Consider the following 115343-nt stretch of genomic DNA (forward strand, 5'->3'; position numbering starts at 1 on the left):
CTCGTTCTTCCCCGGGGAACACCGGCCGTCGGTGCTTCGCGTAGGCAGTTCCTTCGCGGTCGCGGCCGCCGCCGGTGGCCTTGCACACATTCTCCACAACTACGACCCGCCCCGGCTCCGTGAGCCGGATGGTCAAGGCGGAAATGTCTTGAGGCCTGCATTGGAATCGACGCTCTCGTACCCCCTGATCTTGGGAATTAAGCAGCCGGCGGAGCTCGAGCAGCAGGTAAGTGTGCTGGATCCCAACGACCCGTTCTTCGATGATGGAGGTATACGGCCTATTGAGAACCTGCCTTCGCTCGCGACAGGGGCGCGTCCGAAGATGCGGTTGGTTCCCGGTGGAGCGGCGGGTGTAGCGGCGCGCCGAGGGCGCAAGTTCAAAGCGATGGAGGTCCGCCAGTCCCCAGGAAAGATGCAAATCGAGTGGGATGCCGTAAAGCAGAGGGCGACCGTTCATTCCGATCAGGTGAACCATACCCGGTCAACGCTATGGATCGACGCTAACATTCTCCGGAAGCGTCAAGAAGAGGCGCTGAACCCTTTCGATGGTCCCGTGCCTCCTGGTGCGTTGGCGGTCGACGCAGCGGAAGACGTCATTCTCGATCTCGGCATGTCCAAAATCGTCGCATTGACGGCGGATCGTGGCTGGGTGTCCGCAGAGGAATTGGAACGCCTTGTGCAAGATGGACTCGATGAAGCGCAATTAAGCCCGCATTCCGGAAGACCAGATGAGACAGTAGAAGAGACGGTTGTCAGGGATGGTGCAGGCCCGAGGATGTCGGACTTGCCCGCCGACCAGTCATCTCATGCAGAAAGTTTGGATCAGACATCCATACCGGCGGCCACAGTCGGCGTGGAGCACGTCACCTATGAATCCAACGGGAAAGGTGCTGGAAGTCTCGGGGATGGCGGTAGGTCGATCGAACCCGTTGCCGTCGAAATCCTCGTGCCGACGGATTTCGCACGAGACGAAAGTTTCACTTGGGGCACGCGGATATCGGACGCGCAATTCTCCAACGCCCTTGAATCTCTCAGAGACGTTTTGAAGGGCGCCGCACCGCACCTAAATTTCGATGACATCGTCGTAACGCTACTCGCGCTCGCAGTACGCCCGGTTGTGCTGCTTGCAGGCCCACCTGGCTGCGGCAAGACCACGTTAGTTCGCACAATGGCTCGCATCCTTGGGGTGGAGACTGGCAAGACCTTCCATGAAATCGCCGTCCAAGCGCACTGGGATAGCGATAGCGTCCTTTTCGATAAGAACGGTCTGCTGTTTAATCTGTTAGGAGATCAAGCTCTTTCCCATATCGTCCTGTTCGACGAATTCAACCTCACCCGGCCAGAATACTATCTATCGCGCTTGTTCCATGCGTTAGACGGCGGCAAAGGCGTGATCGCACCTGACATGAAGATTGCGCCGTGTCGGGTGCTTGGCACGATGAACATCGATGACTCTTCGCGCCCACCGTCGCCGAAAGTGATCGACCGTTGCTTCCTTGTCGAATTGGCGCAGGTCCCATGGGACGTTGAGCGACCTGTCTGCCTGCCCGACTTCAGTACGATCCATCCTCTCCCGGGGCTCCCGCACGTGCCTGCCGATGATGCAAGTAGCGACGAGCGTATCGACTCGGTTCTGAAGGCTCTTCACGTCGCGGTCGCCGAAAACGACCTTCGGCACGACCTGCTTCCTTCCAGACGAGCGCTCGCGGACATCAAAGCGCTGCTCGGCCTCTACCACAGATTGGATCTGCAGGGCAGGGACCTTCTTAACCGAGATGATTTAGTGGATCGCGTTCTGGCAAGCCGTATATTAATAAAGTTATCAGGAGCCTTCGATCAAATCCAGCCGGCTCTCGACGCCTTGGACAAGGCTGTCGATGGCATGGAAGAATTGCAGCGGACACGTCGACGTCTGAAATTGGCACGGCAGCAATCCCGCCTCGGATTCGTTTCTCCGTGGCATTAGCAAAGTCCGAGATAGAATTCGCGCGTGTGATGGGCGACGACGGCGTCGCCGTCCAATATCCATGGGATCCGCATGCCTGGTACATCATACGCGACGACTGCCCATATCTAGATCTGCTTGTCAGAGGTTTTCCCGCCCAGGCCAAAGAGGGTCCGAAGCTCGAAGCCCTTGCTGAGGTGGCACCGGAAGGAAGGTCGTGGCAGCGTTGGGATTTGGGAGCAGAGCTAGCCCGCAATCGCCGCTTTGGTGAAGTCATTTTGCATTTGAAAGTCCCCAAGAACTACACGCTGCGTTGCTACGTCATCCCGACTTTGTTGTTCGGCTACCGCGATGTAGTCGCCATGATTGAGGACATTGAGTCCGAGCTGGACGTCTCTGCTACCTGGGATGTGATCACCGAGCGCCCGGACCGATCATGGAGCCGGCGACGCAACAGTGGTGGATATACAACCCCCACGGAACTGGTCCAGTTGGTCAACGACGAGCTGCGATCTGCACGCTCGATACGACGCGATCCGTTTGAAGAGTTGGGCCCTCGCTCCAAGCGCGACGTGCCGTTACCCGAGAATGCGATCGTCTCTCACTGGGCAATGCTCAGACACCGCCATCTCCAGCAATCCGCCGATTTGGTAGCAAAGGAGCTTCGATTGTTGAGGGAGAGAGCCGCAAGGAAGAATCCGGACGCGCGGCAAAAGAAGATCAATGATGAGATTGGCCGGCTTGAAAAGCTTGGCCTCAGTATGACGGAATTACGAGGTGTCATTTCCCTTCTCGGGAATGATATTGAATTGCTGACTAGTATAGATTTAGCCCCGGTATTCCAACGGGATCATCGTTTGCGCCAACTTCTTCGAGCATTCGCCCCCCGCGTTTCCGAGGCACTTTCCGAAGTCGAGTCCTCAAGGTCTTCATATCCCCCAGTCTATATGAACACCCTATGGGAACTCTGGGGAGCCGTGTGGCTGGCCAAAGAATTTCGAAGCTTGGGCTTTACCGGCACGTGCTTCGCGGATCCGGTCGACATGCTGAAATCTTGTTCATGGCAGTTCCAGAGGGGCGAGGTCGTTTTGGAGCTGGATTATGAAGCGGAGGCTGCTTTGATTGACTACGAGCGAATTCCGCCGGTCCATGATCGGGGAATGCCCGCTTTGGAGTGGGCTGCCCTCAACCAGAAATTCGACGAGGATCGTCCCTATTTCGGTTCAGGTCTTCGATGTTCGCCAGACTATTTGATCAGGATCACCTCGCCCGCGGGGGCGATTCCTGATGGTCGGGGACGCCTGCCTGGCGAGCCCTAAGCACCATGGAACGCCGCCGGACAGACTCGACACCAAACCCTACACGGTGGAGCATTACAGGCGCACCATAGCGTGGGCTGCAGCAGACCAGGTGGTCAGATGCCATCCGCTCGGCGGCTTTGTGCTGTTTCCCCCGCCGGCGGCAAAGTGGAGCTATCTTCAGCAACTCCCGGAAGCGTCCGACTGCAGTCTCCTGTGTCCGCACCCTCTAGAGCAGAATGAGGCAGGCGCACGGCTGGCCAATCTCATCTCTATAATATCGCCCGAGATCCGCCAATCATGAAAGATTGCAGCACAGACTGCCTGTACTGACTGGCGATGGCCATGAATTTCGGCACGCCCGCTACAATCACCCCGGAGAACCCCCTCGGCACAGCAGGTCCCAGCAGAGTACGCCGGGCAATATGAAGTTGGAGATGGGCGCTAAGGGAGCCAGAACGAGCTTATTTACTGCGTGAATGTCGATTGGTGCCGATCCTTGTTTCCAGGACTGAATCACGATTACCTTGGGAAGGTTTGAGTCGCATCGGACGCAGGACACAAAATGTCATGCCACGGCAAAAAACAAAAAGAGAACGTGACCTACCGCATTTTCGGATTGCAATCGATCGAGGAATTATCGGTGAAGAACTCTGGAGTTCCTGATGCGCCCGACTATCTCGTTCCACTCACACGAAAGACGAACGACGGCACGACATACTATCGGCGTCCGGAACTCGAGGCAGAGATCCGCCGGGCTCTGCTTCGCCCCATGCAGGAGCTGGTGTCTGGCTCAACACCTGCCTCCGACGAATGCCTGCTCTATTTCCTTCGCAACTTCCAGCCTAATGGCGGTCGCAGTCCTACGTACGAGTCCATCCTGCTCGAATTTCTCAAAAGGGTGGATCAGCGAGCCATCAAGCGGACAGGCGGAATCCACTCCGAACGACGCACGGAAATACGGGGCGATCTGCGGGTGTGGTTCATTGATAAGATCGCAAATCAGAATGACCTGCTCGACGTCTTTGAATTTGCCTTCAACCGCGCCATCAAGGGCAAGATCATCGACGCTATACGCCGCTATCAGGCCCGTGATGCAGCCGAGATTCCAGCGTCGGTGTTCTCTTCAGATGACGACGACGGAGATGACGACGGCAGCGAGGCGATTGCCGCGCGGTCGAACCTGCATCGGCGCACACACGCTGAGACGATGCTCGAACTGCGTGACGCACTTGACCAGCTTTCGGACAAAGAACGTCGCGCCCTTTTGGCAACGGAATATCTTAAGGTCGACCAGAAGGAGGCCGGTAGAATGCTTGGGGTTTCCGCTCGTCGAATACGACAGCTTCTCGAAAGTGCCTACGACAAGCTTGAGACGATGAAGAAGGGAGCTGAAGAGTGAGCCAGCCCGCCCCCGACCTCTCCGAACTATTGACTGAACTCGCTGCGACGACCGATCTGTCGGCCGAGGCCGTCGCCCACGCGATCGAAGCCTATCCAGCGCATCGCGAAGAAATCCTTCGCTTCGCCATAGAATGGCATGCCGGCGCTGAAAGCGACGACTCCAATGTTCCGCCGCTACCAGGCCCTGATCTTTCTGCTTTTGGCTTGGAACCAATCATCGATCCGTTCGCCGGCAGGACCGGCGCCGAACTCAATGCAGCGGCCGCGGCGTGTGACATTCCGGTTTCGATCCTGATCAAGCTTGAGCAACGATCGATCGAAGTCGGCACCGTCCCTCTGCTTTTATTGCGCAGTCTCTCGGCTTTTCTGGGCACACAACTCAATAACCTTCTTGGCTTCTTGTCACTCGATCCGACGTTGTCCACATCGGCGAGCTATCGATCGGACAAGCCGCCGGAGGTGGCGCCAAGAGTGTCATTCGCCTCGGCGATCCGCTCGACGAAAATGGATGAGGGTCAACGCGCTCGCTGGCTGGCTCTTATCGAATAACGCGCCATGGAAAACTTCAGCCTTATCCGCCTAGCCGCGAACGAACTAAGGGAAGCAATCGATCACGGCCTGGCTGAATTGCGGGCCGGCGCGATCGTCGAACGTGCGCTGGCCAAGCGGAGCCTGAAGCTTGAGGAGCTGCATGTCGGAGACGCGACGCTCGCCGGATGCCTCGGTGTCTTCAATCGGAAGTATGGTCACGTATTTGTGCAAGAGGATCTCGAGCCTCCCACTAAGCTTGAGGTGATCGCTCATGAGATCGGGCATGAAGTCGTTCACAACGGCGACGTGGCTATGGTTCGCAAGGACTATGGTTCACCCGGGCCGGGCGATCCGGTTTTGCGGGTCGAAGCCTATGGCGTGAAGGAGCGTCGCGAGGCCCAGGCGAACGTTTTTGCCCGTGAGCTCCTGCTGCCGAGGGCTCTCGCCCGCCGGCTCTTCCTAGGCGGAATGCGCGCTAGGGCAATCGCCGAACAAACAGGTCTCAATCTTGCGCTCGTGTTTCAGCAGCTGACCGATGCATTACTTCTGCCCGAACCACGTCCACCCGCGCCCGCACGTCCTGACAAGTTTAGGAAGCTCGACGACTCGCAGAAGTATGCTGCCGACTTCCGTGGTAAGGCTTTATTGCTCGAGGCTGGACCAGGCACCGGCAAGACCCGAACTCTGGTCGAAAGGATCGTTCAGCTCATTCAGAGCGCGGAAGCTGCGCCTTCGGAGATTCTGGCGCTGACCTTCTCGAATAAGGCCGCAGGGGAACTCATCGATCGCGTAGGCAAGGCAGTGGGGAGCCCTGCAGCTAACATCTGGACCAGCACCTTCCATGCCTTCGGTCTTGAGCTGCTGCGCAAGCACCACATTTTGTTCGGTCTCTCGCAGGATCCGCCTCTTGTCGATGGCAGCCGTGCCATCGACATGCTTGAAGAGGCATTGCCGACGCTCCCCATTTTCTATCACCAGAACCTGTTTGAGCCAGCGCTCGCCCTTCGGGAAATCCTCAAGGCAATCTATCGCGCAAAGGACGAACTAGTCGGCTGGCAGGCCTACACCAACCTCGCTGGCGCCATGGCCGAACGCGCCGACCCAAGCGATGAACAGGCGGTGATCGCAGCGGCAAAAGCCAAGGAAGTGGCGCTGGTCTATCGTCACTACCAGGAGCGCCTACAAGAGCTCAAACAGGTCGACTATGGCGACCTCATCATGCTGCCGGCACTACGCCTGCGGGATGACGCGGACTTTCGGGCGAAGCTTCAAGCCCAGTATCGATGGATCCACGTCGACGAATATCAGGACATCAACCGGGCCAGCGCGGTTCTGATCAAGGGGTTGGCCGGTGACGGCCGGCAACTGTGGGTCGTCGGCGATGCGCGGCAGTCGATCTACCGCTTTCGTGGCGCCTCCGTCCGCAATGTGGCGCGGTTCGGTGAGGACTATCCCGACCACGAGAAGGCGCCGCTCAGGGTCAACTACCGATCGACGAAAAGGATCATCGACACCTTCACCGGCTTCAGCCGGACCATGAAGGTCTCCGACTTTTCGTTGCCGCTCAACCTGGATCCCGATCAAGATGTACTTGGCGAAGCGCCTTCGCTTAGCGTCGCCAGCGACGCCGACGACGAGTATTCACGCCTCACCGCCAGCCTCCGGGAACTCGAAAAGGGCGGCATGCCGCTCCGGACTCAGGCTGTGCTCGCGCGCAGCAATGGTACGCTTGCCCGCGTAGGAGAGGAACTCGAGGCTCGCAACATCCCTATCCTTTATCTCGGGCCATTATTCGATCGCCCGGAAGTCAGGGACCTTCTCTCTCTTCTATCCCTCTTGGCCAGCTCCGGCTCGACGCTCATGAGGGTTGCCGGGTTCCAGCAGTATAAGGTGAGCACATCGGATATCGTCAAAGTTCTGTCGGTCGCGAAGGCCCTCGAGATCCGAACGATAGCGATGCTGGCGAGACTGGAAGAGGTCGTTGGCCTATCGGTCGAGGGACGTGCCGGGTTGGCCTTGATTGCAACGCATCTCTTGGGCCTTACGGAAGGAAGCACACCTTGGTTCGTGCTCATGGAATACCTCTTTGAGCGCAGCAACTATGTCGTGGGTCTGCTTCAGGGCAATACGCCCTCTGCCGATATGCGCCGTGTCGCCGTTCGACAACTGGTAGAGGCTCTTCGCTCGATGCCAAAGGGCGGGACGGGTCGCCGGTCGCCGATCGCCCGGGGGCTGGCGCGCATCCGTCACATGGTCCTGCTGGCCGACGAGCGAGAGTTGCGCCGTCTGCCCGACGAGCTTTCGGACGTCGATGGCGTCCATCTGCTTACCGTGCACGCGAGCAAAGGTCTCGAATTCGAGGCCGTGCATCTGCCAGGCCTCAAGAAGGGCGCTTTCCCCGCACCCAATCGCGCGGACAGGTGTCCATCACCTGACGGTCTCGTCGCCAACCCGATCGAGCCAGACGCGCATGAGGCTGAGGAAGAGTGCCTGTTCTTCGTCGCCATGTCTCGGGCGCGGGCAATTCTCCGCTTCTATCGGCCAGCTACCAGCAACGGCAAGAACGCCAATCCCTCGACCTATCTCGAGAAACTGCACATTGGCTCGCTGACGACGGCGCAGATCACGCGGTCGGTGCCCAAGCCGATCTTCACCCCACTCAACGAGCCTCCCGCCCCAACGCTAACTGCTCGCGACATAGAGGACTACGAACGGTGCCCTCGTCGCTTCTACTACGAGCGCGTGGTGGGCATGCGCGGCGACGCGGTCGAGAGCACGTATCGCGCGGCGCATCGATGCCTGCTGCAAGTGATCGAGGCTGCGAGAGAGTCATCAACGCCGCTCTCGGAAGACGCGATCACCGAGATTTTTGAAAACGCTTGGGCGGAAAGCGGCCTGGTCGATCACCTCTATGAGCAACCCTATCGCGACCTGACCCAGACCATGCTGTCCTCGTTGCGGCCCCTTTTGGCCCGCGGGTTCAAGAAATCAACACCGATTGTTGTGCGTCTCGGCGCCACGGACATTGAAGTCCATCCAGACCAGGTGGAAGTGGGCGGTGTCGGGACTACGCTCCGGTCGATAAGATCGGGGCGCCCGTCGTCAACCGAGCCGGATAGACTTGCAAACTCCCTGTTGCTAAAGGCAGCCGAGCAGCGCCACGGCGCCGGAGCGACTGTTGAGTCCTACCATATCGCCACGGGCGAGACGACATCCGTCGTCCAAACGCCGGCAAAGCTTCGAAACAGGATCGAGAACAGCATAGAGATTGCTGCCGCCATCGGTCGAGGCGAGTTTCCGCCTAAAAGCGATGACTGGCAGTGCCCGCGCTGCCGGTACTTTTTTATGTGTCCGGCCCCGGCCGAGCCAATCGCCTAAAAAAATCGGCACGGGCACTTCCGCTTTCCCGTCTCTGCAACGATCAGCCCCACAGAAGCCGCGGCAAAGTGCCGGTCGGCAGTTAGATGGGTGATCACATGTCCCTTCAGGACGTCAGCCAGGACGCCGATCAGCGCGATCGCTTTGCCTACCTGGTCAATTCCGTTCCCAATCGTTCCCGTGACCACCAGATCGAAGGTCGCGAGATTCTTGAAAAGTCCGGCTATCTGCCGGCCGACCAGCATATTCTGATCCAGGTCCTGGATTGGGGGACCCAGTCGATAGGGCTCAACGAAAAGGTGGATCTGCGCGAGGAGGGCATCGAGCAGTTCCGCGCTTTTGCGGGCGACCGTATCTACGCCTTCACGGTGGACCTGCGTGGGTATGAGTGGGGTGCATCCACGATCGCGGAAGCCGAGCTGCGGGGCTATGTAGGTCTCAGTGAAGATCGGATCTTCACGCTCGATCGCGCGGATACACCGGACAAGCTGATCGAGGACGGTAGCGATATCGACCTCGACGACCGCGGTGCCGAGCGTCTGAAAGTGGTCGCCCGCCCGATGGTGACTGTGAAAGTCAACAACAAGCCGGTCAATTTGCGTTTCGGCTGGCATACCGGTGCTGAGATCAAGGCGGCCGCCATTGCCCAGGGTGTCGAAATTCGCCTGGACTTCACCCTCGACGAGGAGAAGCCGAACGGCGACACCCAGGTGATCGGTGACGATGACCCGACCTTCATCTCGGGAGGCGAAGTCTTCGGTGCCGTCGATCATCACGAGGACAGCTAATGACTGGCCTCAAGGCAGGTGTTGCGAAGGCCATCGAGGGCTTTCGTAACCACTTTCCAGACAACCGTATCGAGGTCTGCGCCACCGCCGATGGTGCAGCATTTGTCATCGTCGAGGATGTTCCTCTCGGTCCTCCCTACCAGCAGGCTAATACTTGGGTTGGCTTTTTCCTGTCGACTGCCTGCCCTGACGACGACACCTACCCGTTCTACGTGCGGGGCGACCTCGCACGTCTCGACAAGGCTATGCTCAAGAACCCCTTGCACCCCGGCAAAGTGTTCCCGGATGCCGAGGCTACCATGTCCAGACGCGCAAGCGTCATGGTGTCGAGGCGCCAGCGCAACCAATCGTGCTGGTCCTACGAACCGCCGCTCCTCAAGCTCCTCACGGTGATCAAATGGATGTTGCAGCAATGAGACACACCTGCCAGCTGCGGATGACGCAGGAAATGTACGACGAACTTGTCGCCCACCTTTTTCCTGGCGACGGCGATGAACATGGCGCCGTGATCCATGCCGGCCTGCTCGAGACCAGGGACGGGCCGGTGCTGACCGCACGTGACTTGATCTTGGCCGTCGAGGGTCGTGATTGGGTGCCGGGTACGCGCGGCTATCGCAAACTGCTTGCGCCATTCATCTCCAAGCAGGTGCGACGTTGCCGAGACGAGCGTTTGGTCTACCTAGCCGTCCACAACCATCTCGGCACGGATCGGGTCGCCTTCTCCGATGTTGACATCGAGTCCCACGAGCGCGGTTTCCCGGCGCTGCTCGATCTCATCGACGGGATGCCCGTTGGTTCGTTGGTATTTGCGCAGAATGCTGTCGCCGGCGATATCTGGCTTCCCGGCAAGAGCCGCCTCCACATCGACCGGATGGTCGTTGTAGGCTCCTGCCGCACCGAGTTGCGTCCGGCGCCATCGCCGCTTGAGAAGCCCTTTGACCTCCGCTTTGACCGCCAAGTCCGCGTGTTCGGCGCGTCCGGTCAGGCCATCCTCGCCAGATCGAAGGTGGCGATCATTGGCCTGGGCGGGGTCGGCTCCATTCTCGCCGAGCTGCTGGGTCGGCTCGGGGTCGGCTCGTTCGTTCTCGTCGATCCCGACCGGGTCCAGCCGAGCAACTTGCCTCGTCTCGTTCATGCGACCGGTTGGGATGCTATGACCTGGCTGGTTGCGCCCGGGCGGCCAGAGTGGATGCGTAGGCTTGGGACATCTCTTTCAACGCGCAAAATCGACCTCGTGCGCCGTGTCATTTCCCGTGCAAACCGCAAGGCCACGATCGACCGCCACTTCACCAGTATGGAGGAAAAGGCGGTGGTCGAGGCGCTCAAGACTTGTGACTACGTTTTTCTTGCTGCCGACGGGCATCGGGCACGGCGCCTCTTCAACGCGGTGGTTCACCAGTATCTTATTCCTGGTGTACAACTGGGCACGCGCATCCAGACCAATGACGAGACTGGCACGGTGGTCAACATCCACACCAGCGCTCGTCTCGTCACGCCGGGATGCGGCTGCCTGCTTTGCAATCAGGCGATCAGCCAGCAGCGATTGCGCGACGAGAGCATGAGCGGCCAGATGCGCCAGGCGCAGCGCTATGTTGATGGCGATGACGCCTCGGCACCAAGCGTCATTACGCTCAACGCTCTCAGCGCTTCGCAGGCCGCAAACGACTTCTTGTTCTACATGACTGGTCTAACCAGGGCCGAGGCTTTCCAAGGCAACGTTCAACAGCACCCGCTAGATCGGCGGGTGAAATTTGTCATGCCGCGGAAGGATGCCAGCTGTGCCGATTGCGGCAATGAAAAGCAGAGCCGGCTGTCGCGTGGCGATGGAGCGTCGTTGCCCCTCGTCGACTGAGGGTGCCGCTTGTGGGTTTTGACAACTGCCCCCTCCAACGCGATAGGAGGCAGCAAACATGTGAGCAGAGGCGCTCGGTAGAAGGCCGTCCGAGCCAAGGACAGCCAAAACCGCCTATCGTGAAATTCTTCTATCGAGCCGCGGTCGAACACTCGTATGTTTGTGACCGGAGACCGCCCAATGGCATTTCGATTCGTACACACGGCCGATATTCATCTCGACTCGCCACTGCGTTCGCTGGCGATGCGAAACCCCGACCTTGCCGAGCTCGTCGGAGACGCCAGCCGTCAGGCGTTTGTCTCGATCGTAGATCTCTGCCTTGCGGAACGTGTCGATGCCCTGGTCATTGCCGGCGATCTCTATGATGGCGACCAGACGTCGATGAAAACGGCGCGGTTTCTGGCGTCACAGATGACACAACTTCACCAGGCCGGCATCAGGGTTTTCAAGATCCGTGGCAATCATGACGCCATGTCGCGGATATCGAAACAGCTGGTGTTTCCGGACACTGTGACAATCTTCAGCGGCCGTCCCCAGTCGGTGCTGCAGACAGCCGGCGGGCTCGACGTCATGTTCCATGGCTTGAGCTTTGCCAGCCCCAAGGCGCCGGACAGTCTGCTACCAAAGTACCCTGCTGGCCGTGAAGGCGCGGTCAATGTCGGCATCATGCATACGAGCCTGGCCGGATCGCCCGGCCACGACGTCTATGCCCCCTGCAGCGTCGCCGACCTGCACAGCCATGGCTTCGACTACTGGGCCCTTGGGCACGTCCATGTCCGCCAGGTCCATCCCGGGGCGAGCACCGTGGTGATGCCAGGAATTCCGCAGGGCAGGGACATCAATGAGGCCGGGGAGAAATCCGTCACACTGGTGACGATACGAGACGACCGCACCATTGAGGTCGAGGAGAGGCTGACCAGTATCGCGCAATTCGAAAGGGTGAACGTCGATCTGACCGAAACGGTGGAGTGGTCCGAAGTCGTCGGGCGAGTCCGCTCCGCGCTCGAAGATTTGCGCGCTTCTGTCAGGTCCCGTCATATTGTGGTCCGTCTGGGCCTGAGCGGGGCTTCACCCTTATCCTGGGCGCTGATCCGTGACCGCGACCTGTTGCTCGCGGAAGCCGAGCAGGTCGCGGAACACACCGGGGACACCTGGGTGGAGAAGCTCGAGCTTAACGTTGCTCCACCCGCGGCCGAAACATCCGAGGGCGTTGCTGATCCGATTTTCGAGCTCGCTCAATCCATGCGCGACGATGCCGGTTCGGAAGCTTTCCGTGCCGAGGCAAGGGCGCTGGTCCAGAAGATGATCGCGGATCTTCCGCCTGACGGGCGCGATTTCGCCGGTAAGGACGAGGCTGGGCTGGAGTTGTTCCTCGACAGGGTGCTTGCCAACGGCGCCGATCTGGTCACCGCCCGCCTCAAGGCCGGTGGGTCACAATGAGGCTCCGGCGACTTGATCTGATCCGTTATGGCAAGTTCACCGACAGGACGATCGACTTCGGGCCAAAACCGGATTCCGGTCCCGACCTGCATATCGTCTTCGGCCTGAACGAAGCCGGCAAGTCGACCGCGCTTTCCGGCTATCTCGATCTGCTGTTCGGCATCGAGGAACGCAGCCGCTACAATTTCCTGCACGAGTACAGCGCGATGCGCATCGGCGGGGTGCTCGAACTTGGCGGCGCGGAGCACTCGTTCACACGCACGAAACAGCGCACCAACCCATTGTTGAACGCGAATGGCCAACCGGTCAGCGAAATGGCGATATCAGCACATCTCGCCGGGCTGTCTCGCGACGCATACGAGACCATGTTCTCGTTGGACGACGAAACGCTGGAAGCAGGTGGAAAATCAATCCTGGAATCGCGCGGCGACCTAGGCAAGCTGCTGTTCACGGCCAGCGCTGGCCTCGGGCACGCAAGCGATACATTGAGCGTGCTGGAGGCCGAAGCGGACAAGCTCTATCGCAAGCAGGCACACGGAACCGAGCTTGCGCTGCTCAAGAAGCGGCTTGCGGAACTGAAGTCCGGGAAGGAGGCAATCGACACCTTGGCGTCGACGTTCGAAACTCTCGAGACAGAGCGTCTGGACGCGACGGAAAAATACGACCGCAGCATCGCCGAACGGTCGGTGCTGTCGGCTCGGCTCGATACGATCGCGAAATATCTTCGCGCGATCCCGATCCTTGCTGATATCCGACGTAAGGAAGCCCAACTAGCCGAGTTGCCTGAGATCGCTTCACCGTTACGGACCTGGACGGGCAGCATCGCGGACATGATCGAGACCGACGCCAGTCTGAGAACGCGGCTATCCGCGAGTGGGGACGAGCTCGAGCGGGTGACGACGAAAATCGCCTCGGTCGATGTGGACGCGGTTATCCTTGCGATCTCCGAACGGGTCCGCGGCCTGGCCGACCGCAAGGTGCGCCACGTCTCGGCCGGGCTGGACCTGCCAAGTCGCAGGACGGAGCTGCAAATTCTCGACAATGCCGTGGCAACCTGCCTTGCTTCCCTTGGAAGGGCGTCGGAGCAATACCCTGCCAAACTGCTCTTGCCTGCTGCAACCATTGGCGCTGTGCGCACCATGGTCGAGCAGAGATCCGGGATCGTAACCCGGGTGCGCGTCGCGCGCGACGAGGCGGCGGCAGCCGCTGATGCGCTGCAGGCGGCACGCGAGCGGGTCGGCGAAGAACGAGCCGTGCCCGAGCCTGCCAGGGCCAGGCTGGTCTCGGCTTTGTCTACCGCAAGGGCCAGCGGGTACGTGAGGGAGACCAAGGCGGCGCGCGAGGCCGCGGATGCGGGAGCAATTCGATGGGAGGCCGCGATCGCGCGCTTGCATCCCTGGTCGGGAGATGCCCAGGCATTGGCCAGGATCGCCATTCCGAATGCTGGACGGCTTGGCGCATGGAAGGCGCAGGCCGCAGAGCTGGGGAAGAGCAGTAGTGTCCTTTGCGAACGTCTTGCCGAGCACCAGGGCAATCACGATTTGTTTTCGGCGCGGCTGGATGCCCTTCGTGCCTCGGTCGATGTCACCGACGATGATGCGGCGAGCGCCATTCGGCGTGCCCGGGACGAGGCCTGGGCAAGGCATCGCCATGACCTGAGTGGCGATACGGCGGATGATTTCGCGGCATTGCTGGCTCGAGACGACAGCGGCGCGGCGGGCCGTCTGGCCAACGCCCGGGAGCTCGTTGAGATCCGCAGCACAAACCGCAACCTCGCAGAAACCGCCGCCACCATCGCGCATACGCGCGACCAACTTGAACGCAACAGCTCAGATCGGGAGGCTGTGCCCTCGGAAGTTCTTGCAGTCGCAAGAGACCTGCTTGGAGAAATCCCCGAGACATCCCCCGAACAGCTGATCGAACTGATCGAGGATCGCATTGCTGCCCGGATCGATGCGCTCGCGGCCTGGGAGGAGATCGAGCTTTCCCGCAAGAAGACCGAGCGGGCGGTTGATGAGGAAGGCCGAATACGCCTGGAGCTGAGCGGCGCACGGGCGAGCGTTGGCGTCGGTTCGGATCCTGGTGACAGCCTGGAGACGGCCATGGCCGTGGCAGAGCTGTTCCTTGAGAGACAATTCAAGGTGGACGCTGAGCGCACCGAGGCGCTCAAGACCGTTGGCACAAGGCAAGAGGATCTGGCCGCTAGACGCCGAGCCATCGAAGTCGCTGAGCGACGTGAGGATGAATGGCTAGCCGGCGTTGCCGAAGCGCTCAAGGGCACCTGGCTCGAGAGCGGCATCTCGGCGACCGGCGTCGGGGGGCGTCCTCGATCAATTGGCTGAACTGTCCAAATGTCTTCAAGACCGGGACGCCATGCGACTCCGTATCGAGAAGATGGAGGCCGACAGGGACAATTTTCTGGTCGAGGTTACCGCCGTTGCAGCCGAAGCGGGCGAGGCGGCCAACGACGACGAACCGGAACAGCTGGCGGTTCGGCTTGCCGAGCGCCTGGAGCGCGCCGAGCGCATGCGCGAGGCCAAGGCAGGCCTCGTCAATGACCTGCAGCGTCTGCAGGATGCGCGTGAGATCCTCGATGCCGAGATTGCGGCACATGAGCGCCGCAAAAACGAGGTCCTCAGCGTCTTTGGCGTGGCCACGCTGGCGGACGTCGTGCAACGCGACGAACTGCTGCGCGACAGGGATCGTCTGCGCTCAGCCGTGGCCGAACTTGAGGAGCAGGTGGCGTCCGGGCTCGCGGTGGAAGGGTTCGAGCAGGCGCGTTCGATATTGGATGCTGTCGATCTCGACAGTCTCGCAATCGAGAAGGCCGAAGTTGAGCAACGGCTTCGCGACCTTGACGAGGCGTTGCAGCAACAGCTCATTCGGCAGACGCGCGCGACCGACAAGCTGGACGCCATTGGCGGCGACGCCGCTGTTGCCCGCATAGATGCCGAACGGCGCACCGTCCTTCTGGAAATCGAGGAAAAGGCCGTCCGTTATATCGAGCTGAAACTGGGAATAATGTCGGCGGGGAATGCTCTGCGTCTCTACCGCGAGCGTCACCGCTCCGGGATGATGCAGCGCGCATCAGACGCATTCGCCCTCATGACGCGCGGCCAGTACTCTGGCCTGACTACCCAACCCGTGAAAGGTGGGGAAGTGCTCATCGCATTGCAGCGCGACGGGCAATCCAAGGTCGCCGACGCGCTGTCGAAGGGCGCGCGTTTTCAGCTCTACCTGGCGCTCCGGCTCGCGGGGTACTACGAGTTTGCGCAGTTTCGGCCCTCCGTGCCCTTCATCGCAGACGACATCATGGAAACCTTCGACCATGTCCGTTCCGAGGAGGTCTTCAGATTGTTCGGGGAAATGGCAAATGCCGGTCAGGTGATCTATCTTACGCATCACCAGCACCTATGTCAGATCGCCAAGGCTGTTGTGCCGAGCGTAGCGATTCACGAACTTGGATAGTAATGGGTGATGGTGTCGTAACCGCTCTACGTCGATGAGAGTGTTTTGTGCTACCCCGAGCCATGCTGGTCCGAAATATGTGGACATTTTTCGGACATTCCAAAGGGCTGGCATTTGTCCGAAATACGTATACATATTTCGGACATGAGTGAGACTCCATCCGACCTGAAGGCTCTAATCCAAGATCGCATGGCGACAAGTCCGTCACGCACGGTCTGGACGCCTGCGGATTTCCTTGACCTCGGCAATCGCAATGCGGTGGACAAAGTGCTGCAGCGGATGGTCAAGGCCGCTGAGCTGCGGCGGATTGATCGCGGACTTTACGATCGACCAACGTTCAACACCTTGACTCAGCAGAAAAGCCCACCAGACCCCCGCAGCGTCATCGATGCCGTGGCACGGCGCGATCAGATCCGGGTCCTCGTCGACGGCATGACCGCAGCAAATGACCTCGGCCTGACTGACGCGGTGCCGGCCCGCATCGTCGTTCACGCCGATGCGCGGTTGCGGCCGATTCGCCTTGGCAACCTCGACATCACCTTCCGGCCCACGTCGGCCAGCAAACTTTATTGGGCAGGGCGCCCGGCAATGCGCGTCGTCCAGGCGCTGCATTGGATACGCGACATGCTGGGCCAGGATGACGGGAACCAGAAACTGTTACGTCGCCTGCGCCGACTGCTGAACGATCCCGACCAAGGTGACCGCCTCCGTGCCGACTTGGCCGACGGTCTGCCAACCCTTCCCGCCTGGATGCAAGTTCTGTTGAAGCCCCTACTGCAGGACGCCGCTGAGGTATCCCAAGGCCAGATCCAGCCGAGCGGGACTACGCCTCTGAAAATGCCGAGCCAATGAATTCTGCTTACGCCCAGGTTCTGAGCGCCGACGCCGAGACAAGAGCGGGCCTGTTTACGACAACGGCTCAGCGTCTCAACTCCACGCCGCAGAATATCGAAAAGGATTTTTGGGTCTGCTGGACCTTGGACGCGCTGTTCAACCGCATGCCAGACGGTAGTCCACGGCTGCTGTTTAAAGGCGGCACTTCCCTTTCCAAGGGGTTTGGCCTGATCAGCCGGTTCTCGGAAGACATCGACGTCACTGTGTTCCGAGATGATCTGGGGGAGGGGACGTCGATCGCCGAACTTCAGAACCTCAGTCGTACCAAGCGCGAGGCCAAGTTGGATGCCATCAAGGACGCCTGTACGGCCTATATCCAAGGACCGATGGCGGAGGCCTTGACTGCGTTGGTAGCTGCTTCCGCGGAGCGCACGGGACTGCCGCTCGAAGACTTTCAGGTACGAACTGACGACGATGACAGGCAGACCCTCCTGCTTTGGTATCCGACCGCGACGCCTATTGAGGCGTATGTCCGTCCGGCAGTAAAGATTGAGTCAGGCGCGAAGTCGGCACTCGATCCGAACACACCGCAGATCATTCGACCCTATGTCGATGAGGACGTGCCAGGTCTCGATCTAAGCGTGGCCAACGTCACTACGGTCGATCCGGAGCGGACCTTTTGGGACAAGGTCGTGATCCTTCATGGTCTGCGTCGCTGGTTTGAGCGTCGGGGTGAACTGCGTGGTGGCGGACAACGGATTTCGCGCCACTATTATGACATTCATCGGCTCATGGAGTCCGAAACTGGCCGCCGGGCAATCGCGAATAGGGATCTTGGCGCCGACTGCGTCGCTCATGCTCGCATGTTTTTCAACCGCAAGGACTACGACCTTGCATCAGCCGAACCGCCGACCTTCGCCTTGCTGCCACATGACGAAATGGTTGACGCCCTGCGGCGAGACTATGGTGCCATGACCGCAATGATCTTTGGGCCTGTGCCGAATTTCGACTTGGTGCTCGAGAGCGTCCAACGGTTGGAAATCCTGTTGAACGCGCCAGAAGGCTGACGTCTTGCCTCCCCGCTTGTTCGCTGTTTGTGCTGAAAAAGTCGCATAATTGGCAGTGTGGAATATGGGTCGTTGCCATTGGGTTCGAACCGATGGAGCCTCAATGTCTCACCTTGGCGCCGTCGAAATGACGGGGCGTTGCTCGACCTTGCCTGATAGCCATGATCCCTCGATGGGCACGCTGAAGCAGCTTAACCGATTTAATTGATTCTGACGTGAGTGTCGGCTCGTCAACGTCAAGCGCCACCGCCATTATTAGCACTTCGCACCTGCACAAAAATGTGCCAAACGCAGCCCCCATGGTTGGTAACGTTGGGGAAGGAGCCCTCTTGAGTGCGGTTGCTAACACCAAGGCGATCACACCGCCGGATATTCGTTCCCGGAAGGGTGGAACGCCGCTCGTCTGCTTGACGGCCTATACCACGCCGATCGCAAAGCTCGTTGATCGGCATTGTGACATTGTTCTCATCGGCGACAGCGTCGGCATGGTGCTCCACGGCTTGCCGTCGACGCTGGGCGTGACTCTTGAGATGATGATCATGCACGGCCAGGCCGTGCGACGCGGCCTCGAGCACGCGCTGATGATCGTCGACATGCCGTTCGGCTCCTACGAGGAAAGCCCCGAGCAGGCCTTGCGCAATGCTGCGCGCGTCATGGCGCAAACCGGCTGCGCGGCGGTCAAGCTCGAAGGTGGCGAGGCAATGGCTGAGACGATCCGCTTCCTCGCCGCACGCGGCGTGCCGGTCATGGGCCATGTCGGCTTGACGCCACAGGCGGTCAATACCTTCGGCGGCACCGTAAACTTAACGCTGTGAAAACAAGATCTGGGAGTGAGGCTTTGGTTCATTCGGCGTGAAGGCGCGCGATTTGGCGCCATGCTTGCATGGCAGTTGCTCGCAGTTCTCGATGGTGGGTGGATGGAATATCGTGGCGGGGAACGTTAAAGAGGTTGGCGATCGGGTCGTGGACGGAAACGAAACGCTGAAGATGTCGCGCTGACTTGAAGCGCTTCATGATCCTCTCCCGCCGTCGGACGGGTTGATGAGAGTTCTCCGCCCGATTGTTCAGGCCCTTGTGCGAGCGATGCTCGACGCCTGGCATGATCTCGCGCTTCGCCGCACCGTAGGATCGAAGCTTGTCGGTGATCATCACACGCGGCGAACGGCCTTGCCCTTTCAGAAGCTTTCGCATCAAGCGCTTTGCCGCCTTGGCATTGCGACGGCTTTGCACCAACACGTCGAGAACAAACCCGTCCTGATCAACGGCGCGCCAAAGCCAGTGTTTCTTTCCACCGATGGTGATGACAACCTCATCGAGATGCCATTTGTCGCCGAGCTCGCCGGCCGATCGCTTCCGGATATCATTGGCAAAGTGTCTGCCAAATTTCTCAGCCCAAAGTCGCACGGTCTGGTGAGAGACGATGACGCCACGAGCTGCCAGCATATCCTCGACCATCCGCAGGCTGAGCGGAAACCGGAAATAGAGCCAAACGGCATGGGCAATCACCTGCGCCGGAAATCGGTGGCGACGATAAAGAGGATCACGGGAAAATCTGGTCATGCCGCCAGATCCCACATTTTGATCGATGCCCGGTTAACGTTACGGTGCCTCGGCGGATGGTCTCGTAGGAAACGACGATCCCGCGATCGAGCAGCATTTCCTCGACATCGCGCAGGCTCAGATTGAAGCGGAAGTAGAGCCAGACAGCACGGGCCACAATTTCGATCGGATAGCGGTGGTTCTTGTAGGTCGGTGCACTCACGGTCATGGGCGCGCTGCTACCTCAATTTCCTTACCCCTCAATCAATGTGACAGCACCCTCGCAACTACTGAGTTGGGACGCGCTCCCATTCGGGGGGCACGCTTCGCTAAGGTGCTTTTCTAGCTGCGCGCCGAGCAAGGCACTTGCCGCCTCGGCGGCGGAGGTGAGCGGCATGTGGGCGGATGAGATGAGGCATACTGTCAGATGAATCGGTGGATCGATGACGACAGGCCTCAGAGCTTCGTAGCCTGGAACGTCTGAGAAATCCCCCTTGGGAACGATCGCGCTTGCTACGCCGGCTTTGACCAAGGAGAGCACGCTGCAGAACGTGTCGACCTCCGCGACGCAGTTCGGTATCACTTCGGCCGCTCCAAACGCCCGGTCCAGTGCGACGCGGATCGTATGCGGCTGTGCTGGCAGCACAAGAGGAAGTCCCGCCAGCTCTTCGAGGGACACTGAGGTCGCCACATTTTCCGCATTGGCAGGCCGGACCAGATAGAGGCGCTGGCGGAACAGCGGCTTGCGGGAAACACCATGGGTGGGTGTGTCCTCGAAGACCAGGCAAACGTCAAGCTCGTGCGATTCGATGAGCGAGCTAATGCGGAGAAAGTCACCGGTCACCAAGCGCAGGGTCACTTTGGGGAGTGCTGTCCTGCAGGCGCCAGCTAAGGGGCCAGCGAGGGAGACCGCGAGCGACGAAGAAATACCGAGCCCCACTGAACCTTCTGGCTCTCCCCCGGTGGAGCGAACGATGCCGCGCAGTTGCTCTACCCGCTGCAAGATGGAGACGGCCTCCCGATAGAAGATCTTGCCCACTTGGGTCGGGCAAACGCCGCGTGCGCTCCGGTGCAACAGGGTGGCGCCGAGCGTGGCTTCAAGGCCAGCGATCTGTTGGCTGAGGGCCGGCTGGGCCACATGAATGGTGGCCGCTGCCCGGCAGAAGCTCCCTGCATCGACGATGCTCACGAAATATCTGAGGTGGCGTAGTTGCATGGGATAGCCTTGTCAAGGTTGAATAGAGCTAGATTACGCCTGTTGCCGCTTGTGGCAGTAGCGACATCACCCGTGTTTCCAAATAGGCCGAGAGGACCCATTTTGATGGGCTCTGAATCGCGAGCGAGCCTCTGCTTTGCGATCCGGCGGGCTCCGTACTTCGCAAGGAGAATTTGATCGCCGCCCTCAAGCGCGCATGAAGAGTTTTGCTCGGTCGGCTCGCCTCGCCGCTGGGCCGCTACCGGTCCACCGTCGGAAAGACGCGCATTCCAAAGGCCGCAGCGACAACGAGCGGCCGCAGCTCTTCGTCTTCTATGAGGACACCGAACTCGTACTCCCTCCACTTGCGCCAATACCCGCGCAGAGCGCGTCCGATCACGAGCAGAGTCCGGCCTCCGGCAGTCCAAGCCTGGTGAACGAGCCTGATTCACCTCGCATGCCTGTCGCCGCGCCATCAACGCGCTTGGCCTCATCATCTGGTTCGAGGGGGTGGTCAGGTGCAAGGCGTTCGGCTCAAGAAAGCGACGCTGTTCCAGCGGCACATCAATGCCTGCAGACTGATCTGTGATTGTCCCTTGCTCGATGCTTGGGGCCGACACAGTCGGACGTCGCTTCAACATGACTCTGAGGGACAGCCACGTTCCTGGCTACAGAGGGGCGCTGGCTCAATAGGGGGGCTCTAGAGGAACTCAGGATAAGGTTCTTGGTCGAGTTCTGCTTGAATGCTGATTTCATAATCACGCCTCTCTTCGAAGTTTACGGACAGCACCAATCGCAGGAAGCCAGGCGGAACGGCGTAGGCGAAGCATTCACTCACGACGCCACTTGGTGGACTGGAACTTCTGCAACTAACTTTGTTGTGCTGCGATAAAGCACAGCGCAAAATCCAGGCCACTTTGCGCCGCTGTTCGTCGCGACGTCCGCAGCCCGATATCCGCTGCAGCCCGGAGGGCCTAAGCGGCAAGGGGCTCTATCTGACCTCGTTGCACGCTTGCCGCGCATGCCGGATCGGGCGGATGGGAGCGATGGACAGGTCTTCTCGGGGGAAATCATCAACCGACTAGGAAAACGGACGGTCCGAGCCTCTTCGCGGGGAAAGGTTCCGCTCCTGGGCAATGCCGCGCCGCTTCACATCTGGCATCTATTTCTTCGCTCGAAGCAGACATGCCGAATGTCGACAATCCGCCAATTTGTTGGGAAGGCAACCAGCGCCCACCGAAAGAAGAGGATCGCAGCCGTGGCCAGTGCCGAAATCCGCATCGAGGTATGCCGGGAATGCTGAGATCAAATCGATCGCTCAAGTGGCGCATTTTTTGCTTGGAAGCATCTGATGATGAAGACGATCCTACACATCAGGCTGTGCATAATGCAGGTTGTTTCTGGCGGTTTGAAATTCGCCACCACAGTGCACAACCGACAGAATGTTGAATTGTTCGGGGCCGGCTGGAACTGGCGGCTTTTGAACCGGCTTCCTCCGACAGGGCAGCTCGCCTCGTTGCCGACAAATCAATTTATCCGTCGAGGGCAAGATCAACCAGCTCAAGCTGGCGACCAGATGATCTCAGTTTGTTGGTCGATAGGAGGTGAATTATGACGGGCATTGACGAGCGTGGCAAGGCGCCCATGGCGATATTTAGCGCCATCGAAGGTGATATCACGGATGATTCTCCCGCCCTACCGGCTGTTGGGGTTGAAGGACCCGGACAATCATCCCGTTCTGTTGTAGCGCACACACGCTCTGAGCCTCAAGCGTCAAGCGTTTCCTCCTCTCGCCGCATGCGGCACACCAGTGTCCTTGATTTGCAGCAGGAGCTACTCTGTCAGATTGCTGAGCGGCTCAGCCCGACCGATCTTCTGAGCATGTCGCAGACGAATCAACAGATGTACCACGCCACTACGGCAATCTGGATGCCTCAAGAAGGGCGTGAAAGGGCTATCCGGGCTCAGGCTATCTGGAACAGGTTGACGCAAGACCGCCCTGGCGTCGAGGATCGCCTTGCCCCGCTTCTGTATGGGGGGCGTGATCCAATCACTCGCGGCCAACTTCAATTACCTCGCCTGGGCGCAGCAGGAGAGCTCCAGCAGCGTCTCATCCTCCTCACCGAGACGCTTGAGGACCCCGACAATCGCGTCACAGCCTTATGGGGCTTCGGAGTAGGCATGGCAGGGCTTGCCCCCGAGCTCCAGCAGCGCCTCGTCGTCCTCGCCGAAGGACTTGACGACGACGCCGAGCTTTGCGCCTCGGCCCTGGAGAGCCTCGGAGCGGGTGTGGCCGGGCTGGACCCCGTCCTCCAACAGCGTGTTGTCGTCCTCGCCGAGGGACTTGAGGGGGCCGAGCATCGCGCCTCGGCCTTGCAGGGCCTCGGAGCGGGTGTGGCGGGGCTTGCGCCCGAGCTCCAGGAACGTCTCGTCGTCCTCGCCGAGGGACTTGAAAACGCCAGGCATCGCGGCTCGGCCCTGATGGGCCTTGGTGCGGGTCTGAGAGGGCTTGCCCCCGACCTTCAGCAACGTCTCGTCGTCCTGGCCGAAGGCATTGACGACCCCGAGGGTCGCGTCTCAGCCCTATGGGGCTTCGGAGCGGGTATCGGAGGGCTTGCCCTCGAGCTGCAGCAGCGTCTCGTCGTCCTGGCCGAAGGCATCGGCGACCCCGAGAATCGTGGCAGGGCTCTCAAAGCCTTCGGGACAGGCGTGGCGGCACTTCCGCGCGAGCTACGAGGGCGCATCGCGGCTCTTGCCGACGGACTTGCCCAGCCGCAGCATCGGACTCCCGCCTTGGCAGGACTATTGCCTAGGTTGTGCTAAATGCCCGTGTATGGAAGGCAGATGTCAGTGGGTAGCGCCCCAGGCGGCGCGCTATTGCACGCCCTGCTTTTGGCCGTGGTCTGCTCGACCGCGCTGGCCGCGCAATCAAGGTCCGCAGCCGCGTTCGAGCTGTTCGGCCTCAAGCTGTGGGCGCCTTCCAGCGACGAGGACGCCGACACCGTCGATCCACTGCGCTACACGGTGACCATCGAGGCGCCCGACGCCGACGAGGACATCGCCGAGAAGCTCGAAAACGCCTCGGCGCTGAAAGACGACGAAGAACGTCCAGTCTCTGGTTCGCTCGGCCTGCTGGCCAAGGCCCGTGGCGACCGCGACCAGCTTGTCGCCGCACTTTACGCGGACGCCCGCTACGAGGGCGTCGTCACCATCACCATCGAAGGCAAGCCGCTCGACGATTTGCCGCCCGACGCCGAATTTTCGGGTCCGCAGCCGATTCCGGTGGTGATCAACATTGCGGCCGGGCCGAAATTCACGCTTGGCGACATCAGGCTGGAGGGCGATGCGGCGGGGCTGATGAGTGCCGATTATGGTTTGATATCGGGCGGCGACGCTAGTTCGGGCGCAGTCCTCGAAGCTGAGGCGCTGATAGTGCGGACGCTGAAGGAGCGGGGCATGCCGCTCGCTGAGGTCACCGACCGGCAGATCGTCGCCAACCACACCACCTCGACGCTCGACGTGACGCTGACCGTGGCCGCCGGGCCGGCTGCCGGCTACGGCAACACCACGGTCGAAGGCACCGAAAAGGTCGACCGCAATTTCGCCGAATACATGACCGGCCTGAAGCGCGGCCGCCAATATTCGCCGGAAGAGGTCGACGAGGCGCGTGACCGGCTGCTCGCGCTGGAAGTCTTCAACAGCGTGACGCTGAAGGAAGCCGACAAACTTGATGCCGACGGCAACATCCCGATCGGCGTCGAAGTGAGCGATCGCAAGCCGCGCTATTTCGGTCTAGGCGGAACCTTCTCTAACACCGATAGCCTGGACCTGAAAGGCTATTGGGGCCACCGCAATCTGTTCGGCCGTGCCGAAAAACTGCGCATCGAGGGCGCAATCAGCGGTATCGGCAGCAAGCCGAGCGAGCTCAACTACAATGCCGGCATCATGTTCGAGAAGATGATCGGGCCGGCGTCAAAGTTTTTCGCCGGCGTCAAGACCGTGCTCGAGCACCCTGACGCCTATGAGCATTTCTCGGTCAAGGCCAACACCGGCCTGTCTTATGAACTCGACAAGCAACAGACGGTTTCCGCGGAAGTCGCGCTCGACTATTCGGAGATCACCGATCCTTTCGGCGAGCACAAATATCTGATCGCCAGCATTCCGCTCCAATATGTCTACGACGACAGAGACGACCGGCTGAACCCAACCAGCGGATTCCGGGTACTGACCTCTGCCGATCCCAGCCGCGACATCATGAGCGGCGCGGCCTTCCTCCTACTGACGGGGGAGGGATCGGCCTATCAGTCGCTGGATTCAGCCTCGAAGTTCGTGCTGGCCGAAAGGGTCGCGGTTGGTTCGATCGTCGGCACCAGCCTTCAGAATGTGCCGGCCAACCGGCGCTTCTATTCCGGCGGTGGTGGTTCGGTGCGCGGCTACGGCTATAAGGGCATAGGCCCGAAGGACTTCACCGGCCAGCCTATCGGCGGCCTATCCTTCTTCGAAACCTCGCTCGAGATGCGGATCGCCGTCACCGACAAGATCGGCATCGTGCCCTTCGTCGATGCCGGTACGGTATCGAATATGTCGGTTCCCAACTTTTCCGACGTCAAGGTCGGCGCCGGTGTCGGCCTGCGCTATTTCACGCCATTCGGGCCGCTGCGCATCGATGCGGCGGTGCCGTTCAACCGGGGTCCCGATGACCCGCATTTCGGCATCTATGCCGGCATGGGACAGGCGTTCTGAGCGATGGAGATATTCAGGCGCATCCTTGGCATTGTCCTCTACTCGCTGCTCATCGATAGGCGGAGCGATTGGGGCGCTCGTCGTCCTGGGCAGGAACGAGCATGGACAAGACAACCTCGCCGGCATCGTTTAGCGCCTGACTTCGAGCGACGAACGCAAGATCACGGGCAGCGGCATCGACGGCATCTGCTCTGGAGCGTTCAGCGTCGACCATTCGTACTAAGACCGCGAAGGCGCTTGGCTGGTGGCGCGCGAAGTGGCCATCCATTGGTGGCCGCTGGCGCTGCTGTCCAAGAGTTTCTGCGCTGATCGCATCGGGGCTGAGCGCATTCCAACTCGCAAGTCCGCCGTGGTCGGTACGCAGCCACCCACGCAGGGCGGCGAGGCGATCGGGGGCGATGTGGAATGAGCCGATGCTCCGCCAAACGCCGCTGGCTTCGCACGCGTGACATTCACACACGGTCACATGAGGCAACGTCGGCGGGGCAATCTTGCGTCCAGCGGCCGGTTTACGCGAGGCCGGCCTCGCGATTGGTTTGGTGACTCCGATCGAAAGTGCGGAAGCTGTTGCGATCGTGCTCCGCGGCTCCTTTGAAGGTGGCGGCGAACACATCGCTCTGGGTGGTACGATACCCCCGAAGAAAGGTGGTCCTACGGGGCCCTCTTTAAACGGTCTGTGGAATGAGCCGAAGCCGTCACAGGCATCCGTCCCATGGGCTGCGACAGCCGGGGGGCTATGCATGGCGCCGGTATTTTTTCGGGTGTCCCTTTCGTCCCGTTGGCTCAACGGCCGCCAGAAGTCGTCTCGCTTGTGTCAGCCTCGACATGGCCCCTCTCGACGTCCGTTAGGATGGCGCAGCCGAGAACCGACCAAAATCGCTTTCCGGGATCCGCGCAATCGCGGTCAGTGAATTCTGACAACGAATGGCCGCTCCACATCGGATGCAGGTTCACCGACACATTATCGTCTTGCTCCCTGCCTAAACGAGTCTGCCTCTGGGCGAAATCCTCCGATTCCAAATCCGCTGAGCGCTCTTCCTCGAGGGTGGCGTCGGAGCGCAGGGCTCGAACGAGACTCTCGAATTTGCTAACCTCGCGCCCTGCCTCACGCGCCGTGCCGTACGCCTCCTCACGTGCCTGCCGAGCTAAGTCGGTTTGTGCCCTTGCCTGTTCGAGGTGCTGTTGGAGTAGCTGTTCGTGTTGACGCAGCGAGATCATCTTCGCATTCACCTCGTCAAGATCAATGAGCGCGGCGGCTTCCCCGATCAAAGGGTCGTATAGCGCGGCTTCGCGAGCGGGAAGGTCTTCGCGCCATCTACGAAGGTCCGTCAAGGCGGTTCCGACAACCGCGACAGCATTGTCGAGAGTCGTGTGCCTCAGGCGCAGTGCATCTTCGGCGCGGCGGCGCCGCATTTTCTTCAATTCGAGAAGGCGGTCCACGGGGTTGGGAGTCATGCCAGACACGCGGCAAGCTCATCGAGCATTGCGTCGAAGCCGATCTGCTCATTTGTCGACTGTCGCAAGAACCTTCGCACCTGGTCTATCTTGGCGATCGCTGCATCGACGAGCGGATCGGCTCCTTTCCTGTACTCGCCAACGCGTACCAACAGTTCCACCTCCTGGTATTTGGCCATCAGCTGCCGCAGGCTGCCCGCCAACAATTCATGGTCTGACGACACGATAGCGCTCATGACGCGGCTCACACTGGCCAGAATGTCGATAGCGGGATAGTGGTTCGACATCGCCAAGGCGCGTGAGAGCACGATATGACCATCGAGGACAGATCGGGTTTCATCGGCCACCGGTTCGGCCATATCATCGCCCTCCACAAGCACGGTGTAGAAGGCCGTTATGGATCCAAGGTGGTTGTTCCCAGTGCGTTCCATAAGCCGCGGCAGTGAAGCAAAAACCGATGGCGGGAAACCACGCCGCGTCGGCGGCTCGCCGGCCGCAAGACCAATTTCCCTCAGTGCACGCGCGAAACGGGTCACCGAATCCATGAGAAGCAGCACACGCTTTCCTTGGTCGCGGTACCATTCGGCGATCGTCGTCGCGACGTAGGCCGCCTTGGCTCGCTCCGTTGCGGATCGGTCGGAACTGGCGACGACAAGAACGACTCTTGAACGCGCTTCTGCGTCGACGCTGTGTTCGATCAACTCCTGCACCTCCCGGCCACGCTCGCCGATTAGAGCTATCACGATCACGTCGACCGCTGCGCCACGCACCAGCATCGACATGAGGGTACTCTTGCCCCCGCCCGCAGCGGCAAAGATGCCGATACGCTGTCCCTCGCCGCACGTTAGAAGACCATCAATCGCCCGGATGCCGACAGGAAGAACGTTGTCGATGATACGCCGGGTTAAGGGATCCGGTGCCTCCCTGTAGACGGGTACCCGGTCTTCCGAAAGCAAAGGCCCATTGGTGGATGTGTCCAGAGGTCGGCCGAAACCGTCGAGTACGCGGCCGAGCAAGTTCCAGCCGGTTGGTACCATGAGCGGCTTTCCCGTAGGGATCACTTCAGTGAGCGTGGAGAGGCCCTGCATTTCCCCTAGAGGTGTCAGTATAGCGACGTCGCACTGCACCCCAACCACTTCCGCCGACAGTTCGAAGTTGTTCTCCGGATTGCGAAGAGTGCAAAGGTCGCCGATGCGGGCGCCCGGCGCCATGGCACGGATAACCGTTCCAACGATCTGGAGGACACGGCCCCGGACGTGCATTGTCGAAGCCTGCGCAACTGCTCGTTTTGCGAGCTGGAAGAAACGATCGATGTTCTCGTGCTCGGGGGAAATAGCGTCCGTCGGCTCGGCTGGCTCGGACATCACCTTGGTGTTCCGACATCACTATGGTTTGGCTTTGCAGAGTCTAGTAGGGCGCTACGCAGGCCGCTTTCGATCGCCGCAAGCTGGCTCTCGATCGTGGCGTCGACCAGTCCGGCATCGGTCTCGAGAATGCATCCCGCATCCTTTACGCGCGCGTCGGCGATCAGGTCGACGACGGCGCGCGATGTCGCGGTGGGGAGGATCTCGTCTAACCGGTTGCGGACCGCCTCTAGGAGCGACGGTGCCACACGTACTCGGACGAGGGAGTTGTGGCCCGCGAATTTCAGACCGCGCATAGCGATCTGCACTGCCGCCTCCACCGGCTCGATAGTGTCGATGATGCGGCGCGCGATCTGCAGGCCCATGTCGATGATCTGTGCCTCATTCTGCGCCATAATGCGCAGAGAATCCGTGGCGATCGCGGTCAAACGGGCTTCGATTGCCGCTTGTGCTGCAGCCAGGCCAGCCTCTTTGGCCCTTACCTCGATCGCTCGGGCAGATCCGCGCGCCGCATCGATGAGCGCATTAGCTTCGCGCCGTGCCTGTGTAAGCACTTGCTCGGCATCTATCAGTGTCTGTGCGCTCCCGGCCGGCAAGATTCGCCCAGGGCCGAGGATACCGGCCGATGCAGGTGTCAGCTGAACCAATGCGACCATTGGGGCATCCTTTTACGGATCAGGCGCCGCATCGCATAAAATGCGTCCTCGCCAGCATTGTCGTCACGACATTTGTCCACCGCCGCCGCCCAGATTGGCGCGGGCCGGCGCAAGCCCAACCGAGTCCGCAGCATTTGCGGAATGTCACCAATCGCAAGACCGAACATCGCCGCGCCGCATTGAAGCAAAGCGCTGGGCGCTGACGGAATGTCAGAAACACCGAGCGCCGACATCAGTTCGGCAGTCGGCCGCGGCAGAAGTGCGGCTTGCGAAGCGAATGCGACGGCTTCTTCACCGAGGTTAGCGCGAGCGGCCACGATTTCGCTCGTCCGAAGAAGTCTTGTAAGGCCGGATACACCCACCCAGGCGCCGGCCAGGCGCATAAGGCGCACGGCGTCTGGAGCCGGGAGGAACGCGAGCCGGCTTCGTCGCGCGGCGCCAGCGAAAATGATTGCGGACGGTTCATCCCTTTGGCCACGAAGGAGCCAGCACCCAAGCTTAACACGAGTGAACGGGTCCGTGTGAGCACTATCCAGCGGCATCCATTCGGGCCAACCATGCACCATTGTGAAATCGAGATCAGCGGCAGGATCGGCAATGCAGTACATCACGGCCCTCGCCCACGGTGCTTCAAGCCATTCATCCGACATCGCGTCTGATCTTCCGGTGATCACTGCTGAATTGTTCGATACGATTAATCTCACTGAGCCGCTATCCAGATGTCTGACGGGGGCGACGCCATAGCAGGAACGCGAGGACGCCATTGCCGATTAGCAATACCGCTATGCCGCATACAAGCCCGATCACCAGATGGGGTGGTGCGCTACTATGTTGTGACGTGACAACGGGCGTTCTATCGACGGAACGCAATGCATTATCCTGGCTTGCCTCTACGAGGACGACGGAGACCCTTTCATAGGATAGGCCTGCCAAGCTGTTTGCGACGAGCTCCTTGATTTTTGGTACCATCTGATCGACCGTAGTGCCGGGTGTGTAACGGACAAGCACAGCAGCGCTCGAGGGGGAAGGACGGTCGTCGATCGTCACTCGCCTCTTCGGGTGACACCACATGGACCCGGGCATTGAGCACGCCATCGAAGATGGACAGGGTCCGCGACAGCTCCTGTGTGATGCCATAAATGTAACGCACACGCTCTTCTTTCGGGGATGAGATCATGCCTTCATTCTTGAAAAGACTGCCCATATCGGCGTAGGGGTCATGAGGCAGTCCGGCGCCGTTCAACACTTCCATGGCAGGGGGAACATCCCTAATATCTACTGACAACGAGGCAGTGCCGCTGTTGTCTGTCGTTTTTTCGGCATAGATGCCTTGACTCATGAGTAGTGCGAGCATTTCGTTCGCTTCGTGCGCCGGAAGATCGCGATACAGCTCGAGCTTCGATTCGCAGCTCCCCAGCGTCAACAACAAGAGAAGTGTCGCCAGCCGCTTCAAGACAAAGTCATGCCATCCGTCAGCGTAGATCATTGGTTTCTCAGGAAATTGTCCAGGCTCTGCGTGGCCTTTCCGACCACCTTTGCCAACATGTCGCACTCCAGGGACAAAGCTGAGAGCGCGAGCTGTGCGTTCAGCCAGTCGCCTGAGTGGATTTCTTCCATGCCCGCTGTGCTATGAGCGGCTTCCACGGCGTGGGTAAAGCTGGCGCTTAGCTTCTCCATGCTGCTGAGGATGGCGTCTCCCGGTGTCCGGGCGACGCCAGATCCGCGCGCCACCTCGGTCGACTCATCGATTGCATCGGTCGCTGACTGGTCGTGGTGTGGCGACAACTCGGATCGATGGAATTCGGCACGAAAGGCGTCAAGGGATTCAGTCGGTAACTCCGATACAAATGCAGCGTCCGTTGGCAAAACAGACGTCACCGCGAGTGGGCTGATGCTGCTCACCAGATGTCCCTCTCTACAGCATGTCCCACCGAGTGCTTGCCAAAAGCGGCGACGAGTCCATCGACATCAGGATCTCCACCCGGAACCCGTCTGAGTACAGCATCGCGCTCGCTGAGCCGTCCGGCAAGATGGAGAGCCAGCGCCTTGAACGCTAACCCGTATGCATCATTACTATCCGAAAGCGGACGAAGCTGCTCCAGCGCTGCCTCAATATCCCCTACCGTCAGATCCGCAACGGCGTGAGCGATAACGGACTCCCTACTGCCCGGCGCAAGAGCGCTAAGTCCTTTCGCAATCCGTCTTGCCCGCACTACGTCGTTCGAGATGCAAGCCAAGAATGCCGCTTCGGCAAGTTTTCGCCGTAAGCCGCCCCCGATCTCAGTGCTACTCTCGGATGATACAGATGTACACCAAGGAGACATCGTATATCGAACTCCCTTTCTCCGCCGTTTGCGCGCATTTCCGGTGACTATTCCATCGGGCTACGGACCGTTCTGACCGGCCTGAACCTCTTCATCGCTCCCGAACACGGCTCCTTAACTTACATCCGGGACGGCCAATCAATACGGTGGCGGCCACTTCGATAAGGGTTTGCCAACTGGTAAGCACGCATAAGAATCATATTCTCACCGCCTATGTTGTTCCGTACAACTCCACGCACAAATACAAATTACATATGCAACCATAGTTTCTGCCTATGGCACTGAATGGGACAGCGTGTTCCTCATCCATCACATTGTCTCCGCTGCCATCGCGCGTTCTTATGTATGCATATTGTTATAATATTGGTCGTTCTGTGAACCTTGAGCTATTGAATACTACTGCTGCATCTATGGTGATCCATCGGTGGGAACTGGGGCGCAAACGCCATCAAGTCACTGACGGTAAAGTTCTCGCCTTGAGCAAGAAGGGAATGAGGGCGTGACGCCAACATCGACAGAGCATGTCATGTCAGTGGCCTTGGGGCACTTGTTGAAAAGTTCAGATCGTTTTTCCGCCTCGTCCGTGGGTGTGGCGCGTGTTGAGCTTGCCGTCGACGATGTTGGGATCGTTCTTGAGGCGACAGGCCTACGATCGGCGCGACTAATCAGCAGGATTGCAAAGACACTGCCGGACAATGAAGGGGAGATCCGTGAATTGCTCGGAGAGAACCTGCTTTACTGTGTTTCCGCCCAGGTGGCGCTCTGTGCTGATGGAGGCGGTGCTCTGCTCCTGTGGACTGACATTGATAATGTCGATGGCGATCGGACGGTTGTAAGAGAACAAATGACGTCATTCTGTAATGCGGTTATTTATTGGGATGGAATCTCCCGTCGGCATCGCAGCGTTAAGCAGTCGCTGCTCTCCAGGGATCAAAACTTCGCCCGCGACCTCGATATTCATTGGCGCAATGCCTGCGATCCCGCGGATCAACGTACGGATGGCAAAGATGTCGATAGGACGCTGGAGAGTGCGCGGCAAACGATCACGCAGGTGGAGAGCTTCTTGAGAGAAGGTCAGGAGCAGTTCGGTCGGCAAGCTGAGCTCTTCGGCGACTATGCCATCACCGACGATGTCATTTCCGCGTTCGTTGAGGCTCAAGACGAGGGTTTTCGGCAAGCTTACACATGTGAGCGGCAGGCGGTGCTGAGGGACGTCATGACTCCCATGTCCAATCAGCTGCCGGTACGTGGGCCGCGCGTCAAGCCCATGCGGCAGAGGGTCTAAGGCGGTGACGCAGAAGGTAGAGGAGCCAGTAACGGGCGGTGGCGAAGTGGACACTTCTGAGGCTGGACGGCTGGCACGGCTTACGGAAGAGATCATCGGAGGGCGTACGGATTTGGCGGCTGTCATTGGGATCACGGATGACGAACTCGATGCGGTCTACGCGCTCGGCCATCGTTTCTATTCCGCCGGTAGATACGGCGAGGCGCTGAGCTTCTTTCGTTTCCTGTGCATACACCGGTACATCGACCCGAGATTTTGGTTCGGATTCGGTGCTGCCAGTCAAATGTTGGGCGATTCAGCAAATGCCGTGCGTGCCTACGGACTGGCTGCGCTGCTGAACGACGAGGATCCGCAGATCCCGCTTCGCGCTGCGAAATGTCTCATCAAGCTCGATCAGCCGGCGGCAGCCGTGAGCGCGCTTGAGAGCGTTTTGGCGCTTAGCGGCGGGAACCCTGAGCATAGAGCTTTCGCTCAGCACGCGTCGCTGATGCTGCGCCAGCTCAGGCCCGAATCAGCATGTGAAAGAGGCAGCGATGCATAACGTAAGCATGACGGAAGCGATCGGTGGAATGCTACTTAAAGCCGGGGTGCTAACTCAGGTCGACGCTCCCCTCAGCAATTTTTCGGCTGGTTTTAGCAAGTCGGGCGCTGAACTTGCGCTACCACCGGTCTCTGGCGGCGCTCCGGCGTCGGATGCGGTCCCAATGCTACCCCCACCACGGGCTTTTGATGCGATGGAACTGGCTGCGAAGTTTCTAGCCCTCAAGATGAAGATGGCCGACGGCCAGGCTGCCGCGGGTATGGAGGATATACGGCACCGGGGTGAACTGCAGAAGCAGCAGAACGAGAAAATCGCCCGAAACATTATCGACGCGGCGGAGAAGTTGAGGGAAGCGAAGAAGAGTTCGAGCGCCGCGAGGATATTTGGATGGATTGCGGTCGCGCTGTCGGTGGTAGCGGCGGTGGTCACCGGCGGGATTTTCGCCTTTTCGGCCGCGGCAGTGGCAGTGGCAGTGGGGACCCTGACCGAGACGGGGGTCATCGAAAGGATGACGCAGGCCATTGCGAAGAGCCTCATCGAAGACCAGGGGATGGCGGAGGATTGCGCCGTGATTTGGGCCTCTATCATTACGGCTCTCATCATCCTTGCTTCTTCGGCGGCATGCATGGTGGGTGCCGGTGCCGTGTCTGGTGGGTGGAATGCGGTGACGAGCATTGCCACGAAGATCACAAGCCAGGGCGATAAGCTGGCGAAGATTGCTAATGTAAGTCAGCGGCTTGCGACCGCGGCTCTGGCGGGCGAAGGTACTGCTTCGGCAGCCGAGTCCTGCGCAGGGCTCGTGAGCGGAATCTTCAAGTATCAGGCGACGAACGCCCGGGTGGAGACGCTGGATATCAGGAAATTCCTCGGCAGGCTGGCCCAACTTCAAGAGGACGAAATGGCGCGCATCCAGGAATTGGTTGTCGGCATCAAGACCATGACGCAAAGAGTTGTCGATGCCATCGAGGCGCAGTGTCGATCCGCGTCAACCGTCATACGGCATATCGGCTGACGAGCGATAATAGCTGTCCAGACCTACCAGAACGCTAGGAGAGTATGCATGCTACACACTGTCGTACAAGCAAACGACAGTCGCGGCCCTCGTCTGCCGGGCGGGGATTTGGATGAACATTGGCCCTTTTTGCCTATGTCCGCGACGTCTAATGTCATGGGTGTGAGGTACGGCGAACTGATAACAACACCGGCCGATCTTTTCAAGTTGGCATCGGCCGGTTCGCCAACGCTGGCAGACATCGTCGTCCAAAACAAGGGTGCCGAAACCGGTCTGGGAGCACGGCTCGCCTCGGTCGATATATATGCAGTTGGTGCGTTGCTGCACAGCCTCAGTCTGAAGTTGCGGGAATCTGCAAGACTGGACCGGCAGGCCGCGCGTGACTGCGATATTGCCGCACAGGAAGCTGCTGCCAAGGCGCTTCGCGCTTCTGGGATATGTGAACTGGTCGGCACGCTCCTAACCTCGGCCTTCGCGATAGCCGGTGCGGGCGTCAGTATTATGGGCGCGAGCAAAGCACAGACTCGCTTCGATGCGAAGCTCAGCGGTTTGAACGGACCGGGTTTTCGGGCCGCAGAGCCATCTCCGAAGGCCAGCCAACCGCCCGCCGTTGACCAGAATAGGATCTACAGAGCGCTTCGCGCTTCTGGGATACGTGAGCTGGTCGGCACGCTCCTAACCTCCGCCTTCGCGATAGCCGGTGCGCGCGTGAGCACTAAGGGCGCGAGCAAAGCACGGACTCGCCTCGATGCGAAGCTCAGCGGTTCAAAGGAAGCGAGTTTCCGGGCTGACCTGCAGCAGCCTGAACCGAAGCTGGTCCCAGAGCCATCCCTACAGGCTAGCCAGCCGCCCCCCGTTGACCTGACTAGGATCTACAAAGCCCAGCAAGTCGCCCACGAGACGACCATGATCTGGAGCGGCCTCGCCACGGGCATGAACGAGGTCGGTAAGATCCCAGGTGCCGCATTCAAAATGGGGGCAACCGGTGAGCAGGAGAAAAAGGCAAAGCTGGAAGCGGAGGGTACCAAGATGCGCTCTCGCGCCGACGACGAGAGTGAATTCAAGTTAGCGTATGAAAAGATGATCCAGGATGTTCTGGAAAAGCTTTCCGAAGTGAGACGCGCGGACGCTGACACGAGGAGCAAGATCGTCAACATGGGGTGAGAGCAGGAACAAGGTAATCTGCGCAGGAAAGGCCAGTGGCAATGTCAAACGTGATCCCCCCAAATCAACTTTCTCGCGATGCGTCCAATATCCCCCGGGCCGGGGGCGACTTGAGCGCGTTGGCACTGCTAGTCCAGATAGAACGGTTTAGTCTTCTTGAGGATCAAGTTAGAGATGAATTCGACGACATGCAGAAGCGGAACGATTGGCTAAAGACCGCGAACTCCGCTCTGGCCGCGCTACGCGCTAACCGGCCTGACGACAAGGGAATACGGTCGTATGGCGAGTTTGTGGACGCGCACGGCGAGACCCAGAATACCCATCAGTGGATGCTCGCGAACGGCATCGCTATCGAGCAGAAAGCAGGCGATACCTCCGGTGTTCAGTCGGATTTCGATGCCGCTATCTCCAACCTGAAGGCGCGCATCGATACCGAAAATAGCGAATCGCAGATGGCGCTCATTCGCCTGCAGTCTCTATTGGACAAAGTAAATCGGTGTGTTGAACTCGCGACCAACTTGGTGGCCAAGGATGGCAAGGCCAAGGAGAATATCATCGCCAATATCAGGTAATGAGCGGATTGGTTGCCGAGGCGGACAGGATAAAAATCCCCGGTTCGCGAATCTAAGCTGAGAGAGCGGGGTGTGTGTACGGATGGCCATTACTGGCAGGGATACTGCATTACTTTGTCTCTCCTGTTTACTATTACCTCTATGGGGGTGCTACGGCGGTGGTACGATTGCCGAGCGTGGGATTTTGCTGAATTCGCCGTCCTTCGTCCCGTCCGATTCCGCTCATGTGCGAGAAACTAGCGGGCCTCAGAGTCGAGGCTTTGAAGTGCCCGGGCAGAGGCCGGCGCAGCCAGTCGCAGCCACAGTGGAACGGAAGCTGCCGGTGGTATCGGATAGCAGGCGCGTAAGCCTCGACTATTCCAATGCGGACATCCGCCAAGTCGCGCAGGATGTCGTACGCGACGTTATGGGCATGCCCGTTACCATCGATCCTGGAGTTGGAGGGAAAATGACCCTTCATACAGCCCGCCAGGTGCCCGCGAGTGAGGTGCCACGGCTGCTCGATAAAGCACTGGCGCCGCATGGCTATGGACTGGCTGCAGGAGATCAAGGAGTTCGGGTAGGGCGCTTGGTCGACCTCGCCGGCGGCGTGCAGAGCAACGTTCAAGTTATTCCTGTGCGGTATGTAGATCCGGCTGAGGTCATCGGGGTAATCCGACCGAACTTGGAGGAGGGTGTGCATCTTACGCCAGCGCCCGGAGGGAGGGGGATTGTTGTCAGTGGGCCGCCCGGATCCGTGAGTTCTGTGCGGGAACTGGTCGGCCTTTTTGACACCGACGCTATGCTTCACAAGTCATTCGCGCTGTATAAGCTGTCTCGAGCGAGCCCGGCCGACATTGAGCGAGAACTCAGTTTGCTGTTTACGAAGAATGGCCAGGACAGAGTCCTTGTCCAATTTGCGGCGTTAGAGCGACTGAATGGTATCCTTGTTGTGGCAGAAGATTCTGCAGCTCTCAAGCAGGTCCGCCGAGCGATCATCAAACTGGATAGTTCGTCGGAGGCGACGGCTAACATTCACGTGCGCCCACTGCTGTACCGGCGGGCTTCGGAAATGGCCCAGGTGCTGGCGCAAACGTTCGGCGCTGACGCGATCAGTGCCGTCTCGCGTGCACAGCCTGCGGGAAGGTTCGGGAACCTATCCGTGGGAAGTGGCGTATCCAATCAAGCAAGCCTGCCGGTAAATGTGCCAGGGTTGCCAGCCGAAATGCCCGATTCGAATGTCCCAAGTACACATCCGGTGGACGAAAGGGGGATGTCACCGAACCGCCTTGGCCTCTCGGCGCCGGTGCGTATCCAGGCGGACCAAGGACAGAACGCGCTGGTAGTGCTGGCAGCACCGCACGACTACAAGATCGTGGAGGCCGCGATCCGTCAGCTCGACGTCAAGCCTCGACAGGTTCTCATCCAAGCCATCATCGCCGAGGTGCGGCTGAACGATAGTCTGCGCTACGGGGTGGACTATCTTCTCTCCACCAGGAGCTTGGGAGCAGTTCCAAATGGTTTGTCGTATGTGTTTCCCAGCACGGACGTCAACATCGTGTTACATGGGTTAAGCGCGCTTGGGGAGGTTAAGGTTGTATCGGCTCCTCGCATTCTGGCGGTCGACAATCAAACCGCCACGATCCAGGTGGGCGATCAGGTCCCGATCCTCGTCCGATCATCGCAATCTAACATAGGCGAAAACTCACCCATCGTGAGCGATGTCGAGATGCGCGACACAGGGGTGATCTTGGCTGTTACGCCCAGAATTGGTGCCGGTGGTAGTATAACACTCGACACGTTTCAGGAGGTCAGCACCGGCAACAGGAACACGCTTACCAATGTTCAATCCCCGGTGATTTCGGTGCGCCGCCTCCAGAGTACCGTATCGATGCGAAACGGCGACACGATCGCTATCGGCGGATTGATGCAAGATAGCACTAACCAAGCCGATTCCGGGGTTCCTGTGCTGAAGGACATTCCGCTTTTAGGGGGACTGTTCCGCAGCACGGAATACGGCAAGGAACGGACTGAGCTCTTGATATTGCTCAACCCCCGCGTGGTTGACAGTGACGCCGACGCAAGAGCGCTGACGCAGGAGCTGCGTGAAAAGTTCGAGTTGCTGGCCCCCGACCTGGGCCGCCGGCTAACGCCGGCAGCTCAGCCGCAACGGCCGGTCCCAAGGCGACGGTGAAATGGGAGCAGCTGACCAACCGGCGGTGGTTTTTCTCACTGGCTCGGCTGCGGATTGGGGCGCGGGCTGTCCATGGGTCGCTCAACTCTGTGCTGCAGGGGTCGCTATGCGAGGCGAAGCCGCCGCGTCCTCTCAACGGAAATGCGCGCGTTCGACTCCCGGGCAGATCGACTACTTCAAATGGCTAAACTTTTATGCCGTGTTGCCGCAACTGATTTGGTGCAAGTGTAATGCGCCAAAAACAAGGTCTCGGCTAACCACAAGTCGCTTCCGTTAGCCGCCTTGATGCACGGCGATCGGCTTTCGGCGGCCTGCATCGGCGATCTGGCCGCCCTCGGGGTGCATTTTGATAAGCCTCGTCGGGCGCCGGCGATGATCCGTCGTGATGGCAGGCGGGGTTTGCAGGTTGCGGTCGGCGGGTTCGTTTCGGGGCGCCTGCGCCCCATCGTTATGTCGCGAGTTGGGGGATGCGATCGAGGACGATGCGCAGAATACGCTGGTCGGGGCAGGATGTCGGCAGCTGCAGGCGGATTTGCGTTTTCATCTCGACCACCCGCGCGGCGATTTTGATGAGGCGCAATCGCAGCGTGTCGAATTGGGCGACGGCAAAGCTCAAGCGTTTCGGCATCGCAGCGCGCAGGCCCCACATCAGCCAATAGGCGCCGGCATGCAGGAAGAGCCGGAACTGGTTGGCCGTCGCTCTTGTGCAGGATGTGCGGTCGGCGGCAAGATGCGTCTTCCAGGACTTGATGTGGTTCTCGGCCGCGCCGCGCCGGCAGTAGAGGTCCTCGTAGAGCGCCTTGGCCTTGCCACTGGCCAGATTGGTGACGATGAAGCGGGTGTCGGCTCCTTTGGCGCCGACCTCGACCCGCGCGATGATGCGCTCCACGCGGCTCCAACTAGCGGCGCCGTCAAAGAACTCCTTGAAGCGGCGGACCTTGTTCGATTTCGCCGACGCCTCAAAACGCGCCAGCGTGGTGGCTTCCAGATGCGCGACATGCTCGCGCAGCGTCGTGGTGGGCGCCACGCCGAGGATGAAGTCTACACCGTTGGCGCGGCACCAGTCGATGACCTGCGGACCGCAGTAGTGGCTGTCGGCCCGGATCAGGATCCGTGTGTTCGGCCAATTGCTCCGGATCGCCCGCACCAGGCGGCGCAGATGGGGGCAGATCTCAGCCCCGCTCGGCCGCCTGGCCGGTCGCAGGATCGCGCTGACGAACCGGCCCGCACCGTCGAACACTACGATCGGCTGGAAGCCGTATTCGTCGTAATGCGCGTTGAACAGGCGCAATTGCTGGCCGCCATGTACGGCATCAAACGTGTCGTCGATGTCGAGCACAATCCGCTTCGGCACCTGCCGGAAGGAGGCGCAGTAAAGGTCGATCATCGCTCGCCCCATGGCGACCAGCTCCCGCACGCCGGGCAGGTTCTCCAGCCGGCAGATCGTCGATTGCGAGGCCAGATCCCGACCCGACGGCAGCGCATCCTGGGCCATCTTGAAGACCGGATCGGAGCGCAGCCGGTTGGCGTCATTGCCATCCTCATAGCCGGCGGCGATCATCTTCATGCGAAAGCCGATCATGTCCGCCAGGCTGTGGACGACCTGGTCCGGGCAGCGCGGATCATCGATGCAACGCGCCAGACGGTCGGCCACCCGCAGTCGTTTTTCCACCTCGGCCAGCACCAGAACGCCACAGTTGGAGGACAACATGCCGCCGTTGAAACGGGCGACGACGGACTTGCCGCCCACTGATGACAAACCGCTCAGCGGCAGGGTAAGATCATTCATGGCGGGTGTGGTCTCCGGGAAATGATTCGGATCGGCTTTAGCAACCAAATCCTACGTCATTTCAACGGCTTGCGCCACATCCGCCAACCCGCCGTGAATTTTTCGGGCTAGGTGAGGCAACCAAGCCGCGCGGTAACATTTTCCTTGAGGCAACGCGACAACCATGCGGGAAGCGTCTCTGAACAATCGATCAGGCATTTCCCAAGGGACAGCGGTTCGCGCCGCGGCGAAGCAAACCCGTCCAACAGAGGACGCCAAGCGGGGGCGTAAAGGCTAAGCTCCGAAAGATCGCCAGGGGTGCTGTCACATTGATTGAGGGGTAAGGAAATTGAGGTAGCAGCGCGCCCATGACCGTGAGTGCACCGACCTACAAGAACCACCGCTATCCGATCGAAATCGTGGCCCGTGCTGTCTGGCTCTACTTCCGCTTCAATCTGAGCCTGCGCGATGTCGAGGAAATGCTGCTCGATCGCGGGATCGTCGTTTCCTACGAGACCATCCGCCGATGGTGCCGAAAGCACGGCCCTGATTATGCGCGCCGCATACGCCGCAAGGCACCAACGAAAGACGATGTCTGGCATCTGGATGAAGTCGTGGTGCGCATCAACGGTCAGAAGTGCTGTATGCGGCGTCTCCGCCCCATTGATTTTCTTGTTGCAACGGTCAGGTGGAGCGCTTGCAGATGGTCCTATGAGCACGTTGGGGAATCCCGGACGTGCTCATTGTGATGCGCTGATCCGTTGCGCATAGGCCCAGGGCATGAGGGCGTCGATGTCTTTGGCGAGGTGGCCATTTGCGAGGCTGATGAAGAGATCGCGCAGGTAGGCGTATGGTTCAACGCGGTTCATCTTGCATGTGCCGATCAGGCTGGCGAAACGGGCCCAATTACGGCCGCCTTCATCATGGCCGGCAAAGAGAGCGTTGCGGCGGTTCATGGCCGGACTTCTGATCGCGTTTTCGACGAGATTGGAGTCGATGTCGACGCGGCCGTCGTCCAGGAACAGCCGGAAGCCGACCTGGCGTTTCAGCATATAGGCCATGGCCTCGCCGAGGTCGGACTTGCGCGATACGCGCGCGGCCTGAACTGTCAGCCAGGTGAAGAACTCGTCCACCAGGGGGCAGGACAGGTGCTGGCGGACAGCCCGGCGATGATCGGGGTCACAACCTCGGATGCTGTCCTCGATCTTGTAGAGGGCGGCGATGCGCAACAACGCCTCGTCGACGATGGGCGAACCCTTCTTCGGCTGGGACTTGATCAGTTTTCTGCGGCCATGCGCCCAGCAGAAGGCCAGCCTCAACGGATCGCGGCCCGTGCGTTTTGGCGTTGCGAGGTGGGAGTAGCCGCCATAGGCATCGACCTGGATCGTGCCGTTGAAGCCGTCGAGGATTTCTGCGGCATATTCACCTTTACGCCCAGGCCGATAATGGAACACCACGCCCGGCGGCGCAGATCCGTTCCAGCCGCGGTCGTCGCGCAGAATAGCCCAGAGATAGCCAGTTTTCGTCTTGCCGCGCCCGGGATCCAACACCGGAGCCGTGGTCTCGTCGACATATAGTCGTGAGCTACCCTGTTTCAGGATCATGGCCATGTGGTCTACCACCGGCGCGATCACGGCGCCCGTCCGACCCAGCCAGTCGGCCAGGACCGTGCGGTCGATCGGCACTCCGTGTCGGGCCATGACCGCGGCCTGCCGGTTCAGCGGCATGTGTTCGGAATGCTTGGACACGGCGATCTGCGCCAAGAGGGCTTCGGTCGGCCAGCTACCTTCCAGCAAATGCGCCGGCGCCCTGGCCCGAACCACTCCCGTGCGCCCCTTGGGGCAAGCATATTTCGGGCGGATCGCGACGATCACCTGATAGCGCGCCGGGATATGATCGAGCCGCTCCGTCCGGTCTTCGCCAATCCGGACCATGTTGCCGCAACCACAGGGGCAGGCAATGCTATCAGGCTCGATCACCTGTTCGACGCGCGGCAGGCTCTGGGGCAGAGCACGCGCCTTGCGTTGCCTGCGTGAAGCAGTCTTTTCGCAATTGGCTGTGCTGGCCGCGATCTTTTCCTCGACGAAGGCGATCTGGGCCTGTGTTTCGGCAATTGCCGTCTCCAGGTCCTCCAGCGCCAGTTCCATCTGCGTCGGATCGAGCTTTTCCGATTTCGGCCCGAACTTCGTGCGGCGGTAGTCCTGAACCTGGCTCTCCAGCTTCTCGATCAGTTCCTTCAACTCGGTGATGAAGGCGTCCTTTTCAGCCACCACCGCCTGCTCATGCTGACGGGCCGCACGCTCGACCGACAGCTCGAACTGTACGGCCGCAAAGGCGTTCACCACCTCTGCAGGCAGGTCCGGGAAGTGGCTGAGATCAATGGGCGCAGACATGCGCCTTCGTAGCAAATCGAAGCAAAAAAGCCCAATAAAACAACGCCAAAACCGAACGGGTGAGTCATCCTGCCGCAGCGGGCGGCGCTACCCGCTGCGCTACCACGCGTCGCCAGTCGAGACCTTCAAACAAAGCTTCATACTGCCCCCGCGACAGCCGCATCGTCCCATCCTGCACTTTGGGCCAGGCAAAGCTGCCCTGTTCCAGGATTTTGTAGGTCAGCACCATTCCGGTGCCATCCCACACCAGGATTTTTACACGATTCCCGCGCTTCGACCGGAAGATCACGGTGACCCCGGAATGCGGATCAAGCTTCAACTCGGTCTGCACCATCAATGCCAGCGCCTGATGGCCACAGCGGAAGTCCACCGGCCGCGTCGCGATCAGGATCGGCAATCGTTGGCCCGCGACGATCATGCCGTCCCGCGCATCGCACGCACCAAGGCCGCAACCCGGTCAACCGGCACATCGCCGGGAACCCTCACCACGAGGTCTGCGCCTATTTCCACGGTCATGATCCCCAAAATGATCTCGACCGGCTCCGGAACCGGCAAAGCATCGGCAGCCTCCTTCGGCTCCGTCGTAATCGCCAGGGGCACGAAGGCAGGCTCGAATGGGCCGCTATTCTCGCAAGGCACCGGCATCAGTTCCGCAGGCAGCGCCAAAAGACCCTGACGCGCCTGCCGTCGCCAGTCCGAAAGCTGATGCGCAATGAGATCATGACGACGCGCAACATCAACAACCCGCGCACCGCGTTGAAGGCTCTCCGCGACAATCCGCGCCTTCAGATCATTAGGCCATCGTCGGTTTCCACGACGAGGCTCGACAACTTCGCATCGCCCAACAAATCCCTCGCCATCCGCCATGCCAAATCTCCAGCTCCTGCCGAAAACCTTCTGGCAGAAACCTCAATGTTCAGAAACAAGCGAAATCAATGGGGTGTGGGCGGCGCATACGAAGTGCTGGTTGTGGAGAGCGGTTGATCAGGACGTATATGTGCTCGACGAGATTGTCCAGACGCGTCGCAACACCAAGGCCGCCAGGCGCCTGCTGACGCGACTTCTGAAGAACAGGGTCTGCCGCCAAAGCGTATGATCACCGACAAACTGCGCTCCTACGGGGCGGCCCAACGCCAGCTCATGCCGAACGTGGAACACCGCTCGCATAAAGGCTTGAACAACCGGGCGGAGAATTCTCACCTGCCATTCCGAAAACGGGAACGAACGCGACAGGGTTTCCGGTCGGTCGGCTCATTGCAGCATTTCGTGTCGATCTTCTCCGCCGTCCGAAATCTCTTCGTCCCATCCCAGACCAACCGCTCCGCAGCACAAATTCGAACCCATCGCCCAGGCAATGGCCGCGTGGGAGGCCGTGAGTGCACGGCCTGCCTGAAAAGCGCGGTGTCGGCCTCACGCGGCCACAAACGTGACAACGCCGCCGCTGCCTATCAAGAGCACTCAGGGTGGATGCATATCAGGTCTCATTCATAAGAAGGGCAGATGATCCAATATCGACATAGTATTTGCTTCTGGCCCGCGTTGAGTAGATTGGAATGTGAAAGACAGCTCGACGATTGAGCGGGCGCCCCTTCCTGGCGAGCGGAGTGATTTCGGGATTCCGTCGCCATGACGGGGAATGATCATTGGACCGAAAATGACTTGAATCGACAGCCTGTCCGAACCGATCGAGTCCATTGCGACGGCCGTCCGCATCGTTAGTCATCGACGTGATGCGAGGGTGCTCGCTAGTAGGTATGCTGCGTTGGCGGCCGTCACGAAAAGTGACCGTTCCGCCCCACCCGCGGGGCGGGCTACCGCCTCGCTGTGCCCGCACTTTGGGAGGTCGAGTGGGGCTCGTAAACGCTCAAGAAGCGATGTGGGCCCTTGGAGGATGTCCCGGCAAGGGTCTCGGCAGTCACGAGCTTGAGATAAAGCAGCGACGAGGCGCGGACTAAAACTCCATTTCCTTGGCGGCCCAACCGACGGTCGCGCGGGCTCCAGCGAGTTCTTCACTATGTAGCCGAGAGGTGCACGTGATCGATCTGCCTTGCTATAGTTCACGAGAGGCCGCCGCCATTTCGCGTCTTGCAACTCGCTTGCCGGCCGCTTTCAGCCTCGCTGGCATCGACGTGGCAGCCGTCATGCCCGATTGGACACCTCCGCCTGTCCCGGCAGATTGCCGCCGGCTTATGGTACGCCTACACGGGCACAATTTCCGCATCGCGATCCACTCGACTCTCCTTCCGCCCGTAGCGGTGACACATTGGCCAGACATCACGACGCTGCCACTGGATCCCGGCTTGCGGGAAATCCTGTTCGACATCGTTCTACGCGAGGTGGCGATCCAGGTGGAACGATGGTGCGGTCAGCGGCCCATCTGGTCTTCGTCCGAGATCACCGAAGTGCTCCCCTACGCGATTGGGATTGTTCGCTTGGACGGTCCGGACAAACTCCTCGGGCTAGTAGAATTCGATGCCGACGGACTCGAATGGATCACCATCTGCTGCTGCGATCGGATGCCGGTCGTGTGCGCACTCCTCGACGATCTGGCGTTGTCTCTCGATCTAAGAGTCGCCCGTGTGAGCCTTAGCTTGGCGGAACTACAGGCACTGGCGCCGCGCGACGTCATCCTGCTCGACGCCTCACCGGTCGCTCGTGACGGCGCGATGACCGTTCTACTGTGCCTGTCTGGCAATGCACGATTTCGCGCCTCGATCCTGGATGGCCGCCTTGCAGTACTCTCAGCGGTGGATCACATGATGGGTAAATCAGACTCTCTCCCTTCGGAAACCTTCGACAGCATCGACCTAGTGGTCGATGTGGAGGTCGGACGCCTGACCATGTCTCTCAAGCAGCTTCGTGAACTCGCTGTGGGCCAGGTATTGGATCTCGGCTTCGACGCCACGACCAATATCACTTTGCGAGTCAATGGTCAGGTGGTCGCTGCGGGCGAGTTGGTGCGCATCGCCGATCGGACAGGTGTGCGTGTCGCAGACATCCGCCTAAAACGCGCCGAGTCATGAACACCGGGTTGCCTGATCCCGTTACAATGATCGCCTTGATCGGCGCGATCGCGGTCGTCCCGTTCCTTGCGATTACGGTTACGTCGTACGTCAAGCTCGTGGTCGTGTTCGGCCTGATCCGAAATGCCCTCGGCGTCCAAAACATCCCGCCGAACATGGCGATGAATGCGGTCGCCATCCTGCTCTCGGTATATATCATGCAGCCAGCGGCCAAGAACGCATATGAAGCAGTGCGGCACAAGGAGATCGTGTTCGAAGATCTCCGTGGGCTCGGCGAAACGATACCGCTTGCTGTAGAGCCCTTTCGCAATTTTCTCCTGAAGAACACGTCGCAACAGGAACGACAATTCTTCGCTAATGCGACCCGTGAATTGTGGAACGAACGGGACGCCGATGCGGTAAGCGATAGCGATTTTATGATTGTGATCCCGGCATTCATAACATCCGAGTTGGCGGACGCGTTCAAGATAGGTTTCCTGCTGTTCCTGCCCTTCATCGTCATCGACCTCGTGATTTCGAACATCCTTCTGGCGATGGGTATGATGATGGTTTCGCCGATGACGATCTCCCTGCCCTTCAAACTGTTCTTGTTCGTCTCTGTGAACGGATGGCAGCGCCTGATTCACGGTCTCGTCTTGTCCTATGCGGGACCATCGTGATGAGTACCGCCACTCTGGCCAACATGGCCGTCGACGCGCTGAAACTGACTCTGGTTTTGTCGATGCCCACGATCGTCGTTGCTACGGCGGTTGGGCTGGTCGTCAGCTTGGTGCAGGCCCTAACCCAGGTTAATGAGCAGACACTTCCGTTCGCGGTGAAATTGATATGCGTGAGCCTGGTTTTGATGACAACTGGGAGCTGGATCGGCGGGGAGCTCTACCAGTATACGCTAAACGTTTTCGACAATATCGGAGCCATGTAAGTGCAACGGTTCAAGAATAATCCCGACCGGTCTGCCCTCTCCCGCTGCAATTATGCGGGCGATCCTAGCGAGGCACTCTCGACCATCTTACCTGGTCCGTCTGATGTCGCCACTTGATCCATCTCTCTTGCACACTGCCCTTGTCGTCTTTGCGCTCGCGACGACTCGTACGACGGGCATGATGCTGATTATACCTATTCTAGGGCGCGGCATTATGACCGGACTGGCGCGAAACGGCACGATCACGGCATTAAGCTTCCCGGTGATGGCGCATGCTTGGGCAACTAGGCCTGCGAACCTCGACACCTGGGATCTGACGCTGGTCATGGGCCTAGTGCTGAAGGAACTCTTGCTCGGGCTGGTACTCGGCATGCCAATTGCCGCGACCATCTGGGGTGTTGAGGCGGCGGGCACCTTCATTGACAACCAAAGAGGCGCCGCGATGGCAAGCCTCTTGAATCCGGCGAGCGGCAATCAGGTTTCGCCGCTTGGAACGCTGTTCGCCCAGCTCTTCGTCACATGGCTGTTTGCCACTGGCGGCTTCTCCGCATTGATCGAAGCGCTCTACCGCTCCCATGAGGTCTGGCCTCTGTGGAGCTTGCAGCCGGCGTTCGGTCCGGCATTCCCAACGGGGGTTCTGCATCTCGCAGATGTCGTCATGCAACTGACTTTACTTCTCGCCGGTCCAGCCATCGTTGTTATGTTCCTCAGCGAATTGGCTCTTGCACTGATCGGCCGCTTTGCACCGCAACTGCAGGTCTTCTTTATCGCCATGTCGGTCAAGAGTGCGGTGGCCCTCCTGGTCTTGGTCCTTTCGCTCATGATCGTTCTGACGGAGGCCGATCAACGCGTGCCAACACAAGGCGCAATATTCAACCTCATCAGCACGTGGTTGTCATGAGCGGCGGGAAGACCGAAAAGCCTACCCCCAAAAGGCTGCGCGACCTGCGCAGGAAGGGACAGGTGGCGCGGAGCAATGAAGTCGTTTCCGCAGCACTGACCATCGCATTCTTCGCTCTGTTCTTCGCCTCCTTGTCCGGCATGATAGACCGCCTTGAGGCAATGATCCTGCTGCCTATACCGCTTCTCGAAGGCGACCTCCTGCGCGTCACTCAAAAGCTCCTACAGTCCTATATTGCCGAACTACAACATATGCTCGCGCCCTTCATCGGCATCGTTCTGGTGATCGGCGCGGGCGCCAACGTCTTACAGAATGGCCCGATGTTCACGCCCAAGGCGGCCGCCCCGGCGCTGACTAAGCTGAGCCCCAGTGAGAACGTCAAAAGGATGGTTTCGTTGGGGAATTTCATTGAATTGGCCAAATCGATCGGAAAGATCTTGGTACTCGGCTCGGTTCTGCTGCTCGTGCTGCGCGACGGTGTGCATGCGCTCGTCTGGACCCCGAGTTGCGGGATATCCTGCTTAAGAGTGGTGACTGGTAACCTGCTGCTCGGTATCGCCATCTATGCGGCATTGAGTTTTCTCACGGTGGCGATTGGGGACTTCGCATTCCAGCGTTGGCAATTCACGAAGAAAAACATGATGTCGAAGGAGGAGGTCAAGCGAGAATACAAGGAGAATAACGGTGCCCCCCTGGTCTTTGCAAAACGCAAACAACTCCACATGGAGTTGCTCACCAAAGGCATAACCAACCGGTCGCGCAGGGGACCGTCTTGATCAACAATCCGATGTATTTTTGCGTGGCGATTTATTGCGGATCGGAAGCGTACTCCCTTACCCCTGATCAGTGACATCGGTACCGATCTCATGGCGCAGCATAGGACCGGCGCCACGATGGCTACCGCTGTGCCGGTGATGTGAAACCATCCGCTGGCGCACGCGCTGCTGGATGACGGTCTAGTAGACGAATATATTCCATCACATCTACCTGTCGCGGAGGTTCTTCGAGCTCTTTGTAAAGCTGGAGACCGGGGCCGGCGATCGGTCGCGTCAATCACTGTTTCAGCTGGCCTACGGTTCAAGATTTCCTGCGGCTTCGGATTAATTGCTGAGTCCCATATTCATTTTGTATGTGCTCATAACGGCTTAATATTTGTTATGCATGTCATGACGTTATAGTAGATATGGACTGATATCTTTGGCGCGCCGAAAAGGGAATGAGCGCAGCCCACTGGCACAGTTCGCTTCGATGTGCGCTGCCCAGACGTAGCTTCGACAGGAGCGAGCACGGAGCCTTAAATGGTGGGGAACATGCGGATCCACCCAGCCTTGCACCACCCAGCCACGGAACGGCAAGTCGGCCAGCGAGCAAGCCCGTACCTCGGCAATTTGCAGTGCACTGCCGCCGGGACCCAGAAGTATAGAGGTTGGCGGGACGCCCAAGCGATCCGCCGTAAGACCGCGCGGAGCCGAAGTGATGTCTGATTGGACAGTATTCGAAACGGCCCCTTCACGCCTTTGCCCTGATCGGATGGCGATCGAGCCGATCCCGGTCCAGGTGGGCTCATGGCGCGGTGAAGCTGTTCGCCTGGCGGGGCCTACACACGCGACCCTCTTGGAACAGGCAAGGGAAGAACGCACTTTCGGTTTTTCCGAGGCGATCGAGTCAAAGGCGCTAACTGAGCGCAAAATCTCGGAGGGGCGCATAGCGGCGTCGCTCAGCGCGGTCCATGACATTGATGCCTATTTCGAACGTCTCCCGTATTTCGATCATACCGAGTTGCCGGGGCTGTTGCGCGATATCCGCAGCGACGATCCTGCCTTGCAGGACATACTCCGAAAAGTTCGCCAGCGGTTCGCTGACCCCTCTTATGCCTATGCGGCACTCGATCTGGCGGCACGAGAGTTGCGACGCGAGGGCCTCGACCAGCTTGCCGTACGGACGGATGGGGCCAAGGCCCAACTCATGGCCAAGCAGGGGGTGGCTATTCGTGCCGGCCTCAATGTTTCCGTGGCAGCGTCTGAAGTAGCGGCGGGTGATCAGAGGCTCGCTGCAGAGCTGCGTGATTTGTATCGGGCCACGGTCTCCGGCGATCCAGGACCGCTCCGGCTTTATAGGGAGATTCTCAGTAAGTTTGGAGTCGAGGGCTTTGCACGGCATGTCGCTTTTCTTACGCGTGCGCTCGGCGAGGACATCGCTTCGGCTGGGCCGTCGGTCGAGCCTGCTCGGCTATGGGAGATCCTCAGCGGATTATCGGCGCTGCGCGTGCTGGATACCGTGCACGAGTGCTGCCAAAAGATGGTAGAACGGATACGGCGGCGGCCAGATACCATCGACATCACCGCTACCGGCGTGATGCGGCAATTATTGCCGCTGGTGGAGAATACCGTTCCTGGTCCGTCGAAGATCATTCCCATTCCTGAACGGTTAGGAATCCCTCCCGTTCCCCTTGATCTGCAGATTGCCGTACTGCGCGAATGTCGAGATCTTCTCGCGATGATTCCGGTCGGAGTCTACCGCGATTTGGAGGCAAGAAAAACGACGTTGCGGGCAGTAGAGGAAGCGATGGACATTCGCATTGAACGGGAAGAGAGTGCATGAGCGCCCAGGCTTCTATTCAAGCGTTTTGCTCGTCGATGGGACTTCCACCTCAGCCGCCGCCATTAACGCTGCGTTTTGAACGTTCCGGCGATCTCCACATGGAGTGTCGCGATGGCTCTGTCGTAATGTACTTAACACGCGCCATGCCGCTTCACCGCAAGGGGATCGCCGCGGCAGCTCTCAAAGCGGTACACCCGGATCGTACGCTGCCGCACATTGTGAACGTCGCCTTTTATGGCAAGGCGCTGCTGGTCCTGCTCATCAGCATGGCTGAGAACCGCGCTGATCTTCCAACTCTAGAAACCGCGGCGCAGGTTCTCGTACGGCTCGTCGACGAAATTGATGCCGCGGCGCGGTGACATATGATTAGGATCGATTCCGGTAGCTTGAATTCTGCTCCAACCGTCTCTGGATCGGCGGAACTGCGGCGAACAGGCCTGATAGTCGATGCTCGGTCGGCTTTGCAATTCGATCTGCTATACGTCGCTCCCACCGTGGATGACCTGATGATGGCCGCCTTCGCGCCTCCGATCGCTAATCCCGGAATCCTTGAGCCGCCGACATACGCCGTGACCCTCAAAGCCGCACATGCATCGCTGGCTGATTTGGCTGCGCAAACTGGAGACCCAGATCGTGCCCTGCTCCGGGACGCGCTCTCGGTACTCGATCGGGCGCAGTTCGACCGTTTCCTTTTCGACGACGCTTGCCGTGCTTTGATGCGAGGATAGACCCGATGACTGAGCCGTTTATCAGTCCCGACAAGCGCGATGCGCTATCGGTGCTAGCGTATCTCTACATTAAGTTTGGCTTTCTTCACGATGCATCCAAGCTTCTGCTCGCCCTCGATCATGTTGACTCGGGATGGGGCTGGGCACGACATGCACGCTGTCTGGCATTGCTGCGAGCGGGAGACTGCGAGGAGGCCGCAGCCGAGGCTGGCCGGCTTCTGGTTCACGCGCTGAATGATGAGGAGCGATTCCGGATATTGCAGGTGCGGGTCAAGGCCTATTGGAAACTCGGCCTCAAATCGGAGGCGAGAGCATGTCAGCGAATGGTCACAGTCCTGCTGACACAGGCGGCTGAGCCGGATGCGTCGCTCGGAAGGATAGCGTGAATTTTCTCAACAAGGTCCTGGCAGTTGCTACTGGCCGAAACGACATTATTCTGGCGGGGCTACTAGTTGCGATCATCTTTATGATGATCATTCCACTGCCGGCGGTTCTGATGGATGTGCTGCAGGCTATCAATCTTGGGGTCTCCGCGCTGCTGCTGATGGTCGCGGTCTATATTAAGTCGCCCCTCGCGTTCGTCTCCTTCCCCTCGGTGCTTTTGCTGACAACGCTCTTTCGGTTGTCCCTCGGCATCGCTGCGACACGCATGATCTTACTGCACGCAGACGCTGGTCAGATCATCAAGGCTTTCGGCGATTTCGTGGTGGCCGGGAATCTCGTGGTGGGCGCAGTTACTTTCTTGATCATCACCATCGTGCAGTTCGTAGTCGTCACGAAGGGGTCCGAGCGCGTGGCTGAAGTCGCCGCACGCTTCTCGCTGGATGCGATGCCGGGCAAGCAGATGAGCATCGATGGCGACCTGCGTGCAGGCGCCATCAATATTCAGGAAGCCCGTCGGCGCCGCATCGCCATCGAGCGCGAAAGCCAGTTGTATGCCGCCATGGACGGTGCCATGAAGTTCATCAAAGGTGACGCAATCGCAGGCTTGATAAGCATCGTCGTGAACATCATTGGCGGCATAGCGGTTGGTGCTCTGCAAAAGGGCATGAGCCTGTACAAAGCGCTCGAGATTTACACCATCCTGACCATCGGCGACGGGCTCGTCGGTCAGATCCCGGCTCTCTTCACCTCAATCACGGCAGGCTTTATAGTCACGAGGATAAGCGACAAGGATACGGGCTCAGATCTAGGCAGTGAGATTGGGGACGAGATCACAGCCCAGCCACGTGCCCTGATCGCAGGATCCTTCATCCTACTTCTGTTCTCCTTGGTACCTGGCTTTCCTTTGGCAATTTTCGTGATATTGGCAGTATTGGCTGGAGGCGGTGGCTGGTTGTTGCAGCGCAGGCGGTCGCTTTCAGCGCCGTCGAGTTCCTACTCTGTCGCAGGCATCAGGGCGCCCGTGTCGGCGTCGGACGGGCCGGCTGTACGGAGCGGCGAAGGCGGCAATGCAATCACGCTAACGGTTCCTCTGATGCTCGACATTAGTCGAGACGTTCAGACCATCTTCCGGCCAGACTGGCTGGACAAGGAGTTGGCCGCTGTGCGGCAGGCGCTTCTTCTCGATCTTGGCGTTCCCTTTCCAGGCATTAATCTGCGTGTCAGCGACAGCAACAAGGATGGCGCTTACACGATCATGGTAAATGAAATTCCATGTGGCGAAGGATTATTACGGGCGCATCACCTCCTGGCTCGTGATATCCCCGAGAACCTTGAAATCGTGGGCATTCCGTATCTGCTCGATAAGCCATTCCTGCCTCAGATCGAGACCACTTGGGTGGAGATGGCACATCGCGAGTCGTTGCAAGCTGCCAGCATCCCATTTTTGGAACCGGTTCAGATCCTCAGCTACCACATTGGCCATGTCCTGCGTCGGCAAGCAGATGAGTTTGTCGGAATCCAGGAAACAAAAAATCTGCTGAATCAGGTGGAAAGATCTTTTCCGGAACTCGTAAAAGAGGTGCTGCGGACCATTTCTCTGCAGACGATTTCTGAGATCTTGAAGCGACTGGTTTCCGAGGAGGTTTCGCTGCGCAACATGCGCACTATCCTCACCGCGCTGGTCGAATGGGGACAGAAGGAAAAAGACACAGTTCTGCTCACGGAGCATGTGCGCTGTGCATTGAAAAGGCAAATCTGTTTTCGGCATTCTGTCGGCAGGACCCTGTTGCCGGCCTACATACTTTCGCCGGAAGTGGAAGACACGGTGCGCAATGCCATTCGGCAGACTTCCGCGGGCAGTTATCTCGCCCTCGACCCTCGCACCACACGGCAAATCGTCGATAAGGTGCGGGATGCGATAGGCAATGTCGGCCAGCAGCCGCACAAGCCTGTGCTGCTGACCTCTATCGATATCCGCCGATTCATGCGCAAGATTATTGAAGTCGATCTCTACGAGCTACCCGTGCTCTCCTATCAGGAACTTACGCCCGATATCTCCGTACAGCCGTTGGCAAGGATATCGCTGTCGTGAGAAATACTATGGAAGAAGTGACTCTGGCTGGCGATGATGCCAAGCTGACCCTGCGTGTGCTGGCCGGTCCCAACCGGGGTGCAGAGACCCCGCTCGAGGAAGGCGTCTGGCTAATCGGTGCCAGTGACACCGATGACCTCACCTTCGCTGATCCGGAACTGGCTGCCACACATCTCCGCATTACTGTCGAGGCCGGACGCATCCACGTAGTTGCCCTGGCACCGGGTGTGCGCGTCGGGACCAAAGACCTTCCAGTGGGCGACTGGACGGGGCTCAATGCGCTGACACCGGTTCAGGTCGGGCGGACGATTTTTGGGATTGGTCCGGCCGGGAGCAGCTTTCCCCAGGCGGACGCCATGGGAGGCCTGGTGCCGGGCACTTCCGCGCAACTTTCGGCCCCTCCCGAACTGGCGTCGGCCTCGATGGGCCGACAGATGCATGTCATGGTAGGCGTGATACCGCGACAATTACGGCTCGGGGCGGTAGTTTGCACTCTCCTGATTATGCCGTTCGTCGTGTTTTGGGCTGCCATAGGGCGAGTTCCCCCCTCCGCCTCGGAAGCCTCTCCGGCCAATGACCCGCTGATGATGGTGCGAGACATCATTCGCGACTTAAACATCGCTCACAACGTCAACATCACCTCCGTTGATGACAAACTGGTCATTGAAGGAGACCTACGACCTGGAGACGATGCCAAGCTGAGAGCCGCCCTGAGCACGGCCGGCCTTGAGGCGGAAGTGTTATCCAAACGGCCGACCACTCTGTCGGATTCGCAGATCATCGATCTCGTAACGACGGTCATAAGCAGCTTCGGAATCGAGGGCAGCGTGCGGGTGATCGGCCCCGGAGAGATCACGATAACAGGATATGGACCTAGCGATGCGAAGGTCCAAGCGGCACTTCACCGCCTGCAGCAGGATATTCCAGGGCTAAGTGAAGTTGAAAACGCGATCGTGACACCCGACCGAGCTCGCGTTTTTCTAGAGACCGCGATAACGGACCAACTGCGTCGCTCCATTCACATCTTAACCAAGGCAGACGGCGTGCTCGTTTCAGGGACTCTGACTCCGATTGCTTTTGAAGCGTGGCAGAAGGTCGCTTCTCGCTTTCAGGAGAAGTTCGCACCCTACATTCCGCTTGAGACGCAGTTCACGCCGGTCATATTGCCGGCGCCGAGAGGTGTATACCTCGGCCGAACGCCGTTCATCGTTGTTGAGAATGGAACGCGCCTGAAGGTCGGAGACAGTCTCGAGAGCTTGGGCCAGATCGTTGACATAGATCGAGGCGGAATTTTTGTGCGCATCGGCGCCGATGAGGTGCATGTTTCTTACCCGAGCAAGCCGAGATGGATAGTCGAGGAAAAAGGATGAGCGACGTCATGGCCATGTTTGAATTGCAGAGGCAGTTGCTAAGGGATTTCGACGGTGCAAAAAGATCTGCCCTAGAGAGGGAATTCGATACCTGCCGGCAATCGTTGAAACGTGAAATGGATGTTGGCGTTTCGAGGCAGGAATTCGAGGTCTTGGCGGTCATGCTGGACGCGATAGATGCGGCCACAGAGATCATCAACTCGATTTGGAGTGAGTATCGTGATAAGGAACTACCCTTAGGTTGGAGATAATTATGTCGCGCATTTCTGGCCCTAACCTTAACGCCAACAGCATCACTAGCAACATCGGCAGTGCCACTGTTTCAGCAGAAAGGAATTTTAGCAGCCTCATGACATCTATGGATCCGGATAACGCGTCAGATCTACTTAAAGTTCAATCCACCGGTCAGCAATGGGCCCTGAGTCTAGCTTTGGAATCAAGCGTGATCGGGATGATTTACAACGCTCTGAAGGGAGTAGTGCAGAAAATCGGCTGAACATTCGGCTAGATCGGAGGTGCGGTGCTACGAAGTCGAACGTGCCCGCCATAACCGGGCAGCGCCTAACTCAACCACGGGAAGAACCTAGCGAGGTTATCTAATCATGAATCCCGTCAGCTTGAAGCAAAATGCATATTTCCCAGCGCCAGCTTATTCCGGAGAAGCGGGAGAGTCTTCTAGTGATGAAGGGATTTTGTCATCAGCCTTCCAGCCTCATTTGCCATCACCGTCACAGATATCGGCTATAGGGAGCACCCAATCCGTTCTCAAGGATTTGGAAGCGGAAGAGTTCATCAATCCCGCCAATATTGCCGGGCAAGGTACTGCCACCCAAATTTTGGCCCTTAAACAGGCGGTCGCAGCAAGAAATCTATTGCAGGCCGATGAAGCATCTTCCAGCCGCTTCGCACGCCACTCCGATGACACTCCAGGCGGCAGGTCCGCGCGCGCCCCCGTTGGGCAACTACGACTTTTAGCTTCCGCATTACGCGGAGCGGGCGTGGCGCGGCGCCGTTTTTCGTCGGTGCGGGACGGTGAAGTAAGCCAGGAAAAAGCGCTTTGCGTTCTGAGGGGCGTTGATGGTGTAGACGCCCGCGACGACCGCAGTGTGTGGCAAAGTGGAGTTGTTTAAACCACCATTGGAGATGGGCATCATGAGCGAAGTTCGTACGATCGGTTTGGATTTAGCCAAGAACGTGTTTCAGGTCCACGGGGCTGACGAAACAGGTGCTGTTGTGTTTCGCAAGCAATTGCGGCGCGGGCGGGTTTTGAAATTCTTTGGTGGCCTGCCACGGTGCCTGGTTGCGATGGAAGCCTGCGGAAGCTCGCATTTCTGGGCGCGTGAGATAGGGCATTTGGGACACGAAGTCCGTATGATCCCACCGGCCTACGTGAAGCCCTTTTTGAAGCGGCAGAAGAACGACATGGCTGATGCTGAGGCGATCTGCGAGGCGGCGCAACGACCAACGATGCGCTTTGTTGCCGTGAAGAGCGAAGAAAGACAAGCCGCAGCAGTGGTGTTGCGCACCCGCGATCTGCTGATCCGGCAGCGCACGCAGACCATCAATGCGCTGCGCGGCCACCTTGCGGAATTTGGTGAAGTCGTGCCGCAGGGTTTAAGCTTCGCTTCGAAACTGATTGCGATGATTGAGGATCCGCAAACGGCTCTTCCAGAAACTGCGCGGACTGCTCTGCGGTTTCTGACAGCAAGCTTGTCCCAACTGAATGATCAGATTCGCGTGCTGGATGCACAGATTGTGCGCCGGGCTCGTGAAGATGAGACCGCACGCCGGTTGATGACAGTTCCCGGAATTGGCCCATTGATTGCCACCGCACTGGTGGCTCTGGCGCCATCGCCTGAAACCTTCAAACGTGGGCGGGACTTCGCCGCATGGCTTGGGCTTGTGCCGCGACAACATTCGACAGGCGGCAAACAGCGTCTCGGCTCCACGACGAAGATGGGGGATCGATCTCTGCGGCGGCTCCTGATCATAGGGGCCAATAGCGAGCTTGTGTGGCGCGCCCGCAAGGGTGCAACACCAGGCACGTGGCTGGCCAAGATGCTGGCGCATAAACCACCGATGCTGGTGAGGGTGGCGCTTGCCAACAAGATGGCGCGAATGATCTGGGCTATCATGGCCAAGGGAGGAATATACAGAGCTCCGGTTGCTGCGGTCTAAAGCCAACGTAACCGAGGGGACGTCGCAGCGAGAGAGGTCATCGGAAGTATGGCGCAACGGTCGTGAGACGGGATCAGGAAAACCAGTGTGCACCAAAGTGTCTCAAGAGCACGCGGCGTTGATTTGGACCTGACCTGCGAACACCATAAGGGCCCGCGGCATGTGTGAAAGCCGCAACACAGGCCGGACACATGTCAGCACCCGACAACGCGCAATGCCAACTAAAGATTCCTCTTGCCAAACGGGCGTCTACACATGGTGCACGGATCGTTTATTGGTGTGGGTTTAGGCAAGCGGTAACCGCAATAGCCTTTGTAGCGTAGCCATGCCTTTCAAACACAATACCCGCCGCCGCCATCATATTGAGAAGATGAAGTTCAGGGTGACGAACTGGCCAGAATATGAGGCAGGACTTCGTCATCGCGGCAGTTTGACCCTGTGGGTGACACCGGAAGCCCTGTCCAGGTGGCAAGCGCCAAGACGCAAGACACGTGGCGGCCAGCACCGCTATTCTGATCTGGCGATCGAGACCACCTTGACGCTGGGCCTTGTGTTTGGCCTGCGGCTGCGCCAGGCAGAAGGCTTGCTGGAATCGGTGCTGCAACTGATGGGGCTGGCGCTCGCTGTCCCCGATCATACCACCCTGAGCCGTCGGGCGCGGACATGGCAATCGCCCAACAAACGGCATGATCGCCAGGTTCCGCCGGAGGGACCAGTGCATGTTCTTGTCGACAGCACCGGCCTGCAGGTCTACGGCGCGGGTCAGTGGCTGGAGGAGAAGCACGGCGCCAGATCCCGTCGCAGTTGGCGCAAGCTGCATCTGGCACTGGATGCCGACAGCGGCGAGATCATTGCCCATACCCTGACTGATCAGGCCACTGGCGATGTCTCTCAAGTTGAGCCACTACTCGACCAGATTGGCGGTCCGATCGGACAGTTTACTGCTGACGGCGCCTATGACGGAAAACCGACTTACGACGCAGTCATCGATCACAGCGCTGCCGCCGCAATCGTCATTCCGCCTCGTGCCAACGCGGTCGAACCATTCGACGATAGACCTGCCGGCCAAAGGGACCAGCATATTGCCGCAATCGGCAGAGACGGCCGGATGAAATGGCAGGTCTCCAACGGTTTTGGCAAACGCTCGCTGGTCGAGACCGCCATAGGGCGATACAAGTCCACCATTGGGCGGCGTTTGCGGGCACGGTCGCTTCCCGTTCAGCAGACCGAAGTCGCCATCGGCTGCGCCGTCCTCAACCGCATGCTTGCCTGCGCACGCCCGAAATCAGCCCGCCGCAAGGCGGCCACGGCATAGTCTGCCGCTTCAAAGATCGACATCCGCTCAAGTCCGGACCCATGCACCAACGCCGACCCACATGCGATCGGCTTTGACGAGCGCATTGGCGGTGACGAGAAGCTTGCGCATAACCGCGACGATGGCGACTTTGGCGGGCTTGCCCGATGCAATGAGGTGCTGATATTTTTCCCTGAGGTCGGGGTTAAAGCGGGCAGCGACGAGAGCGGGCATGTAGAGTGCGCGTCTAACGTTGGCCCTTCCACCCTGGATGAAGCTTCTGCCTTTCCACTGTCCTGATTGGCGGGCGACGGGAGCGAGTCCTGCCAGGGATGCGGCCTGTTTGTTATCAAGTGATCCGAGCTCTGGCATAGTGGCGACCAACTGGTTGGCAGTGCGTGGGCCGAGGCCAGCTATGCTGGAGATAATTTTATGCCGACGGGCAAGCTGGGGATCGGCCGCAATGCGTGTTGCGAGCTCGGCATCGAGAGCGGTTATATGCTGATCGATCTGATTGAGGCGTTGCTTGGTAAGCGATGCGCCAAGGCACCTTGCAATAGGCCGATGAACATGGAGGTTTCGGGCCATGACATTGGAACATGCAAGCGGCGATACGGTCGCCGAGTTAAGCGGCGCCGCGGCGTCCGAAGATCTTACAACGGTGCCCGGGCGCGTGCGGCAACGAAGGCTGTGGAGTTGCACGGAGAAGCGCGCGTTGGTCGACCTGGCGAGCGCGGCGGGGTCGTCGGTGACCGAGGTCGCGGAAGCGTTCGGCGTAGCTCCGTCACAGCTCTATGCGTGGCGCAAGCAGATGGCCGGCGGGGAACTCGATGCCGATCAGGCGATGGCGACCTTCGCGCGCATCGACGTGAGCGATCTGCCGGATGTCGAACGCCCCGTCGCCGATTGCCCGGACCCGGCCGGCAGGATCGTCGTGGCCTTTCCGAACGGCGCGCGATTGCGGATCGACGGGACCGTCGATCCGACAGCGCTACGTATCGTCCTGGCGGAGTTGACCAGTTGATCACAGTGGTGCCGACCGACCGGATTTACCTTTGTTGCGGTGAGACCGATATGCGCCGCGGGATCAACAGCCTGGCACGCATGGTGCAGCAGGTGCTCGCGCTCGACCCGCATACCGGCGCGATCTTCTGCTTCCGTGGACGCAAGGGTCATATCATCAAGATTCTGGCGCATGACGACCAGGGGTTCTGCCTTTTTACAAAACGGCTTTCCGAGGGTTGTTTTGCCTGGCCGACGACCAAGGATCAGGTGACTGTGTCGCTTACCAAGGCAGAGCTTTCGCTGCTTCTGGAGGGGATCGATTGGCGCCGGCCGAGCAAGACCTATCGGCCGCGTTTGGCTGGCTGATTTTGCTCGTTTCTTATTGATTTTGTGTCGATTTTGCTTCCGTGACGAGGGTCTTTCGGGTATGTAATTTGGGTGTCGGAACAAGCTCCCTCAACCGCTGATTTCTTCGCTCGGATCGCCCTTCTGGAGGCGGCCGTTTCTGCCCGTGACATCGCCATTGCCGAACGGGATGAGCAGCTGCGAAGAGAGCGCGCCGAGGCCGCACTTCGCATCCAGCGCCTGCAGCTGCGGATCGATCGCTTCAACCGCAAGGCCTTCGGCCGCTCCTCCGAGAAGCTGGGCCAGATGCGGCTCGAACTCGAAGATCTCGAGACCGATTTCGCCGCCAGCGTGCCCGATATCGAGCTGCCCATCGTTGCTGACACCGACAAGGTCCGGGTGTTGCCGGTGCGTAAGCTCAACCCGAACCTGCCGCGCAAGCGGGCCGTTCGCGAGCCGTCTTGCGCATGTTGCCCGGGCTGCGGCGGCGATCTGCGCGCCATGGGCGAAGATAGCGAGGAGATGCTCGATCTGGTCGCCCAGGCCTGGCAGGTGATGGAGACCATTCGACCCAAGTACAGCTGCCGGACCTGCGATAAAATCATCCAGGCGCCGGCGCCAGCCAAGGCCATTGCACGCGGTAAGCTCAGCTATGCCGCGCTCGCCCATATCATGATGGCGAAGTGGGGTTATCATCTGCCCTTCTACCGTCTGGCCCAGATGATGGCCGCCAAGGGCGTCGATATCGAGCGATCCACGCTTTCGCGCAGCGCCGGCTACGCCGCCGCTTTGCTCGATCCGATCTACAACCGCATCCGTGAGATCGGCCGTACCCGCACCAAGATTCATACCGACGACACGCGGCTTCCGATCCTGGCGCCCGGCAACGGCAAGACCCACAAGGGCGCGCTCTGGGTTTACGTCGCCGACGACCGCAATTCGGGTTCGCAGGAGCCGCCGATCGCCTGGTATCGCGCCACCATGGGCCGCGCCGGCGAGAGCGTAATGACCGAGCTCGCCGGATTTGCCGGCACGCTCCAGGCCGACGGTTTCAGCGGCTATAACCAGCTCTACAAGGGCGGCGCCATTCGAGAAGCTGCCTGCCTGGCCCATCTGCGTCGCAAGATATTCGACGTTCACGACAGCCAGCCGACCGAGCTCAGCACGACGGCGATGGCCGGTATCCAGGCGATCTACCGGATCGAGGAAGAGATACGGGGGCTCCCGCCCGCCGAGCGATTGGCCGCACGACGAAGTCGGACCCGACCACTGGTCCGCGCGCTGCGACGACAGCTCATGCGCCAGGGCAAGGGTTTGTCGCGCCATGCCGATATCGCGAAGGCCTTCGCCTATGGCACCAACCGATGGCGCGCGTTCAATCGCTTCCTCTACGATGGCCAGCTCGAGCCCGACAACCTGATCGCGGAGCGGGCGATTCGTGGATTTACAGTCGGCAGGCGCAACTGGCTTTTCTCGGGCAGCTTCGCCGCGGCAGAGCGGTCAGCGGTCGTGCTCAGCATCATTGAGACCTGCAAGCTCTGCGGCGTCGATGCCGAAGCCTACATGGCCGATGTCACCGAGCGCATCCAGAACGACTGGCCAGCCTCGCGATGGGATGAGCTGATGCCGTGGAATTGGGTGCGCCGCCAAGCGATGCCGCTCTCCTTGGCGGCATGAGCGCAATCGATGACATGGCGCTGTCGGACGAGGCGCTCGAGGCCTGGATGGCCATCAAACCCGCCCCCCGCCCGCTGGTGCGGACGATGTCGGCGCTGGATGGCTTCGTAACGGCGGCGGTCACCGGGCCGCGGTTCCCGGACCCGCAAGACTGGATGTGCCCGCTCATGGGGTTGCCGCGCGACGTCCTGGCCAAAGGATCTGCAACCGATCACGCCGTGTTTGCCAGCGTCGCCAGGATCCACAACCGGATCAACGAGACGCTCTTCGACAGACCGCAGGACTATGCGCCCCGTTTCGCCACCAAGCCCAGCGGCGGCATCGACCCGCGGCCGTGGTGCCAGGGGTTCTACGCGGCCATCAATCTCAACATCAAAAAATGGAAACGGCTACTCGACCTCGACAACCCCAACCACGGCCTGCTGCTGCCGATCCTGATCTACTGCGTCGACAAAAGGGGCGGCCCGTCCTCGGCAAGCCCAGGCCAGGGCCAGAGACCGCGCGCTTCATCGAGCATGAGGCCTACAAAGACATCGCCCTCGTCATCCCCGCCCTGCGCGAACTCCACTACGTCACCCGTTATGACGATCCGCAGTGATCGCGGCGACGCGGACCAACGGCTTCCTATTATCTACTATAGAGCACTATTTCGGGAAAGGTGCCTTGGCGCATCGCTTACGTTGCTTGTGCTGACGCTTTAGAAGCGGAATCGTCAGGTTTTTCTCCTGGTTTTTAAGCGCGGTTCTGTCGCGCATCAGACCATCGCGGGCGCTGATCAGTTCGGCCAACCTTGCCTGTTCGGGGTTTATAGCCGGGCGCACGGGTGGCTGCATTGTGCTAGCCATGCGGGCCAGCATCACTGCATCGATCCGGTCGGTCTTGGCCAGGGTTCCAGCTGCTTGGGCAAAGCGCCGCGCACGAGCGGGATTGAGCTTGACCCCACTTAAACACCGCCTGTAAGAATATGTAATTATATCAGCACGTTAGGCGCGCGCCGGCGCGTGTTACCACTACATTTTGGGGATGATCTCAGGCGAGTTGTTCGTCGAGGTTGTGTGGCAGAGCGATGCCAGATGCCTTGAAGACGTTGCCCACTTGGCCCGTAACGTGGGTTCTGGTGGTGACGATGCGACCATCCTTTTCGATGGTGGCTTCCTGGAGGCGATCGAGATCGCGTAGGAGCGGCTGCCATTCGGGCGTCAGGCCTTTGGCCCGGCAGAGGCGGCGCAGTTCCTTGCTGAGCACGAGCGCCAGGAACGAGCAGAACACATGCCCGCGGATGGCGGCATCGGATTGGTGGAAGATCGGCCGGGTATTGAAGGTTGCCTTGGCGGCGCGGAACAGGCTCTCGACCTCGAGCAAATCGCGATACCGCAGCACGGCCTGGAGCGGGGTCACCTTCGCGTTGGTCCGCACCACGGTGATGCCGTCGTACCGGGCTTCCTCGGCAAGCTTGCCGACATCGATCTTGAAGTTCTTGCCGCTGGCCTTGAGGTAACGCCGGTAGGCCGAGTTGCCGACCAGTGCCTTGTCGCCCTTCTTGAGCTGCGCCTCGAGGCCGGCGATGATCGCCTGGCGGTCGGCCTTGTCCTTCTCGGCCTCGGCGTCATTGCGGCTGACGATGTAGCGGTCTTTACCGACCTTGACCTCTTTGACCCACAACTGAGTTTCACCGCGCTGGCGCTCGAGAACGAGCGGAACCATCGGTGCCGCGTCATTGAGTACGACGTTGTGGATCACGCTGCTCGAGCGTTCGCGGGCCCCCAGAATGTATTCCATGCCCAGCTTTTCGAGCGCGGCGATGGTATCGGCGCTGATCATGCCGCGATCGGCGACAACGCAGGCGCGTGTGACGCCGAAGCGCGTTCGCAGCCGATCGACCACCGGCAACAGGACGGTCACGTCAGCGGTGTTGCCGGGCACCATCTCGGTGCAGATCGGCCGGCCCTCGGCATCAACGACCAGCGCCAGGATCATTTGCGCCAGATCGGGGCGGAAGTCCTTGGAATGCCCGCGCTTGCCCAGCGTCTCGCCGCCCGCGCCATGGAAGGACAACGAGGTTGTGTCCATGAACACAAGGCTGAGGTCGGTGAACAGGTCCTGCCGGCGCGCGAAGAGCTTTTCCTCGATCGCGTCTTTCACGCAGCGCGCCACCAGCGCGCCTTGCGCCTTTCGCCGAGTTCCTCGCCCAGCCACGCCATGGCCCGGTAAAAGTGATGGAGCGCCAGACCCTCGGCGCCCTCGATACCATAATCGGCCATCCAGTTCGCGCAGTCGCGGTCCGAGCCCGAGACGAACAGCCGATGCAGCGTGCCAACGAACACCGCCCGTTCCACCGCAAAGCCGAACTGGCGCCCTTCCAGCAGAACGGTTTTGCCGTCGCGGACACTTTCCACGAGGTAGAGATAGCGGTGGCCGCGGGCCACCTCTTCCAGCACATCGCCGATCCCGAGCCGCTGCCACAGCCGCCCGAACAACAGCGGACCGCCGATGCGGCGAGAGGCAATTCGCCCCGCGTCAATGTCGGACAGGATGAGGCTGCGTTCGCCATGGCGCGCAATCGAGGCCGCCAATCTGTCAAGTTCGCCGCTGGCAACCAGCGCATCCTTGCGGCCCAGCGCCTTTATCGTGCGCTGGCGAACGGTTTTGCCGTCGCGGACACTTTCCACGAGGTAAAGATAGCGGTGGCCGCGCGCGACTCTCTCAACGACAAACATGCCAGCGTTGTTATCGAATAAATGCCATCAAATCCATACAACATACGGCTAGCAGATCAAATGTTGTTACCACACATTTTCGCGCCGAAAACTCAAGGCGAGTGAATTCAATAGCTTAACGGACAGCGTTCGTAACCGGGGCAGATTACCGGGCGGTGGGGGTTTGCAGGCGCGTGCTTTCGTGATTCACCCTTTGCGTGACGCTACCACCGACTGATTCGCTTGAAGGCCTGTCGCTCGCGGAACTCCGCGGGCTGGTTTCTGCGCTGATCGGCGAAGTGCGCGGTCTTCAAGGCCGGGTCGAGAGCCTTGAGATCGAGAACCAGGCGCTACGCGCCGAGAACCAGACCCTGAAGGATGAGATCGCCCGGCTGAAGGACCTGCCGCCGCGTCCCCCGGTCAAGCCGACCAAGCCATCGGGCATGGAGAAGGCGACGCAGCCGACATCTGGCAAGGGCAAGCGCCGCCGGCGCGGCGCCAAGCGCGACGGCGGTCGCGTGAGCCGCGAGGTGACGGTTGCGGTGAGCGCTCCTGCGGGCTCTCGCTTCAAGGGGTATGAGACGATCCTGGTGCGCGATCTGGCGTTGTCGGCCGAGGTGGTGCGCTATCGCCGCGAGCGCTGGGTGACACCGACCGGCGAAACGATGGTGGCGCCCTTGCCGGCGGGGATCATCGGCGGCTGGGGCGCGAACCTGCGCCGCTTCATTCTGGCCTGTCACATTCAAGGCCAGGTGACGACGGAGCGGTTGACGGCGTTGTTGACCGGGATCGGGGTCGACATTTCGAAGCGCCAGGTGGTGCGGCTGATTTCGGAGGGCCTGGAGGCCTTCGCGGCGGAGGACCGTGACGTGCTGCGCGCCGGGCTGGCTACGGCGCCCTGGATCACCGTCGATGATACGTCGGCGCGCCACGCCCACCAGGACGGCTACACCACCCAGATCGGCGATCGCCGCTTCACCGCGTTCCGCACCGGGCGATCGAAGTCACGGGAGGCGTTCCTGGCGACGCTGCGTGCCGGGCACAGCGATTACTTCATCAATGAAGAGGCCCTGGCCTATATGCGCGGCCGCAACCTCGCCGGTCCGGTGATCGCGCGGCTGGCGGCTGCGCCGCACAAGGCATTTGCCGACAGCGCCGCATGGCAGGCGCATCTGGCCGCACTCGGCCTCGACCAGCTCGCGGTTGAGCCCAACCCAGTCAGGATCGCCACCGAAGGGGCGATGTGGGGAGCGATCCGCCACCACGGCTTTCTTGGCGATACCGTGGTCGTGTCCGATGATGCCGGCCAGTTCCGCATCGGCGACCATGCTCTGTGCTGGGTCCACGCCGAGCGGCTCGTCCACAAATTGATACCCGTGACCCCGGATCAACGTCAGGCCGTCGACATCATGCGCCAGTTGATCTGGTGGTTCTATCGCGACCTCAAGAGCTACCAGCGTGCTCCTTGTCCGCGCCACGCGGCGGCCCTGCGCGCCCGCTTCGAGCGCCTGTTCAAACGACGAACCGGCTACGTCATGCTCGACCGGCTTCTTGCCAGGCTGCATCGCCGCAAGCATGAACTCCTGCGCGTTCTCGATCGTCCCGAGATCCCGCTCCACACCAATGGTTCGGAAAACGACATCCGCACCTTCGTCACCAAGCGCAAGATCTCCGGCGGAACCGTCAGCGAGGCAGGCAAGAACGCCCGCGACGTCCTGCTCGGCCTGATGAAGACCTGCATCAAGCTCGACGTCTCATTCTTCCGCTATCTCGGCGACCGCCTCGGCATACCAACACAAGAGTCGATTCCGCCGCTCCCGGATCTCGTTAGGCAAGCCGCTCAAGCCTGACTGCCCGGTAATCTGCCCCGGTTACAGAGTGCGGAGAGTGCGGCGGCACGCCGACTGAAACATCACCCTGTTTGGGACGCGACAAACCCGACAACACGGAGCGCGAGGTGCGCGAGAACCGCAACGAGTAAATTGTGCAATCGGGCGAGCCGCTGACGCTTGTGCTGAACCGCGCGGCCCGCGAACTCAGTCTGTCGTCCGGATGCTCGACCGCAGTTGCCCCCGCCCAGAGGGCCAAATCACCGCGGCCCTCATCGGCCTTCGACGGCCTTCGACTCGTCGGCTTCTCGAAAGCGCCAGTTGTCAGAGCAATGAGGAAATTCCGGCTGTGAGTCCTGCCGGAACGCACACGCCAGACAGTGACCCACGCAGGGCTGCCGGATACGCTCCCCCGGAGTGCGCCACCGAACCGGTGGATCTCGGTTCCGGCGGCGACAGGCGTGCCGATCTCGACGGCCGCCACCTCGTTGGCCTCAAGCCCCCCATCTGACCTGCTCCCACCACGTGACAAGCGCCCCCGCCATGAAAGAGATCGTCTCGACATCAGGTGCAGTTCCGGCATCCCGCTCGAGCACATGCGGTGCTCGCCTCAGCGCCATCGCTTCTCGCGTGCACGCCTCGTGAGGCTAGCAAAGGGGATGGAATGTGCCCGACGGCTCGGCCGCAGCATGCAGGATCAGGAACGACCATGGCCGCCGCGCCCGCGATCGTGCCAGTGCACTCCGCTCGAACTTCCCGGAGTGCAACGTCTCTGTTTCGAGAGCTTGCCAAGATAGCGCTTGTGCCGCGCCATGTCGCAGCATAGATGCGCCCCGCATAACCACCAGGGCGGGGACGCGATCGTGTCCCAGGGAGTGGTGTAGCTGACGGCTTGGTCGCCGCGCTCTCCGGCATTGGGCCGGGATGATCAGCGTGCCACGGCTGGCAGGCTTCTCTGATTGGGGTCGTTGAGGTCAAGCTCCTCCTGATATTTTTCCGGACCATGTCGCCCCGCGGGTCACTCGCTTCTCTTCGCGGTCGACGTTAGGCCGCCGCATGATGGGGTCAGTAGAGCGAGGCGTCTCAATCTGTTGAACGACTTTGGGAGAGTTCGCCCAGGATCGTGCCTGCTAACGAGATCACCTTGCCCATCGTCCCCACGGGAACGATCCGGATCACGCCCTTTCGGGCGGAATAAACTCCTCCTTCGTTGGTCCGTTATCCCCATTTCATGCCGATACGCGGCCGGGTGCCTTGCCGAAGCGGAATTCTGTTGCATCACTCCACATGCGATGCAGAATGACAGCGAGCTTGCGGGCAACAGCAACTCGGGCTCGAGCCATACCGCGCCGTTTGGCGACGTTCATGCCCCAGGCTCTGAGGCTCGACCATTTCTTGCTGAGCACGAGCAGCGAATGGGCTGCCTCATAGAGAGCCGTGCGGGCGAGTTCGTCACCGCATCGGCTGACCTTGCCCTGAATGTCCGTCTCACCAGATTGATAGCGTGCCGGGGTCAGACCCAGATGCGCGCCGACATCCCTCGAGCGACGAAAGCGGTCCGGCTGATCAATCGTGGCACGAAAGGCGAGCGCGGTGATGGGTCCCACACCTGGAACGCTCATCAGCCGCCGACAGACCTCTTCCTGGCGAACGAGACCGAGAACCTGCTTCGTCAGGCGGGCGAACTCTCCCAGCATTGTAGCGAGGATCGTCAGCAGTGGCTCGACCAAAGGCATGACAACCGGATCCGTGCCGGCCAACTCGCGCACACGACTGGCGAAGGCGGTTCGCGACGGCGTGCCCAGCTTGATGCCGGCCTCCCGCAGGATCGCCCGAACCACGTTCTCGATGGTGCGCGTTTCGTTCAGCACCGTGCGGCGGGCGACGAGGAGGGATCGCCAGAGACGGCACTGCCGGCTCTTGACATGCACCTGTCGATACCAGCCGGTGCGCATGATCTGCGCCAGCGCGCGGGCGTCATTCCGATCCGTCTTGTTTGGCATCATCTTCATCGCCGCATTGGCCTGCCGGGTCTCGATGCAAATGGCCGGCAGGCCATCGGCGCACATCCCGTCGTGAAGCCAGGCCGTCAGCGAACACGCTTCGAGCCCGATGCGCTCCAGCGGCAGATCGACTTTCCGCAACGCTTCGATCAACGCCTGCGGCTCGCTCGCCGCACGCGTCTCCTTCACGATCCGCCCGGCCTCGTCGACCACGCAAATCGCGGTCTCTTCCAAAGACACGTCAAGTCCGGCAAAATACTTCATGGCTGCTCCTCCTGATGTTTGTGGCGATCTACATCGACCACGTTCTCACATCTCGACAGGAGCAGCCGCCCTCAATCTGGCTCGGGCGAGACCCCAATCACCCCATCTGATGAGAGGATCATCGCTCATTTGGCTGATGGTTTCCAGCGTCATGTAGCGCGCCCGCTGCACGGCCCATTCGTCGTTCTGTTCGAGCAGGAGCGCGCCGACGAGGCGGACGATGGCGTCATCGTTGGGGAAGATGCCGACGACCTCGGTGCGCCGCTTGATCTCGCCGTTGAGGCGCTCGATGGGGTTGGTGCTATGCAGCTTGGCACGGTGCTCCCTGGGGAAGGTCATGTAGGCCAGCACGTCGGGCTCGGCGTCGTCCATGATTGTCGCCAGCTTGGGCACCTTTGGCCGGATCTGGTCGGCGACGGCACGCCATTGGGTGCTGGCGGCTTCTGGCGTCTCCTGGGCAAACGCGGTGGCGATGAAGGCGGAGACGACGCGGCGCCCGCTCTTGCCGGCATGGGCCAGCACGTTCCTCATGAAGTGGACCCGGCAGCGCTGCCATGTCGCGCACAGCACCTTGGTGACGGCCGCCTTGATGCCTTCATGGGCATCGGAGACGACGAGCTTGACGCCCCTGAGGCCGCGGCGGGTCAGCTTGCGCAAAAACTCCGTCCAGATCGGCTCGGCCTCAGACGTGCCGACCTCCATGCCCAGCACCTCGCGCCGGCCGTCCGCGTTGACGCCGACGGCGATGATGACGGCGACCGAGACGATGCGGCCGCCGCGGCGCACCTTGAGGTAGGTGGCATCGATCCACAGGTATGGCCAGTCGCCCTCGATGGGTCTTTCAAGGAACGCTTTGACCTTGCCGTCGATCTCTTCGCACAGCCGGCTGACCTGGCTCTTGGAGATGCCGCTCATGCCCATGGCCTTGACCAGGTCGTCGACCGAGCGGGTCGAGATACCCTGGACGTAGGCCTCCTGGATGACGGCCGTCAGCGCCTTCTCCGCCATGCGCCGCGGTTCGAGGAAGCCCGGAAAGTAAGAGCCCTTCCTCAGCTTCGGGATGCGCAGCTCAACGGTGCCGGCGCGCGTCTCCCAGTCGCGCTCGCGATAGCCGTTGCGCTGGGCCGTGCGCAACGGGTTCTTCTCGCCATAGCCGGCGCCGGTGGCGGCGCCCACCTCCAGCTCCATCAGCCGCTCGGCGGCAAAGCCGATCATCTCGCGCAAGATATCGGCGTCGGGGGTCTTCTCCACTAGCGTGCGAAGCTTCATCATGTCGTCGGTCATCGGTGGTTCCTTCGAATCAGGTTGGTGTTAGCAACCAGACCCTACCGGGGAACATCGATGACCACCGCAAAGCCGCTCGCTCGCTACGGCGCTGTTGAGGGCGCGCTCGCGAGCGGCTTCGCTACCCCCGAGCTACACCACGTCTGGGGACACGACCGGGGACCGCAGCAGATTGCCGCTTCGCTGCAAGAGCCGCCGCCCCGCGCTGCAATACCGTCTCAAGTACTTTGTCGATCATCGCCTGCTCAGTCGTCGAATGTACTCGATCCGGAACTTCCTGACCCAACGACGGATTGTCTCGTAGGGGACCACAATGCCGCGCTCCAGCAGCATTTCGTCAACCAGACCCAAGCTCAGCGGAAATCGGAATAAAGCCGGACCGCGTGAGCAATGACCTCGGGCGGCCGTGGCGATTGTAGCTAACGGGCGAACGGTTCATACCGTCGCCCTATGCTCCAAAAGCTGACCGCCAGTTAACGTAACACCGCCTGCATACCTGCTGTGTCTGCTTGTGTAGGTCCAATGCCGTCACAGCTCGCGTAAAGCGCTCCCGCTATGCCTCTATCGCGATGGTGCCAACGCACTCCGTTTGGACTTCCCGTCAAACGCTAGCGACAGGTTGAGATTATGGTGCAACATCTGATTCTCTGGCTCTGCTTCGAGAGCTTGGCGGTATAGCGCTTGTGCCGCGTCATGCCGCCCCTCGTTATCCAAGACAACTCCCTTCGCATTCAATGCACGCAAATTTCCTGGGACGGCAACTAAGACGCTGTCGAGTACCTGAAGCGCCTCATGCGCGCGTTCCTGCGCCAGCAAGGCCTTCGTAAGACGGATTGCCGCATCGACATTGTCTGGATGCTGCTTCAGATCATCCCGCAAAGCCTGCACTTGAGAATCCTGACTGACTGCGCGCCAAATGCGTTCGCGCATAGCCGGATCGATGTTATTGGCGCCCAGCAACTCTGGTGGCGATGTCTCCTTCACTGAAAGACCCGGCTTATTCCAGCTAGTGCAACCCGCGAGAGGCAGAATGGCGAGCACAGCGAAGAGAACTGAGTACGGCGCAGCGACTGCATTCTCATGTGAATTCATGCTTGGTTTTCCCTATCATCGAGCGCTTTGGCTGTCAGTTGGCGGCAACGCCGATATTGCGCGGTTTCCGTGACGTTCCAATATTGGTTCCAGTCGGAGCTTGATCGATCCGGCGGGCTGAATCGTGAAGTCGGAGGCGAGGTCCTGATAAGACAGAACAGCAAGATCGATCCCGTGTCGGCTTAGAAAACCGCGGACGAAACGTCGGACATCCATTGAAGTCAATACGACAGGGAGGGTCTGACCCGGTGCTGCGCTGGAAAGGATCTGACGCATCTGTGACAGCAGCGCTTCGCTTTGCCGATCCTCTAACACGAGATATGGGCCTGCAGCCGAATCCCGAACGGCGCTGCGCATGAAATCCTCAGTCTCACGTTCGATAACGAAGGCGGGCACGATTCCGTGTGTGGCATAGCGGTGACAGATCTGCCGCTTCATGCCAGAACGAACGTATTCCGTGAGCAGTGCGACGTTTTGCTCACGTTCGCTCCATTCGGCCAATGCCTCCAAGACGAGTCGGGTATTGCGGATGGGGATACCTTCATCCAGCAGGCGGCGCAGCACATCGGCAATCCGAGGGATCGGCGTGGTGCGCAGCACCTCCTTCACCAGATCAGCGTATTCCTGCTCCATGCGACCCAGCAAATGGCGGGTTTCTTGGATGCCCACCAAGCGCGGTGCATAGCGGGTCAAGGTCGCATGGATACGCAACGCGAGGCGTTCGCTGGGACGGTGATGCCCGATGCCGGCGGCATTGAGAGCCGGCGCATGGCTTTGTTCGACCCAGATTTTGTCCATTTCTGGATCATGCCGAAATGGGATGCCGCTCGATTCAATGCTCGCCAGATCGTCGGTGAGGGTGAGCTGTGTCGGATTAATCAAATCCTGTTCGACTGGCACGCCCTCGACATCTATCCTGAATTGCGACTCGGGCAGCTGCTGGTCGACCGCGACCGGGATGCGCGGAACGACAATGCCGAGATCGGCTGAGACTAGTTGCGAAACGCGTGCAATGTGCTGTTGCAATTCAACTTGGTCGATCGCATGCGTAAGGCTCGGCGCAAGGAAGAAGGCGATCGGACATGCCTCTGCAGGGACGGTTTCCTTCTCTACTGGCGCTGCAGTTGCAGCATCGACCTTGCCGGCGCCCGGCACATCACCCTTGACAATGCTTGCCGCGGCGAAGACTGCGGCCAAGATCAGAAACACTGGCAGGGGGAAACCAGGAACGAACCCCATCACAACCAAGACGCAGGCCGCCAGCCGCAATGCTCGCTTACTGGCGGTGAGTTGCTTGACTATGTCCGTACCAAGGTTGGAACTTGCAGCCCCAGTTACGCGAGTGACGATGGTCGCCGCCGTAATTGAGAGCAGCAGGGCCGGAATCTGCGAGATCAACGCATCACCTATCGTCAGCAGAGTATAGTGATGCAGCACCTCGCCGAACGACATGCCCTTCGAGAGCAGGCCGATCGAAATCCCACCCAGCATGTTGATGAAGATAACCACCAGCCCGGCAATGGCGTCGCCCTTCACAAATTTCATCGCGCCATCCATCGCGCCATAAAGTTGGCTTTCCCTCTCCAATGTGGCGCGCCGCCTGCGCGATTCGTTGGCATCGATGTGGCCGTTGCGTAACTCTGCGTCGACCGCCATTTGCTTGCCCGGCAGAGCGTCGAGCGTGAAGCGCGCCGCCACTTCTGCGACACGTTCGGCGCCCTTCGCGAGGACCATGAATTGCACCATGGTCACGACCAGAAATATGACAAAACCTACGACGATATTGCCTGAGATTACGAAATCGCCGAAGGTGTGGATGATGCTACCTGCCTCCCCCTCGGCCAAGATCAGTCGCGTCGTTGCGATGGTGAGCGCCAGACGGAATACCGTGGATATCAAAATGACGCCGGGCAACGACGAAAAATCGAGTGGCGTGCTGACATACAGGGCGACCAATAGCAGCAGTATGGCCAATCCCATATTGAATCCGATCAGCGTGTCGATCACCATGATCGGGATTGGCATGACCATCATAGCTACGGCTAGAAGCAGCATCAACGCGACCATTAAGTCCGGGTTGGCCGGCGCACGCTCGATGAAGTTACGCAAAACGTTGGCCATCCGAGGCCCCTCTATGATGGTTTGAGAATTGCTCTGCTGCTACGCAGCTTTCGAAGACCCATCAGAGGGCATCGCTTGCGCTTGAGAACGAGAGGCAGGCGCGAGGACGTGCTTGCCAGGAGGTACCCAGTCTGTCCAGAACCGTAAGGGCCTCACCGCTGATGACCTTCGAGATGAACGCATACGCGAAAAGCCGCAGCAGCTGTATATCCCGAAAACTACCGTGGGCAGCGAGCCGCAACCGGAGCAGCTAGCCTTTGATCAAGCTGCTCCGGTTCTGCCGGAGCAGCACAATTCGCCGTAACTCGTCCCGCGGGACGACGATGCCTTCACGCACCGCACGATAGCGAGGCGACAGGATAGGTGGGGCAGCTTGACCATGGCATTCTCCTTAATATGGCCTGCGAACTTGGAAATCATTAATACGGGAGAGCAGCAAGGCGGCCATTTCGGCTGAGCAGCACACGACGGTCCTCGATCCGATCGACCATCCACCCATCATCCAAAATGGCGCCGACAAAATACTTCTCACCAGCGATTACAACATACGGCAGGGGCCCACGCCAAACAGCTTCAACGGCGATTGCGGATGGCGCCTTCTCCTCTTTGATGACCACTCCATTGACCAGTGTTAGAGCGCCCTTCGTGCGATGATCGAACCACTGCTGAACGTTCTGCCAACGGATGACCGATGCAGACGTGACGGTCCCTTCAGCGGTCACAACACCCTTGGCGGAGCCGATCTTAATATTGAGCAGGCCCGCTTTGTCGACTTCCTGTTGCAGGTCTTTGGCCGCGGCCACGTTAGTCTGATCGTCAGCGCGGTTATTGCTAAGCTTGGACTCAAGGTCGGCACCAGGAGAATTGGCGCTCAATGCCCCAGCGTTGCCGTAGTAGGAGAAAATGGCCGAGAGCGCGCCGATCCCGAGAGAGCCGAGTAACACCAAGGCAAGCACGGAGATGGAAAGACGTGGTATGCCGATCCCACTGGCTGGCGCAGCATCCTGCACTGACCAGAGAATGGACATCGCGCCTGCATGAATGACGACCGGAAGGGGCACCACAACGCACTCCCCTGCCGCAATATTCCTGTTGTCTTCCATCCTGAGGCCGGCTGCAAGCGCCTCGACCTCGATCGAATTGCCAAGAAGAGTCATACGAAAATGATGCGGCGCGAGTCCTTGCTCGACGAAGATTATATCCGCATCGAGGCCACTGCCGATCAAGCCCGTTTCTAGAGCCGCCTTACCGGTCAGTCCGCAATAGAGCCCCGACAGAACTTCGAAATGAAGGGAAACGGCGTCATTCAAGGATGATCTCCCGAACAAGAAGAGAAGCCGCACGGCAATTGCCATGCGGCTTATCTTGGTTCCAGATCGCGCCACTTGGGGACACGTTCGGGGCTACTCTAGAGCCCCGCTTCCGACACTACTGAACGCGCTCGTCGGCCGCCTTCTTGATTGTGTTGAGGTTGGTCGTAAGAGTGCGCAGCTGTATACTCCTAGCCGTAGCCTCCAAGCTAACCGCCGTTAGCTCCGCGAGTTGCGCCTGGAACGCGGTAGCCCCAGCAGCTTTGGTAGCTACGTCTACAGCACCTGAGGCGGCAGTACCAGCCGCACTAGTAGCAGTACCTACTTTACTCATGTTGTTTTCCTTTCTGTTCAAACTGTGCCGTCAGCAACAGCACGCACCTCCTGACGCGGACCATCCAACGTCAGGCATCCTCTTCAGTTTCTGCCATAGCATCCTCCGCTTCATCCATGGCATCGCTCGCAATTTGCAGCGCAATCGCACGAAGAGTGCTTTCGAACTCGCTTTGAACTGCAGCTTGGTCAGAAATGGTTGGACGATCCGCCGGTTCGCTCCCGCCAACCGGCCTGTTCTGACCAGAAGACCCGGTGGATCCTTGATGCGGCTGTCCATTCGAATGTCCATGGCCCTTTTGGGCCAAGGAAACACCGATGTTGCCACCTCCACTACCAATTGCTGCGACCATCAGTTACTCCGGCATCTGTTTCCATTGGCGGCGACGCGTAACAAGCTCAATCTCCTCAAGCTATGAGCGTGAGCTTTCGAGAAGCTGACGAGTCTCAACAAAATGCCGCGCTACCGCAAAATAAATGGTCGTGCACGATCTGGCCTTCGTGCGCGGCAAGGTCATGATGTGGACAGTCGGTTCTAGCGCGGCAGTTGTAGTGACGCGAATGATGTCGCCTTAAGAACGCGCAAAGAAAGCCAGGACATGTCATGCCGTGACTGAGCGCCCACCGTCGGTGCGGTCCTCTTCACAGGTGACGCCGGTTGCCGCCTGCCATCAGCTGTGCTGTGGCCGTACTCCTGCTCTCCGCTCCCTCTTAGTCACCTATTGCACGCACGCGACGCCTGTTTGTGCCAATATTAAACGTCTGCGATCCGTGCGTCGGCCGCCCAACCTACGGTGCTACTGCGTGCGCATCACCTGGATATCCATTCGGTCGTCCTACGCTTCCGGCGCGTCCAGGCTGCGCCACTGCGCTATCAATAGCCGCTGCCGGTCAGTGACCCGCCGGCCTGAGCGCGTTTGTGCTCCCCGCCTTCGATGCGAAGTTTTTTCAGCGGGCCACCAACGCAGCTTCGGGGAACTAAACGCGGTGTCCACTGGATCATTGCCATCCTTCTTGCGCGAGAGCGTTGACATCAAGCAGGGCGCCACGCCGGAATAGACGTGGCACGAAGAGAGGCGGCGGTTGCGTTCATTTGGGCCAGGCAGCGCTCGACGACCAAGCGTCTGAGGATCACCGACAACGCTGAACGTATCTCCCCTGCATCGGAGCTAGACCATGACTGGTATTGGCCGAACCGGGAAATCGCCCATTTGGGAACCTGCAGCCGACCGCATCAGGGGAGGGCACGGCTCTCGCGCTGATCTTGTGAGGAGGCGCTGGGGTAGACGCACGTTCATGGGTTGTGGCGGGCTGTCGAGCAGGACTGATATGTTCTCGACGGGAACGTCCAGGATCGCCGCAGTACCAAGGGCGCTAGGCGCCTGCTCATCGTCTGCTGAAGAACAGGCCTGGCACCAACGCGCATCATTACCGACAACTGCGTTCCTACAGAGCGACGAAACGGCAGGTCATCCCGGATGTCGAGCACCGCGCGCACAGGGGCCCTAACATTGGGCCAAGAATTCCCACGAGCCGCTGCAAAAGCGCACGAGCAAGGCGTTCGCTGGAAAACCTGCAGCGCTCTTCGATCTTCTCAACCTTCCGTAATCTGTTCGCGCAGCCGGCTCAAAGCGCTCCATCGCGTCAACGCTATCGCGGAATGGAAGTTATGGCCCGAGCCCTCGCCTGACATTTCCGTCTGCGCTCCCTTCACGTCCAACTAAGATACCCCAATCGCTAACGCATGAGCCAGGTCGGTTTTTGCGTCCGAGGAGCCCTTCGTCAGCTAATCGTCAGCTAGGCGGTCTAGACCTGCCACGCCAAGCCAGCCTGAACTCAATGCGAAACATAGGAGTGCGAATCGTCATGTATGGTCAATTGGTGGCTCGTCCGATGTGCACTACCCCCACTGGCTAAGCTGACCTTGGTAACCGCCCGGCGATCGGACGCAGAAGCCAAAGGCTTGCAGACATGGCTGCCCGGATGCGCTTAGCCGGAGCAGGTTCCAGCGGCAGCTCATTTTCGGCGTAAGTGGGCGAACAACCGTGCCGGTGAAAGGCAGCAAGCAAGCCTCCACTAGTCTCGGCAGAGGACAGAGAGCAGTGGTACAGGGCGCTCCAAGCTCCCGCAGGTCAGGGCCTAGATCCACTACGGCTGAGCGACATCAGCCCCAACACAATGGGCGCATTCTTGCCAATATCGGAGATGTAATATGACGGGCATTGGTCGACCTGGCAGATCGCGCATAGGGAATGCTGGAGCCGACAGCACGTTGGGGGCGAGCAGTTCGCGCTCGCAATCCAGTGTTGCTCTTGGGGAAGGCAGTCAATCGTTCGGATCCGTTGTCGAGCGGATCCGCTCTGGGGCTCAAGATAGAGGGACGTCCTCCGCGCGCGGTGCCGATGATGCCCTGGGCGACGGGTCTTCCGGCCACTCCGTTGGCGCACATCGAACCCTGACTGCTGCGCCACGTGAAGCCGCTGCGCCACCTGCAGCGATTGCGCGGCAACGCGATTTTCCCTCAGTCTCGGAGGGTGGAGCCACGGCGTCCGAGGGCGGAGCTACGGCGCCGGTCGCCAGCCAGCCTCCAAGCTCGAGTGTGGCAGTTCCCATTTCCTTGACAGGCGAAGAAATCAACGCGGCAAAGATACGAATGCTCGGCCTGCTTAACGAGCTTGACGGTTGCCGTAATGCGGCCCTGCGCGGACACGATTCGTGGGAGGAGGCGCAAGATCAGATGGATCGGTTCATCAATGCAGGCTCGACAGTTCTGAACTACTACGCAAGCCTGCCCCCGGCAGTGGCGCGTAGCATTCTGTCCGACGATCGGGCGCGTGAATTCCGCGACGAAACGCTCAATCGGGCGAAGCACTGCAACATGTTGGCCACCAATATACTCTACGCCTTGCGCGAAAAAGGGAGGCTGCGGACGCGGTACTCCACAAGTTGCGCGCATCCAACACTCCCCGCGACCCGCTGAGCCGAGCAGTTTCGAGTGTGGCGAAGCACTATGTGGCCCTCATGGAGTGGTGGGAAAAGAAGCTGCGGCGCTGCGAACGGATGCGGTCCGTCTGCGCCGCCACTGCCAACTTACCGAGCGCAACGGCCGAGATGCGAGAGGGCGAACAGGCCGCACTGCGCCTGCACACCGGCTGGGCAGCGAATTTGAAGGTCATGGTGCTGCAATCGCGGGTCGCTCTCGCGCAGATCAAGATTGAGCCGCTGGCGAGCACGTTCGAAGCAGCCGTGAGGGAAATCCTCATAGGTGAGGACCGGAAGGTGCGTCTGCTGGGGACCTTCATCAGCGACGTTTTTCCGGCATTCCACTCGACCCGCGACGCTGTGATGTCCAGCGAAGGGCGCCCACTCGACGCAGAGCACTGCGCCGTGCTGGAAGGAGTCATGGAGCGGCTTTCGGAATTTGGATTGGCGTTGCACGACATGCTTGCCAAGTTAGGCGATGACCGAACAGGTGCCGGCCTCCCATTGGAACTGTTGGGCCAGATCGTGGACGACGCATGGATCACTGCGCACGAGGTCATGCACTTCCTGGAACTGCAGCCGAAGTCGCCAGCCATCATTGCATCGCCGGCAGCCGCTGGTGCTGCAAAACCGGCCGGCACTGCCGGCACGGCTACAATCGCCGAAACCTTGGCACAACAACTGCAGACCAAAGCCATCATTGCACCGCCGGCCGACGCTCGCGCTGCGATACCGGCCGACACTGCCAGCGAGGCTGCAGGGGCCCAAGGCACTGCAGTGGGCAAGAAACGGAAAGCGAACGGGAAAGGGAAAGACAGGCAGGCCGCCGGTGCTAGCTCTTCGGCCGCCGGCCAGCCGGAGCCGCAAGTCGCTGCAAACGACGGCGACCCGGCGCCAGCAGCCAAGGTTGTCGTGCTTTCCGATCTAGGTACGAAAAAGCTCGTGAGTGCGGAGGAGGCGCCGGATGCGAGTGCGTCGGCGGCGGCACGCTTGGCGATCTGGCAGGCCCCGGCTTCGGAGCAGATGCTGGCACGGTTGGCCGAACTCCTGAAGTTCGATCTGGCTGGTCAGCAAAAGGCCGTCTCGCAAGCGCGCCAGATGAAACCCGAGAACGCCGAACACGTCGTGGACACCGTGGTCGAGCGTCTGCAGACCCAGGCCGCCGAGATGCAGGCCTGTCTGGCCGCGTTTAAGCAGCATGCTAGTCTCCTCCGACTCTCGCCTTCGCAAGTACCCAAAGTGCACGAAGACACACAACAGCTCAAGAAAATGTTGGGCCAGGCGCAGGGACTGGCAAAGGCTTTGAAAGAGCAAAAGGCCACGATTACGATCGAATGCATGAAGACCTACGCATTTCCGTCGCAGAAGTACCTTGAACACTTGCGACAGGCCAAGGAGTTGACGCCTGCGGATCCACCGCAGCCGTTGAGGGGGGAGCCAGGGACGCTGTTCGAGATCCGGCTGCAGCCCAAGGCGCTGCGCAATGGTGCAAAGCCGAAACCGATGTGGGTGCACATCCATACGAAGGAGTCGGTACATGCGGGGCAGTTGGCGACGCTGAATGACGCCGACTTCGTCGCTTGCCACGTCAAATCCAATGAACAGCGCGGCCACAATCGCCAGTGGCAGGACGCCCGGGCTGCGATCGGTCACGAGAACGTCGTAATCCACCGCGGCAAGCTCACCCCTGCGTTCTGCAAGTCCCTGTTGACCGGAGGGCTCAGCGGCTACCCACGCCATCCGCTTGCCGCGGTGGAGCACCGGTCGACACCGGCTGCTCGACACGCGATATAGTCGGGGGCTCGCAGTAAAGTGCCGCTTGTGGTGACACCATGAGTCATACCTCCCAAATCTGGAGGCCAGCGGGTCGTTGGTCCGGATGCTGGCAGTTGAGCCTCTCTGGTCTTGAGCCAAACGGCGAATGCCGCGAAATGCACGAGTTGCCGGCCCCGCACCTCAAGTATCGCAAAGAGGGCGAGCGGCGCTGGTGCGCGCAACACTCCGGCCAAAACTTGCCTGAAGCGGACGCCCGAGTTGAGCTGTCGCGTCGAAGGAATTGCAGATGACGCGTCATGACGTTGCGCTCGACGACAAATTCGACCTTTCCAAGGAGCGCATCTTCCTGTCGGGCGCGCAGGCGGTCGTGCGTATGCTCCTCATGCAGCGCGAGCGCGATCGCCGCGCGGGGCTTAACACCGCCGGCTTCGTTTCGGGCTATCGCGGCTCGCCGCTCGGCGGTCTCGACCTCCAGCTCTGGAAGGCCAAACGGCAGCTTGCCGACGCCAGCATCGTTTTCCAGCCCGGGCTGAACGAGGAACTGGCCGCTACGGCCTGCTGGGGTACGCAGCAGACGGAACTGCTCGGCGAAGGCAAATATGACGGCGTTTTTTCGATCTGGTACGGCAAGGGTCCGGGCGTCGACCGCTCCGGCGACGTTTTTCGCCACGCCAATCTCGCCGGATCGTCCAGGTATGGCGGTGTGCTCGCCCTGATGGGCGACGACCACATGGCGGAATCATCCAGCAACGCGCACGCCACCGAGTTCGTGTTCGTCGATACCATGATCCCAATCCTCAATCCGGCGGGCGTGCAGGAACTGATCGAATACGGCCTTTACGGCTACGCCATGTCGCGCTTCGCCGGTACCTGGGCGGCGATCAAATGCGTCAAGGACAATATCGAATCGACGGCTTCGGTGGATGCGTCGCTCGACCGGCTGAACATCATCATCCCCGAGTTCGACATGCCGCCCAGCGGTTTGAATATCCGCCACGAGCTCGACCAGCTCGGCCAGGAAGCGCGTCTGCACGAACACAAGCGTGCCGCAGCGGCGGCCTTCATCAAGGCCAATGATCTCAATCGAATCGTCTATTCGGGCGGCCGAAATCCGAAGATCGGCATCATCACCATCGGCAAGAGCTATCTTGACGTACGCCAGGCGCTGGAGGATATCGGCGTCGACGAAGCCCGCGCCAACCAGCTCGGCGTGCGGCTGTTCAAGATAGGCTGCCCGTGGCCGCTCGACTTCGAGCACATTGCGGATTTCGTGCGTGGCCTGGAGAAGGTGATCGTCGTCGAGGAGAAGCGCTCGCTGATCGAAGTCCAGCTGCGCGAGAGCCTCTACAACACGGCCATGCAGCCCATGGTGATTGGCAAGAAGGACGAGCGCGGCGGCTGGCTTTTCCCGGCCAAGGGTTCCCTCGACCCTAATGATATCGCGATCGCGCTCGGCGAGCGCATCGTCGAGACGATCGGACCGTCGGAGGAGATTTCTGCACGGGTCGCTCGGCTAAAGCAGTTCCAGGCGATGCTTGCCGACAAGAAGGACATTGGCGCGCGCACGCCATTCTTCTGCTCCGGCTGCCCGCACAATTCCTCGACCAAAGTGCCGGAAGGCTCGATTGCCACCGCCGGCATCGGCTGCCATTTCATGGCGCTGTGGATGGACCGCTCCACGGTCGGCTTCACCGCGATGGGCGGGGAGGGCGCGCAATGGGTCGGCCAGGCGCCGTTCTCGACGCGCGAGCACATCTTCCAGAACCTCGGCGACGGCACCTATAACCATTCCGGCTCGCTGGCGCTGCGCTTCGCGCTCGCCTCGGGCGCGAACATCACCTATAAGATCCTCTACAACGACGCCGTCGCTATGACTGGTGGCCAGCCGCTCGAAGGCAATCTGACCGTCGACATGATCGCGAGCCAGGTGCACGCCGAGGGCGTCGAGCGCATCGCTATCGTCACCGACGAACCCCGCAAGTATGCCGCCGCCGGGATAGGGTTTCCGGCCGGTTCCACCATCCACCATCGCGATGATCTCGACCTGGTGCAGCGGCAGTTGCGCGAGGTGAAGGGCGTGTCCGTGCTGCTTTATGACCAGACCTGCGCGGCCGAAAAGCGCCGCCGCCGCAAGCGCGGAACCTTTCCGGACCCCGACAAGCGCGTCATCATCAATGAGCTCGTCTGCGAAGGTTGCGGCGATTGCGGCGTCCAATCCAACTGCGCCTCGATCCAACCCGTCGAAACTGAGTTCGGCCGCAAGCGCCGCATTGACCAGTCGAGCTGCAATAAGGATTTCTCCTGCGTCAACGGCTTTTGCCCATCCTTCGTCACCGTGCATGGCGCGAAGATTCGCAAGGACGAAGGCATTGCAGGAAAATCCGATCCGCTCGAAGGCGTGCTGGAGCCACAGCTTTTTGCGCTCAATGGCGACGGCTGGTCGTCGATCATCGATGGTGTCGGCGGCACCGGCGTCGTCACAGTCGGCGCCATCCTCGGCATGGCGGCGCATCTGGAGGGCAAGGGCTGCGGCATGATCGACATGGCGGGCCTGGCGCAGAAGGGCGGGGCGGTCTTTTCACATGTCCGCATCGCAAAAACCCCTGAGGATATCCACGCCATCCGCGTCTCGGCGGGCAAGGCGGACCTCGTTCTCGGCTGCGACCTGGTCGTGTCGGGCAACAAGAAGGTGCTGGCGGCGGTGCGCGAGGGCCATACGATCTTCGTCGCCAACACCGCCGAGATCATGCCGGGCGACTTCGCGCGCTCGGCCGATTTTTCGCTGCCCGTGGAGCAGTTGAAGGAGGCCATTCGCGAGGCTGCCGGCGAAAAGGCGCATTTCTTCGACGCCACGCGCACTGCGTCGGCGCTGTTCGGCAATTCGCTCGGGGCCAACATGTTCATGCTGGGCTTTGCCTACCAGCATGGCGGGCTGCCGCTGCCGGCGGAGGCGATCGAACGCGCCATCGAACTCAATGGCGAGTCGGTCGCCATGAATATCGCAGCTTTCCGCTGGGGACGGCGCGCGGCGCATCAGCCGGATTTCGTCAAAGGAATGCTCGGCCGGCCTGGCCAGGCGGCGGAGCCCGGTATCGCACAGACGCTTGACGAGATCGTCGCGCGTCGAGTGGAGTTCCTGACCGCCTATCAGAACGCCGCCTATGCGAAGCGTTACGCCGATCGTGTCGCGGCCGTCCGCAAGGCCGAGCAGGCAGTCTTGCCGGGCTCCGCCCCGGTCGCCGAGGCCGTGGCGAAAAACCTCTTCAAACTGATGGCTATCAAGGACGAGTATGAAGTCGCCCGCCTCTACACGGACGGATCATTCCAGCGCCAACTGGCGGCGCAATTCCAGGAATACGACCGGCTGGAATTCCACCTCGCGCCCCCGATCATGGGCCGGCGCGGCGCGGACGGAAAGCCAAAGAAATCAAGTTTCGGGCCGGGGATGATGAAGGCATTCAGCCTGCTTGCGTCGCTGAAGGGCCTGCGCGGATCAGCGCTCGATCTGTTCGGCTATTCCGCCGAGCGGCGGACGGAGCGCGGCCTGCTTGCAAGCTACGAGGCCGATGTCGACCGCATCGCCCGCATCCTGACGCCAGCGAAGTTAGAGGCGGCTGCTGCCTTGGCGTCAGTCCCGGCTCTCATTCGCGGCTACGGCCACGTCAAGCAGGCCAGCGTGGAAAAGGCTGCGGGAGAGCGGGCCCGGCTTCTGGCGCGCCTTGAAAGCGCAGAGGCGAAACCGGAGCCGGAACGGCGGAACAAGCCGCTTTCTGTGGTAAGTATATCCCTGTACAATCCGACCTTAACGTAAAGATTGCCCTGGTACGCGCATGATCCTCTTTTAGGCGATTGTGGCAAAGCTTGGCTCCCGGCGAGCTCGAACAATTTGCGGCGCGCATGCGCCCTGCTTCGAGTACCGGCGGCGCGTGGCGTTCGCCATAGCCGCCATAGGCGTCGGCCTGCAGGATCGCGGACCAGGTGCCAAGATGGGCCCGTGGATGTTCGGCACGCCGGTAGCGCGAATAATGAAACAGCCCGGCGGGCGGATCGACACCGCCGAACGCGGACATAGACCCGCAGCCTGCCAGTATCGGTCTTGCCCTTGGCGAGGACCGGCACGTTTGTATCGCCGCCGTGCCATCGGTCGGCGAGGAGGACATGAGGCTCGATCGACGATGGATGGGCACGAACGCGAATGTGGCCGCGCCAACCTGGTCGGCGAGCGTCGGCAGGCTCAGCGGCACTCCTTCACGCGCAAAACACCCGGTCCTGGCGGTCTAATGGCTAAGGCCTCTCAAGTCGCCGCGATCGAGGTCGATCCGGTGATACGCCCTCCTGCATCCGTCTGCCCGGTGGCACTACGCGTGCAGGGATATCGGACGAGCTACCAACTCGACCATACGAGGCGGTCGCCTACTACGCCAGCTTCGGCTACAAGGCGAAAGCCTTCGCGAGGATTGCCGCATCCTTGGGCTCAAGCCCATCCGCATCAAACCTACACGCCAAGACCAACGCAAGGCCGGGCGCTTCATCAAGCGTGGCCTTGGGGAATAGGCCTATGCCGTCCCATGCCCGACTTCCCGTGATCGCGCCGTCGAGCTGCCTGCCTGGCTTAATGGCTAGAATAGTGGAACAGACCGCAGCCTAATCCCACAACGCCAATCAGCAGACTCGGCCTCACCGAGGACAGCCTGTTGAGGCGCCACATCTAGGCTAAGCCTGCGGCGAAGAGTGCTCTCGCGACGGGCTCGAAATGTTGCCTGGGAACGGCGTTGCCCAGTTTCGTTGCGCTGATGAGCTGATGCGCTAGGACATGATCATCGACAATAGTGAGATGTAGCGCCTGCGCCTCATAGAACATGTGCGAAGCGGCCTCGCCCTCGGCGCGGCAAACTAGGACCGGCACCCCGGTCTCACCACGAATGTAGCGAAGACCGACCAGTATCGCCTTTCCTCTGAAGATCAACGTGGCGCGATTCAACCCAAGCGGAGGCTCGCCAGCCGTCTCGTCGCGGATGCGACGCCGTTCACTCTTCAACTCTGGCGTCCCCTGCTGTTCCTTCAACTCGCGCGTCACTTCGGTCTTGGTCATGCGCATTTCGCGTAGAAACAACGAACGCTGCAACAGGAGATCGATCAGCCCGCCCACCAGAAGTGCGCCGGCGCCAATCCCCATCAGCAGTTTCGCCTCCGTAAAGACCAAGCCGAGACAGCCCATGCCGCAGACTGGCAGATAGATCACCGTCTTCCACATGCCGAAAAGCAAGATAAGAAAGGTGGTGCTGAGGACCACTACCTTAAACAGTGTCTTCCCAAGCTCGACTGCTGAACGCGCAGACACCATGCGTTTCAGCCCTTGAAAAGGGTCAATCTTCTCAAACTTGGGCTTCATAGGCTCGAGAGAGAAGACAAATCCACCATTGGCTATCAATCCCGCCAAAATTACCGCGGCGACGAGAGCTCCAAGCAGCGGGCCAACGGCCCCCAGGGTGAGTTCGATCAGCAGGACCAATGCCTGCCGGACCGCGATATCGAAAGGAAGGTTCTGCAGCTTGTCGACCAATAATAGCGCTTCCTGGCATTTGTCTTCGATCACGCTCCCTCTCAGCCAAAGGTAGCCGAACCCAGCGCAAGTGCCGGCCGCGCGGACGAAATCGGCGCTGCGCGGTATCTGCCCGTTTTTGCGCGCTTCCCTTAGCTTCGTCGGGGTGGCGGCGTGATTCTTTTCTTCACTCGTGTCGCTCATTTCAGCAACTTGCCGAACCACTCAAGCGCGCCATTCGCTTGTGCAATCTCCAGTTTCATGCCCTCGACCAGATAGGCGGTGTAGGTGACCATGATAATCGGAAAGCCGATATTCTTGAGCGTCGGGGACAGTTGGCTCGACTTGAATTGCGGCGCAAAGCGACGGAGTATCATCATTGATACATCCACCAGCAGCAGGAAGATCACTACAGGGCCGGAGACCAATAATGTCGTGCGCATAATGTGGTCGAGGAGCCCTAATAGCTCCATTGCTCCTTGCGGGCTCAATGTGGGGTGAAACCGAAAAACGGGCCAGATCAGGTAGCTGCCATAAAGAGCACTGATGACAGCCTCCATACCTCCTGATGCGACGAAGATCGTAATTGCAGTGATCCCGAGAAAAACGCCCATAGCGGAAGCCTGGCTGTTCGTCGCGGGGTCGGTCGGAGCGGACGGGCTGGTGATGCCACGTTGGTTATCGATAAACTCACCAGCCGCCTGAAGGCCCCATAGGGGGATGCCGAGCAAGGTGCCAAGTAGCACGCCGACAAAAACCTCCTTCAAACCGAGCAGAGTTACATGGATTAGAACCGTTTCAGGATCCAGCGCGTGCAGCCCGTCGCTCACCTGTGCCAAGCACGGCAGTCCGAAGGCAACAGCCAGGCAGCTGCGGATCAGCCCACCGACCTGAGATCGTGTAAATACAGGAAGTACCAGCATAATGCCTATCGCGCGGGCTGCGCCAAGACTGGCCACAACGACGAGCTCGAGAGCCGCATGGATCAGGATTTGAATCTCGCCCGATGACGCATACATGGCGGAGGCTAGTAGCTTGGTGTCATTGCGGGAAACTCAGTAAAGATCTGGTCGGCAAGCTCTATGAGTGGGGCGCTCAGCACAGGGGCAAACAGGCCAATTACCGCGACAACGACCAGAAGCTTCACCGTCAGCGGCAAGCTTTCATCCTGAATCTGCGTTGCCGCCTGGATGATGCCAATGCCCAGGCCAACAACCACCGATGCAATGAGCGGCGGCAGAATCCAGATCATGAAAACCATCAAAGATTGGCTCATAAGTGTGACAATAGTCGATTCAGTAATAGTTAACCTCCCGGTATCGTGTAACTCAACACAAGTCCGTGCATCAATCTCGACCAACCATCAATAGCGACGAACAAAAATAGTTTGAAAGGTACAGATATAACCGTCGGGGATACCATTGACATGCCCATCGCCATCAAGATTGTCGTTACGATAAGATCGATGACGATAAAGGGCAGATAAAGGAGAAAGCCGATTTCGAATGCACGCTTGAGTTCTGAAATTAGAAAAGATGGTACGAGAATGGCAAAATCATCAGGTGTGGCTTTGGCGCGCATTTCCTCTGGCCAGACTTTTTCAGTCGAGGAAAGGAAAAATCGCCGCTGCTCTTCGTTCGTGAACTTCTTGAGATGATCGCGCAAGGGTTCACTTCCTTCGTGGGCGGCGTTTATCCAGTCATCGATCGTCTGATAACGCAGTTTCGGATCCGTGAGGCGATCATAGGTCTGTTCAATAACAGGCGCGCTAACGAACATGGTGAGGATCAATGCCGCGGCGTATAGTACCACGTTCGGTGGTATCGTCTGGGTCCCGAGCGCATTGCGGACGAGGAATAGAACAACCGATACCTTTACGAACGCCGTGGTCGTGGCGACTGCTAAAACCAGCAGCCCGAGTCCGGCGGTAACCGCAAGAAGCGTCAGGACGGCCGGCTGAATCTCAGTCATTGCATGCCAATCTGCCGCAGAGTCTGATGCCCAGCTCATCTCCGATGCGCACAATGTCGCCACGCCCGATACGCCGACCATTAGCAACTATGTCGACTGGACCATCGATCGGCCGACCAAGTTCGAAAACATGCCCTTCGCCGGCACTCCTCAATTCTCCTAGAGGGATAGGCCAGCGGCCGCATTCAAAGACAAGCACGATCTCGATTTCGTCGAGATCGGCTTCCGACGGCCCTAGTTGAGATTCGGGTTGTTTCATATGCGCATTCTCCAACGGGCACGATCGCGGGCGGAAAGGCGCCCGCAGGATTAGGTGGTCGCCCTCATGATCTGCCTCGGTCCATAACTGACCCACTGATAGGGTGATCTGGCCACGGCCGAACGGCGCGATGTCTGGTATCAGAGCATCACCGGCACATGCTCTTCGAAGAAGCGCCGCCGGAACGCGAAGCGTGCCGATCTCTCCTGCAACTATGACCGGAAGCTCTGTGGAAAGCCCGCGCGGCTGTCGTGGCACCTGCCCAATCAGTACGCCCAAAGCGCGGAACGCAGACGGCACCAAGCCATCAAGAGGCGAGAACAGGCACAGACGACCCTTGCCACTGACGGGACCGAAGACGATATCCAGCTCGAGATAAGGTGCCGGTGTCATGGCTTCACGCACGCAAAGGAGGTGCACGCTCCGCTGTGTCCTATGCTCCAGGCGAGCTATCAGCGGCTCGAGTGCAAGTTCGAGAATGAGCGAAGCAGTTGGCTCGGAAGGGAAAGCAAGGCCACTCTGCACTGTCGAGACGAGCGCCTCTACAAGCGGTCGGGACAGCGACAAGACGACCGTTTCACCTCCCACCCGCCAAATGCAGTCAAGCATCGGAATGGCAGTAGGTTCCTGCTGCCACACAACTCCGCCCATCCGCAGCGATAGCGACTTGTCGCCGATCCGGCTCTGAAACGGCGTGCGGGAAGTCGCTATATCATTGAGCCACGAGGCGACCTCGTGGGACAGTGTTAGCGCTGGTTCGAGCATAGCGGGTCTGACCACAGTGGTTACCAAAGCGGCTCTAAACTGCACGAGCGCGTCATTCACAGAACCTGCGGTTATCGGATCTGGCTGCGCGACATCTGGGCGAGAGAAACCCTCCCATACCGAAGCAACATTTCATCGTCGGCCTCTATCTCGCCTGCGGCATCCGACTGAATATCGACGGCGCGCCTGACGTCATCGTCGATTTGTTGCCATTTGTGCGTTGCCGCCGAACATCTGACCCATAGCTCCCTCTTCTCAGATGCCGCTATCTCGGCCTTTTCTTGAGCAAGGCGTGCATCATCAAGCATCTGGCGTTTGAAAGCGATCTCAGCCGCAAGCCGCTCAATACAAAGGTCGTGACGGTCGAGTGCTGCGCTGGACAAGCTGTCGAGCGTCATCAGCTCTTGGTAGAGCGCTGCTTCGGCCGAAGCGCAATGTTGCTGTGCGATTGCAAGCCCCTGCGAGGCATTGTGTACTGCTAAGGTGGCCATATGGCGCTCGGTTTCCTTCCTGGACAGCTCCCTACGGGCACCACGCTCTTGCATTTCCTTCAGGAGCCGTAACCTCGAGGCCTGAACACGATTCACGCGGTCAGACGCGACATCCATGCGACCGTCTCCTCGAAATGCGACGCCTCGCCTTCGGTCTGGCACAAAAATTCCCTCAGCTCGCCAATCGACGCGACAGCCCGGTCAGTTAGGGGGTCGCCGCCTTGCTTGTATTCGCCGACATTGATCAAAAACTCGTTCTCGGCATAGCGCGACAGGAGATCGCGGAAGAAGGATGCTGCCTTGCGATGTGTCCCAGAAACGACCGCATCCATCACGCGGCTGCGACTCTGCAGCACATCGATAGCGGGGAAATGCGATCGCGCCGCGATAGCGCGTGAGAGGACGACATGGCCATCGAGAATGCCGCGCGATTCCTCGGCGATTGGATCACCTGTGCCATCACCTTCGACAAGCACAGTGTAGAAGGCCGTGATCGAGCCGCGCTCACCCATGCCGGCCCGCTCCAGCAGGCCTGGCAGCATGCCAAACACGGAAGGAGGAAAGCCCCGTCGGGTCGGCGGCTCACCAGCAGCGAGGCCTATTTCTCGCATGGCGCGGCAGAAGCGCGTCAGCGAGTCCATCATGAGAGCGACGCGTAGTCCCTGTTCGCGAAAATATTCGGCGAGCGCAGTCGCCATAGGAGCACATTGCGCCCGCTCCACTGCTGAGCGGTCGGACGTTTCAACGACAACGACCGTACGGCGCAGGCCGGCCTCCCCAAGATGCCGCTCGATGAATTCACGAACTTCACGTCCGCGTTCGCCTATGAGGGCGACAATGACAACGTCAGCGGCGGCACCTTTTACGATCTGCGACAATAACGTCGACTTGCCACAACCAGGCTCGCCATAGATCCCGATTCGCTGGCCCTCGCCGCATGTCAGGAGACCATCCAGGGCACGGACTCCGAGCGGGAATGGCCGCTCAACAATGCGCCTTGTCATCGGATTGGGTGCCCTGCCGCGCAGCGGACGAGTTTCGGCCGTTTTAACTTCGCCTTTGCCGTCAAGTGGACGGCAACGGCTGTCAATCACGCGGCCGAGCAAATCGGGGCCGACTGGCACTTCACGCATTCGTCCGGTGGCCACGACTTCTGTTCGGCTGGACAGGCCGACCAAGTCGCCAATCGGCGTAAGCAACACCCCATCATCCAACAGGCCGATCACCTCGGCTTCCAGCGACAGTCCGGTTCGCGGATCCTGTAGGAGACAAAGTTCCCCAATACGAGTGTCCGGCAAGACAGCATGGACCAGTGTACCGATAGCCCGCGTGATCCGTCCGCGCACCACACGCGTGTCGATTTGCTTTGCTGCAGACCTCAAAGACGAGATCGCCGGATCGGGAGCCCGGATGCCAGCGAAATTATTATGCTCTGGTACCGGCGTGGTCACGGTTCGCCTTCCTCAGACAGCAACCCGAAGCCGAGACGCAGCGCGCGCATCTGTGCGTCAAGTCCCAGATCGACATTGCCATACTCGCTCCACAGCACGCACTGTTGAAGCGACAACGTCGGATCCGGATCGATCCGAACCCTCGGCCGACCCTCCCTTCCGTCGCATCCAGCAAACTCGCGCGCGAGCATATCGACTTGCATGGGGCATACATGAAGGCAAACTTCCGCGCCGCTGTACTTGCGCTCAATGGCGTGACGAACAGCCCTCACCAAGAGCTCACCCGGGTCGAAAGCGCCCAGAATATCGCTTAGGACCTCCATCACGAGCTGTGGCAGTTCCTGCTCCAGAACCGCCTTTCGTTGCGCCACTTCGGAGACTGTCCCCGCAATCAGCCGTGCCAATTCCTCCGCGCCTGCATTCAAACCCTCGATTTGGCCGCGCGCCCGCTCACGCTGATAAGCGGCGCGTGCCCAACTGCGAACCCGCTGCTGATGCCGTTCTGCCGCAGCGCGCGCCTCTGCGGCGCACTGCCAGATTTCGAGCTCACTTGCCGGTATCAGTGGCCCAACTGGGCGCATTTGCGGTGCGACGGGCGCCGCGGAAACATCGGCTGTCATAGCGCCGGGATCTCCGTCTCAAAATGGGCTAGCACGAGCGAAAACAACTGGCCTGAGGCATTGCCGTGCTCGGGCGCTGGATTCTCGGCGGCTGTCCCGAGGGGCAACCGTAGAAGCACGCGGTTACGCTCAAGCACTGGACTCTGATCGAGCCAAGCACCAAGGCAGGCATGTCCATCGTGTTCAATTTGGAGCGCGAGTTTTTTCGGATCAGCGATCAAATTGCCTGTGATCGCATACGCCAGATGTCGGATGCCAAAAGCGTGCGCATCAGCGCCGATATGTTCAACTAGCACCGTGAGGTGACGTTGTGAAACAAGCTTCAGCAGCGAACGAGCATGCCAAACACTGCCCGCAAAGAGGGCAGCCCGACGCGGGTCATGCCCCTTCAGAAGATCCGGCCCCCAGCCGCATCCATTCGAATCCGTGTCATTGTCAAGCAGCAATTCTGCCAATTTTGGCTGCAGCCGGGCACAGGTCTGCAGCTGCACCACTGTCGCAGCCGATAACGTCGGATCCAGACAGGCGGCAATACGAGTCGGATGGGCCGAAGCAGCAAGCTTGCTCCAGTACACGGAACGTAATTGCGACGAATGATCGCGATCGCTAGTCTGCATCGAAATGGGCATTGAGAATATCACCTATGCCGCACGGCCAATGATTTTTTTTCGAATGGCCTCGACAGCGGAAACACCCGAGGGGCCCCCGATCTTGGATAATTCGCCCGATGATTGTCTGCGCCGATGCCGAAGAACACTTGCTAAGAGATAGCACGCCACAGCGAATACAGCTGCGGCAACACCCATCACGATCGCCAGAAGTGGCGCGGGAAAGGATTTAGACGCTTGGGCCAACGCAGTCGCCGGTACGGAGGGTTGCTCATGTACGGACCGTTCCACTGGCACCAAAACCACTTCGACCTTTTCGTAGGACAAGCCTTCGATGCTGTCGGCGACGAGCATCTTTATTTTCGGCAGCAGAACGGAAAGATTTGCTTTGGCGTCGTGCCGGATAAAGACCGAGGCCGAGGATGGCGTGCCGCCCGCTCGTAACAGGTCGTTATTCGGCAGAACGACATGAACACGTACTGAGAAGACGCCATCAATATCGCTGATCGTGCGCGACAACTCTTCGCTCAGAGCATAAACGTAACGGGCACGCTCCTCGGTCGGCGAGGCAATCAGTCCTGATCCTTCGAATATCTCGCCGATGTTCTTGAAAGACTGGCGCGGCAGCCCCTTGGCATTCAAGAGGTTGATTGAGAAGGCAATGAGCTTTTCGTCGACCTGGATCGTGCTGGTCCCGTCCTTAGCGGCAACCCGGACCGCGTCAACTCCGTTGTCTATCAGAAGCGCCAGCATCTCATTCGCCTCGCGCTCCTGCAATTGCGTGTAGAGATCGACCTTGCAACCACTCAAGGCGAAGAAAAGTGGCAGCACGACAAAATGAAGCGATCGCCGACCAGACGGGCGACTACGCATGATTTCGCCGTGGGCTAAGCCAATCATTCGCGCCGTTCATCCTTCTTTATTAGTTTGTTCACCGATGAGGTGATGCCGCTGACACCTTTGGAAACAAGGGCAACCTGGGTGACGCCGTTGTAGAGATCCCGCAGACCAGCAACCATCGCTTCGAAGTCACCCCCTGCTCGCGGAACGTCCGACGTCCCCGTTGCCCCACCTTCGACCGGAAGCCTCTCAGCCGCACCCGGTGGAGCGCCCTTCGGAAGGGCTACCTGATGGTCGGGCGCGGCAGAAGTAACTGCATTGTCCCCGTGCATCGAAGAAATCGCCTGCAGCACGCGGTGTCCCAGTGGACTTGTCTGCGCAGTCGCGCGTTGAACATCCAAGGGCGGAGGAACAGGCGCCGCCGCAGCGGTATCGTTTTTCATCGAGGCAGCCGCCTGGGCTAGAGCGTGGTCAAACTGGGCCTGCTCGCCGAATGACGGTGAGCCAACCCTGGAGAGACTGTCAGTAACACTGGAAGGGATCGACGTGACAGGCATCACCATACAAGGACTCGATTGCTTCTCTTTAACGTGTGATGAGTCCAGCCGGTTCATCGCCCGCTGTTGAGTCAATCCCTTAGGGAGGCGAGCTGACGACAAGCTGACGGGAGCGTCGGTTGGTCATTTAAAGTCACTTTGACGACTTTGGTGACTTGTGAAAATTCCATCCTTTGGTTTATCAGGGCGAGATGCCAAGAACGCTCATACGATCCACCATCCTGCACAGCTTGAAAAGACTTCTCTGTGTCGGGTTTTTTCTCTCCGCCAGCATCCAAACAACTGTCGGCGCCCCCCTATCGCTTCCCTCGACACCCTACAGGTATACGGTTCTAGATCAGGATCTCACTGCCGCGTTGCAGGAATTCGGCAACAACCTGAACATCAGGGTCAATATCAGCGCCGAGGTGAAGGGGCGGATTCGCGGGCGTATGCCGGATTTGCCACCGCGCGAGTTCCTGGACCGCTTGACCAACCTGTACCATCTCCAATGGTACTATGATGGGCTTGTGCTCTATGTGTCCGATGCAAAAGAAGCGCAAACTCGGATGCTTGTGCTCACTTCGGTTCGTTTCGATGCCTTCAACGGCGCCCTCGATAGGCTTGGCATCTCCGATGACCGCTATGTAGTGAGACCCACGCCCGGAAATGGCCTCGTCCTGGTTTCCGGTCCACCGCGCTTCATCGCGCTCGTGGAGCAGACGTTCAACGGCCTTGTGGCCGAGGCGCAGGCGCAGCCTCACGTCGCTGAGACGCCACCAAGGGAATCGGTACTGATATTGTTTCGGGGTTCCTCCACCACAGTCGTCCGTAACGGACAACCGGAAGCCTCTTATTCTTCTGACGTGCCGCAACCGGATAGCGTTGCAGGGAAGCCTGAGCTGAGCCAGAAATGACATCTAAGGAGACGCCGCAGCTTCTGGAGAAATCATCACGTCGGCCGCTCCTGATTGTGAATTCTTCTGAAATTCGTCAGTTTCTCGAAAGCTAAGCCGCTCATGATGGGAATGCCCCATGTCGCTGGCTTTTGGCTGGAATTGACCTTGGGGCTAACAACGAGCGGAGCGATTAAAGGCACTGCTAGGGGCCATTTTGGCGACCGGCCAACGCTCGGAACGTTCGTGAAACATTGGCTTACATGAGGCCTTTGTTGGGATTTCAACGTCACGTCTGAGGATGCACAATGTCGGCCAGCAACCTTTCATCATCCATCACCTCGAATCTCCCACAGCCCGTACAGGCATGGTCGGGCCTGAAGCCTTCTGCCGCGGTATTGCAGACTCAGCAAAGCGCATCGTCCTTCGAGGCAATGCTGTCCACCTACTTGGTCGGAGACATGACCAATCCTGGCGCGCTCCGGGGTCCGCTGGCGCCGGATGTCGAATCGACGTTGGAAGATTTGCGGCAGCACCCATTGGACCTGCTGCCGTCGCATATGAAGGCGGCAATCGAATCGATGGATCAGGCCCCGCAGCCTCCTGCGATCGCCTCCGATTTCATATCGCCGGCTCCCGTGCCAAGCTCGAGAATCACGTGGAACGGCGGCTCGCTAACCAAGGCCGAGTTGCAGATCGTGGCAGTGCTGAACCGTCACAAGGACCAATGCCCACTCAGTTGGGAGTCGCTTGGCGATAAAGCCAATGATCCCTCTACGCCGCCGGATCTGAAAGCGGCGATCGAAGGACTGCAGCAGGATCCCGAACTCTTTTACGCGATCGGATCGCAGGGCGATGGTCGCTGTGGAGGCAAGATCACGGCGAAGGATTTGTCTGGATTTTCCCGCCATCACTCACAAGTTGCCGAATTTCAGGACCGGCAGGCGCAAAGCTACCAGCAGAACTACATTCCATCCGACAGCGCCGGAAATGCTCAGCCTTCGGTCATGACCTTGAGCGATGCGTTGCGCGAGCTTTACCGGTACTCCGACGACCTGCCTAAGGATCTAAGCCTGGCTGATTTCAAGCGGATCGTCGACGGCCAAGCGAAAACCGGCAAATGTCCGCCTCAGGTCATTGCGGCTGCTCAACACTTCCTAAATCACCCGGATGCCTGGAAGCAGCTGTGCGGTGGTTCAGATACGGTCCATAAAGACGAGTTCCTCAAAGCCGCTACATCGTCAATGAGCCTCACGCAAACCGAGCTGAACACGCTCAAGATGATTAACAGCAATCAGCGCGCCTTCTTTGGGAGCGGTGACCTGACTCGTGACAAGCTGGCGAGCATGGCAGACGACAAGAGCCTCGATCCGAAGGTACGCCAAACGGCCTCGCAGTTACTCTCCGATCCGCTTTTGTTCGGTTTGCTGAACAATTCAATTACGGGCTATAAGACCCACAATGAGTTCTTCGACTTCGGCGGCGGGCATACGGTCGATTCCGGTAACATCAGCAAAAAAGACTTCGCGCAATTCTACGGCAACATGTCTGTTGCGAACAGCACCGTTCAGAAAACGAAAACCCATGTGCCTGAAGCCGCTGCAGAGCAGGAGGCCGTCGCGGACATGATGATGGGTGCGGCCGACCAGCCCGATATCAAGTCTTCCAAACAGAACGGCGGGGCCTTCATCCACACAGTCGGCGACGTGCTCAAGGTGTACTCGACAGTGGTTGATTGGACTGCGACGGCGGTTGGTCTACTCAGCTTCATTCCGGCCGTGGGCCAAGTGGCCGATCTCGCATCGATGGCGCTTGCGTGCGAGGCGCAAGCGTTAAATGTTGTCCGTACAGCTATTACCGGAGGCAATATGAAGCAGGCGCTGCTAGAAGCTGGCCTCGGTGTCGCAGCGCAGGCGGTCAGTCTTGTCGCCGGCCCCCAGGTCAAACTCGCGATTCGCAACGGGCTCATCAGGAAGGCAATGGAAGAGGCTGCGACGGCCGGCATCAATCTGCCGCTTTCAACGGCGCAAACCTATGCAGAAGAGTATTTGAACAATCTGCAGGCACGCCTGAATGCGGAACCGATCCCCGCCGCAGGTATTCCTAGCCCGATCGGCACGCCGCAATTATCTCAGAACGTGGCCTGATAAACGGATTGCGCTTCCTCGGCGCGATCCCCCATCCTGCCAATCAGCGGCCGCGTAAACTTTGCTGCCGCGGCGCTATCGATCTGACCGGCGCGCCTGGAAGATCGCCATCTATTCCAAAGTGTCTAGAGCAGGTCCGGCTTGATCCGGCTGACCTGCGCCTTTGAAGTGGTGTCACACCGGGCGGGTGAGAAGGAGAGCTCGACAAAAGAACCCGGCAGAGGGGATTGTGCGCGCCAAAGCAGAGCGATCATCAAGGCCCAATGCGACTTGGGTTTGACAACGCGTTCTCGATTGCGGCAGAAAATTAAGCGTGGCGCCGGCCAGCTCGGTCGCGCCGACGCACGGCGCCATCAAGCTGAGGCGCAGCGCCCGCTGAAGAAAGTGGTCCTCCGGCGGCCATGGGGCACCGCCGGCACCGCTCACTCGCCGCCTGGAGCGCGGCGCCGCGCCATCTTGTTCGACACGAACCGGGCAATATTTGGGCGCCTGGCCATTGATCCAAGCGGTGGCACTTCAGGTACGCGAAGCTTAAAACGCCGTCAAAGAGTCCGCTCAGTGCGCATGCCATCGTCTTGCCCTCAAAAGGTGCCTTGGAGCGGATCCTCTCAACTCCGTTCACACCATCAGCGTGACAGTAACGGCTGTCTCACCAAGGAAAGTCGCGAGCCTGCAGCGTCCACTCAAGTGCGCCCTAGTGTGGTGAGGGAGCATCTGCTATCCATCTGGATCGTCGCAGGTCAACGACCTCGATGAGGCGATGATCGTGCTCCAAATCCGATGGGTCCGCGCGTAGGTGCTGGAGCAGCTGCCAGGGTGTACCAGGTAGAGACGAGACGACTTGACATCAGCCGTCTTTGTCCTTCGCGAAGGTCCTGTATCTGGCTACTGGTACAGCCGCACGATCGCCATCGCTTGATTTGACAGCCCTGTTGTCGAGCAAATCGCGCGGATCGCTGACCATTGCCGCCAGGTTATGGCGTATCGAACAGCCAAGCGTCTGGTCGAAGGACTTGTCATTGAGTAAAGGGCCGGAATACGAGGGACAGACAGGAGGGCGGGCACGATAGACAATCGCCTCTAACCGCACTGCGCCGCCGTTGGTTTGGTCGAGCAAATGGATGTTGTAGGCGCCGATGCCCATCTGCCTGGCCTCATGGACGGCCTCTGCGCTGAGCCCGGACGCCCCGCTGATGAGGAGGTGAAGGGCATCGCGCCGGCCGTGACTTGCCGTTTCAAGGAAAACGCGCAAACGCCGCCGTTCGGAAGCGCGAAGGCTGTGTAACGTTAGTACGGTGGTCTCCTGCCCGATAAGGATCGGTGCCAATGGCTCAACAATCGGCGCGGTGCTTGTGCAGCCACTTACGCTTACCGTCAGAGTGACCACCAGACTTATGATCCGCAACGTCATTCGTAGACCGCTATTCAATGATAAAGCCGAGGCCGCCCTTGGCGCCTGACGCACCAGTGCGGGGACTAGGGCGCTGGTCTCCTGGCGGACTTGCCAACGAATTCGTCAGAGTGGCCCCCTGGTCCAAAGGCGACCCCATCCGGTCCGTCGGTGCGCTCATCTGGTTGGGGTTCGATCCTGGCCTTACGATGTAAGGCGTCACCAGAATAACCAGTTCCGTCTCTTGCTTTTGAAATGAGGACGAACGAAACAGGGCGCCAAGGACCGGCAACTCGCCCAGCCAAGGAAAAACACTGATATCAGTGTTGACGCTCCGCCTGATGAGTCCACCAATCGCGAAGCTCTGCCCGCTGGCGAGTTCGACGACCGTGTCGGCACGGCGGGTGGAAATTGCCGGCACGGAGATGCCGTTGATTTGAACAGCACCTTGAGACGATAGTTCGCTGACTTCCGGCTTTACGCGAATATTGATTTGGTCGTTGTTGAGAACGGTTGGCACGAATTCTAGGCTGACGCCGAAGTGACGGAATTCAACCGAGACTTGCCCCTTTTCCTGCAAGACAGGGATGGGAAATTCGCCACCGGCCAGGAAGCTGGCCGTTTCACCTGACATAGCGGTGAGGTTTGGCTCGGCCAACACGGAAGCGATGTGCTCCTCGGCGAGCGCATCGAGAACCGCGCCGACGTTCACAACACCATTGTCGAATCCGATTTCTGCTGTACCGCCCCCATTCGCCGCACCAGCGCCAGCACCTTTGCCGCTTAATAAACCCACTTTGAAATTGCCGACTTGACCGAAGGCGGACAGGTTAATGCCGAGTGCCTTCATCGCGCTACGGGAGACCTCCGCTACGCGGACACTGAGGTTAACCTGCAAGGATCCAGCGACCTTGATGTTATTGACGACCTGCGCACCGTCCCCGAGAAATTGCTCAGTAACTCTTTTCGCCGTGTCGACGGTCTCGGCATCGGGCGCTGTACCGCTTAAGATGGCACCGCGCGGCGTATAGCTGACTCGGATCGGATAGTCGCCAACTTGGTCCCTCAACATGGCGCGCAGTTCCCCGATCGGTTGCGTGACGACGATACGAAACTCAGCGAGAGCCTCGCCGTTTTCGTCCAGGGCGAATAGGCTCGTTTGCCCGGATTTCTTGCCAAATACGAAGATGGTTTTACTTGAGGGTGCCTGATAATCGGCGATCGCCGGGTCGGCAACAAAGATAGTCGCGGCTGCCGCGGGCAAATGAACTGTCTTGCCGAGCGAAGAGGAAAGGTTCAGCGTGGCGTTGATGCTGTTGGAAGCGGCACGCGGTGCCGCTTGAACCTGCTTGTTCTGGGCAGCAGCGGGAAGGGGAGAAAACAAAGTGAGCGCGCAGAGGACATGACTCAAGTAGCGCGAAAAAATAGGTCTCTGGCCGACGATGAGCGGCGGCCGCGGATCAGTGCCCGCATGACCAGTTGGAATGATTTTCAAGGCAGTCTTTTCTTTCAATTCGACCAACTATGCGGATGTCGCGCTAGTCGGACACTCGAGAATGTAACCAATGCCACGCACGGTCTTGATCCGTGGCGTTGCACCTGACCTATTGAGATGTCCGCGTAAGCGATAGATTCCGACTTCAAGCGCGTTGGCAGATACTTCATCGTTGAACGAATAGATGTGATCTTCCAAGTGCGCACGCGGCACGATGCGGCCTGCACGGTTGAGCAGATGCTCTAGAATACATAGTTCACGGCGTGCGGCCATCAGCGGATGACCAGCAACGGAAACCTGACGGCCGATCGGATCGAAGTGGAGATTGCCAAATACGATGATCGGGTCGGTCATCTGTGTCGACCGGCGCAGAACAGCTCGCATTCTGGCGATGAGTTCGTCCGTAAACACCGGCTTGACCAGAAAGTCGTCCGCGCCACCATTGAAAACCGCAATTCGCTGCTCAAGATGGTCGATGTTGCTCATCACGACGGCAGGAACTGAATGTCCGTCACTCCTTAGCTGCCTCAGCCAATCCAGACCATCGCCATCCGGCAGAACCAACTCCAGCAGAAGAATTTCATAGCTCGCGCAACAAAATGCACTCGACGCCTGTTCCAGTGTACCAACGACGTCAACGGCGAAACCGCTATCGCCGAGCGCAACTCGCACGGCGCGCGTAAGATCCGCATGATGGTCAACGAGCAGCGTTCGCATTTCATCTCCTATCAAGGTAGGACAGGTGACCGACCGCTATGGGATGGCGCGACAGCAGAAGTCGCGCAACTCGTCGCAGTATTCGTAACCCTCTCTCCGACGGGTAATCGCAGGAGCGTGCAAGCCGCACTCCTGCAATAGGCGGGGATGGAACATGTGAAGACGAGTTGACGGGCCGAAATGCCGCTTGGTCAACGCAAAATGCCACAACTCCGCCTGCAATTTCTCTGCGCATCGTCCACCTACGTGCGGCCCCTGCATTCGTTAGGCCGAGGTCGCCCCGAGAACCCCATGATCCCGTGGCTACGAAGGGTTAGCTTTCGAGAAGTGACTTGAACAATCGAATGTTCGGATTGTAGGTATACACATAATGGATGCATTCGCATTTCAGCCAGGCGCGGCGAGTCGCACGCTGCCTGCCGGTGGCATGATGTGTTCGCACCGAAGGGCGGGCCCGATCAAGCTCATCTAGGGTGACACGCCGCGGCCAGAGGCTGATGCTCGTGCCGCGGCCGGGAGCTTGCGCTCGGGTCATCAGAGCGTCGAGAGCGGCGATCACTGACCAGGCTGCCGCCCCATCTGAGCGCGGAGAAACCGGCTCTGGTGGTTTCAAGGCGACCTCGGTGACCGTTTCTGACCAAATATCGAGAGGCCCGCCTGCCTTGGTACACCATCTATTCGACTGTGCCGGAGTTCTCCGCGGCGGTCAGTGCCAGGGCTCATGGTCAATGCCAGGGCTCATGGTCAATGGCTGAGGGACCTGCCGGCTCAGTGTCGCTCTATCTCCACATTCCGTTCTGCCGATCGGTGTGCTGGTATTGCGGCTTCCCTACCACCATCACCCGCCAAGATGCGGCGGTGGTGCGTGACGAGATCCGTTTGGTCTCGGAGCAAACACCGCAGCCACTGCCCGTGAGCGACGTCCATTTCGGCGGCGGAACGCCGGCGCCGCCTGGCGCTATGGCTGCCGCGGCGACTAAGATCCGTAGCACTGGCATCGTTCACTGGCACGAACAGGAACTCGGCTGTGTCGTTACCGTCTGATTATGGGCGATGCGCTGGAATGCGCGTAGCGGCTTCTCTGGCCAGCCGATTGTCTCCTACGGCGCGCTGTGCTGCGCGGCGGCCTCCCGAACGGGACGGGCCTCCACGCCGACCGCGTCTTCCGGCAGCAAGGGCAAATTCTGGCCTGAGTATCGCGCGCAGCAGGAACTTCTAAATGAACCAGTACAGCACCGGTCGTCAAGATCGTGCTGCAAAGCAACCAGAGCAACACGGGGTTTTAGAATTCCTGGGACTGAGCTGTCGCACTATCGGCTGAGATGCAGCAATTTCGAGTTCCTCATGACCCTGCTAACACTCGCTTTCGCTCACACAGACGCGGCAATAGGTCCGCTCAATAGGACACCGAGATGCAGCTTTTCAGTCCGTTAGAATGAGTATTGAAACGGACGATGCCGCCGACGCTGTTCTTTTTGTCGGCGTTAGTCCAATTCACGTTGGAAGGGTCGACCATGCCGACGCCGAAATTGCCGTAGTGATAATGGTCGACTTCGACCGTCGCTGTAAAACCTGGCACGACCGTATAGGCGACGTTGGCAGCCAGACCATAGTTCTTGAACTGATCGCCCGATAGTCGAAGGTTCAACGACGTCTTCTCGTTTAGCAAATAGGCGCCGCCGACCCAGAAGGCCCAATTGCCCCCCACTGCTTGTAGAAACCACGACCGTGGGCGTCGATGAGGTTAGTGGAGTCATCGTTGAGCGTGCCGTTAGAACCGTAGCCGACCATTCCGAATAGTGAAAGTTCGCTGGTGACATTCACGTCAAGGCGGACCTTGCTGGCCACCGACCCGTAATTGCTATCATAAGCGACAACGCCAGTGATCGCGCCCCAGCCTTGCGTATACCTCATGCCGCCGACGACGTGCGGAACATAGCTGTCGATAGTACCGACTGCGCTCGAGCCTTCCTCGAGTGAAACTAAAGTCGAAAGGCCATTGCTGGCGTCGAAGTAGTACTGAATTACGTTGGTGTCAGCGTCGCCGTAAGGAGCAAGCTTGCCATTGAGAACGTTGCCGGCGTGGCCAATAAAGGTGTCGAAGGCCGACCAGTCCTTACCAACTCGCAGGCCACCAAGCTGAACCCAGGCGAAAGTCAACATGACCTCACTGTTGAAGGCATAGTTCTGAGGACTATCCGGACCCGGATAAAAGTTGCGGTTGCCGAAGTTGAAATGGGTTTCGGAATAGGTCTTAAAAGTACCGAGTTCGGTCTCCTGGCCCGTCCATGTTTTTAATGCCAAAAGCGCGTTGTTCCGCCATGTTCCCCGATCCTCGCCAGTTCTCACAGCTGAAATTCTTGCGCCGTCATTCGAGCCGAGGTCGCCGGCGCCGATGTCATAACGAACATAGCCGCCAATGCGCAGGCAGGTCTCGGTGCCGGGAATGTAGAAGTAGCCAGCGCCGTAGACGTCGCAGATCTTGACGTGTTCAGCGGGTCCCAGCTCGGCGTCGGCGCCGCGCGCACCGGAAATTGCGGCCAGGGCCGCAGCGGAGCCGACAAGAAGGCTATTGATATTCATTCTTGATCTCCATTCAAAGATTAAAAGGGGGCGGGCGACCAAGAATGAGCCCTTCACCAGTCCCTTGTTCGAAGGAGAATGGCATAGCGCTGCTTCTCCGCCATTATCCGTCACACTGATCTGGGTCGGCGCCCTGCGCTCGACGCTACTCGTCAGCCTAAATCGTCAGTTGGCCCGTGGAATCGCATTTCTGAGCCATGGCCATAGGCATCTCCGCTATTGTCGGCAGACCGTCACAACCGCTTTCGGAGTCGATTGTGCAAGTCACGTGCCACGCTGAAGACGTGAGTTGCGGGCTGACCCTCAAATTGGCCAGTCTCATTCGCGTCGCGTTTCTTGTTTTTGGGCGTCAGGCTGAGCACGAAGGGCAAATGTTTGGAATCTGGTTTGTTTGTTCGATATGCGACAGTTTCGTTCAATGGTGACAGCATTTGTTCGGCTTGGAACCTCGGGAGACATCATTGCGCGGAACCGCTCGATGATCAGACGAGACCCCAACTGACCCTGACACAATCCACGAGCAAGGTCGGGCACGCGATTGTCGAAGGACGGCCGGGCCGGTTGGGGCGGAGGGCCGCGCCTAGTCGGTATGAAGCCGGCCATGATCGCGTGGAAACCAGTCCGGACAAGGTGATTTCGCAGATCTGGGAAGACCGACGCGAACCGTTGTAAACCGCCTCTGAATCGCTGGCCGGGATGGCCCGTTCGGTTTTTGCAGCAGCATGCGAATTCTCGGTGCGATTGTTCAGACCGTGTGAGAACGATGTTCGACTTGCCGCACCACCTGGCGCTTTGCCGTTGCATCGATCATCGTGCGCCTTGGGCGCGGTCCTGCTATCGGCATCAGGTAAGCAGGTGCGTGGCAGTTTCGGCATTGCGGCGGCCTCGATAATCCCGTCGCATTCCCGTCCTGATCAACGCGTGACCACGAGCTCATCGAAATGTCAGATGGTCTTTATAAGCCTCAACCAGCAGCCGGCGAGCAAAGTCTCGTACTTCGTCAGGATTCGGCAATGCCGCGCTCCACCAACGTTTCATCTAGGCGCCCGGCTGAAAATGAGTGCGGAAGTAGAGCCGAACGGTGTGGGCGATGGTCTCGGGGGAAGCGATAGCGCCGTAGCTAACCCGCTAGAGCATTTTCCGTGAACGCCGAGTCACATTTGGGATTCACGCGGTGGCGGAAGTCTGTTTCATTTTCCCTGTGATTTGCAGGGAGATGACGATGACACGCAGCTTGAGTGCGGACCTTCGCGGTCGGGTGATTTTGGCTATATCGGAGGGTGTTTCGACGCGGGAGGCAGCACGCCGGTTCCGGATCGGGATTGCTACGGCGGGGAACTGGTATCGCCGCTATCGCGAGACGGGTGAGATGGCGGCACGCAAGCAGGGCCAACCGTCGCGCTCGAAGCTTGATCCTCACGAAGCCTTCATCCTCGGCCTGATCGAGGAGACGCCCGACATCACTCTGGCGGAGATTGCCGAGAGGCTGGCGGCCGGGCATGGCGTGCGCGTGGTTCCTTCGACGATCTGGATGTTTCTCGACAGGCGCTGCGTCACGTTTAAAAAAGACGGCGCATGCCAGCGAACAACAGCGCCCCGACGTCAAGGCGCGCCGTTGCGCCTGGTTCGACGGCCAGCTCGATCTCGACCCCGAGAAGCTGATCTTCATTGATGAGACTGCGGCCTCCACCAAGATGGCGCGGCTGCGCGGGCGGGCCAAATGTGGCGAACGCTGCCGTGCGCCGGTTCCTCATGGTCATTGGAAGACCACGACCTTCACCGCTGGACTGCGGCTGAACGGCCTGACCGCACCGATGCTGCTCGACGGGCCGATGAACGGCGCCGCCTTCCTGGCCTATGCCGAACAGGTGCTCGCGCCTGAACTTTCTCCCGGCGACATCGTCGTCATGGACAACCTGCCGGCTCACAAGATCACCGGCGTTCGCGAGGCCATCCAAAGGACCGGCGCACGGCTTCTGTTGCTGCCGCCATATTCGCCCGACTTCAATCCCATCGAGATGGCGTTCTCGAAGCTCAAAGCCCTACTCAGAAAAGCAGCCGCCCGCTCCATCGATCAACTCTGGTCCGTCATCGCCGACTGCCTCGACGCCTTCAAACCGGCCGAATGCCGAAACTACTTCGAGGCAGCCGGGTATGACCCGGAGTAAGTCGAATCTGCTCTAGGTGTTCATACCATCCCAACGGAGACTCATCGGCGGTGGCATCGCCCCGTGAGCATTAACACTGGCAAAAGGCAAATTGCAGCGAAAAGCGGAACGGACTGACATAGCGCAAAGACACAGGAGAGCGCAGCGGTAAGGATGACCGTTATCAGCATGGGACGGTAACTGTTGCAGACTTCGTTTCTGGCCAAATATCGCGAGGCCCGCCTGCCCTGGTACACCATCTATCCGACTGTGCCGGAGTTCTCCGCGGCGGTCGGTGCAGAGGCTTATGCGGAATGGCTCAGGGACCTACCGGCTGACGATTCGGTGTCACTCTATCTCCACGTTCCATTCTGCCGATCGACGTGCTGGTATTGCGGCTTCCCTACCACCATCACCCGCCAAGATGCTCCGATTCTCAAGTATCTGGCGGTGGTGCGTGACGAGATCCGTTTGGTCTCGGAGCAACCGCCGCAGCCGCTGCCCGTGAGCGACGTCCATTTCGGCGGCGGAACGCCAACCCTCATCGGGCCAGCGGAGTTCTTGGCCATCATGGAGTGCCTACGGCGCCGCTTCGCGTTCAGGAAGACGACCGCCGTTGCAGTCGAGATCGATCCGCGCACGTTCACGGCCGAGATGGCCGAAGCCTTAGCAGCAGCCGGCGTGAACCGCGCCAGCCTCGGCGTGCAGAGCTTCGATCCCATTGTTCAAAAAGCGATCAACCGGGTCCAGAGTGAGGCGCAGACGGCGGCTGCCGTCGAAATGCTGCGCCGGCATGGAGTAAGCCGCATCAACTTCGACCTGATCTTCGGTCTCCCGCATCAGACGGTGCGGTCCTGCGTCGAGACCGCGACGGCGGCGGTCGCCATACGCCCCAACCGGCTTGCGGTGTTCGGCTACGCGCACATTCCATCCGCTATAAAGAATCAGCGCCTGATCGAGGAGACAGCGCTGCCGGACAGCGCTGCCCGTGCCGAACAGGCTGCAGCCGTGGCCGAGACGCTGGTTGCCGCCGGCTACCGAGAGATCGGGCTCGACCATTTCGCCTTGCCCGACGACGAACTCGCGCTGGCGCAGGAAACCGGGCGCCTGCGGCGCAACTCACTGGGCTACTCGGCTGACACCTGCAAAACGCTGATCGGTTTCGGCGCGTCCGCTATCGGGCGGGTTGGCGAGGGTTACGTCCAGAACGAGGTCACACGGGATTGCTACAGCCGTCATATCGCAGCTGGCCGTCTGGCGACGTCACAGGGCTATCGTCTCACCGACGAAGACCGCGTGCGAGCCGCAATCATCGAGCGGCTGATGTGCGATTTGGAGGCCGATGTGCCGGCAATCTGTGCCGCCCACGAATTTGATCCGATCCGTTTTCCCGATTCCGCCGAACGCTTGGCGATGCTGGTCAAGGACGGGATCGTCGACATCGAAGATGGTATCATCCGCGTGCGGCAGGAACATCGCTTTGTGATTCGCGCTGTTGCTGCCGCCTTCGATGCCTTTCTCGCAAATCGCTGAGCGAAGGCCAAGCGGGAGGCCGAGCGGGGAAAAGGCCCGCAGGTTCGCACTCCAGAGGCAATTGGTCTTCAGCGACACGCACCGGGTGCGGCTGACAAACCGTCGAGCTCACCCGCATCTCGGCGCGGCCACGACACAGCCTTGGCGCCCATCTCGGCCACAGAAGGAGGGCGTCTCTAAGCGCAATATGGTGGGTGTCTGTGGATTGACATTCCACACTGCATCTACGGGACTTTTGGCCATAGGTCAGTCTCAGCAAAGCTGAGAGGGCCATGATAACCCTCACCTGGCCAATCGACATTCTCGATTCAAATCTGCGTTGAGATTCGATCTGGAGCGAGGGATGGCCCGGCGATATGAACTGAGCAGCGAGCAATGCCAGCGCCTCGAAAGCCTGCACACTTCAGGCGCGGTAAGGCCGGTATGGGAACGGATATTCGCTGACCTGATCGGGATCCTCAGAATTACCAAGTGATGCTCGACAGCACATTGGTTCGTGCCAACCAGCAGGCAGCGACCGGGAAGAAGGGCCATAACCAGCCTTCGATTACCAAGATCCGAATGTCGGTCGACGGCCAGGGGCGCCAGATCACTCACCGCAGCCAAAGCGAAAGCGGCCAGCGGTCCAAAGAATGCCAGGATTACGCCGCCAAAAGCCGTACCAACGCTGCGCACAATATTGTATCGGACAGACATAAGCGGTGATGGCAACCATTTCAGCGTCCGATTTGATGGTTGCGCTCGTGCAGGCCGCATCCACATTGCCAGTATTCTTCCTCTCAACCCTTGCCCAACTGATGGCAACCGTTTGCACGAGCCACCCGAGGCTGGATATTTGTGTGGCCGTCCAGATCGGGCGAAACACCTGGTTTCGAAATGGAGCGAGCGTCGTTGAAAACGGGCATATGGGGGGTTTTTTCGCACTGCATGACGTTGCCGGGTTCGGTCACCTCCACGCCGGCAGCCATCGCCAGGCAGTCCTCGCCCAGTCAGGTAGCCTTGCCGCTCGTCGTGCTCGAAAAAGGTGGTCGGCACGGTGATTGGCTCTCGCGTCAGGGAACCAGAGCCATGGAGCCTGCAGGCGACTATTTTCGCATTGGGCCATCCTAGCTTCATTCATGACAGTCCTGTGCGTGGCCGAGCGTTCCGCTAAGTTCCAACAATGAGGGCCCCGCCGCTGAGACCCGCACCCGCTGCCGCCAGAAGGATCTTCTCGCCCTGCCGGAACGGCTCCGCTTGGTTGGCCAGCGACAGCGACAGTGGGATCGTCGCGGCGGAAGAGTTGCCGTAGTCGACGATCGTCTTGATGATCGCATGATCTGCTATGCCGAGGTTTCTCCCAACGGCATCGAAAATGCGCGCGTTGGCCTGGTGCGGCACGAACCGGTCGATGTCCTGCGGCCGCATTCGGGCAGCAGTGAGCGCGTCCTGCGAGCAGGCAGTCATCATCTCGACCGCCTTGGCGAACACTTCACGGCCGTCGGTGATCGTCATTCGAGTCTGCTCGAGGTCGAGGTCGCCGTGGAACGGCTTGTTGCTTCCTCCGGCAGGAATCTGGATCAGCCCGTAGCGCGAGCCATCGGAATCCACCGAGGCACCGAGAATGCCGTGATCGGGGTCCTCGCAGGGGCCAATCACCAGGGCGCCGGCGGCATCGGCAAACAGCACGGCGCTGGCACGCTCAGCGGGATTGATGCGACGGCTGAGGATGTTGGCGGCGATGACAAGGGCCGATTTGCCATGCAGGCGTGTGAACCCGTCCGCGAACATCAGCGCATAGATGAAGCCGGCGCAAGCACCAGCGAGGTCGACCGCGCCTGCACGGCCGAGCCCCAGCCCGTGTGCGACCAGCGGCGCGCTGGGCGGCAGGAGGTGATCGGGTGTCGAGGTGGCAAGCAACAGCAGCCCGATGTCGCTGCGCTTGATGCCGGCATTCGCCAGCGCCATGTCGCCGGCATACGCGGCAAGGCCAGACAGCGTGTCTTCGTCCGTTGCCCAGAAGCGTGACCGTATCCCGGTCCGCCGCTCGATCCACCCGGGTTCGAGGCCGAGACTGTTCTCGATTTCCGGGTTCTCGACCCTGCGCGCCGGCGCATGATGGCCAAACCCAAGAATGCGCGACGATCTGCTCATGGCCTCGAGCCGAAGCGTTCGCCCGCCTCCTCAATGGCGTCATAGAGTCGCTCGAGCTCGTCGCCGGTGATGCAATACGGCGGCAGAAGGTAGAGGACATTGCCGAGCGGACGCACGAGCAGCCCCTTGTCGAGGAAGAACGCGCGCAGTTTCGGGCCGATCTCGGCCAGATAGCCGGCGGAGCCGGTGCGCAGATCGAGTGCCGCGATCGTGCCGGTCGCCCGGCAGTCGGTGAAGAAAGGGTTGTCGCGAAAGCGTCGAAGCCCGGCGGTCTGCATCGCGCTCAAGGCCGCAATGCGCTCGGCCACCGGCTCGTCCCGCCAGATCTCGATATTGGCAAGTGCCGCCGCGCAGGCAATCGGATTGGCGGTGTAGGAACTCGAATGGAAAAACGTCTTCTTCCGGTCCGTCGAATAGTGGGCGCGGAAGATCGCATCGGTGGCGAGCGTGGCGGCCAGTGGGATCACGCCGCCGGTCAGGCCTTTCGAGGTGCACAGGATATCTGGAGAAATCGATGCCTGCTCGCAGGCGAACATGGTTCCAGTGCGCCCCCAACCGGTCATCACCTCGTCGGCGATCAACAGCGTGCCGGAGGCCTCTGCGATCTTCTTCAATTCGGTCAGAACCGAGGCCGGATACATCAGCATGCCGCCGGCGCCAAGCACCAGCGGCTCGACGATCAGCGCGGCGGCGCGCAGGTCGCGGCAGACAGCCTCGAACCGATCCAGTGTCTCCTGCTCGCGCCCGGCGGCCAGGAAGGGGATGGTGTCGACTTCGAACAGCAAGGGCTCGTAGGCGGCGTTGAACACGCCGCGGGCACCGACGCTCATCGTGCCGATCGTGTCGCCATGATAACTGTGCGCCATGACGACGATGCGCGAGCGCGGTGCGCCGATGTTGCGGAAATAGCCGAGCGCCATCTTCAGCGCGACTTCGACGGAGGTCGAGCCGCTGTCGGAATAGAACACCCAGTCGAGACCGGCGGGCGCGAGACCGACAAGCGCCTTGGCCAGACGTTCGGCTGGCTCGTGCGTGAAGCCCGCAAAGATGATCTGGTCGAGAGCCGACGCGGTCGTCTCGATGGCCTTCATGATGCGGGGATGGCGGTGGCCATGGGTGACCACCCACCAGGAGGAGATGGCGTCCAGGATGCGCGTGCCGTCGGCCTTGTGGAGATAGGCGCCTTCGGTCATGACGATTTCAGGAATCGCCGGCTCGAGCGCATGCTGGGTGAAGGGGTGCCAGACATGGGACTGCGACATCAGTCACCTCCCGCAATCGAGGCGAAGGCGAAGCCGGCAATCATTGCGTCTCGCAGCGTTTTGTCCGTCAGCGGATCGAGATAGGGCAGCCTGCCGAGCTGCGGCACCCCGCCCATTTCCACGATTGTCCGTTGTGTATCGGCCATCTCATCGCCGATGAAAGCGATGCCGGCCAGCGGGATGGAGCGGGCGCGCAGGGCCTCGATCGACAGCAGCGTGTGGTTGATGGTGCCGAGCGTGGTGCGGGCACACAAAATAACTGGCAGCCGCCACTCAGCGAAGATGTCGATGAACCTTGTGCGCCGGTTGAGCGGCACCATCAGCCCGCCCGCGCCCTCGATGACGAGCGGCGTCGGCAGGACGGGAAAAGTAAGATCGGCAGCCTTGATCGCGACGCCGTCGATCTCGGCCGAACGATGCGGCGACAGCGGGCTCTTCAAGCGGTAGGCTTCCGGCAGCACGCGCTCCGAGGGCAAGCCGGCAAGCCGCGCAACCACCTCGCTGTCGGTCTCGCCGTCGAGGCCCGATTGCACCGGCTTCCAGTAGAAACCGTCGAGCAAACCGGCGAGCCCAGCCGCAAACACGGTCTTGCCAATTCCGGTGTCGGTTCCGGTGATGACGATGCGTTGGGTCATGCCGCCTCCGGTCATGTTTGGGCCAACACCTCAACGAGCGCCTCGACCATCGCGGAAATCTCGGCTTCGTCGACGTTGAGCGTCAGCGAAATGCGTAGGCGCGACGTGCCCTCGGGCACCGTCGGCGGGCGGATGCCGCGGATGTCGAAGCCGCGGGCCTGCAGTTCCGCCGCCACCACCATGGTGCGCCCGACATCGCCGATGGCAAAGGGCTGGATCTGCGAGCCGCTCGGCTTCACGCCGCAGCGCTCGGCCAATTGACGGCCGGCGAAGGCAACGCGATCCTGCAGCTGAACGCGGCGCATGGGCTCGTCGGACAGCATGGCGAGCGCTTCGCGCACTGCCACCGCCATCAGCGGCGATGGCGCGGTGGCGTAGATGAATGGCCGGCACCGATTGATGAGATAGTCGCACAGCGTTCGCGGTCCGGTGACCAGTGCGCCCGACGCGCCGAGCGCCTTGCCGCAAGTATGGAGCGCGACGATGTTGTCGCGGCCCTTCAATGCGGCGGCCAGCCCCCGGCCATCCGGTCCCCAGACACCGGTGGCATGCGCTTCGTCGACGACAAGGAATGCCTCGTGCCTATCGGCAAGCGCGACAAGACTTTTTAGCGGCGCGCGGTCACCATCCATGCTGTAGAGGCTTTCGATCGCGATCCAGACGCGTCCCATGCCGCCTTCGGCGCGCCAGCGCGTGATCGCGTCCTCGGCAGCATCGACGTCGTTGTGCGCAACCAGCTTCAACAGGGCGCGTCCTGCCCGCGCCCCCTCATGCATGCTGGCATGGGCGAGTTCGTCGAGGACCAGCAGGTCGCCCTTCTGTGGCAGCGCGGTCAGAAGGGCGAAGTTGGCGATGTAGCCGCTGCCAAAGAACAGCGCGCGTTCGGTGCCGAAGAACGCCGCCGCGTCTGCCTCCAGTTGCTCATGCTCCGGCGCGTTGCCGCGCAACAGCCGCGACCCGGTTGCGCCAACCGGCGTACCCTGCGCAATGGCAGCCGCAACCGCCTCGCCAAGTCTCCTGGAGGCGGCCAGCCCGAGATAGTCGTTCGACGAGAAGTCGAGCCCGGCGCGTGGCAACAGCGTCCGCAGCCGGTCCTTGCGCGCCAGCCCCTGCAAGGTCGCGTCATAGCGGGCGAGAGGTGCCCCGTTCATTGCGCCTCGAGTGCCATCGGCTCGATGCCGAGACGCCGGAACAGCAGAGTGTCCTTGTCCTCGCCGGGATTTTCTGCCGTCAGCAGCGTGTCCCCAACGAATATGGAATTGGCGCCGGCGAAAAAGCACAGTGCCTGCATTTCGTCGCTCATCGCCGTCCTGCCGGCGGACAGCCTTATAAAGGACTTGGGCATCATGACGCGAGCGAGCGCAATTGTACGCACGAAGGCGAGCGGGTCGAGGGGGCCGGCCTCGGCAAGCGGCGTGCCCTTGATGGGGATCAGAAGGTTGATCGGCACGCTTTCGGGCGGCTCAGGCAAGTTGGCCAGCGTGACCAGCATGTCGATGCGGTCGGCCTTTTCCTCGCCCATCCCGAAAATGCCACCGCAGCAGACCTTTATGCCAGCCTCGCGCACGTGGCCAAGCGTTTGCAGCCGGTCGGCAAAGGTGTGGGTCGAGACAACCTCTGGGTAGTAGCGCTCGGAGGTGTCGATGTTGTGGTTATAGTAGTCGAGGCCGGCCGCCTTCAAGCGTTGCGCCTGGCCAAGTTCGAGCATGCCGAGCGTCATGCAGGTCTCCATGCCGAGTGCCTTTATGCCCTCGACCATGGCGATCAGGGCGTTCATGTCACGCTCCTTCGGGTGGCGCCAGGCCGCGCCCATGCAATAGCGGGTGGCGCCGGCGTCACGCGCCTTGGTCGCCTCAGTGATGACCCGTTCGACCTCCATCAGCTTCGTGGCCATCAAGCCGGTCTCGTGATGTGCCGACTGGCTGCAATAACCGCAATCCTCCGGGCATCCGCCGGTCTTGATACTGAGCAGCCGCGACAGCTGCACCCGGTTGCGATCGAAGTTCTGGCGGTGAACCGTCTGAGCCAGGAAGAGCAGGTCATTGAACGGCATGGCGTGGATCGCCTCCGCCTCCTTGCTGCTCCATCGGGGTAGCGCTACGTCGATGGTGTCCACAACCTGGTTCACATCGGTTTCCGCGTTCATTTCAATCGTCATCTTCAAAAGGCCTTTGTTGCTGGTTGGCGAGCGCGTGCAGGGGTCAATCGACCGGCGGGGCTCGCAGCGCTATGACCGTCGTCAGCGCAATGCGCCTCGAATCTCACGTCGTTGAACGGTAACAGGCTCGCTTCGAGCACCTTTTCGCTGCGTGCAGGTCCGAGGGGTACTGCTCTTCATTTCGTCTCCATCAGTTCAAGCGGGTGCCGATGTTTCCCAGGGCTGGCATGTCCAGGCCGATATCGAGGATCGGCGCGCTGTGGGTCAGCCAGCCCATGGAAATGAGATCGACACCGGTGGCTGCGATTGCGGGAGCCGTTTTCGGTGTCACCCGACCTGAGGCCTCGGTGATTGTGCGGCCGCCGACCGTTGCCACGGCGCGGGCAAGGTCCTCGACTGACATATTGTCCAGCAGCACCGCGTCGACTCCAACTGTAAGCGCGATATCCAGCTGTTCCAGCGTGTCGACCTCAACCTCGATCTTCACCATGTGGCCTGCGGCGGCGCGCGCCCGCTCTATAGCTGTGCGGATGTCACCGGCGATCGCTATGTGGTTGTCCTTGATAAGCACGCCGTCGTCGAGCCCGAAGCGGTGATTGGCGCCGCCGCCGACGCGCACGGCGTATTTCTCCAACGCGCGCAAGCCGGGAGTCGTCTTTCGAGTGCATACGATCCTCGCCTTGTGGCCACGCACGGACTCCACCATCGCCGCTGTGGCAGTGGCAATGCCGCTCAGGCGACACAGGAAATTGAGCGCTGTGCGCTCGGCTGCGAGCAGGCCGCGCGCCGGTCCGCACAGCTTCGCGATGGTTTCGCCCGCCCCGACATCACTGCCGTCAGGACGCCAAATGTGCATGTCGATCGCGGGCTCCACGAGCAGGAAGGCGTACGCGACCAGATCGAGCCCGGCAACGATGCCCGCCTGTCGCGATTTGAGCACCAAGGTGGCAATGCAATCGTGGGGGATCACTGCATCGCTGGTCAGGTCGCCGCATCTGCCAAGGTCTTCGAGAAGGGCACCGCGCACGATCGGTTCGATCAGCGTCGAGGGGAGGGGTGAGAATGAAACCATATCACGTGCTCCGTATCGGCGCCCGGCAACTGAGTGCGGCGGCGGCCTGCATTGCGCTGTTCAGCGTCAGCCGTGACGTACACGCGTCTGCATCGCGCCGGGGGAAATCGGATCGACAGTGCGCGCCGCGGCTCTCTTCTCGCCGTAGGGCTGCAACGGCCAGCATCAGTGAGACCAAAGCCGGGCCGGACTTGGGGCCGTCGTGACCTGCCATCGGCAGCAGGGTCGCCACCGCTTCGCGCATCGTCTGGCCATCGCGGATGATGCCGAGTGCGGCGGAGACGACCGCCCTGATGCCTGAAGCGTCTGGCCGTGGAGGCACCAACGTGGAACATACACGCCGTCGCCGGGTATACGATGCGCCGGCAACGCTTTCAGCAACCCAGCTCGCGGTGACCGCCGCTTCGGTGAGCGAGTTGCTTGCGAGACGATTGGCGCCGTGCAGGCCAGTACAAGCAACCTCGCCGCACGCCCACAATCCCTCGACGGAGCTGCGGCCGGCGGCGTCTACGGCAACGCCGCCCATGTGATAATGTGCCGCTGGGCGCACCGGAATCGGGTCGGTCGCAGGATCTACGCCTGCCTCGCGGCACAAACCGGCAATGCCTGGGAAGCGCTTTTCAAAACTAGGGCCGAGACATCGCCGCGCGTCCAGGAACACGCGGCCCCCGGCAGCAAGCTGATGCCAAACGGCGCGCGCCACCACGTCGCGAGGCGCAAGCTCGCCGCCAGGCGTTTCAGCGAGGAAGCGCTCTCCTCGCTCGTCAATGAGCATCGCGCCTTCGCCGCGCACTGCTTCGCTCACCAGCGGCATCGGCCGACGCGGGGTGTCGAGGGCGGTCGGATGGAACTGCACGAATTCCAGGTCGGCGAGCTCTGCCCCGGCCCAGGCAGCGAGTGCCAGCCCGTGTCCCCATGAGCCAGGCGGGTTTGTCGTGTCGAAAAACAGGCCGCCGATGCCGCCGGTTGCCAGCACCGCGCGGCGCGTGGGCAAAGCGACCGCACCCGCGTACCCGACCGCGACCACGGCGATGACCGACCCGTCTTCCACGATCAGGCGGCGGACCTCCACGTTTTCGAGAATAGTGATCGAGGCTGTCCGGCGCGCTGCGGCGATGAGTGCGCGGACCAGCTCCCGACCCGTGGCGTCGCCGCCGGCATGCACGATCCGCCGTTGCGAATGTGCTGCCTCAAGCCCGAGCCGCAAAGCGCCTTCAGGGTAGCGGTCGAAGGCGACGCCGAAGCGGTCCAGGGTCTTGATCGCATTGGTTGCAGCCCGGACCACTCGCCGCACCGTCGCCTCGTCGCAGAGGCCGTCGCCGGCTGCAATTGTGTCGCAAAGATGAAGTTCGGGGTCGTCGTCGCCGCCGAGACTTGCCGCAAGACCACCCTGAGCGAGCTCGCTGCAGACTCCGGTTCCAAGCGGCGCATTGGACAGAAGCACGACCGGTTCCGGCGCAAGATGAAGCGCCGTCATCAGGCCGGCAATGCCGGCGCCGATGACGACCGGCGCTCCGGCGATGTCGAGGACATCAAGGTTCATATTGAAAGCATGCGCTCGACCGCGCGGCGGGCGGGGTCGGCTATCCCGGGATCGATCCGGATCTCGTACCGGTTCTCCTCGAGCGCGGCGCGAATGTTGGCGAGCGTGATGCGCTTCATGTGTGGGCAAAGATTGCAGGGGCGAACGAACTCGACGTCGGGATGCGCGACCGCGACGTTGTCGCTCATCGAACATTCCGTCATCAACACGACCCGTGCCGGTTTCTCCCGCTCGACATAATCCGACATGGCGGCCGTCGACCCCGAGAAATCCGCCTCTCTGACAACGTCGGGCGGACATTCGGGATGGGCGAGTACGACCACGCCCGCGTGTGCAGCGCGCAGCTCGCGGATATCGGCCGGCGTGAAGCGCTCATGCACCTCGCAATGACCCTTCCAGGCGATGATCTCGACCTTCGTCTGGGCGGCGATGTTCTTCGCAAGAAATTCATCGGGCAGCATGATCACACGCGGCACGCCGAGCGATTCCACTACCGCCTTGGCGTTGCCCGAGGTGCAGCAGATGTCGGATTGGGCCTTCACAGCGGCGGACGTATTGACATAGGTGACAACCGGGACCTCCGGATAGCGCTGTCGCATCAGCTGCACATCTTGTGCCGTGATCGAATCCGCCAGTGAGCAACCGGCGCCCATGTCCGGGATGAGCACAGTCGTGTTCGGATTTAGCAGCTTTGCGGTCTCGGCCATGAAATGCACGCCGGCAACCACGATGATGTCGGCATCCACCGCCATTGCTTTACGGGCCAGTGCGAGGCTGTCGCCGACGACGTCTGCGACGCAATGGAATATCTCAGGCGTCTGATAATTGTGCGCCAGGATGATGGCGTTGCGCTCCCGCTTCAGCGCGAGGATGGCATCAATGTCGTTTGCAAAGGCCGACCATTCGACTGGCGGGACCACGCGCCGGACGCGCTCGTACAACGACGCGGCAGTAGGTAACGCCCCAGTCATCAGCGCCTCCGATTATATTCGATCTGATAATAAGGGGATATGTCTACCTTGACTATAAGGTTGTCAAGCCCGCGTCAGCGGCAATTTCGTGCCCGCGACCGCCCTTTCATCGAGGACCCCACGGCGGAAACGATAGAGCTTTGCTGGTCGCCCCCCCGTATCAACGGAAGTCTCGCCAGTTTTCTCGACCAGCTCCTGCTGCTCAACAAGCCTGCGGAAGTTCGGCTTGTTGATGAGCCTGCCAGCTAAGGCTTCCACCGTTCGCTGCAGCTGCAGCAGTGTGAAAGTCGGCTGCATAAGCTCGAAGACGACCGGCCGGTATTTGATTTTGGAGCGCAGCCGCGCAATGCCGGTCGCCACGATGCGGCGATGATCGACGACCATGGACTCGCTGGGCACCAGGGGAAGCGGGGTCGCGTCCGTGCCGCTTCCGGCCTCCTGAACCAGGCCTGCTTCGTAAAGCAACTCATAGCGTTGAAGCGCGAGTTCCTCGTTCCAATGGCGATCATCGAAGCCGAACGCTATCGCCGACCGCTGACGGCGTTCGCGTCGCGTGGCTGCGTCGCTTGCGCCATCCGCCCACTCGATCAAGCGCGGTCGCACAAAATCCAGCATCACCGGCGGCGTGCCGGAGCGGTGATCCTCCCATGGAAAATATTCGTACCAACTTCGCCAGCCGCACTCGGTCGAGCTCTGTTCCTTGCGGGTCAGTGCGAGATAGCTGATGGAGATGGCGCGCTCGCGCTCGGCGCCGATGCGGTCCCGATCCGCGAACGTGTAGAGTTGCTCGGTATACCCAAGCGGATGGCCGGTCTGCTGCTCGACCCACCCCCTCAGGCCGGATTGCAGCGATCGGTGCTCGAGCGCAAACGGTCCGGAGGGAAGGGTGTTCATCCGGCCGATTGTTAGGACACAGGGTTCACTGTCATTGACGGCGACGACAACGGCGATCAAATCTACTTTGACTTGGCCGGCCTTGATGGCGGCTCTGTCTTTCCCGGTTCCTGTTTTCTTGTGGTCCATGTCCGCGAAGTGGTTGGCCCAGAGCTAGGGGCGCCTTAATCGATTTAGTGTAAGCGTGGAGGTCTGCGCGTCAACACCGCAGATCCGCAAGTCCGCTTTTTTAGCTCTTCGCATTTGCACAAAAATATGCCAAACGCGACACCCGCAGCGGGTAAC

General features: G+C 60.1%; 96 protein-coding genes and 10 pseudogenes (1 of these 106 only partly in view). 56 read left to right on the top strand and 50 right to left on the bottom strand.

Annotated features, from left to right (window positions below):
* The 14 genes and pseudogenes from HB778_RS39100 to HB778_RS39160 all read left to right on the top strand — a co-directional run.
* A protein-coding gene (locus HB778_RS39100; RefSeq protein WP_183465833.1) for an AAA family ATPase crosses the window boundary here: on the top strand, positions 1-1966 show its 3' portion. 1064 nt of this gene lie to the left of the window's left edge; the window shows 1966 of its 3030 coding nt (coding positions 1065-3030); its start codon lies off the left edge, out of view; its stop codon occupies positions 1964-1966.
* A gap of 29 nt (positions 1967-1995) precedes the next feature.
* Entirely contained in the window at positions 1996-3264 is a 1269-nt protein-coding gene (locus HB778_RS39105) for a hypothetical protein (RefSeq protein WP_183465835.1), read from the top strand.
* Between the two features lie 544 nt (positions 3265-3808).
* Positions 3809-4645 (top strand): sigma-70 family RNA polymerase sigma factor, encoded by an 837-nt coding sequence (locus HB778_RS39110; RefSeq protein WP_183465837.1) that lies wholly within the window; start codon positions 3809-3811, stop codon positions 4643-4645.
* Positions 4642-5196 carry a hypothetical protein gene (locus HB778_RS39115; protein ID WP_183465839.1) on the top strand — a complete coding sequence of 185 codons (555 nt, stop codon included), beginning with the start codon at positions 4642-4644 and terminating at the stop codon, positions 5194-5196. The genes HB778_RS39110 and HB778_RS39115 overlap by 4 nt, the downstream gene beginning before the upstream one ends.
* Positions 5197-5202: 6 nt before the next feature.
* Positions 5203-8556, top strand: coding sequence for an ATP-dependent helicase (locus tag HB778_RS39120; protein WP_183465841.1), 3354 nt, complete (start codon positions 5203-5205; stop codon positions 8554-8556).
* Positions 8557-8654: 98 nt separating this feature from the next.
* Positions 8655-9344: a multiubiquitin domain-containing protein gene (locus HB778_RS39125; protein ID WP_183465843.1), complete on the top strand. Its 690-nt coding sequence runs from the start codon at positions 8655-8657 to the stop codon at positions 9342-9344.
* The gene (locus HB778_RS39130; RefSeq protein WP_183465845.1) at positions 9344-9760 is read left to right on the top strand and encodes a hypothetical protein; all 417 of its coding nucleotides are present in this window, start codon (positions 9344-9346) and stop codon (positions 9758-9760) included. The genes HB778_RS39125 and HB778_RS39130 overlap by 1 nt, the downstream gene beginning before the upstream one ends.
* A 32-nt stretch (positions 9761-9792) precedes the next feature.
* The gene (locus HB778_RS39135; RefSeq protein ID WP_183465847.1) at positions 9793-11196 is read left to right on the top strand and encodes a HesA/MoeB/ThiF family protein; all 1404 of its coding nucleotides are present in this window, start codon (positions 9793-9795) and stop codon (positions 11194-11196) included.
* 180 nt (positions 11197-11376) lie between these two features.
* Positions 11377-12636 (top strand): metallophosphoesterase family protein, encoded by a 1260-nt coding sequence (locus HB778_RS39140; RefSeq protein WP_183465849.1) that lies wholly within the window; start codon positions 11377-11379, stop codon positions 12634-12636.
* Positions 12633-14978 (top strand): ATP-binding protein, encoded by a 2346-nt coding sequence (locus tag HB778_RS39145; RefSeq protein ID WP_244662191.1) that lies wholly within the window; start codon positions 12633-12635, stop codon positions 14976-14978. The genes HB778_RS39140 and HB778_RS39145 overlap by 4 nt, the downstream gene beginning before the upstream one ends.
* Positions 14971-16104, top strand: a complete 1134-nt coding sequence (locus HB778_RS42475; RefSeq protein ID WP_244662192.1) for an ATP-binding protein — start codon at positions 14971-14973, stop codon at positions 16102-16104. The genes HB778_RS39145 and HB778_RS42475 overlap by 8 nt, the downstream gene beginning before the upstream one ends.
* A gap of 189 nt (positions 16105-16293) precedes the next feature.
* Positions 16294-16956, top strand: coding sequence for a DUF6088 family protein (locus tag HB778_RS39150; protein ID WP_244662193.1), 663 nt, complete (start codon positions 16294-16296; stop codon positions 16954-16956).
* Positions 16953-18005 carry a nucleotidyl transferase AbiEii/AbiGii toxin family protein gene (locus HB778_RS39155; RefSeq protein WP_183465853.1) on the top strand — a complete coding sequence of 351 codons (1053 nt, stop codon included), beginning with the start codon at positions 16953-16955 and terminating at the stop codon, positions 18003-18005. Before HB778_RS39150 ends, HB778_RS39155 begins: the two co-directional genes overlap by 4 nt.
* A gap of 329 nt (positions 18006-18334) precedes the next feature.
* Positions 18335-18799, top strand: a pseudogene (locus HB778_RS39160) (3-methyl-2-oxobutanoate hydroxymethyltransferase); the annotation flags it as partial.
* A 49-nt stretch (positions 18800-18848) separates the two neighbouring features.
* On the opposite strand, the gene HB778_RS39165 reads toward HB778_RS39160, so the two are convergent.
* Genes HB778_RS39165 through HB778_RS39175 form a run of 3 tightly spaced genes read right to left on the bottom strand, consistent with a single transcriptional unit; the run spans position 18849 to position 20733 of the window.
* Positions 18849-19565: an IS6 family transposase gene (locus tag HB778_RS39165; protein ID WP_183455411.1), complete on the bottom strand. Its 717-nt coding sequence runs from the start codon at positions 19563-19565 to the stop codon at positions 18849-18851.
* A complete protein-coding gene (locus HB778_RS39170) occupies positions 19546-19773 on the bottom strand; it encodes a hypothetical protein (RefSeq protein ID WP_432421300.1) in 228 nt (75 codons plus the stop codon). The genes HB778_RS39165 and HB778_RS39170 overlap by 20 nt, the downstream gene beginning before the upstream one ends.
* A gap of 24 nt (positions 19774-19797) precedes the next feature.
* On the bottom strand, positions 19798-20733 hold the full coding sequence (locus HB778_RS39175; RefSeq protein WP_183455412.1) for a LysR substrate-binding domain-containing protein: 936 nt from the start codon (positions 20731-20733) through the stop codon (positions 19798-19800).
* A 1357-nt stretch (positions 20734-22090) separates the two neighbouring features.
* Between HB778_RS39175 and HB778_RS39180 the strand changes: the two genes are divergently transcribed.
* The 4 genes from HB778_RS39180 to HB778_RS39195 all read left to right on the top strand — a co-directional run bounded on the left by HB778_RS39180 (position 22091) and on the right by HB778_RS39195 (position 25891).
* A complete protein-coding gene (locus HB778_RS39180) occupies positions 22091-22354 on the top strand; it encodes a hypothetical protein (RefSeq protein ID WP_183455413.1) in 264 nt (87 codons plus the stop codon).
* Positions 22351-23562: an F-box protein gene (locus HB778_RS39185; protein WP_183465855.1), complete on the top strand. Its 1212-nt coding sequence runs from the start codon at positions 22351-22353 to the stop codon at positions 23560-23562. Before HB778_RS39180 ends, HB778_RS39185 begins: the two co-directional genes overlap by 4 nt.
* A 21-nt stretch (positions 23563-23583) precedes the next feature.
* Positions 23584-25482: an autotransporter assembly complex protein TamA gene (locus HB778_RS39190; RefSeq protein ID WP_432421301.1), complete on the top strand. Its 1899-nt coding sequence runs from the start codon at positions 23584-23586 to the stop codon at positions 25480-25482.
* 244 nt (positions 25483-25726) lie between these two features.
* Entirely contained in the window at positions 25727-25891 is a 165-nt protein-coding gene (locus HB778_RS39195; RefSeq protein WP_183455416.1) for a hypothetical protein, read from the top strand.
* Between the two features lie 374 nt (positions 25892-26265).
* Here HB778_RS39195 and sctO read toward each other — a convergent pair whose 3' ends face one another.
* The 7 genes from sctO to sctI all read right to left on the bottom strand — a co-directional run bounded on the left by sctO (position 26266) and on the right by sctI (position 30859).
* Positions 26266-26922, bottom strand: coding sequence for a type III secretion system stalk subunit SctO (gene sctO / locus HB778_RS39200; protein WP_183465859.1), 657 nt, complete (start codon positions 26920-26922; stop codon positions 26266-26268).
* 11 nt (positions 26923-26933) lie between these two features.
* Positions 26934-28199, bottom strand: coding sequence for a type III secretion system ATPase SctN (gene sctN / locus HB778_RS39205; RefSeq protein WP_244662201.1), 1266 nt, complete (start codon positions 28197-28199; stop codon positions 26934-26936).
* Between the two features lie 101 nt (positions 28200-28300).
* Positions 28301-28957 (bottom strand): FliH/SctL family protein, encoded by a 657-nt coding sequence (locus HB778_RS39210; RefSeq protein WP_183465861.1) that lies wholly within the window; start codon positions 28955-28957, stop codon positions 28301-28303.
* Positions 28936-29565, bottom strand: coding sequence for a hypothetical protein (locus HB778_RS39215; RefSeq protein ID WP_183465863.1), 630 nt, complete (start codon positions 29563-29565; stop codon positions 28936-28938). Before HB778_RS39215 ends, HB778_RS39210 begins: the two co-directional genes overlap by 22 nt.
* Before the next feature lie 103 nt (positions 29566-29668).
* A complete protein-coding gene (locus HB778_RS43765; protein ID WP_432421302.1) occupies positions 29669-29965 on the bottom strand; it encodes a hypothetical protein in 297 nt (98 codons plus the stop codon).
* Positions 29871-30443, bottom strand: coding sequence for a hypothetical protein (locus HB778_RS39220; protein WP_183465865.1), 573 nt, complete (start codon positions 30441-30443; stop codon positions 29871-29873). Before HB778_RS39220 ends, HB778_RS43765 begins: the two co-directional genes overlap by 95 nt.
* The gene (sctI, locus tag HB778_RS39225) at positions 30440-30859 is read right to left on the bottom strand and encodes a type III secretion system inner rod subunit SctI (protein WP_183455422.1); all 420 of its coding nucleotides are present in this window, start codon (positions 30857-30859) and stop codon (positions 30440-30442) included. The genes HB778_RS39220 and sctI overlap by 4 nt, the downstream gene beginning before the upstream one ends.
* Positions 30860-31780: 921 nt before the next feature.
* On the opposite strand from sctI, the gene HB778_RS39230 reads away from it, so the two are divergent.
* The 6 genes from HB778_RS39230 to HB778_RS39255 all read left to right on the top strand — a co-directional run bounded on the left by HB778_RS39230 (position 31781) and on the right by HB778_RS39255 (position 38028).
* A complete protein-coding gene (locus HB778_RS39230; protein ID WP_183455423.1) occupies positions 31781-32566 on the top strand; it encodes a hypothetical protein in 786 nt (261 codons plus the stop codon).
* A gap of 4 nt (positions 32567-32570) precedes the next feature.
* Positions 32571-33107, top strand: a complete 537-nt coding sequence (locus tag HB778_RS39235) for a SycD/LcrH family type III secretion system chaperone (RefSeq protein WP_183455424.1) — start codon at positions 32571-32573, stop codon at positions 33105-33107.
* Positions 33100-34119: a type III secretion system translocon subunit SctE gene (sctE, locus tag HB778_RS39240; RefSeq protein WP_183455425.1), complete on the top strand. Its 1020-nt coding sequence runs from the start codon at positions 33100-33102 to the stop codon at positions 34117-34119. Before HB778_RS39235 ends, sctE begins: the two co-directional genes overlap by 8 nt.
* Before the next feature lie 48 nt (positions 34120-34167).
* The gene (locus HB778_RS39245) at positions 34168-35283 is read left to right on the top strand and encodes a hypothetical protein (protein ID WP_183455426.1); all 1116 of its coding nucleotides are present in this window, start codon (positions 34168-34170) and stop codon (positions 35281-35283) included.
* A 41-nt stretch (positions 35284-35324) separates the two neighbouring features.
* Complete coding sequence (locus HB778_RS39250; protein ID WP_183455427.1) at positions 35325-35855, top strand: hypothetical protein; 531 nt, start codon at positions 35325-35327, stop codon at positions 35853-35855.
* Positions 35856-36159: 304 nt separating this feature from the next.
* A complete protein-coding gene (locus HB778_RS39255; protein ID WP_183455428.1) occupies positions 36160-38028 on the top strand; it encodes a secretin N-terminal domain-containing protein in 1869 nt (622 codons plus the stop codon).
* A gap of 448 nt (positions 38029-38476) precedes the next feature.
* Here HB778_RS39255 and HB778_RS39260 read toward each other — a convergent pair whose 3' ends face one another.
* Positions 38477-39817: an IS1380 family transposase gene (locus HB778_RS39260; RefSeq protein WP_183465868.1), complete on the bottom strand. Its 1341-nt coding sequence runs from the start codon at positions 39815-39817 to the stop codon at positions 38477-38479.
* Positions 39818-40164: 347 nt separating this feature from the next.
* On the opposite strand from HB778_RS39260, the pseudogene HB778_RS39265 reads away from it, so the two are divergent.
* A pseudogene (locus tag HB778_RS39265) lies at positions 40165-40434 on the top strand (IS6 family transposase); the annotation flags it as partial.
* Positions 40435-40536: 102 nt separating this feature from the next.
* Here HB778_RS39265 and tnpC (HB778_RS39270) read toward each other — a convergent pair.
* From tnpC (HB778_RS39270) to tnpA (HB778_RS39280), 3 genes are all read right to left on the bottom strand, one after another.
* On the bottom strand, positions 40537-42189 hold the full coding sequence (gene tnpC / locus HB778_RS39270) for an IS66 family transposase (protein ID WP_183465870.1): 1653 nt from the start codon (positions 42187-42189) through the stop codon (positions 40537-40539).
* Between the two features lie 64 nt (positions 42190-42253).
* Positions 42254-42607, bottom strand: a complete 354-nt coding sequence (gene tnpB, locus HB778_RS39275; protein ID WP_127420643.1) for an IS66 family insertion sequence element accessory protein TnpB — start codon at positions 42605-42607, stop codon at positions 42254-42256.
* Positions 42604-43056: an IS66-like element accessory protein TnpA gene (gene tnpA, locus HB778_RS39280; protein ID WP_183455431.1), complete on the bottom strand. Its 453-nt coding sequence runs from the start codon at positions 43054-43056 to the stop codon at positions 42604-42606. The genes tnpB (HB778_RS39275) and tnpA (HB778_RS39280) overlap by 4 nt, the downstream gene beginning before the upstream one ends.
* Positions 43057-43147: 91 nt before the next feature.
* Here tnpA (HB778_RS39280) and HB778_RS39285 point away from each other — a divergent pair.
* From HB778_RS39285 to HB778_RS39360, 17 genes and pseudogenes are all read left to right on the top strand, one after another.
* Positions 43148-43582, top strand: a pseudogene (locus tag HB778_RS39285) (IS6 family transposase); the annotation flags it as partial.
* Positions 43583-44489: 907 nt separating this feature from the next.
* Positions 44490-45212 (top strand): type III secretion system cytoplasmic ring protein SctQ, encoded by a 723-nt coding sequence (sctQ, locus tag HB778_RS39290; protein ID WP_183455432.1) that lies wholly within the window; start codon positions 44490-44492, stop codon positions 45210-45212.
* Entirely contained in the window at positions 45209-45871 is a 663-nt protein-coding gene (gene sctR / locus HB778_RS39295) for a type III secretion system export apparatus subunit SctR (RefSeq protein ID WP_183455433.1), read from the top strand. Before sctQ (HB778_RS39290) ends, sctR (HB778_RS39295) begins: the two co-directional genes overlap by 4 nt.
* The gene (gene sctS, locus HB778_RS39300; protein WP_183455434.1) at positions 45871-46134 is read left to right on the top strand and encodes a type III secretion system export apparatus subunit SctS; all 264 of its coding nucleotides are present in this window, start codon (positions 45871-45873) and stop codon (positions 46132-46134) included. Before sctR (HB778_RS39295) ends, sctS begins: the two co-directional genes overlap by 1 nt.
* A gap of 181 nt (positions 46135-46315) precedes the next feature.
* Positions 46316-47035, top strand: coding sequence for a type III secretion system export apparatus subunit SctT (gene sctT / locus HB778_RS39305; protein ID WP_244662202.1), 720 nt, complete (start codon positions 46316-46318; stop codon positions 47033-47035).
* The gene (locus HB778_RS39310) at positions 47032-47811 is read left to right on the top strand and encodes an EscU/YscU/HrcU family type III secretion system export apparatus switch protein (RefSeq protein ID WP_183455436.1); all 780 of its coding nucleotides are present in this window, start codon (positions 47032-47034) and stop codon (positions 47809-47811) included. Before sctT (HB778_RS39305) ends, HB778_RS39310 begins: the two co-directional genes overlap by 4 nt.
* Positions 47812-48511: 700 nt before the next feature.
* Positions 48512-49636: a type III secretion system gatekeeper subunit SctW gene (gene sctW / locus HB778_RS39315; RefSeq protein ID WP_183455437.1), complete on the top strand. Its 1125-nt coding sequence runs from the start codon at positions 48512-48514 to the stop codon at positions 49634-49636.
* Positions 49633-49995, top strand: coding sequence for a hypothetical protein (locus HB778_RS39320; protein ID WP_183455438.1), 363 nt, complete (start codon positions 49633-49635; stop codon positions 49993-49995). The genes sctW and HB778_RS39320 overlap by 4 nt, the downstream gene beginning before the upstream one ends.
* Positions 49996-50145: 150 nt before the next feature.
* Positions 50146-50364 (top strand): hypothetical protein, encoded by a 219-nt coding sequence (locus tag HB778_RS43770; RefSeq protein ID WP_432421306.1) that lies wholly within the window; start codon positions 50146-50148, stop codon positions 50362-50364.
* Between the two features lie 5 nt (positions 50365-50369).
* Entirely contained in the window at positions 50370-50750 is a 381-nt protein-coding gene (locus HB778_RS39325) for a hypothetical protein (RefSeq protein ID WP_183455440.1), read from the top strand.
* Positions 50747-52840 (top strand): type III secretion system export apparatus subunit SctV, encoded by a 2094-nt coding sequence (sctV, locus tag HB778_RS39330; protein ID WP_183455441.1) that lies wholly within the window; start codon positions 50747-50749, stop codon positions 52838-52840. Before HB778_RS39325 ends, sctV (HB778_RS39330) begins: the two co-directional genes overlap by 4 nt.
* A gap of 8 nt (positions 52841-52848) precedes the next feature.
* On the top strand, positions 52849-54210 hold the full coding sequence (gene sctD, locus HB778_RS39335) for a type III secretion system inner membrane ring subunit SctD (protein WP_183465872.1): 1362 nt from the start codon (positions 52849-52851) through the stop codon (positions 54208-54210).
* Positions 54207-54461 carry an EscE/YscE/SsaE family type III secretion system needle protein co-chaperone gene (locus tag HB778_RS39340; RefSeq protein ID WP_183455443.1) on the top strand — a complete coding sequence of 85 codons (255 nt, stop codon included), beginning with the start codon at positions 54207-54209 and terminating at the stop codon, positions 54459-54461. The genes sctD and HB778_RS39340 overlap by 4 nt, the downstream gene beginning before the upstream one ends.
* 2 nt (positions 54462-54463) lie before the next feature.
* Positions 54464-54706 carry an EscF/YscF/HrpA family type III secretion system needle major subunit gene (locus tag HB778_RS39345; RefSeq protein ID WP_183465874.1) on the top strand — a complete coding sequence of 81 codons (243 nt, stop codon included), beginning with the start codon at positions 54464-54466 and terminating at the stop codon, positions 54704-54706.
* A gap of 106 nt (positions 54707-54812) precedes the next feature.
* Complete coding sequence (locus HB778_RS39350; RefSeq protein WP_183465876.1) at positions 54813-55340, top strand: hypothetical protein; 528 nt, start codon at positions 54813-54815, stop codon at positions 55338-55340.
* A gap of 22 nt (positions 55341-55362) precedes the next feature.
* Complete coding sequence (locus HB778_RS39355; RefSeq protein WP_183455345.1) at positions 55363-56388, top strand: IS110 family transposase; 1026 nt, start codon at positions 55363-55365, stop codon at positions 56386-56388.
* Between the two features lie 325 nt (positions 56389-56713).
* A complete protein-coding gene (locus HB778_RS39360; RefSeq protein ID WP_183465577.1) occupies positions 56714-57703 on the top strand; it encodes an IS5 family transposase in 990 nt (329 codons plus the stop codon).
* Between the two features lie 27 nt (positions 57704-57730).
* On the opposite strand, the gene HB778_RS39365 is transcribed toward HB778_RS39360, so the two are convergent.
* Positions 57731-58270 carry a transposase gene (locus HB778_RS39365; RefSeq protein WP_244662129.1) on the bottom strand — a complete coding sequence of 180 codons (540 nt, stop codon included), beginning with the start codon at positions 58268-58270 and terminating at the stop codon, positions 57731-57733.
* On the opposite strand from HB778_RS39365, the gene tnpA (HB778_RS39370) reads away from it, so the two are divergent.
* The 4 genes from tnpA (HB778_RS39370) (at position 58269) to HB778_RS39385 (ending at position 61410) form a co-directional block, all read left to right on the top strand.
* Positions 58269-58706, top strand: a complete 438-nt coding sequence (gene tnpA / locus HB778_RS39370; protein WP_183457837.1) for an IS66-like element accessory protein TnpA — start codon at positions 58269-58271, stop codon at positions 58704-58706. The genes HB778_RS39365 and tnpA (HB778_RS39370) overlap by 2 nt on opposite strands.
* Positions 58703-59053, top strand: a complete 351-nt coding sequence (tnpB, locus tag HB778_RS39375; RefSeq protein ID WP_183457839.1) for an IS66 family insertion sequence element accessory protein TnpB — start codon at positions 58703-58705, stop codon at positions 59051-59053. The genes tnpA (HB778_RS39370) and tnpB (HB778_RS39375) overlap by 4 nt, the downstream gene beginning before the upstream one ends.
* A gap of 72 nt (positions 59054-59125) precedes the next feature.
* Positions 59126-60709 carry an IS66 family transposase gene (gene tnpC, locus HB778_RS39380; RefSeq protein ID WP_183457841.1) on the top strand — a complete coding sequence of 528 codons (1584 nt, stop codon included), beginning with the start codon at positions 59126-59128 and terminating at the stop codon, positions 60707-60709.
* A complete protein-coding gene (locus tag HB778_RS39385; RefSeq protein WP_244662130.1) occupies positions 60706-61410 on the top strand; it encodes a UPF0149 family protein in 705 nt (234 codons plus the stop codon). The genes tnpC (HB778_RS39380) and HB778_RS39385 overlap by 4 nt, the downstream gene beginning before the upstream one ends.
* Here HB778_RS39385 and HB778_RS43775 read toward each other — a convergent pair.
* On the bottom strand, positions 61354-61683 hold the full coding sequence (locus tag HB778_RS43775; protein ID WP_432421307.1) for an IS110 family transposase: 330 nt from the start codon (positions 61681-61683) through the stop codon (positions 61354-61356). The two genes, HB778_RS39385 and HB778_RS43775, sit on opposite strands and share 57 nt — an antisense overlap.
* 55 nt (positions 61684-61738) lie before the next feature.
* Positions 61739-63426, bottom strand: a pseudogene (locus tag HB778_RS39395) (IS1634 family transposase).
* Between the two features lie 197 nt (positions 63427-63623).
* Between HB778_RS39395 and HB778_RS39400 the strand changes: the two are divergent.
* Positions 63624-65255 (top strand): IS66 family transposase, encoded by a 1632-nt coding sequence (locus HB778_RS39400; protein ID WP_183448093.1) that lies wholly within the window; start codon positions 63624-63626, stop codon positions 65253-65255.
* 1208 nt (positions 65256-66463) lie between these two features.
* Here the strand turns inward: HB778_RS39400 and HB778_RS39405 are convergent.
* The 7 genes and pseudogenes from HB778_RS39405 to HB778_RS39430 all read right to left on the bottom strand — a co-directional run bounded on the left by HB778_RS39405 (position 66464) and on the right by HB778_RS39430 (position 73994).
* Positions 66464-67501 (bottom strand): IS110 family transposase, encoded by a 1038-nt coding sequence (locus HB778_RS39405; RefSeq protein ID WP_183465578.1) that lies wholly within the window; start codon positions 67499-67501, stop codon positions 66464-66466.
* A 45-nt stretch (positions 67502-67546) separates the two neighbouring features.
* Positions 67547-68785 (bottom strand): IS256 family transposase, encoded by a 1239-nt coding sequence (locus HB778_RS39410; RefSeq protein ID WP_183465579.1) that lies wholly within the window; start codon positions 68783-68785, stop codon positions 67547-67549.
* A 237-nt stretch (positions 68786-69022) separates the two neighbouring features.
* Positions 69023-69224: pseudogene (locus tag HB778_RS43780) on the bottom strand (IS6 family transposase); the annotation flags it as partial.
* 122 nt (positions 69225-69346) lie between these two features.
* Positions 69347-69877 carry a tetratricopeptide repeat protein gene (locus tag HB778_RS39415; RefSeq protein ID WP_183465580.1) on the bottom strand — a complete coding sequence of 177 codons (531 nt, stop codon included), beginning with the start codon at positions 69875-69877 and terminating at the stop codon, positions 69347-69349.
* A 15-nt stretch (positions 69878-69892) separates the two neighbouring features.
* A complete protein-coding gene (gene sctV / locus HB778_RS39420; protein WP_183465581.1) occupies positions 69893-71998 on the bottom strand; it encodes a type III secretion system export apparatus subunit SctV in 2106 nt (701 codons plus the stop codon).
* Between the two features lie 419 nt (positions 71999-72417).
* Entirely contained in the window at positions 72418-73308 is an 891-nt protein-coding gene (locus tag HB778_RS39425) for a SctD/MshK family protein (protein ID WP_183465582.1), read from the bottom strand.
* A gap of 404 nt (positions 73309-73712) precedes the next feature.
* Positions 73713-73994: a nodulation protein NopC gene (locus HB778_RS39430; protein WP_183465583.1), complete on the bottom strand. Its 282-nt coding sequence runs from the start codon at positions 73992-73994 to the stop codon at positions 73713-73715.
* 2264 nt (positions 73995-76258) lie between these two features.
* Here HB778_RS39430 and HB778_RS39435 point away from each other — a divergent pair.
* From HB778_RS39435 to HB778_RS39445, 3 genes are all read left to right on the top strand, one after another.
* Positions 76259-76621: a hypothetical protein gene (locus HB778_RS39435; RefSeq protein ID WP_183465584.1), complete on the top strand. Its 363-nt coding sequence runs from the start codon at positions 76259-76261 to the stop codon at positions 76619-76621.
* 17 nt (positions 76622-76638) lie between these two features.
* Positions 76639-78417: a hypothetical protein gene (locus HB778_RS43305; protein WP_183465585.1), complete on the top strand. Its 1779-nt coding sequence runs from the start codon at positions 76639-76641 to the stop codon at positions 78415-78417.
* A 268-nt stretch (positions 78418-78685) separates the two neighbouring features.
* Entirely contained in the window at positions 78686-82210 is a 3525-nt protein-coding gene (locus HB778_RS39445) for an indolepyruvate ferredoxin oxidoreductase family protein (RefSeq protein ID WP_183465586.1), read from the top strand.
* A gap of 23 nt (positions 82211-82233) precedes the next feature.
* On the opposite strand, the pseudogene HB778_RS39450 reads toward HB778_RS39445, so the two are convergent.
* The 12 genes and pseudogenes from HB778_RS39450 to HB778_RS39505 form a co-directional block, all read right to left on the bottom strand.
* Positions 82234-82658 (bottom strand): annotated as a pseudogene (locus tag HB778_RS39450) (IS66 family transposase); the annotation flags it as partial.
* Between the two features lie 449 nt (positions 82659-83107).
* Positions 83108-84145 carry an EscU/YscU/HrcU family type III secretion system export apparatus switch protein gene (locus tag HB778_RS39455; protein ID WP_183465587.1) on the bottom strand — a complete coding sequence of 346 codons (1038 nt, stop codon included), beginning with the start codon at positions 84143-84145 and terminating at the stop codon, positions 83108-83110.
* Positions 84142-84960 carry a type III secretion system export apparatus subunit SctT gene (sctT, locus tag HB778_RS39460; protein ID WP_183465588.1) on the bottom strand — a complete coding sequence of 273 codons (819 nt, stop codon included), beginning with the start codon at positions 84958-84960 and terminating at the stop codon, positions 84142-84144. Before sctT (HB778_RS39460) ends, HB778_RS39455 begins: the two co-directional genes overlap by 4 nt.
* Positions 84961-84968: 8 nt before the next feature.
* Entirely contained in the window at positions 84969-85217 is a 249-nt protein-coding gene (locus HB778_RS39465) for an EscS/YscS/HrcS family type III secretion system export apparatus protein (protein ID WP_183465589.1), read from the bottom strand.
* 29 nt (positions 85218-85246) lie between these two features.
* On the bottom strand, positions 85247-85912 hold the full coding sequence (gene sctR / locus HB778_RS39470; protein WP_183465590.1) for a type III secretion system export apparatus subunit SctR: 666 nt from the start codon (positions 85910-85912) through the stop codon (positions 85247-85249).
* Entirely contained in the window at positions 85905-86981 is a 1077-nt protein-coding gene (gene sctQ, locus HB778_RS39475) for a type III secretion system cytoplasmic ring protein SctQ (protein ID WP_183465894.1), read from the bottom strand. The genes sctR (HB778_RS39470) and sctQ (HB778_RS39475) overlap by 8 nt, the downstream gene beginning before the upstream one ends.
* Before the next feature lie 26 nt (positions 86982-87007).
* Positions 87008-87544 (bottom strand): hypothetical protein, encoded by a 537-nt coding sequence (locus HB778_RS39480; RefSeq protein ID WP_183465591.1) that lies wholly within the window; start codon positions 87542-87544, stop codon positions 87008-87010.
* Entirely contained in the window at positions 87520-88878 is a 1359-nt protein-coding gene (gene sctN, locus HB778_RS39485) for a type III secretion system ATPase SctN (protein WP_280515985.1), read from the bottom strand. Before sctN (HB778_RS39485) ends, HB778_RS39480 begins: the two co-directional genes overlap by 25 nt.
* Positions 88875-89498 carry a type III secretion system stator protein SctL gene (sctL, locus tag HB778_RS39490; RefSeq protein WP_183455251.1) on the bottom strand — a complete coding sequence of 208 codons (624 nt, stop codon included), beginning with the start codon at positions 89496-89498 and terminating at the stop codon, positions 88875-88877. Before sctL ends, sctN (HB778_RS39485) begins: the two co-directional genes overlap by 4 nt.
* Entirely contained in the window at positions 89495-90127 is a 633-nt protein-coding gene (locus HB778_RS39495; RefSeq protein ID WP_280515986.1) for a nodulation protein NolU, read from the bottom strand. Before HB778_RS39495 ends, sctL begins: the two co-directional genes overlap by 4 nt.
* 12 nt (positions 90128-90139) lie before the next feature.
* Complete coding sequence (sctJ, locus tag HB778_RS39500; RefSeq protein WP_183465593.1) at positions 90140-91006, bottom strand: type III secretion system inner membrane ring lipoprotein SctJ; 867 nt, start codon at positions 91004-91006, stop codon at positions 90140-90142.
* Positions 91003-91389, bottom strand: a complete 387-nt coding sequence (locus tag HB778_RS39505) for a nodulation protein NolB (RefSeq protein ID WP_280515987.1) — start codon at positions 91387-91389, stop codon at positions 91003-91005. Before HB778_RS39505 ends, sctJ begins: the two co-directional genes overlap by 4 nt.
* Positions 91390-91694: 305 nt before the next feature.
* Between HB778_RS39505 and HB778_RS39510 the strand changes: the two genes are divergently transcribed.
* A complete protein-coding gene (locus HB778_RS39510) occupies positions 91695-92399 on the top strand; it encodes a secretin N-terminal domain-containing protein (protein ID WP_183465594.1) in 705 nt (234 codons plus the stop codon).
* A 287-nt stretch (positions 92400-92686) separates the two neighbouring features.
* The gene (locus HB778_RS39515) at positions 92687-94525 is read left to right on the top strand and encodes an HrpF/NolX family T3SS translocon protein (RefSeq protein ID WP_183465595.1); all 1839 of its coding nucleotides are present in this window, start codon (positions 92687-92689) and stop codon (positions 94523-94525) included.
* Positions 94526-95372: 847 nt separating this feature from the next.
* Here the strand turns inward: HB778_RS39515 and HB778_RS39520 are convergent.
* Genes HB778_RS39520 through HB778_RS39530 form a run of 3 tightly spaced genes read right to left on the bottom strand, consistent with a single transcriptional unit; the run spans position 95373 to position 98127 of the window.
* Positions 95373-95936 carry a CpaD family pilus assembly lipoprotein gene (locus HB778_RS39520; protein WP_183465596.1) on the bottom strand — a complete coding sequence of 188 codons (564 nt, stop codon included), beginning with the start codon at positions 95934-95936 and terminating at the stop codon, positions 95373-95375.
* Positions 95937-95946: 10 nt separating this feature from the next.
* On the bottom strand, positions 95947-97410 hold the full coding sequence (locus HB778_RS39525) for a type II and III secretion system protein family protein (RefSeq protein WP_183465898.1): 1464 nt from the start codon (positions 97408-97410) through the stop codon (positions 95947-95949).
* 27 nt (positions 97411-97437) lie between these two features.
* Positions 97438-98127 carry a response regulator gene (locus tag HB778_RS39530; protein ID WP_183465597.1) on the bottom strand — a complete coding sequence of 230 codons (690 nt, stop codon included), beginning with the start codon at positions 98125-98127 and terminating at the stop codon, positions 97438-97440.
* Positions 98128-98760: 633 nt separating this feature from the next.
* Here HB778_RS39530 and HB778_RS39535 point away from each other — a divergent pair.
* A pseudogene (locus HB778_RS39535) lies at positions 98761-99087 on the top strand (coproporphyrinogen III oxidase); the annotation flags it as partial.
* A gap of 436 nt (positions 99088-99523) precedes the next feature.
* Here HB778_RS39535 and HB778_RS39540 read toward each other — a convergent pair.
* Positions 99524-100710, bottom strand: a pseudogene (locus HB778_RS39540) (porin).
* A gap of 1222 nt (positions 100711-101932) precedes the next feature.
* On the opposite strand from HB778_RS39540, the gene HB778_RS39545 reads away from it, so the two are divergent.
* A protein-coding gene (locus HB778_RS39545; RefSeq protein ID WP_183465598.1) for an IS630 family transposase occupies positions 101933-102878 on the top strand; the annotation gives its coding sequence in 2 pieces (ribosomal slippage) (positions 101933-102273 and positions 102272-102878; 948 coding nt in all).
* A gap of 183 nt (positions 102879-103061) precedes the next feature.
* Positions 103062-104390: an oxygen-independent coproporphyrinogen III oxidase gene (gene hemN, locus HB778_RS39550; RefSeq protein WP_183465599.1), complete on the top strand. Its 1329-nt coding sequence runs from the start codon at positions 103062-103064 to the stop codon at positions 104388-104390.
* Between the two features lie 573 nt (positions 104391-104963).
* Here hemN and HB778_RS39555 read toward each other — a convergent pair.
* Positions 104964-105255 (bottom strand): annotated as a pseudogene (locus tag HB778_RS39555) (MFS transporter); the annotation flags it as partial.
* On the opposite strand from HB778_RS39555, the pseudogene HB778_RS42505 reads away from it, so the two are divergent.
* Positions 105143-105430, top strand: a pseudogene (locus HB778_RS42505) (hypothetical protein); the annotation flags it as partial. The pseudogenes HB778_RS39555 and HB778_RS42505 overlap by 113 nt on opposite strands.
* Before the next feature lie 109 nt (positions 105431-105539).
* On the opposite strand, the gene HB778_RS39560 reads toward HB778_RS42505, so the two are convergent.
* The 9 genes from HB778_RS39560 to HB778_RS39600 form a co-directional block, all read right to left on the bottom strand.
* On the bottom strand, positions 105540-106523 hold the full coding sequence (locus tag HB778_RS39560; protein WP_183465600.1) for a beta-ketoacyl-ACP synthase III: 984 nt from the start codon (positions 106521-106523) through the stop codon (positions 105540-105542).
* On the bottom strand, positions 106520-107785 hold the full coding sequence (locus HB778_RS39565; protein WP_183465601.1) for an adenosylmethionine--8-amino-7-oxononanoate transaminase: 1266 nt from the start codon (positions 107783-107785) through the stop codon (positions 106520-106522). The genes HB778_RS39560 and HB778_RS39565 overlap by 4 nt, the downstream gene beginning before the upstream one ends.
* Positions 107785-108420: a dethiobiotin synthase gene (bioD, locus tag HB778_RS39570; RefSeq protein WP_183465602.1), complete on the bottom strand. Its 636-nt coding sequence runs from the start codon at positions 108418-108420 to the stop codon at positions 107785-107787. Before bioD ends, HB778_RS39565 begins: the two co-directional genes overlap by 1 nt.
* Before the next feature lie 11 nt (positions 108421-108431).
* Positions 108432-109571, bottom strand: a complete 1140-nt coding sequence (locus HB778_RS39575; protein ID WP_183465603.1) for an 8-amino-7-oxononanoate synthase — start codon at positions 109569-109571, stop codon at positions 108432-108434.
* The gene (bioB, locus tag HB778_RS39580; RefSeq protein ID WP_432421295.1) at positions 109568-110578 is read right to left on the bottom strand and encodes a biotin synthase BioB; all 1011 of its coding nucleotides are present in this window, start codon (positions 110576-110578) and stop codon (positions 109568-109570) included. The genes HB778_RS39575 and bioB overlap by 4 nt, the downstream gene beginning before the upstream one ends.
* 190 nt (positions 110579-110768) lie before the next feature.
* Complete coding sequence (gene nadC, locus HB778_RS39585) at positions 110769-111650, bottom strand: carboxylating nicotinate-nucleotide diphosphorylase (protein ID WP_183465605.1); 882 nt, start codon at positions 111648-111650, stop codon at positions 110769-110771.
* A gap of 1 nt (position 111651) precedes the next feature.
* Positions 111652-113193 (bottom strand): L-aspartate oxidase, encoded by a 1542-nt coding sequence (locus tag HB778_RS39590; RefSeq protein WP_183465606.1) that lies wholly within the window; start codon positions 113191-113193, stop codon positions 111652-111654.
* Positions 113190-114164 (bottom strand): quinolinate synthase NadA, encoded by a 975-nt coding sequence (gene nadA, locus HB778_RS39595; RefSeq protein ID WP_183455238.1) that lies wholly within the window; start codon positions 114162-114164, stop codon positions 113190-113192. Before nadA ends, HB778_RS39590 begins: the two co-directional genes overlap by 4 nt.
* A gap of 63 nt (positions 114165-114227) precedes the next feature.
* On the bottom strand, positions 114228-115187 hold the full coding sequence (locus HB778_RS39600) for an NUDIX hydrolase (RefSeq protein WP_183465607.1): 960 nt from the start codon (positions 115185-115187) through the stop codon (positions 114228-114230).
* Between the last annotated feature and the right edge of the window lie 156 nt (positions 115188-115343).

Source organism: Mesorhizobium huakuii (genome assembly GCF_014189455.1).
Lineage (GTDB): Bacteria > Pseudomonadota > Alphaproteobacteria > Rhizobiales > Rhizobiaceae > Mesorhizobium > Mesorhizobium huakuii_A.

What these genes read in the sequence shown, in the direction of transcription:
- HB778_RS39105 (WP_183465835.1), top strand. Translation starts at nt 1,996, where the DNA reads ATGGGCGACGACGGCGTCGCCGTCCAATATCCATGGGATCCGCATGCC.
- HB778_RS39110 (WP_183465837.1), top strand. Translation starts at nt 3,809, where the DNA reads ATGTCATGCCACGGCAAAAAACAAAAAGAGAACGTGACCTACCGCATT.
- HB778_RS39120 (WP_183465841.1), top strand. Translation starts at nt 5,203, where the DNA reads ATGGAAAACTTCAGCCTTATCCGCCTAGCCGCGAACGAACTAAGGGAA.
- HB778_RS39125 (WP_183465843.1), top strand. Translation starts at nt 8,655, where the DNA reads ATGTCCCTTCAGGACGTCAGCCAGGACGCCGATCAGCGCGATCGCTTT.
- HB778_RS39130 (WP_183465845.1), top strand. Translation starts at nt 9,344, where the DNA reads ATGACTGGCCTCAAGGCAGGTGTTGCGAAGGCCATCGAGGGCTTTCGT.
- HB778_RS39135 (WP_183465847.1), top strand. Translation starts at nt 9,793, where the DNA reads ATGTACGACGAACTTGTCGCCCACCTTTTTCCTGGCGACGGCGATGAA.
- HB778_RS39140 (WP_183465849.1), top strand. Translation starts at nt 11,377, where the DNA reads ATGGCATTTCGATTCGTACACACGGCCGATATTCATCTCGACTCGCCA.
- HB778_RS39145 (WP_244662191.1), top strand. Translation starts at nt 12,633, where the DNA reads ATGAGGCTCCGGCGACTTGATCTGATCCGTTATGGCAAGTTCACCGAC.
- HB778_RS39150 (WP_244662193.1), top strand. Translation starts at nt 16,294, where the DNA reads ATGGCGACAAGTCCGTCACGCACGGTCTGGACGCCTGCGGATTTCCTT.
- HB778_RS39155 (WP_183465853.1), top strand. Translation starts at nt 16,953, where the DNA reads ATGAATTCTGCTTACGCCCAGGTTCTGAGCGCCGACGCCGAGACAAGA.
- HB778_RS39165 (WP_183455411.1), bottom strand. Translation starts at nt 19,565, where the DNA reads ATGACCAGATTTTCCCGTGATCCTCTTTATCGTCGCCACCGATTTCCG.
- HB778_RS39170 (WP_432421300.1), bottom strand. Translation starts at nt 19,773, where the DNA reads ATGACCGTGAGTGCACCGACCTACAAGAACCACCGCTATCCGATCGAA.
- HB778_RS39180 (WP_183455413.1), top strand. Translation starts at nt 22,091, where the DNA reads ATGATGAAGACGATCCTACACATCAGGCTGTGCATAATGCAGGTTGTT.
- HB778_RS39185 (WP_183465855.1), top strand. Translation starts at nt 22,351, where the DNA reads ATGACGGGCATTGACGAGCGTGGCAAGGCGCCCATGGCGATATTTAGC.
- HB778_RS39190 (WP_432421301.1), top strand. Translation starts at nt 23,584, where the DNA reads ATGTCAGTGGGTAGCGCCCCAGGCGGCGCGCTATTGCACGCCCTGCTT.
- sctN (WP_244662201.1), bottom strand. Translation starts at nt 28,199, where the DNA reads ATGCACGTCCGGGGCCGTGTCCTCCAGATCGTTGGAACGGTTATCCGT.
- HB778_RS39210 (WP_183465861.1), bottom strand. Translation starts at nt 28,957, where the DNA reads ATGGTCGCATTGGTTCAGCTGACACCTGCATCGGCCGGTATCCTCGGC.
- HB778_RS39215 (WP_183465863.1), bottom strand. Translation starts at nt 29,565, where the DNA reads ATGTACTGCATTGCCGATCCTGCCGCTGATCTCGATTTCACAATGGTG.
- HB778_RS39220 (WP_183465865.1), bottom strand. Translation starts at nt 30,443, where the DNA reads ATGATCTACGCTGACGGATGGCATGACTTTGTCTTGAAGCGGCTGGCG.
- sctE (WP_183455425.1), top strand. Translation starts at nt 33,100, where the DNA reads ATGCATAACGTAAGCATGACGGAAGCGATCGGTGGAATGCTACTTAAA.
- HB778_RS39245 (WP_183455426.1), top strand. Translation starts at nt 34,168, where the DNA reads ATGCTACACACTGTCGTACAAGCAAACGACAGTCGCGGCCCTCGTCTG.
- HB778_RS39250 (WP_183455427.1), top strand. Translation starts at nt 35,325, where the DNA reads ATGTCAAACGTGATCCCCCCAAATCAACTTTCTCGCGATGCGTCCAAT.
- HB778_RS39260 (WP_183465868.1), bottom strand. Translation starts at nt 39,817, where the DNA reads ATGAATGATCTTACCCTGCCGCTGAGCGGTTTGTCATCAGTGGGCGGC.
- tnpC (WP_183465870.1), bottom strand. Translation starts at nt 42,189, where the DNA reads ATGTCTGCGCCCATTGATCTCAGCCACTTCCCGGACCTGCCTGCAGAG.
- tnpB (WP_127420643.1), bottom strand. Translation starts at nt 42,607, where the DNA reads ATGATCGTCGCGGGCCAACGATTGCCGATCCTGATCGCGACGCGGCCG.
- tnpA (WP_183455431.1), bottom strand. Translation starts at nt 43,056, where the DNA reads ATGGCGGATGGCGAGGGATTTGTTGGGCGATGCGAAGTTGTCGAGCCT.
- sctR (WP_183455433.1), top strand. Translation starts at nt 45,209, where the DNA reads ATGAACACCGGGTTGCCTGATCCCGTTACAATGATCGCCTTGATCGGC.
- sctS (WP_183455434.1), top strand. Translation starts at nt 45,871, where the DNA reads ATGAGTACCGCCACTCTGGCCAACATGGCCGTCGACGCGCTGAAACTG.
- sctT (WP_244662202.1), top strand. Translation starts at nt 46,316, where the DNA reads ATGCTGATTATACCTATTCTAGGGCGCGGCATTATGACCGGACTGGCG.
- HB778_RS39310 (WP_183455436.1), top strand. Translation starts at nt 47,032, where the DNA reads ATGAGCGGCGGGAAGACCGAAAAGCCTACCCCCAAAAGGCTGCGCGAC.
- sctW (WP_183455437.1), top strand. Translation starts at nt 48,512, where the DNA reads ATGTCTGATTGGACAGTATTCGAAACGGCCCCTTCACGCCTTTGCCCT.
- HB778_RS39320 (WP_183455438.1), top strand. Translation starts at nt 49,633, where the DNA reads ATGAGCGCCCAGGCTTCTATTCAAGCGTTTTGCTCGTCGATGGGACTT.
- HB778_RS43770 (WP_432421306.1), top strand. Translation starts at nt 50,146, where the DNA reads ATGGCCGCCTTCGCGCCTCCGATCGCTAATCCCGGAATCCTTGAGCCG.
- HB778_RS39325 (WP_183455440.1), top strand. Translation starts at nt 50,370, where the DNA reads ATGACTGAGCCGTTTATCAGTCCCGACAAGCGCGATGCGCTATCGGTG.
- sctD (WP_183465872.1), top strand. Translation starts at nt 52,849, where the DNA reads ATGGAAGAAGTGACTCTGGCTGGCGATGATGCCAAGCTGACCCTGCGT.
- HB778_RS39340 (WP_183455443.1), top strand. Translation starts at nt 54,207, where the DNA reads ATGAGCGACGTCATGGCCATGTTTGAATTGCAGAGGCAGTTGCTAAGG.
- HB778_RS39345 (WP_183465874.1), top strand. Translation starts at nt 54,464, where the DNA reads ATGTCGCGCATTTCTGGCCCTAACCTTAACGCCAACAGCATCACTAGC.
- HB778_RS39350 (WP_183465876.1), top strand. Translation starts at nt 54,813, where the DNA reads ATGAATCCCGTCAGCTTGAAGCAAAATGCATATTTCCCAGCGCCAGCT.
- HB778_RS39355 (WP_183455345.1), top strand. Translation starts at nt 55,363, where the DNA reads ATGAGCGAAGTTCGTACGATCGGTTTGGATTTAGCCAAGAACGTGTTT.
- HB778_RS39360 (WP_183465577.1), top strand. Translation starts at nt 56,714, where the DNA reads ATGCCTTTCAAACACAATACCCGCCGCCGCCATCATATTGAGAAGATG.
- tnpA (WP_183457837.1), top strand. Translation starts at nt 58,269, where the DNA reads ATGACATTGGAACATGCAAGCGGCGATACGGTCGCCGAGTTAAGCGGC.
- HB778_RS39365 (WP_244662129.1), bottom strand. Translation starts at nt 58,270, where the DNA reads ATGGCCCGAAACCTCCATGTTCATCGGCCTATTGCAAGGTGCCTTGGC.
- HB778_RS39385 (WP_244662130.1), top strand. Translation starts at nt 60,706, where the DNA reads ATGAGCGCAATCGATGACATGGCGCTGTCGGACGAGGCGCTCGAGGCC.
- HB778_RS39405 (WP_183465578.1), bottom strand. Translation starts at nt 67,501, where the DNA reads ATGAAGTATTTTGCCGGACTTGACGTGTCTTTGGAAGAGACCGCGATT.
- HB778_RS39410 (WP_183465579.1), bottom strand. Translation starts at nt 68,785, where the DNA reads ATGACCGACGACATGATGAAGCTTCGCACGCTAGTGGAGAAGACCCCC.
- HB778_RS39415 (WP_183465580.1), bottom strand. Translation starts at nt 69,877, where the DNA reads ATGAATTCACATGAGAATGCAGTCGCTGCGCCGTACTCAGTTCTCTTC.
- sctV (WP_183465581.1), bottom strand. Translation starts at nt 71,998, where the DNA reads ATGGCCAACGTTTTGCGTAACTTCATCGAGCGTGCGCCGGCCAACCCG.
- HB778_RS39430 (WP_183465583.1), bottom strand. Translation starts at nt 73,994, where the DNA reads ATGGTCGCAGCAATTGGTAGTGGAGGTGGCAACATCGGTGTTTCCTTG.
- HB778_RS39445 (WP_183465586.1), top strand. Translation starts at nt 78,686, where the DNA reads ATGACGCGTCATGACGTTGCGCTCGACGACAAATTCGACCTTTCCAAG.
- HB778_RS39455 (WP_183465587.1), bottom strand. Translation starts at nt 84,145, where the DNA reads ATGAGCGACACGAGTGAAGAAAAGAATCACGCCGCCACCCCGACGAAG.
- sctT (WP_183465588.1), bottom strand. Translation starts at nt 84,960, where the DNA reads ATGTATGCGTCATCGGGCGAGATTCAAATCCTGATCCATGCGGCTCTC.
- HB778_RS39465 (WP_183465589.1), bottom strand. Translation starts at nt 85,217, where the DNA reads ATGAGCCAATCTTTGATGGTTTTCATGATCTGGATTCTGCCGCCGCTC.
- sctR (WP_183465590.1), bottom strand. Translation starts at nt 85,912, where the DNA reads ATGACTGAGATTCAGCCGGCCGTCCTGACGCTTCTTGCGGTTACCGCC.
- HB778_RS39480 (WP_183465591.1), bottom strand. Translation starts at nt 87,544, where the DNA reads ATGGATGTCGCGTCTGACCGCGTGAATCGTGTTCAGGCCTCGAGGTTA.
- sctL (WP_183455251.1), bottom strand. Translation starts at nt 89,498, where the DNA reads ATGACAGCCGATGTTTCCGCGGCGCCCGTCGCACCGCAAATGCGCCCA.
- HB778_RS39495 (WP_280515986.1), bottom strand. Translation starts at nt 90,127, where the DNA reads ATGCCCATTTCGATGCAGACTAGCGATCGCGATCATTCGTCGCAATTA.
- sctJ (WP_183465593.1), bottom strand. Translation starts at nt 91,006, where the DNA reads ATGATTGGCTTAGCCCACGGCGAAATCATGCGTAGTCGCCCGTCTGGT.
- HB778_RS39505 (WP_280515987.1), bottom strand. Translation starts at nt 91,389, where the DNA reads ATGAAAAACGATACCGCTGCGGCGGCGCCTGTTCCTCCGCCCTTGGAT.
- HB778_RS39510 (WP_183465594.1), top strand. Translation starts at nt 91,695, where the DNA reads ATGCCAAGAACGCTCATACGATCCACCATCCTGCACAGCTTGAAAAGA.
- HB778_RS39515 (WP_183465595.1), top strand. Translation starts at nt 92,687, where the DNA reads ATGTCGGCCAGCAACCTTTCATCATCCATCACCTCGAATCTCCCACAG.
- HB778_RS39520 (WP_183465596.1), bottom strand. Translation starts at nt 95,936, where the DNA reads ATGACGTTGCGGATCATAAGTCTGGTGGTCACTCTGACGGTAAGCGTA.
- HB778_RS39530 (WP_183465597.1), bottom strand. Translation starts at nt 98,127, where the DNA reads ATGCGAACGCTGCTCGTTGACCATCATGCGGATCTTACGCGCGCCGTG.
- HB778_RS39560 (WP_183465600.1), bottom strand. Translation starts at nt 106,523, where the DNA reads ATGAGCAGATCGTCGCGCATTCTTGGGTTTGGCCATCATGCGCCGGCG.
- HB778_RS39565 (WP_183465601.1), bottom strand. Translation starts at nt 107,785, where the DNA reads ATGTCGCAGTCCCATGTCTGGCACCCCTTCACCCAGCATGCGCTCGAG.
- bioD (WP_183465602.1), bottom strand. Translation starts at nt 108,420, where the DNA reads ATGACCCAACGCATCGTCATCACCGGAACCGACACCGGAATTGGCAAG.
- HB778_RS39575 (WP_183465603.1), bottom strand. Translation starts at nt 109,571, where the DNA reads ATGAACGGGGCACCTCTCGCCCGCTATGACGCGACCTTGCAGGGGCTG.
- bioB (WP_432421295.1), bottom strand. Translation starts at nt 110,578, where the DNA reads ATGACGATTGAAATGAACGCGGAAACCGATGTGAACCAGGTTGTGGAC.
- nadC (WP_183465605.1), bottom strand. Translation starts at nt 111,650, where the DNA reads ATGGTTTCATTCTCACCCCTCCCCTCGACGCTGATCGAACCGATCGTG.
- HB778_RS39590 (WP_183465606.1), bottom strand. Translation starts at nt 113,193, where the DNA reads ATGAACCTTGATGTCCTCGACATCGCCGGAGCGCCGGTCGTCATCGGC.
- nadA (WP_183455238.1), bottom strand. Translation starts at nt 114,164, where the DNA reads ATGACTGGGGCGTTACCTACTGCCGCGTCGTTGTACGAGCGCGTCCGG.
- HB778_RS39600 (WP_183465607.1), bottom strand. Translation starts at nt 115,187, where the DNA reads ATGGACCACAAGAAAACAGGAACCGGGAAAGACAGAGCCGCCATCAAG.